A 115,343-nucleotide genomic window follows, 5' to 3' on the forward strand; every position below is an offset into this window, starting at 1 on the left:
AGTCGACCCTGCTGCCGCCGGAGGAAAGTTTCACCCGCAACATGCCGGGTTCGCTGCCGAGCCGCGCCGCCGACAATCTCTACTGGCTCGGCCGCTATATCGAGCGGGCGGAAGGCGCCCTGCGCATCCTGCGCTCCTGGCACCTGCGATATGCGGAATCGGCCAACCCCGACGCCCCGCTTCTCGCCGACGTGGCACGCTACCTGAAGTCCATCGACATGGACATGGCAAAGGCTGTGCCCGAACCGCTGCTCGCCAACATCAACAGCGCGATCTACTCCGCCAGCAATATCCGCGACCGCTTCTCGCCGGATGGCTGGCTGGCGCTGACCGACCTTGCCAAGACCGCCAAGCGCTTCCACGAGGCTGCCCAACCGGGCGACGACGCAGCCCACGCGATGACCATATTGCTGCGCAAGCTCGCAGGCTTCGCCGGTCTCGTGCATGAAAACATGTACCGTTTCACCGGCTGGCGTTTCCTCTCGATCGGCCGCCATCTGGAGCGCGGCCTGCACATGACGCGCCTGCTTGCCCATCTCTCAGGCCCGGATGCGCCGGACGGCTCGCTCGACATGCTGCTTGAGATCGGCGACAGCGTCATGACCCATCGCCGTCGCTACAACGTCAATACCGCGCGGCTGACGGTGAACGACCTCCTGGCGCTCGACGCGCTCAACCCGCGCTCGATCCTCTTCCAGCTGAACGAGATCCGCACCGAGGTGGAAAAGCTGCCCAACGCCATGATCAACGGCCAGATGTCGCCCTTCTACCGCGAGGCGATGCGACTGCATTCCGGCCTGGCGGTAATGACGCCCGAAACGATGAGCGCGGATGTCTATCGAAGGCTTGAGACGGATCTGGAAAATCTCTCCGATCTTCTCGGCCAGACCTATTTCAGCTGATCGACAGAGGGAGGACCGACGGACATGCTCTACGACCTTTCCCTCCATATGGGCTATGTCTACGACGTGCCGGCCTCCGGTGCCCGCCACGTCATCCGTGTTCTGCCGCTGTCGCTGCCTGACCGCCAGCGGCTGATTGCCGGTTCCGTCACCGTGTCGCCCACGGTCGACGAGAAGACAAGCTTCATCGACTTTTTCGGCCAGCAGGCAACCTCCATCCTTCTCCGCGCACCGCATGAACGGCTTGATATCCGCATGCAGGCCCGCGTCATGGTGGAAGCGCCGACGATGACCGCCGACCTGTCGCCGACACTCGACGTGCTGCGCCGCGAGCTCGCCGAAATCTGGTCGGTCGACCCAACCTCGCCGCATCACCTGACCGGCACGAGCCCACGCCTGCCCGATGAACCGGCGATCGCAGCCTACGCCCGAGAGACCGTGAAGCCGGGCCAGACCGTGCGCGAGATCGCCACTAGCCTCTGCAGCCGCATCCACAAGGACTTCAAATACGATCCTGACGCGACGACGGTCGACACGACGCCGAGGGAGGCCTTCAAGCTGAAGCGCGGCGTCTGCCAGGATTTCTCCCATGTCATGATCGTGGCCCTGAGAAGCCTCGGCATCCCCGCAGGCTACGTCTCCGGCTTCCTGCGCACTCTTCCTCCTCCGGGCAAGGAGCGGCTGGAAGGGGCAGATGCCATGCATGCCTGGGTCCGCGTCTGGTGCGGCGAAGCGCTCGGTTATGTCGAACTCGACCCGACCAACGACATCCCCGCCGGTAGCGACCATATCGTCGTCGGCTATGGCCGCGACTATTCCGACGTGGCTCCCGTCATCGGCGTACTGAAGGGTTACGGAAATCAGAAGGCCGATCAGGCCGTTGACGTGATTCCGGTCAAGTAGACCCGTTTTGGTGCCAATTACGCCAGATAGCTAAAATGCCAGCCTTTTCCTTAGGCCATCCTGCATGACCAATGGCGCATTAGACCATTAGATCGTCCGAATAGATCGGGCGCGGCCAGGGGTGGCAATCAAAATGGGTATATTGAAGCGTATCGCGGACCACCGCGGCGGCAATTTCGGCATGATGACGGCAATCCTGCTGCCGGTCATGCTGGGTGCGGCCGGTTTCGCCGTCGACATAACCAACGCCGTTCAGGTGAAGTCGAGTTTGCAGGGTATTGCTGACTCCGCTGCCCTGGCCGCCGCGGCCGGCATGTCCCAGAACAACCTCACCGTTGCTCAGGCACAAGATCTCGCCGCTGACTTCCTGGTCAGCCAGATCCTCTCCAACGGCATCGCCGATGCCGACAGCAGCGCGGAAAAGGATGCCCTGGAAAAACAGATCCGCGCGGCAACGACCGTCACTGCCACCAATACGGCGGTGAGCGGATCCGAGGCCAGCTATCAGGTCACGCTCGACACCACCTATCCGATGGACCTGAATGCCATCACCAGCGTTCTGGGCGGCAAGACCATCGATATCGGTATTCATTCGGTGGCCACCAGCGGTTCCGATGGCTCCGGATCGGGCGGCCGCACCGGCATTTCGATGTATCTGGCGCTGGACCGCTCCGGCTCGATGTCCTTCGCCACCACTACCGTCGACACCACCCAGAACAAATGCGTCAACTACTCGGCATCGAACTGGCAATATAAGGATGTCCAGAAGGGCCAGAAGAACTACATCGCACCGTCTTCGCCCTGCTACGTCCGCAAGATCGATGCGCTGAAGACCGCTGCAACCAGCATGTTTGGTTCGCTGAACAAGGCCGATACGACGTCGACCTTGGTCCGTGTCGGTGCCGTGTCCTACACGGACGTGACCCAGACCGCCTCGGCGATGACCTGGGGCACGAGCAGCGCGGCAAAATATGTAGCGGCGCTTCCAAGCGTGCCGACCGGCGGAACCGATGCCACCGGCGCCATGGACATCGTCTACAAGGCGCTGGTCAGCACCAACGCGACCGAAGCCAACGCGCATGCCGCCAACAAGAACACCACCTTCAACCGCTTCATCGTGCTGATGACCGATGGTGAAATGACGGGAGCCTCGGCCAGCTGGGATCAAACGCTGGACAAGAAGGTGCGCAGTCAGTGCGATACCGCCAAGAAGGACGGCATCAAGATCTTCACCGTCGCCTTCATGGCCCCTGACAACGGCAAGTCGCTGCTCAGCTACTGCGCCACATCCAGCGACTACTACTACAGCCCCGACGATATGAGCTCGCTCGTTTCCGCCTTTGGCGACATTGCCGAAAAGGCCGCCAAGAAAGTTGTCCGTCTTACCAACTGATCAGAGCCTGTTTCATTCAAAAGCCCCGCCTCTCGCGGGGCTTTTTTCGTTAATGCTGCAAAGCGCCGAGTTACACTCGGGCAACCATCTTCAAATCCTCCGTTGCAAGGCGTTCACAACGGTGCATAACTGTGCCTGTAATTTGTGCCATATCGACTGAATCGGACGTCCCGTCTCCCGCTCAACCGAGAACAATTGGCGACTATATGACGAATACAACCTCCCCCGTCGAAATTCCCTACCCGGCCCCGCGTTCATCCCGCCCAGAAATCATGGCGGAAGAGATCATCGAGCGCCTGACCTACCGCATCGGCAAGGATGCCAAGGTAGCCAAGCCGCATGACTGGCTTACGGCCACGATCCTTGTGGTCCGGGACCGCATCATCGACAGGTGGATGGAAAGTACCCGTAAGGCCTATAGAACCGGCGATAAACGGGTCTATTACCTCTCGCTGGAATTCCTCATCGGCCGCCTCATGCGCGATGCGGTCAGCAATCTCGGCCTGATGAGCGAGATCCGCACCGCCCTGACCTCGCTTGGCGTCGATGTCGCCGTTATTGCAGGCCTCGAACCCGATGCCGCGCTCGGCAACGGCGGCCTCGGCCGTCTGGCAGCCTGTTTCATGGAGAGTATGGCGACCGTCGACATCCCGGCCTATGGCTACGGAATCCGCTATGTCCACGGCCTGTTCCGCCAGCAGATGGCCGATGGCTGGCAGGTGGAACTGCCGGAAACCTGGCTTGCCCACGGCAACCCCTGGGAATTCGAGCGCCGCGAAAGCTCCTACGAGATCGGCTTCGGCGGCTCCGTCGAGACGATCGGCGGATACGAAGATACCCCGCGCTACGTCTGGAAGCCGGCCGAACGCGTCATCGCCATGGCCTATGACACGCCGATCGTCGGCTGGCGCGGCCACCGCGTCAACACGCTGCGCCTTTGGTCAGCCCAGCCGATCGATCCGATCCTGCTCGATGCATTCAATGCCGGTGACCATATCGGCGCCCTGCGCGAGAGCAACAAGGCGGAGGCACTCACCCGCGTCCTCTATCCGGCCGATGCCAACCCGGCCGGCCAGGAACTGCGCCTGCGCCAGGAATTCTTCTTCTCCTCGGCTTCGCTGCAGGACATTCTGCGTCGCCACCTGCAGCAATATCCGGACTTCACCAACCTGCATGAGAAGGTCGCGATCCAGCTCAACGACACGCATCCGGCCGTGTCGATCGGCGAGCTGATGCGCCTCCTCGTCGATATCCACGGCATGGATTTCGACGTCGCATGGGAAATCGTCCGCCAGACATTCTCCTATACCAACCACACGCTTCTTCCCGAAGCTCTGGAAACCTGGCCGGTGCCGCTCTTCGAGCGCCTTCTGCCGCGCCACATGCAGATCGTCTACGCGATCAATGCGAAGATCCTGCTCGAAGCCCGCAAGGAGAAGCGTTTCTCCGACACCCAGGTCCGCGCCATATCGCTGATCGACGAAGGCGGCGAGCGGCGGGTACGCATGGGCAACCTCGCCTTCGTCGGCTCGCATTCCGTCAACGGCGTCTCCGCGCTGCATACCGACCTGATGAAGGTTACGGTATTTGCCGACCTGCACACGCTCTATCCCACCCGCATCAACAACAAGACCAACGGCATCACCCCGCGTCGCTGGCTGATGCAGTGCAATCCGGGCCTCACCTCGCTCATTCAGGAGACTATCGGCCCCAAATTCCTCGACGATACCGAGGCGCTGGTGGAACTGGACAAATTCGCCGACGACGCGGGCTTCCAGGAAAAGTTTGCCGCCGTGAAACGGGCGAACAAGGTGGCGCTCGCAAATCTCGTCGGCAGCCGCATGGGCATCAGGCTCGACCCTTCCGCCCTGTTCGACATCCAGATCAAGCGCATCCATGAATACAAGCGCCAGCTTCTGAACATCATCGAGGCGGTCGCACTCTACGACCAGATCCGTTCGCATCCCGAGATGGACTGGGTGCCGCGGGTAAAGCTCTTCGCCGGCAAGGCGGCGCCGAGCTATCACAACGCCAAGCTGATCATCAAATTGGCCAATGACGTCGCCCGCGTCATCAACAACGACCCGTCGGTACGGGGCCTCTTGAAGGTCGTCTTCGTGCCGAACTACAATGTCTCGCTGGCTGAAACCATCGTGCCGGCCGCCGACCTCTCGGAACAGATCTCGACCGCCGGCATGGAAGCATCCGGCACCGGCAACATGAAGTTCGGCCTGAACGGCGCCCTCACCATCGGCACGCTCGACGGGGCCAATGTCGAAATGCTTGAACATGTCGGCAAGGACAATATCGTCATCTTCGGACTGACCGCCGACGAGGTGGCCAAGCTCCGTTCCGATGGCCATAACCCTCGTGCCATGATCGAGCAGTCTCCGGAACTGGCACAGGCGCTGAACGCGATCGCATCCGGCGTCTTCTCTCCCGACGACCGCTCGCGCTTCCAGGAACTGATCGACGGCATCTATAACCATGACTGGTTCATGGTCGCCGCCGACTTCGACAGCTACGCTGCGGCACAGCGCACTGTTGACCAAATCTGGACAGACCCTAAATCCTGGTATTCAAAGACAATTCGCAATACCGCCCGGATGGGCTGGTTCTCCTCGGACCGCACGATCCGCCAGTACGCGTCGGAAATCTGGAGAGCCTGATGAAAAAATCGCCGAATGCGCTCGATGACGGGAGAGCTCCTGGAGAAATCCCGTTATCCGAGATCGAGGCGATACTGGCAGGCCGTCACAGCAACCCCTTCGCCGTGCTTGGGCTCCACAAGCTCGGCGAAACCTTTCGCGTCCGGTGCTTCATTCCCGGCGCTGAAGAGGTCACCGCCCTCACGCTGACAGGCAGCGAGATCGGCGACCTGACCTGCCGCCACGAAGCCGGTTATTTCGAAGGCCTGGTCAACGTTGCGAGCCTGCAGCCGGTCCGCTACCGCGCCCGCCGCGGCGATGTCGAATGGGCGATTACCGACCCTTATTCCTTCGGCCCCGTTCTCGGGCCGATGGACGACTATCTCGTCAAGGAAGGTTCGCATCTCAGGCTCTTCGACAAGATGGGCGCGCATCCGCTGAAGCACGAAGGTGTCGAGGGCTTTCATTTTGCCGTCTGGGCGCCGAACGCCAAGCGCGTTTCGGTCGTCGGCGAATTCAACAACTGGGATGGCCGCCGGCACGTCATGCGGCTGAGGCAGGACACCGGCATCTGGGAAATCTTCGCGCCCGATATCCCGGCCGGTTCTCCCTACAAGTTCGAGATCATCGGCAAGGACGGACGGCTTCAGCCATTGAAGGCCGATCCCTTCGCCCGCCGCGCCGAAATGCGTCCGAAGACCGCCTCGGTCACGGCAGCCGAACTTGCCCAGGTGTGGGAAGACGAGGCCCACCGCGCCCACTGGGAAAAGGCCGACCATCGCCGCCAGCCGATCACCATCTACGAGGTGCATGCGGGCTCGTGGCAGAAAAACGAGGACGGCACCTTCCTCTCCTGGGACGAACTCGCCTCGCGGCTGATCCCTTACTGCGTCGATATGGGCTTCACCCATATCGAGTTCTTACCCGTCACTGAACACCCTTACGACCCGTCCTGGGGCTACCAGACGACCGGCCTTTATGCGCCGTCCGCCCGTTTCGGCGAGCCGGAAGGCTTTGCCCGCTTCGTCAACGGCTGTCACAAGGTCGGCATCGGCGTCATCCTCGACTGGGTTCCGGCCCATTTCCCGACCGACGCCCATGGCCTGCGCAATTTCGACGGCACGGCGCTCTACGAGCATGCCGACCCGCGTCAGGGCTATCATCCGGACTGGAACACCGCGATCTACAATTTCGGCCGCGTCGAGGTCCTGTCCTATCTCATCAACAATGCGCTCTACTGGGCGGAGAAATTCCACCTCGACGGCCTGCGGGTCGATGCTGTCGCCTCGATGCTCTATCTCGATTATTCCCGCCGCGAGGGAGAATGGATCCCCAACGAATATGGCGGTCGTGAAAACCTCGAATCCGTCCGCTTCCTGCAGAAGATGAATTCGCTCTCCTACGGCGCGCATCCCGGCGTGATGACGATTGCCGAGGAGAGTACCTCATGGCCGAAGGTCTCGGCACCGGTTCACGAAGGCGGCCTCGGCTTCGGCTTCAAGTGGAACATGGGCTTCATGCACGACACGCTGAGCTATCTGGCGCGCGAGCCGATCCACCGCAAGCACCATCACAACGCCATCACCTTCGGCCTCGTCTACGCCTTTGCCGAAAACTTCGTCCTGCCCTTGAGCCATGATGAAGTGGTCCACGGCAAGGGATCGCTGATCGCCAAGATGGCCGGTGACGACTGGCAGAAATTTGCCAATCTCAGGGCCTATTATGGCTTCATGTGGGGCTATCCCGGCAAGAAGCTCTTGTTCATGGGCCAGGAATTCGCCCAGTGGAGTGAGTGGAGCGAAAGCAGGGCACTCGACTGGAACCTGCTCAGCTACCACCCGCACGAAGGCATGCGCCGCCTCGTTCGCGACCTCAATTTCTGCTACCGTTCGAAACCCGCGCTGCATGCCCGCGACTGCGAGGGCGAAGGCTTCCGCTGGCTGGTGGTCGACGATGCCGACAATTCCGTCTTTGCCTGGCTGCGCATGTCGCCGGGCGAAAAGCCGGTCGCCGTCATCACCAATTTCACGCCGGTCTATCGCGAGAACTACCGCCTTCCCCTGCCGCATGCAGGAAAATGGCGCGAAATTCTCAACACCGACGCCGAGATCTACGGCGGCAGTGGCAAGGGCAATGGCGGCAAGGTACAGGCTGTGGATGCGGGAGGAACCATCCACGCCGATGTCACATTGCCGCCTCTGGCCACCATCATGCTGGAACTCGAAAATATCGCATAGGGAGGGAACAATGAACGACAAACGCATCCAGCCCCTGTCACGTGACGCCATGGCCTATGTTCTGGCCGGCGGCCGCGGCAGCCGCCTGAAGGAACTGACCGACCGTCGTGCAAAGCCGGCCGTCTATTTCGGCGGCAAGGCTCGCATCATCGACTTTGCCCTCTCCAATGCGCTGAATTCCGGCATTCGCCGCATCGGCGTCGCCACCCAATACAAGGCTCACTCGCTGATCCGCCATATGCAGCGCGGCTGGAACTTCCTGCGTCCCGAGCGCAACGAGAGCTTCGACATCCTGCCCGCCTCCCAGCGCGTCTCCGAAACGCAATGGTATGAAGGCACCGCCGACGCAGTCTACCAGAACATCGATATCATCGAGGGCTATGCCACCGAATACATGGTCATCCTCGCCGGCGACCACGTCTACAAGATGGACTACGAGTTGATGCTGCAGCAGCACGTCAATTCCGGTGCCGACGTCACGGTCGGCTGCCTGGAAGTGCCGCGCATGGAAGCGACCGGCTTCGGCGTCATGCATGTCAACGACAAGGACGAGATCATCGATTTCGTCGAAAAGCCCGCCGATCCGCCGGGCATTCCCGGCAAGCCGGATTTCGCGCTGGCCTCGATGGGCATCTACGTCTTCCACACCAAGTTCCTGATCGATGCGCTGCGACGCGACGCAGCCGATCCCGCATCGAGCCGCGACTTCGGCAAGGACATCATTCCTTACATCGTCGAGCATGGTAAGGCCGTCGCCCACCGCTTCGCCGACAGCTGCGTCCGCTCCGACTTCGAGCACGAGCCCTACTGGCGCGATGCCGGCACGATCGACGCCTACTGGCAGGCCAATATCGACCTGACCGAGATCGTCCCCGGCCTCGACCTCTACGACAAGTCCTGGCCGATCTGGACCTATGCGGAACTCACTGCACCGGCAAAATTCGTCCATGACGACGAGGATCGCCGCGGCTCGGCCACATCCTCGGTCATATCCGGCGATTGCATCATTTCCGGCTCGTCCTTGAACCGCAGCCTGCTGTTCACCGGCGTGCGCGCCAATTCCTATTCGCGCCTGGAAGGGGCCGTCATCCTGCCGAATGTCAGGATCGGCCGCCGCGCCCAGTTGAAGGATGTCGTCATCGACCACGGTGTCGCCATCCCCGAGGGCCTTGTCGTCGGCGAGGACCCGGAACTCGATGCAAAGCGCTTCCGCCGCACCGAGAACGGCATCTGCCTGATCACCCAGAAGATGATCGATAAGTTGGACTTGTGATGCAGGTCCTCTCGGTCGCTTCCGAAGTCTATCCTCTGGTGAAGACGGGCGGGCTGGCCGACGTGGCCGGCGCGCTGCCGATCGCACTCGCCAAGCAGGATATCGCCGTCAAGACGCTGATGCCTGGCTATCCCGCCGTCATGCGGATTGCCGAAGGTGCCGCCCTGCGTCGCACCTTTCCCGATCTTCTCGGTGTCGAAGCCCATATCCTTGAAATCGAGTACAAGGGCCTCGACCTGTTGATCCTCGACTGCCCTGAACTCTTCGACCGGCAGGGCGGTCCCTATCTCGATACCGACGGCAAGGATTACACGGACAACTGGCGCCGCTTCGCCGCCCTGTCCAAGGCCGGCGCCATCATTGCCCAGCAGGGCCTGACCGGCGACCCCGGCAGCTGGCAGCCGGATCTCGTCCATGTCCATGACTGGCAGGCGGCCATGCTGCCGGCCTATATGCGCTATGCGGCGGAAGCCGAACTGCCGAGCGTCATCACCATCCACAACATCGCCTTCCAGGGCGTGTTCGATGCCGAGATCTTCCCCGAACTGGAGCTGCCACCGCACGCCTTTTCGATCGATGGCATCGAATATTACGGCAAGGTTTCCTTCCTCAAGGCGGGACTGCAGGCGAGCTGGGAAATCTCCACCGTCAGTCCGTCCTATGCCGAGGAAGTTCTGACCCCGGAATTCGGCATGGGGCTCGAAGGCCTGCTGCACAGCCGCTCGGACGATCTGACCGGTATCGTCAACGGCATCGACACCGATGTCTGGAACCCGCAGACGGATCCGCTTCTGGCCAGTACCTATTCGGCGGCAACGCTGAAGGCGCGCTCAGACAACAAGCGGCTGGTGGCCGAGCGCTTTGCGCTCGATGCCGGCGACGGTCCGCTGTTCTGCGTCATCTCGCGCCTCACCGAGCAGAAAGGCATGGATCTTCTTGCCGAGACGCTGGACGATCTGGTCACCCATGGCGCCCGGCTTGCCGTGCTCGGCTCGGGCAACAAGACGCTCGAAGATGCCTTCCATGCCGCAGCGATCCGCCATCCCGGCCGGATCGGCGTGATTGCTGCCTATGACGAACCATTATCCCATCTGATGCAGGCGGGCTGCGACGCGATCGTCATTCCCTCGCGCTTCGAACCCTGTGGCCTCACCCAGCTTTACGGCCTGCGCTATGGCTGCGTGCCGATTGTCGCCCGCACCGGCGGCCTCAACGACACGGTGATCGACGCGAGCCATGCCGGACTGGCGGCCAAGGCCGCAACCGGCATCTCCTTCGGCCCCCTCACCGCCGATAACCTCGCCCGTGCGCTCCGCCGCGCCATCCGCCTCTATGAGGATGACAAGGTCTGGACTGTCATACAGAAGCAGGGCATGAAATCGGATGTTTCGTGGAACCGCAGCGCAGCTCTCTACGCCGCGCTGTTTTCCGAGATCCTTGCAAGAAAAGGTATTTGAGTATGATCAAGACCGTCGCAACCACCCCCTACCAGGATCAGAAGCCTGGCACGTCCGGCCTGCGCAAGAAGGTTCCGGTCTTCGCCCAGCCGAACTACGCTGAAAATTTCATTCAATCGATTTTCGACAGCCTCGAAGGCTTTGAAGGCAAGACGCTGGTGATCGGCGGCGATGGTCGCTACTACAACCGCGAAGTCATCCAGAAGGCGATCAAGATGGCCGCAGCCTCAGGCTTCGGCAAGGTCATGGTCGGCCAGGGCGGCATTCTCTCCACCCCGGCGGCATCCAACATCATCCGCAAATATCATGCCTTCGGCGGCATCGTTCTCTCCGCCAGCCACAACCCCGGCGGCCCGACCGAAGATTTCGGCATCAAGTACAATATCGGCAATGGCGGTCCGGCTCCGGAAAAGATCACCGACGCCATCTTCGCCCGTACCAAGGTCATCGATACCTACAAGATCGCCGATGTCGCCGATCTCGACCTCGACAAGATCGGCTCCTTCAAGGTGGCGGGCATGGCGGTCGAAGTCATCGATCCGGTCACCGACTATGCCGAACTGATGGAACAGCTGTTCGATTTCGGCGCCATCCGGGCGCTCATCGCCAGCGGCGTGCGCGTGGTGATCGATAGTATGGGCGCCGTCACCGGCCCCTATGCCACGGAAATCCTCGAAAACCGCCTTGGTGCGCCGGAAGGGTCCGTCCGCAATGCCACGCCGCTGCCGGATTTCGGCGGCCATCACCCCGACCCGAACCTCGTCCACGCCAAGGAACTCTATGACGATGTCATGAGCAAGGACGGCCCGCATTTCGGCGCCGCGTCCGACGGTGACGGCGACCGCAACATGATCGTCGGCAAGGGCATGTTCGTCACCCCGTCCGACAGCCTTGCGATCATCGCCGCCAATGCCAAGCTCGCCCCCGGCTATGCCAAGGGCATTGCCGGCATCGCCCGCTCCATGCCGACCAGTGCCGCCGCCGACCGCGTCGCCGAAAAGCTGAAGATCGGCATGTACGAGACGCCGACCGGCTGGAAGTTCTTCGGCAACCTGCTCGATGCCGGCAAGGCGACGATCTGCGGCGAGGAAAGCTTCGGCACCGGCTCCGACCACGTGCGCGAGAAGGACGGCCTCTGGGCCGTGCTCTTCTGGCTGAACATCATGGCCGGCCGCAACGAAAGCGTCGCCGAGATCGTCAGGAAGCACTGGGCCGAATACGGCCGCAACTACTATTCGCGCCACGACTATGAGGAAGTGGATTCGGATGCCGCCAACGGCATGATGACGGCACTGCGCGACAAGCTCGCCACCCTGCCCGGCCAGTCCTTCGGCGCGCTGAAGGTCGCGGCCGCCGACGATTTCGCCTATCACGATCCGGTCGATGGCTCCGTCTCCAAGAACCAGGGCATCCGCGTCCTCTTCGAAGGCGGCTCCCGCGTCGTCTTCCGCCTTTCCGGCACCGGCACTTCGGGCGCCACGATCCGCGTCTATGTCGAGCGCTACGAGCCCGATCCGGCCAAGCACGGCATCGACACCCAGGAAGCACTCGCCGACCTGATCGCCGTCGCCGACGAGATTTCCGACCTGAAGAAGCGCTCGGGCCGCGATGCGCCGACGGTGATTACGTGATTTACATTATGGGGCAGGCCCGACGGAGTTGCCCCTCACACTAACCCTCTCCCCGCAAGCGGGGAGAGGGGACTTGCTCCACTCGACATTGGAGCCAGAGAGCAAGGTTGCCACTTGCGTCCTTCTCCCCGTCTCTACGGGGAGAAGGTGCCGGCAGGCGGATGAGGGGCAGCCTCACCTATGGACGCTGATAAATCCACACCAACAGCGCAGAGACAAATCGGCATGCCTCAACCGACAAAGCCCAAACTCGGTGCAACCCTCACCTCCGACGGTGTCGATTTCGCCGTCTGGTCCTTTTCGGCCGAAAAGATCGAACTCTGCCTCTTCGACGCCGAGGGCGCTGAACAGACCCACGAGATGAGCCGCGGCGATGATGATATCCACCGTGTCTCGCTAAAGGGCATGTCCGCCGGCCAGCTCTATGGCTATCGCGCCACCGGCCCCTACGATCCGGACAGGGGTCTCTGGTTCGATCCGTCCAAACTCCTGGTCGATCCCTATGCCAGGGAACTCGATCGCCACTTCCAGCATCATCGGGATCTCTCGATCTATTCGGTCGACACGGCCGCGATCGTGCCGAAGGCGATCGTCACGGAGGATATCGAAGCGGCCATAGCGCCCGCCCTGCTCCCTCCCGGTGGCCTCGTCTACGAGATCGCGGTCAGGCCCTTCACCATCCTCCATCCCGATATCCCGGAAGAGATCCGCGGCACCGTTGCAGCGCTTGCCCATCCTGCCATCATCGCCCATCTGAAATCGATTGGCGTCGATGCAATCGAGCTGATGCCGATCACCGCATGGATCGACGAACGCCATCTGCCACCGCTTGGTCTTACCAACGGCTGGGGCTACAATCCCGTTGCCCTCATGGCGCTCGACCCCCGCCTCTGCCCCGGCGGCATGACGGAGTTGCGAGAAACAGTCGCCGGGCTGCACGAGGCCGGCATCGGCGTGATCCTCGATCTCGTCTTCAACCATACCGGCGAGAGCGACCGTTACGGCGCCACGCTTTCCATGCGCGGGCTCGACAATCCAGCCTATTATCGCCATCTGCCGAACGATCCGGGCGAACTCGTCAACGATACCGGCACCGGCAATACGATTGCCGCCGACCATCCGATGGTACGGCGATTGATCGTCGACACGCTCCGTCACTTCGTCTCGAAGGCCGGTGTCGATGGGTTCCGCTTCGACCTTGCACCCGTCGTCGGTCGCACCGCCACAGGCTTCGACCCGAACGGCGCCACGCTGAAAGCCATGCTGACCGACGAACTGCTCAAGGATCGCATCTTCATCGCCGAGCCCTGGGATATCGGGCCGGGCGGCTATCAGCTCGGCAACTTCCCCGAACCCTTCATCGAATGGAACGACCGCGCCCGCGACGACATGCGCCGCTACTGGCGCGGCGACCAGTGGATGACCGGCGCGCTCGCCACCCGGCTTGCCGGTTCATCCGACATCTTCGAAAAATCCGGCCGCGGCCGCAGCGTCAATTTTCTCGCCGCCCATGACGGCTTCACCCTGTTCGATCTCGTCTCGAACGAGCACAAGCACAACGACGCCAATGGCGAGGACAATCGCGACGGCCATAACGAGAACTATTCCTGGAACAACGGCGCCGAAGGCCTGACCACGGACCCGGACGTGCAGGAACGTCGCCGCCGCGACATACGCGCCCTTCTTTCCACCCTTTTTGCCAGCCGCGGCACGATCATGCTCACCATGGGCGATGAGGCCGGCCGATCCCAGCGCGGCAACAACAATGCCTATTGCCAGGACAATGAAATCACCTGGATGGACTGGCGGGAACTCGATGCCGGCGTGATGCGGCATACCGCCGCCCTCTCCCGCCTGCGCAGGCGATTCTCCGTCTTTTCCGAAACCGGTTTCTTCAGCGGTCAAGGAGATGTCGAATGGCTCTCTCCATCCGGACTGGCCATGCAGGCAGGGGATTGGGACAATCCCGATAACCATTTGATCGGCATGCTACTCGCCACCAACGACCTCGAAAACGGCCGCGCGACGCGCCTTGCAGTCCTTTTCAATCGCGGGCGTGACGATGCCGATTTCGAACTGCCCGGCATGGGCTGGCATGAGGTTTTGACGAATGCTCCATGGGCAGGAAAACTTGATTCACGAAGCGTCGCCTTCTGCATCGAAGCGTGATAGGCCGGTAGCGGGCGGACATTTCTCGAGTACGAGCGGTGCATTGAATGCGTGAGATTTCGTTGGCGGACGTGCCGGGCCTGGTAGGCCATGAACTGGGCATATCCGATTGGATTATCGTCGATCAGACCATGATCGACCAGTTTGCGGATGCCACCCTCGACCACCAGTTCATCCATGTCGATCCCGTGCGAGCGGCGGAAAGCCCGTTCGGCGGCACCATCGCCCACGGTTTCCTGACACTTTCGCTGCTGTCGGCGATGAACTTCGGCGGCGTTCCGAAGATCCGCGAACAGACGATGGGCATCAACTACGGTTTCGACAAGATCCGTTTCATGTCGCCGGTCAAATGCGGTGCGCGGGTGCGCGGACGTTTCGTCCTTTCCGATTGCCGTTTCCGCGGCGCCGGCATGCTGATGACCACCTATGAAGTGTCGGTCGAGATCGAGAACGAAAAGAAGCCCGCCCTGACGGCCAACTGGATCACCATCGTGCAGTTCGATCCGAAGGATCGACCGGAAGGCGTCTGATGCACATCGCGCAAAAGTGTGCAGCGGTCTCTGCGAAGGACATGCGATAGAGAGGGCTTGAAGCGCAGTGGCGAATCCAAGGGATCGCGCCGCCTTGCTTCTGCTGCAGGGTTGGCGGCCCCGCCACCATGCTGGTAGGCTGCCCCATCAGCCCATGCATTCAATGACGCCTGAAATTGATTGAAGGTTTTGCCCATGACGAATTCCGCAACCGCGCTTTGCCGAATGGTCCTCTCCTGGATGATCTGGCCTGCGATATTCTGCGGTGGTCTCGTCGGCTGCTATTTCGCCTTTCAATCCGCCTCGCATCTCCTCTGGTTCAATGTCGTCTATCTCTCGGTCGTGGCCATCATCGCCATCTTCGAGCGGCTCATGCCCTATGAGCAGACCTGGCTGAAGAGAGACAACGAGACCTTCAACGACATCGCCCACACGCTGCTCAACAAGGGCGGCGTGCAGATCGCCGCCGCGATCGGCACCTCGGCCCCGATGGCGGTCGCAACCGTCGCCCAGCCGGTCTTCGTCCTGCCGGTCAGGCTGTGGCCGGATAGCTGGCCCTTTGCCCTGCAGGTCGTGCTCGGCCTGATCATCGCCGAATTCGGCCTCTACTGGGCCCATAGGCTCGCCCATGAAAAGATGTCGCTCTGGCGCTTCCATGCCCTGCACCACAGCGTCGAACGCCTGTGGGTGATCAATACCGGCCGCTTCCATGTCGTCGATTCGCTGGTCAAGATCGCGCTGAGCCAGATCCCGCTCTATCTCCTCGGCGCGCCTCTGCCGGTGTTTCTCTGGATCGGTGCGGTCACGGCATTCATCGGCTTGTTGACCCATTGCAATATCGAGGTCAGGACCGGCCCGCTCGACTGGTTGATGAGTACCCCGCGCCTGCATCGCTGGCACCATTCCAGGCTGCTCGCCGAGGGCAATACCAATTACGGCGAAAACCTCGTTCTATGGGACATGGTCTTCGGCACCTATTACAATCCGCCGCGCCCCTCCTCGACCAATATCGGCATCAGCGGCCGCGTCGCCAAAACCTTCCTCGGTCAGCTTGCCCAGCCGTTCTCCGCCAAGGGGTTCAGGGAGATCATGGGACGCAAACCTAAAGCGGTGCCCTCGGCCGTTTCAGGCTCCGATCCAGGCGAGAACACGGCCGTCACGACGCCGGCAGAATAGGTTTACGCCTTTCCGGGGCAGGCATGCTTGCCAAGCTCACCCCATATCCAGCATCAGCATGCCGAGAAGCGGCGGAACCGCAGCGCCGATGACGATCGGCGCGGTGCGTGCAGCCGTCAGCCCGACCGTCGATCCCGCAATCCCGGCGGCGATCAATGCTGCCATCGGCATTGTCAGGTTGCGGTCGATCCCCGGCGCGAAGGAGGCGAGCAACGCGGCAATGGCTGCCACGCCGCCGACGATGAACCCTTTCCACAATTCGATGCCGGCAAACCTTGCCGCAACGCCGCCGCCGGCAACTGCTGTTGCAAGACCAAGCGCGATCCAGTGAATTTCCGGCATGAAAAACCCTCCCGATTGAACCGGGAGGGTGTGATATTGATCGAAATCCTGCAATTGGCCGATGGTCGAAGACCGGTCGTCAGAGTGCTGCGTCTCGCGCGCCTTCTGCAAGAAGCCCGAAGGCATAGGTGGAAAACGACCGCCAGACCTCGACCCGGAACGCATCTTCCGCGGTCCGGAGCAACACGATCTCCACCTTGCCGAACAGCGTGCGCGAGCATGCACCGACCGGGAACACGTCGAGCGACAGATCCTGCGCGCAACCGGCATTGATCGCGTCGGCCGCGCCCGGCCCGGAGACGAGGATGGCGGTGTTGCGGTGGGAGATATCGGTTGCCGAATGCAGCGCACCGGATTTCGCGGCATCAGCAACAAGGCTACTGCCGACTTCCGACCCGCCATCGGCAAACACCAGCCATTCGTCCGGTCCGATCCACATCGCCGTGCGCCCACTGGCCGAGGACGACGTCTTCGGCCTGACCGGCAATTCGACTCCGAGTGCGGCAGAAAGTGCCGCGACATCCTCGGCGCGCACACGCAGGTTGATCCGCTCGGCAGGCGCGGCCGGCTCCAGCCGCGCGGTGGCCGAGCCGCCGTGGGCGCCGGAAAGCGGAAGACTGCGGGTTGCGATATTGGAACCAAGCTCAGCCATTGATGCGGCCTCCTTCCTTGTCGAAGAACACCAGGTCGGTCACTTCGACGGCAATCGTCTTGTCGGGCATCGGCACATAGAGCGTCTCGCCCATCCTCGTCCGCCCGCCAGACACGAGTGCGAACGCGATCGAACGGCCGAGATTTTCCGACCAATAGGACGAGGTGACATGGCCGAGCATGGTCATCGGCTTCGGCTGGTTCGGGTCGGCGACGATCTGCCCCCCTTCTTCCAGCACTTCGAGCGGATCCTTGGTGATGAGACCGACCAGCTGCTTGCGGCCTTCGCGCACGAGATCCGGACGCTTGAGGCCGCGGATACCGACGAAATCCGTCTTCTTCTTGGAAACGGCCCAGCCATAGCCCGCATCGTCCGGCGTCACGGTTCCGTCCGTATCCTGCCCGACGATGATATAGCCCTTTTCGGCACGCAGGATATGCATGGTCTCAGTGCCGTAAAGGCAGGCGCCCATGCCTCGTGCCCGCTCCCATACGGCCTTCAGCACAGCCGGACCGAAATCGGCCGGCACGTTGATCTCGTAGCCGATCTCGCCGGTAAACGACACGCGGAAGAGACGCGCCGGCACGCCCATGACCGTGCATTCCGCAACGCTCATATGCGGGAAGGCCTCGTTGGAAATATCGAGCCCTTCGACGAACGGCTCGATGATCTCGCGCGCCTTCGGCCCCTGCACCGCAATCACCGCCCACTGCTCGCTGGTCGAGGTGAGCCACACCTTGAGGTCCGGGAATTCCGTCTGCAGATAGTCTTCCATGTGGTTGAGCACGCGCGGCGCACCGCCGGTCGTCGTCGTCACATGGAACCGGTCCTCGGCCAGACGCCCGACGACGCCGTCGTCATAGACGAAGCCGTCCTCGCGGGTCATGATCCCGTAGCGGCATTTGCCGGGCTTCAGCGTATCCCAGGCATTGGTGTACATCAGGTTGAGGAATTTTGCCGCATCCGGCCCCACCACCTCGATCTTGCCGAGCGTCGAGGCATCGAACACGCCGCCAACCGTGCGCACCGTCTTGCATTCGCGGTTGACCGCAGTGTGCATGTCTTCGCCGCGCTTGGGGAAATACCAGGCGCGCTTCCAGTTACCGACGTTTTCGAACTCCGCGCCTTCGGCTTCTTCGAATGCATGCATCGGCGTCTTGCGCGCCGGATCGAACAGCTCGCCGCGCGAGTGGTTGATCAGCGTGCCGTAGGTGACCGGCGTGTAGGGCGCACGGAAGGTCGTCAGGCCCACCTGCGGGATCGGGCGACCCAGCATTTCCGACGCAATCGCCAGACCATGCATGTTGGAAAGTTTGCCCTGGTCCGATGCCATGCCATTGGTGGTAAAGCGCTTGATATGCTCGATCGAATGCATCCCCTCGCGCACCGCAAGGCGGATGTCCTTCGCCGTCACGTCATGCTGGAAGTCGACAAAGGCCTTCACCGCATGTTCCGGCCCTGCACCTTCGCCGGCACCGACCATACCGCCGGTCCAGTCGAAGCGGTTTTCGCCCGAAAGCGCCAACCGGCCGCCACCGGCGGTAATCGCCTCGTCGATCAGTTCGGCAAGATCGTCGGTCCCGTTGCAGGCGCCGACCGAGATCGCGTTCTGCGCATAGATATCCGGCACGAAGCGCTGGTTTGCCTCATCGAACTTGAGCTTGCCGCGCGACTGCGAGAACAGATGCACGGATGGCGTCCAGCCGGCCGATACGATCAGCGCATCGACCTTGATCTTGCGGCGATCGAAATTGCCGTTGCGGGCAACTGTCATGGAATTGATCCGCAGGCGGCCCGACGTGTCGACGACCGCATGACCGGTCAGGACGTCGATCCCGAGCTTGCGGGCCTCGGCCAGAACCGCCTCGCCCGGCCGGTCGCGGCAATCGATGATCGCAGCGATCGCCACACCGGCGCGCTTCAGGTCGAAGGCGGTCTCATAGGCGGAATCGTGCGCCGTATAGACGCCGACATTGCGGCCGACGGCAACGCCGTGGTGATTGAGGAAGCTGCGCGCCGCCGATGCCAGCATGATGCCGGGACGGTCATTGTTGGCGAACACCATGTGCCGCTCGATCGAACCGGTCGCAAGCACGACCTTCTTCGTCCGCACCTGCCACAGGCGTTCGCGCGGCGCATCCTTGGATGGCTTGGCGATATGGTCGGTCACCCGTTCAACGAGACCGAGGAAACCATGATTATAGTAGCCGAACACCGTCGTGCGGGTCAGCACCGTCACATTCGGCATCGCCTTCAGCGTCGCAGCCGTGGCCTGCGCCCAGTCATAACCGTTCTGGCCATCGATCATCGTCGATGACTCGGCATGCAGCGCACCGCCGACCTCGGGCTGTTCGTCGACCAGAATGACCTTCTTGCCTGTCGCGGCAGCAGAGAGCGCCGCCGTCAGGCCGGCAACACCCGCGCCTGCGATCAGCACGTCGCAATGAACGTAGCGGCTGGCATAGTGATCCGGATCGTCTTCCGTCGGCGCGACGCCGAGCCCCGCCGAGCGGCGGATGATCGGTTCGTAGATCTTGTGCCAGGCTTCCTTCGGCCACATGAAGGTCTTGTAGTAGAACCCGGCGGCAAAGAATGGCGCAAGCACATCATTGACCGCACCGATATCGTGCTTCAACGAAGGCCAGCGGTTCTGCGAGGCGATCTTCGCACCGTCGAACACTTCCTGCACCGTGGCACGCACGTTCGGCTGGCGGCGGGCCGCATCGCGGGATACGTCGAGCAGTGCATTCGGCTCTTCCGGGCCGGATGTCAGGATGCCGCGCGGGCGGTGATATTTGAACGAGCGGCCGAGAAGATGCACGCCATGCGCCAGGAGCGCGGAGGCGACCGTATCGCCCTCGAGCGCGGTGTAGTTCTTGCCATCGAAGGTGAAGCGCGCGGTGCGGGCCGGCGTGTGTCGGCCGGCGCCCTTGATGCGGAATGCGCCGCTATTGGAAGAAGAACTCATCGGTTGTCTCCCTCCGTCGCTTCCCAGGTTTCGACGCTTGCGTCTTCCACGATCGCCGCGGCTTTCTCGGCAACCGGCACGGGCTGTTTCGGCAGGCCTGCCTTGTAGGTCATCAGGAACTTGTCGCTCACCGTATCGCGGGCCGCATTGAAGAAACGACCGCAGCCGTTCAAATGCCGCCAGCGCTCATAGGTGAGGCCTTTTTCATTGTTACGAAGGAAGAAATATTCGGCAAATTCCTGGTCGGAAATGGCCGCGATATTCTCCGGCCGCGCGATATGCGCTTCGCCGGCCCAATGGAATTCGAGCTCCGAGCGATCTTCCTCGCAATAGGGGCAGTGGATCAAAAGCATCTGGTCTATTCCCCTGTAATCAGTGCGCCACGGCAGCAGCAGCCGCCTCGTCGATCAGCCGGCCGGTGCGGAACCGGTCGAGCGTCAGGCCGGCCGCCAGCTTGTGCGGCTCGCCCCTGGCGATCAGATGGGCAAACAAATGGGCCGAACCCGGCGTAGCCTTGAAACCACCCGTGCCCCAACCGCAGTTGAGGAACAGGCCCGGCACCGGCGTGACGCCCTGGATCGGCGAACGGTCGGGCGTGTTATCGGTGATGCCGCCCCATTGGCGCATCATCTTCACCCGGCGGAAGATCGGGAAGAGTTCGCAGATGGCGTCCAGCGTATGGGTGATGATCTGCAGGCCACCGGTCTGCGAGTAGGAATTGTACTGGTCGGTGCCGGCGCCGATGACAAGCTCGCCCTTGTCCGACTGCGAGATATAGGCATGCACGGTGTTCGACATGACGACGCAGGGGAAGATCGGCTTCATCGGCTCGGAAACCAGGGCCTGCAGCGGATTGGAATTGAGCGGCACGCGTACGCCCGCCATTTCCATGACGACCGTGTTGTGGCCCGAGGCCGACACGCCGATCTTCTTGGCGCCGATGAACCCGCGCGAGGTTTCCACGCCCTGCACTTCGCCATTCGGCCCGCGACGGATACCGGTCACTTCGCAATTCTGGATGATGTGCACGCCGCGGTCTGCCGCCGCACGCGCATAGCCCCAGGCGACCGCATCATGGCGGGCCGTGCCGCCACGGCGCTGGACGGCGGCACCGTTGATCGGATGGCGGGCCGTCTTGGAAATGTCGAGGACCGGCACGAAGGCTTTCGCCTGCTCGGGCGTCATCCATTCATTGTCGATGCCGTAAAGCCGGTTGGCATGGATATGCCGCTTGAACGACTGCTCGTCATGAATGTTGTGCGACAGCATCATCACGCCGCGCGGCGAATACATGACATTGTAATTGAGCTCCTGGCTCAAGCCCTCCCAGAGCTTCAGCGAATGCTCGAAAATGTCCATGCTCTCTTCATAGAGATAGTTGGAACGGATGATCGTCGTGTTGCGCCCGGTATTGCCGCCGCCGAGCCAGCCCTTTTCGATCACCGCGACATTTGTGATGCCATGCTCCTTGGCAAGATAATAGGCCGCCCCCAGACCATGACCGCCGGCGCCGATGATGATCACGTCATAGCTGGATCGCGGCTCGGGAGACGTCCACTGCGCCTCCCATCCCTTGTGAGCGCGCATTGCCTCGCGAGCTATGGCGAAAACCGAATATTTGCGCATCGCGCCTCTCTTCCTTGGCTAAGCCCACCGGTCGCAAACGACCCTCAGGGACTTGGGTAGTGCCATACCCATCGCAAATCAATATGCGCCGCAATGGCCACATTGCGACGCATCGGAAGATTGTTTCGACACGATTGAAAATGCCGCGACGGCAGCAGGCAAGCTTTCCATCCAACGCGGCGACGGCCCGCCATGCCCTCGCCATCGGCCATTGCCTCGCGTCACAGACCGTCGCACGCCCCAGGCCCATCGGGCCAATAACATGGCCAAACGTGCGGACCTGATTATCACAACCATTTTTCACATTACCGGCGTTAGCCTATATGGACTTCCGCGGACTCATCTGCTATTGCGCACACAAATCGCACGGCCGGACGCCGGGCATCACTATGACTTCGCCTCGAATCCAAGACGATCACCTGGCGACCAACAAACCAAAGGAACGGGATTTCACGTGCAGGTACTTGTCCGCGATAACAACGTTGATCAGGCTCTCCGCGCTCTCAAGAAGAAGCTGCAGCGCGAAGGCGTTTTCCGCGAAATGAAGATGCGCGAAAGCTACGAAAAGCCTTCGGAAAAGCGCGCTCGCGAAAAGGCTGAAGCTGTTCGTCGTGTTCGCAAGCTGGCTCGCAAGCGCATGCAGCGCGAAGGCCTGCTGCCCAGCACGCGCCCTGCTCGCTAATCGGCCGTCTTTTAGACGCTTTTATGTGAATAAAGAGCGGGGGCGACTTTGGCGCCGCCGCTTTTTTCATTGTTCCGGGTTAAATCAAACCCACTTTGCCGATACGAGGACCTGCGCCTGATGGCCGCCAAGACTTCCGTTGATACCGATGGAATCATCGTTTCCCGCCCTTCGTTCCTGATCAATATCCGCGCGCGTGGGCCTGTTCTGGCTGCGATGATCGGTGTGGCGAGCCTCGCCGGCTGCGCAACAGGTCCAACCACCAACGACGTCATTGCCGTCGATCGCGCCCAGGGCTCGCAGGAAAACATCGCATCGCTGACGTCGGTCATCAATGCCAATCCGCAGGATCCGGAAGGTTACAACAGCCGCGGCTCGGCTTACGGCCGTGCTGGCGAGAACCGCCGTGCGATCGACGACTTTACCCGCGCCATCCAGCTGAACCCGCAATTCTACCAGGCCTATGCCAACCGCGCGCTCGTCCTGCGCAGCATGGGCAAGCCGGTCGATGCGGTCAATGATTACAATCGCGCCCTGCAGATCAATCCGAATTACGACGTCGCCTATATCGGCCGTGGCAATATCTATCGCCAGGCCGGCCGCAACGACGAAGCCTTCAACGATTTCAACAAGGCCATCCAGCTCGATACGACGGACGGGCGCGCCTATCACAACCGCGGCCTGATCTATCAGATCCGCGGCCAGCAGGATAAGGCGATCGAGGACTTCTCCAAGGCGATCTCGCTGTCGCCGAGCTCGCCGGAACCCTATAACGGCCGCGGCACCTCCTATATCGCGCTCAACGACGACGACAACGCCTTCGCCGACTTCAACCGCGCAATCGAGCTGAACGACAAGGTAGCGGAATCCTGGGCCAACCAGGCACTCGTCTACGAGCGTCGCGGCGACCGTGGCCGCGCCTACAAGTCCTACGCGCACGCCATGCGTCTCGACCCGAACTACCAGCCGGCAGTTGATGGCGCAAACCGCACCCGCGGCAACAGCTAAGACCGGCCTGCCCCGTCAAAAGACGGGGCAACCTCACATGATCTGGCCGCAGCCGTATGTCCTGCCTGCCTGAACGGCGAAGGCCTCCTTTCAGGGAGCTTGCCATGTCACGCAGCATCATCGTCATCGGCGGCGGCATCATCGGCGCCTCGATCGCCTGGCACCTCACGATCGCAGGCGCCAAGGTGCGCCTCGTCTGCGAAAAGCCCGGCGGTATCGCCACGCCCAATTCCTTCGCCTGGATCAATGCCAGCTGGGGCAATCCTCACGACTATTTCAAGCTGCGCATGCGCTCAATCCGGGAATGGTCGCGTCTCGGCAAGGATGTTGCGGGCCTGCCGCTGTCCTGGCAGGGCGGTCTCTGCTGGGACCTGCCGGAAGACAAGCTCCTGGCCTATGCGGAAGAACACACATCCTGGGGCTATGATATAAAGCGCCTTGATGCCGCGGAAATCAGCGCCCGCGAACCGGCCTTGGTCAATATCCCCGAAATGGCGCTGTCGGCGCCGCTCGAAGGCGTGGCAGAACCGCGTGACGCGGCAATGATCCTGATCGCCGATGCGATGCGGCGCGGCATGGAAACGGTCGAGAATGCGCGTGTGACCGCCCTCAAGCGCGACACGGCCGGCCGGGTCTCCGGCGTCGCCACCGACAGGGGCGAATGGACGGTCGACGAAATCGTGCTGGCCGCCGGAGCGGAGACGGCAACGCTCGCGGCCGGTATCGGGGTGGATGTGCCGATCCACACCCCGCCCGGCCTTCTCGTCCATTCGAAGCCTGTTCCGCCGATGTTGAACGGCCTTGTCATCGCCCCCGAACTGCATCTGCGCCAGACAGCCGAGGGCCGGATCGTTGCCGGATCGGATTTCGGTGGCACGGATCCAGGTACGGATCCCGACGCCGCGGCAGACGAGCTTTTCTCGAAGGTGAAATCCTTCCTCAAGGGCGGCGAAAACCTCGAACTCGACTTCCACACCACCGGCTACCGGCCAACCCCGAAGGATGGCTTTCCAATTGTCGGGCGCGTGGCGGGGAGAGACGGGCTTTACCTCGCCGTCACCCATTCCGGCATCACGCTGGCTCCCGCACTTGGCCTCTTTGCCGCCCGCGAGATCCTCGATGGCGAAGACGAAGCGCTGCTTGCGCCCTATAGGCTGCAGCGCTTCGCCTGACCGTCATCAGCGCCAGCCAAGGGCCGGCGCGACATGCTTTAGGATCGCCTCGATCACATGGGCGTTGTATTCCACGCCCAGCTGGTTCGGCACGGTCAGAAGCAACGTGTCGGCTTCGGCGATTGCCTCGTCCTCACGCAGCTGTGCGATCAGCTGATCAGGCTCCGCCGCATAAGAGCGGCCGAAGATCGCCCGCGTATTCTCGTCGATGAAGCCGATCGAATCGTCTTCCTTGCCGCCGCGGCCAAAATAGGCACGGTCGCGATCATCGACCAGCGCGAAGATTGAGCGGCTGACGGAAACCCGCGGCTCCCGCTTGTGGCCCGCTTCCTTCCAGGCCTCGCGATAGGCGCGGATCTGCTTGGCCTGCTGTATATGGAAGGCCTCGCCTGTTTCGTCGTCCTTCAGGGTCGAGCTCTGCAGGTTCATGCCCTTCTGCGCCGCCCAGATGGCGGTGGCATTGGAACCGGCCCCCCACCAGATACGCTCGCCCAGCCCCTCGGAATGCGGCTCGAGCCGCAACAGGCCCGGAGGATTGGGAAACATCGGGCGCGGATTGGGCTTGGCGAACCCCTGCCCCTTCAGGACGTCGAGGAAGACTTCGGCGTGGCGGCGGCCCATATCCGCATCGCTCTTGCCCTCCTCCGGCTCGTAGCCGAAATAGCGCCAGCCATCGATCACCTGCTCCGGCGAACCGCGGCTGATACCGAGCTGCAGACGACCCTGGGAAATCAGGTCGGCAGCGCCGGCATCTTCGGCCATGTAGAGCGGGTTCTCATAGCGCATGTCGATGACGCCGGTGCCGATCTCGATCTTCGAGGTCTTGGCGCCGACTGCGGCGAGAAGCGGAAACGGCGAGGCAAGCTGCCGAGCGAAATGGTGGACGCGGAAATAGGCACCGTCAGCGCCAAGTTCTTCGGCCGCAACGGCAAGGTCGATCGACTGCAGTAGCGTGTCACCGGCAGAGCGCGTCTGCGACTGCGGCGACGGTGTCCAGTGGCCGAACGAAAGGAAACCGATCTTCTTCATGGGGATCACTCCGGGATAAGCGTTCGAAATTACGTTGACGCTTACATGGCATGCCAGAGCGATCTCCGTTAGTCCTCACCTGCCGGATTTGCCGAAACGGATTGTTCGATTTTACTGAACGACGATTGCAATTTGTATATTGACGCAACAGGGTGGCAAGCCCGCCGCGCGCAAGGGCCTAGCCTTGGCGAGACCCCGCCTTAACGGAGCAGGAACAGTCCGGCAGCGTTGAGGATGACGAAAAGAACAAGTCCGCCGATCAGCCCGAGCCCGCCATAGAAACCGGCCGCCATCGCGATCAGCAGCACGATGATGAACAGCGAGCCCCATTTGGCGGCGGCCAGGAAAAACGCGTAGGTCTGTTCGTGCGCGGCATAGTCCATCGGCGCGCCAAGCTCTGCCGGTCCAGTGTGATGATCGTCCATCAAGCCTCTCCCCGATCGATGCATCTCAGCCTCAACCCGCCCGCCTGCCAAAACTCCTCCAGTCAGGCATTCGGGAAGATCGCATATCAGGGATCGCACAAACAACCGAAGAGCGCAACATCCGCATCATGCAGCCGTTCGAAGACAGGCAACGACCGATGCCCTATCAACGCAGATAGGCCATTTCCGGCGAATTGGGGCGACTGGCGAAGCGGGCTGTCGGCAGCACCGTCAGAGGCGGCGCGCGCATCACTGGCGACTCCCCGAACATCAACCGCCGTTCATAGGCTTCGGACTGGAACAGCGGAAAACGGCGCATCAGCTGCGGGCGCACTTCGCGAACACGCGACGCAAGCAGTGTCAGCTCGAAACCGTACATCGGCGCAATGGTGGGCGGTACAAGCGTATCCGCAAGGAAGATGCGCTTGTAGAAGGCGGCATGCGGCGGCCGGATATGCTGCAGCACAAGATCAGTATCGAAATGGATAGCGGCCATGATGGTCGGCCGGAGCGTGATATAGGGGATGGTCGGCAGCTCACCGACGATATCCGGATCGACGGCAAAACGTGCCGGATCGATGAACGACTTGCCACTGTCGAGCAGCTCATTGACGGCTTCGGGAAAAACCCCGACCGACTGGCTGACCCGGTGATCCGGCACGACATGATGCACGCGGATCGTCGAGATCAGTTCCTCGTAATAATAGATGCCGAAGACATAGGCATGCGAGTCGAAATCGATCCTGTCGAGCATGCTGCTCGCCCCGACAGGAAGCACGTTCTGCGCCTTATAGGCCCTGTAGCGCAGCCTCGCGACGTCCTCGAAATCCTCGTGCCCCTCGATCCGCCGGTATTCGATATGATCGAGCCCCGACAGGAGTTTTTCCGAAAAGGCCTTGTCTGAAAAATTTTGAACCACTGACATTTGAGCTATCCACCGCTATTAACGAAGGATTAACCCTGAAATCGAACTGCTTCGCAATGATCCAAATTATGATTAACAGTCTTTTAAATGTTATGGTTAACAGGGCGTTGCCTGTTCAATTTTAGAACATCCTACTTTACGCATAAGAATTTAGCGAAAAGGCCCTAGCCGACTGTGCCGAAAGCGCGCGGCTCCGCATTCTTCTCCCGGCGGCTCTGGCGTGCGGCCATTCGACGTCCGGACGTCGTCTTGTTGCTCAGCTCGACGATCGCATTGGCAGGGATCGGCGGCGAGAAGATATAGCCCTGCACCAGATCGGCAAACCGGTGCTTTTTGACCAGCTCGAGCTGTTCAAAGGTTTCGACACCCTCAATCACGATCTTCAGGTCCAGTTCGCGCGACAGATGCACGATGCCGCTCAAGAGCTTGAGGCGGCGCGGCTCGGTACCGATCTCGCGAACGAAGGCGCGATCGATCTTGACAATGTCGATCGGTAGGGAATCAAGATAGCTGAGGCTGGAGAAACCGGTGCCGAAATCGTCGATGGCGATGGTCACGCCGCTTTCCCGCAGCTGACCAAGTGTTGCGCTGACCACCACCGGCTCGTCCATGAAGCAGCTTTCCGTCACTTCCAGATGCAGCCTGTCAGGGGTGAGATCGTAACGTTCCAGCGTCTCGGCAACCTTCGCGACGATCTGACCACCCTTCAGGTCATGGATCGACAGGTTGACGGAGACCGCCATTCCGTTCTGCCAGGATGCGCAGTCGCGGCAGGCACGGTCCAGCACGAAATGGGTGATCTGCGAGATCATGCCCATGCTTTCGGCCATGGGAATGAAGATCGCCGGACCGATGAAACCGCGTTCGGCATGCGACCAGCGCACCAGCGCCTCGCAGCATTCCATCTCCGATCCGTCCGGGCGGTACATGGGCTGGTAGACGACATTGAGCTCGCCCTGCTCGATGGCATTGCGCAGGTCTGCCTTCAGCCTCTGCTCGGCGACATAGCGCGCGTCCATTTCGGGCCGGAAGATGGTCAGCATACCATTGCCCACCGACTTTGCATCGTTGAGCGCCAGGTCCGCCTTGATCTGCCATGCCTCCATATCGAATTCACGGCTGTCCAGAATGACGCCGCCGCAATTCAGCAGCACCGGCAGATCGGTCCGGTCAACGGAATAGACGCCCTGGACGGCCATCTGGATCGACGAGATCCGCTGCTCCAGTTCATGGCGATCACTGCCCGTCGCCAGGATGACGAACTCGTCGCCGACCAGGCGGGCAACGATGACATTCTCCGTAGCCGCACCGCGAAGCCTCTCGGCGATAGAAGCGAGCAGCTTGTCGCCGATCACATGGCCCTGCATGTCGTTGACATGCTTGAAGCCATCCACGTCGAAAATCACCAGGGCAGCAAGCAGTTCACCACCCGTCTCTTTCAGATGGCGCGTGGCAAGCTCGGCGAAGTATCCGCGTGTCGGCAGGCCTGTCAGCGTGTCGTAGCGCACCAGATGCAGGATCTTCTCCTCGGCGGCAACGCGGGCGCTGACATCTTCGAACAACATGACAACGCCACCGTCCGTGCGGTGGCTGAGCGAGAATTCCAGATAGACGGTCTCCTTTAGGCAGAGAAGCGTCTTTCCCGCATGCCCCCCGGACAGTTGTCCGATCTTTCTCAGGATATCGTCGGACAACGATTTTCCGCTGCGCCTCAGGACCGTAATGAAGGCCGCCCCCTTCAGTTCGTCGGCATCAGGCAACTCCAGCAGCTCGCAGGCCCGGCGGTTGATCACCTGCACCCTGCCATCCTCATCCAGCATGATCAGCGCGTGCGTCATCGTGCTGAGCGCGATATCGAACTGGTCGGCTATCCGCGCCATCTCGCGCGAGGCCAGCACGTTCTCGTAAAGGAACTCCCGCACGCCCCGCGCCATCGACTGGGTCGTCAGTCCGAAAGGAATGAGGAACAGCGAGATCAGCGCCAGATAGAGTTCGCCGGTCATCAGGCAGGCAATCACCAGCGGCAGGCAGCAGCCGATCGTCTGCAGCCCGACGGCACGCGCCGAGCCGTAATTCCTGCCGACGATCGACACCATGGATGCCATCGTCACGGCAATGCACATGAAAGCCGCCAGCATGTCGCGCAGAACCAGAACGGCGTAGGCGCTGTTTATCCCGAGAAGAAACGCCGTCGCGGCCGCGCCATGGACATATCGCATCTCCCACGATTCGATCTCTTTCTTGGAGAGCCCGGCGCGGTCGAGCATGTCGAACCGGCGGAACCAATAGATCCGATAGGAAAAAATGGCGAGGAACAGCCCGATCGACAGGATGTAGAACCTGGAACCCGTCGTCGCATAGATGATCGCGCAGGAAAGGATATGGACAACCATACCCGTCCATAGCGTTCCACGATTTTTGAACAGCGATTCGACGAACGGCAGATACAATTCTGTCGGTAGCGCCTTCGCTTCCAAATCCTTCATCGGGTCTCATTCCCTTGGCGTTCGGCAGACATTGGACAAAACCCTTTAAGAATTGATTGTTTTGCATGTTCCCCCCTGCAATGACGGGGGCGCTTGTGAGAACGTGTTCAATGAAGCGTAAAGGGCATTGTCCGATTTCGGCACGCATCCTTGGCCAGAATATAAGCCTTTCAGCATTCTCCATCGATCGTCGACGTCAAGAACTTGCCAATTCGCAACAGCGAAAAATATTAATTTCGGCTGGTTCAATTGCGAGCTGCACGATGCCGATCAGGCCGGCTGGTCACCTGTACCAACCCGTCTGCGGCCGGCGGGTTCCATCAGGATCGCGAGAGCGGTGTAGGTTATGGCCAGCACCCAGAGCACTTCAAACCGGCCCGAAACATCCACAATCGAAGCGCCTAGTTGGGCGATGTTCACCATGCCGGGAATGGCAGAACTGCTGGGCAACAGAAGCCCGACGGTTCTCAGCCAACCCGCAATTGCCTCGGATGGCCAGGCGAAACCGGACAGGAACATGAAAGGCAACCCGACCGTCGCCAGCACCAGCTGCACGGCAAGCGGATTGCGCAGCAACCGTGCCGTGACCATGCCGAGCGAGGCGACGGCGATGAGAAACGGGAGAGCAAAGACATAGATGTCCAGCGCCGAACCCAGCCGTGGTATCCCATAGAGATATGGCAGGGCCAACAGATAGAAGGCGACGACGACCGCCTCGATCACCGCATAGGCCAACAGCCGGCCGAACACGCGGGCAAACGGTCCGCCCCCTTCGGGTCCTGCCGCCGAAAGCGCCGGGTTGGGCAGCGTCCCGAGCAGCGCCACCCCCATCAGAAGCGTCTGCTGCAGGATCAGCATGAAGGCAGCCGGCAGGATATAGGTTGCATAGCCGCCCTGTGGGTTGAACAGGGTAACCGCCGTCAGCGGCAGCGGATCGGGCGCTGCCTGCGCCATCACCGGATCGACGCCCTGGGCAATCAGCCTCGCCGTCTCGATTTCGGCACCCATCGTCTTGGCGACAGCCGTCACCGCACCTGAAATACGCTGATAAATCAGGAAGTAGCTGGCATCCGCATAGAGAGCGATCGGCGAGGCGCGGCCATGCAGCAGGTCGCGCTCGAAATCGTGCGGGATGACCAGAATCCCGTAGAGGCTGCGCGTGTAGATTTCCCGCTCGGCACTGGCGATATCCGGCATCGCAGCTGCGATCGCCACATCCGAGGAGGCATCGATCCGCCGGGCGAGTTCGCGGCTGCTGTCGCTGCCGTCGAGATCGACGAGCGCAATCGGCACGTCACGCAGTGCCTCGGCCCTGTAAGGCTGCGGGTAATAGACCGAATAGAGGCAGACGGCCATGACCAGCACCGCAAAGGCCGGTTTCAGCGTGAAGATGCGCCGCAACTCTATGCGGCAGACAATCAGGATGCCACTCATGCCGCAGCCTCCTTCATCGCTACCGCCGCGTCACGCCGCGCCCTCAAAATCTCCAGTCGCGCGATGACCACCAGCAGCAGAATGAGCACTATGGCGAGAAGGCTGAGCAACGGCTTCATCGAAAGGTCCGCCGGCGTGCCGCGCACGGTCTGGTCGATCCTCAATGCCAGATACCAGGTTCCAGGCATGGCGCCACCCCAGTAATAGGCAAAGGCATTCATCCCGATCCGCGGAAAACCGATCCCCATGAAGCCGAAGGCAGGCGCGGTGATCAGCGTGCTGAAGCTCACCGCATTGACGGTCGGCAACAGAAGGGCCAGCACCACGCCGATCAATTGCCCGGCAAGGATGAACAGCACCGCACCGGCCAGCAGGATAACCCGCTCCCCGCGCAGTGGAAGGCCGAACCAGCCGAACAGCAGCACATCCGAAAGTCCGAGCACGCAGAGAAAGATCAGCGTGAAGGGCAATATCTTGCCCGCAACCGCCGGCCAGAGCCCGCCACCCAGGCGCCTGAGGATCCGCAGCCGATGCGGCGTCTCCACATCGCGCCCCACCGCATAGGCCATGGTCGTTGCCGTGACGATCTGCAGGATCGCCGGCACGAGCGCGGCCAGCAGGAAATGCGCGTAGTTGAGCGTCGGATTGAACAGCGCATTGACCTGCACCGGTATCGGCTGCAGCTCGGACTGGGCGATATCAACCGGCTCTCCGCGGGCGGTGCGCAAAGACAGCCGGATGCCGGCCGCCACGCTCGGCACTGCGGCCGAAATTCCCCTGAGCGTCAGATTGCCGGCGGTCAGCGTCTGGGTATTGTAGAAGAACACCACTTCGGGGCGGCGTCCCGCAAGCGTATCGCGCTGGAGATTTTGCGGCAGCATCAGCAGCCCGTGCACCTTGCCGGAGACGATCAGCCGCCGGCCTTCGGTGAGATCCGAAACATTGAAGGCCACCGCCGTGTCAGGCGTCGCATCCACCGTGCGGATGATCGTGCGGGAAAGATCGGTGCCGTCGAGATCGAGGACGGCAATCGGCAGCCGGGTCGCAAGCCCCGCACTGAACACCGAGGCCAGCACCGCCGTGATGACGAGCGGCATGACGACGGTCAGGAAGATCAGGAACGGGCTGCGAAGATAGCGATCGACCTCGCGGCGGAAAACGAGCAGGAAACCGGGCCTGATCCTCCCCTTGCCCAGCATCTCACTTCCCCGCCGCCGGCCACGCGGCAACCACGCTCATGCCGGGCCTAAGCCCCTCGATCGGCGTGGTGGGCTCCGCCCTGACCTCGAAGGTCCGCAGGTCGAAATCGCCCGTCGCCCGCGTCGCCCGCCAGGTCGCATATTGCCCCTGGGCGTTGATCATCGTCACCTTCACCTCGACGCCGGTCTTGCCGATGGCGGGAACGTCGACCTTGAACGTGCTGCCGATCGAAAGCCCCTTCAGCAGATCCTCGCGCAGATTGAAGGTGAACCACGGCCGGCTGATCTCGATCAGCGAAAACAGCGGCGCGCCCGCGCTGAAATTCTCCCCGAGTTCGGCCACCCGCGTCGTCACCTGCCCGTCGATCGGCGAGCGGATGACGAGTTCGTTGACATCGGTCTTCTGCTGGCCGAGCGCCGCCCTCGCCTGATCCACCTGGGCGGCGGCGAGCGCCTTTTCCTCCTTGCTGGAACCGGCAACGGCCAGATCGAGATTGGCCTGCGCCGCTTCCTTCTGGCGCAGCGCCGCTTCCACGTTGCGGCTCGCCTCATCGACCTGCGCCTGGGTGGACGACCCCGATGCCAGAAGCCTGGACAGACGTGCGGAATTCTCCTGCGAAAGCTGGACGTCGGCATCCGCCGCGGCAACCTCCGCCCGGCGGGCGGCAATCGTCTCCGGCCGTGTGCTGTTCACCCGCGCCAGATCCGCTTCAGCAACGGCGAGTGCCGCCTCCGACATATGCATGCTGGCAATGAGCTGCGGACTTTCGAGCTCCGCAATGACGGCGCCGGCGGTAACGGTATCTCCAACATCCGCGCCGAGCTTGGCGATACGCCCGGAAACGCGGGAGCTGATATCCACCCGGTTGGCAGAAACCTCACCCTGGACGACCAGCGGCGGCGGGCGAGTGGCGAACCACAGGACGATGGCAAGAGCGACAAGGCAAACGACTACGACGACGGACCTGACGATTCTTGCCATACGGTATAGCCCCTGTTTCCGTAAGGGCATTCTTCTACCCAAGGCATTTGTCTTGCAACTAGGACAAATCGATTTTTTCAGAGCTCCTCCAGCACTTGTGCCGCCGTCGGCACCCGATCGATTGACACCACGCTAGCGGATGATAGCGTGAGGGCATGATCCTCGACCGCACCATGTCCCGACGCCGACGCCGCATCACCGTGCGGGCTATCGGCATGGCTGCTGGCGCAAGGGGATCACGCAGGACTTAGTCCCTCCTTCTCAACCTGCGCCACCACCACGCACCCGCCACCATCCGGTCGGCGGGCTTTTTTTTTGCTGCTTAGCCACCGGTCTTCACTCAGAGGACGTTTATATGACTGACCACGCCGCCATTCGGTTCAGATCCGCCAGCAATGCCGATGTCGCGATGATCCGCGATCTCGTGCGCGACGCCTATCAACGCTGGGTTCTCGTCGTTGGCCGCGAGCCCTTGCCGATGGTGGCAGACTATGACAAGGCGGTCGCCGAGCACCGTTTCGATATCGCCGAGGTTTCGGGTCATGTCGTTGGACTGATCGAGACCATGCTCGATGACGATCACCTGTGGATCGAGAATGTCGCGGTCAAACCCGCCGAGCAGGGCAAGGGATATGGAAGGCTGCTGCTGGCGCTGGCGGAGAAGCTCGCCTTGGAAGCGGGCCGCCACGAGGTTCGGCTTCTGACCAACGAGGCCTTCGCGGCCAATGTCAGCCTCTACGGGAAGCTGGGCTATGTCGTGACCACCTCGCGCCCCTTCAAGGGCGGCTTCACGCTCTACATGAGCAAGACGCTCCACCCTGCAGCCACAACCAGGTGATAATCATGGAAACGGCCCCGGACGATCGCCCGGAGCCGCTTTCCTCGACAGTGTGGGACAGGCTCAGAGCTTGCCGTTCCGCTGCTGGATCATCATGAACGTGTCGAACGTGTATTCCGCAAGCTGCATCCACAGATAGCCTTCCTTCTTGAAGGCCACCTGGTCCTCGTAGACTTTCTTGAAGGTCGGATTGGTTGCCGAAATGTCCTTGTAGACCTCGAGCGCCGCATTGTAGCAGGCCTCGAGAATGTCCTGGCTGAAAGGCCGAAGCACGGCACCTTCCGCCACGATCTGCTTGATGGCCAGCGGGTTCTTCTGGTCATATTTGGCCATCATGTTGGTATTGGCAAAGGCGCAGGCATCGGTCAGCGCCGCCTGATAGGCCTTGGGCAAACTGTTCCACTTGTCGAGATTGACGAAGGCATGGATCGTCGGGCCGCCTTCCCAGAAGGCAGGATAATAATAATATTTGGCGACCTTGAAGAAGCCGAGCTTGTGATCGTCATAGGGGCCGACCCATTCGGCCGCGTCGATCGTTCCCTTCTCCAGCGCCGGATAGATGTCGCCGCCGGCAATCTGCTGCGGCACCGCCCCGAGCTTTTCGAGCACCCGCCCGGCAATCCCGGCAATGCGCATCTTGACGCCCTTGAAGTCGTCGACGGTGTTGATCTCCTTGCGGAACCAGCCACCCATCTGCGCGCCGGTATTGCCGGCCGGCAGCCCATAGATGTTCTGCGTCGCGTAGAACTCGTTCATCAGCTTGTTGCCATTGCCCTGGTAGAACCAGGAATTGGTCAGCCGCGCGTTGAGGCCGAAGGGGATCGCGGTCCCGATCGCATAGGTCGGATCCTTGCCGACGAAATAATAGGAGCAGGTATGGCACATCTCCACCGTACCGTTGCTGACTGCATCCGCCGCCTGCAGGCCGGGCACGATCTCGCCGCCTGCAAAGGCCTGGATAGAGAAATTGCCGTCCGTCGCATCGGATACGTGCTTGGCTATGTCGTCCGCCCCGCCATAGATCGTGTCGAGCGATTTCGGAAATGACGAGGTGAGGCGCCAGGTGACCTTCGGATTGCTCTGGGCGATTGCCGGCGTGGCCAATGGGGCGGCAAGCGCACCCGCGGCGACCGCGCCTGCCCCCCTTGTTGCAGCTTTCTTGAAAAATTGACGACGATCCATGAATATCCTCCCAATCATGATCGGCCTTCGAAATGCGCGACCTCCGGGTCATCCTCCATTCGCCGGATATCAAATTAGATCGTAATCATGTTGGCTTTTCGCTTGCAAGCGAGCCCCCCGGCAATCCTGCGGTTGCGACGACTTCAGCGGGTTAGACTTTCGTCTCGATCGCCATCAAGTCTTGAGAGAGGCCCGGATTTTCACTCCTGGCGGCCCAGGATCACGCCGCGCGGGTGCAGCACTTGACGAGCCGCCACCGCTGGCCGCAAAACAGATCTTCAGTCGATCATTAAATAGAATCCGGGAAACCTGCCTCCATGACGAAGTCCATCGTTGCCGTTCCTGCCGATATCCGAGAAATCGACGGAGGCATCTGGCATGCTGCACCGGACCAGTACGTGTCAGCTGCGCTGAAGGTCGCCGACGTGATGTCCTTCATCGTCCCGGCATTCGAAAAGGGAAACGATGTCGACTCGATCCTCGATCGTGTCGACGGCGTGCTGATCTCCGGCGCCGTCAGCAATGTCCATCCATCGCTCTACGGCAAGGACGCCACCGAGGCGGACGGCCCCTTCGATCCGGGCCGTGACGCGACCTCGTTGCCGCTGATCCGCCGCGCCATCGATCGCGGCATCCCGCTCCTCGCCATCTGCCGCGGCATTCAGGAACTCAATGTTGCGCTCGGCGGAACGCTTGCAAGCGAGATCCAGGACCAGCCCGGCATCTGGGATCACCGCTCGCCGGACGTAACGGATCGCGACACCAAGTTCGCCATCCGCCAGCCGGTCCTGATCGAGGAAGGGTCGTGCATCGCCCGCTATCTAGGCACCGCCGGTGCGGTTCAGGTCAACTCCCTGCACCGTCAGGCGATCTCCAGAACCGCCCCGCGCCTTCAGGTGGAGGCAAAGGCCGAAGACGGCACCGTTGAGGCCGTCTCGGTCATCGACGCGAAGAATTTCGCCGTCGGCGTTCAATGGCACCCGGAATACTGGGCCGAGACGGATGCCCCGTCCCGCGCCCTGTTCGAAGCCTTCGGCGAGGCGGTTCGCGCCTATGCGGCGGCCAAAGGCGCAACCGCACCATCGACCGCCTTTACGCGCGCCGCAGCGGCGGCGCGCTGATCAGGCTTTCGCTTATGCCTTGACCGGCGTTTCCGGCACTGGCGTCAGTACCTTCTTGTCGTCGAACCAGCCGATCAGGTTATCGACGACGAGATCGGCCATGGCATTGCGCGTCGGCACCGAGGCCGACGCCACATGCGGCAGCATCGAGATATTGTCGAGATCGAGAAAGCCTCCCGCCTTGGTCGGCTCAGTGTAGAACACGTCGAGGCCAGCGGCAGCAATCGTGCCATTGCGCAAGGCCGCTTCGAGCGTCGCCTCGTCGACGCTCGTTCCGCGTCCGACATTGATGAACACGCCGTTCGGACCAAGCGCCGACAGGATCTCCGCATTGATGATCTTGTGGGTCTCCGCGGTTCCCGGAATGATCGAGATCAGCGTATCCACCTCTTCCGCCATCGCCTTCAGGGATGAGAAATAGGTGTAGGATACGTCGCTGCGCTGCGTACGGGTATGATAGCCGATCTTGACCTTGAACGGTTCCAGCCTCTGGGCAATCTCCAGCCCGATGCGGCCAAGCCCGAGGATGCCGACGCTCCTGCCCTTGAGCGACAGCGGCGACAGCGCAAACGGTCCCTCTGCCGCCCAGCGGCCGCTGCGCAGCCAGTCTTCCGCCACCGGAAGGCGACGGATCGTGTTGAGCAGCAGACCAATCGCCGTATCCGCCACCTCGTCGTTCAGTACATTCGGCGTGTGGGTGACGATGATGCCGCGAGCCGCAGCCTGTTTCGTGTCCACGCCGTCGTAACCGACGCCGAAATTGGAAATAATCTGCAGGTTAGGGAGTTTCTCCACCCATTCGGCCTGCAGCTTGCCCGACAGCGCAACGCCGCGCACCTTTTCGCGCGTCGCATCATCAAGAGCGAGGTCACCCTTCTGGTCAGCCACCGTCACGACATCAAACTGTTCCTGCAGGCGTGAGATGACGCGCGGATGGATACGCCCGGGAACGAGCACGGTGACTTTATTCTGGGTCATGCAGATATCCTGTTGTTGGCAGATGTAAGGTGGGCGGAAATCACGCCTTGGCAAGGTCCCTGAGGGGCTTGTAGGGCGAGGTCGACTGGCGGATGCGCATCTCCGGCTTGATCAGGTGCAGGCCATCCGGCTCGTGGCTGCCAGCAAGACGATCGAGCAACGCGCGCGCGGCAAGCCGCCCGACATCGGCCTGCTGGTTCGATACCGTTGTGAGCGATGGTGTCGAAATCGAGGCCTGTTCCAGATCGTCGTAGCCGGTCACCGAAATGTCCTGGCCCGGGATCAGCCCGGCGCGGGCAATGCCGTTCATCAGGCCGATGGCGACAAGATCGTTCCAGCAGACGGCAGCCGTCGGCTTTTGCGGCAGCGAGAGAAAATTGACGGCCGCCTCGAACCCGCCCTGCATGGTGCGGGGGCCCGGAATACGAAGGCTCGGGTCGACCTCGATATTGGCCTTGCGCAATGCGTCCACATAACCCTGATACCGGTCACGGCCCGTCGACGTCTGGTCGGTGCCGCCGATCATGGCAATCACCCGGTGGCCGAGCCCGATCAGGTGATTGGTGGCAAGCGAAATGCCGTAGCTGTCGTCACCGCGATAGGTCGGCAGGTCGACGCCTTCCATCGTACGGGCGACGAGAATGGCCGGCATGCCGTTCTGCTCGGCAAGCTTGATATCCTCGATCGGCGTACCGATCGCCGGAGACATGATCACCCCGTCCCCGCCGAGCTGCAGCAGCGTCTCGATGAAAGTGCGCTGCTTTTCGACCGAATCGTAGTGATTGGACAGGATGAACGTATGGCTGCTGCGGTCGAGTTCCGTCTCGATCGCCTTGAGGATTTCCCCGTAGAACGGGTTCATCACGTCATGCACGACAACACCGATAATGCCCGACCGTGACGTTCTCAGGCTCGCCGCGCGACGGTTGTAGATATAGCCGAGCGCCCTCGCCTGTTCCTTGATCTTCTCGCGGGTATCGGCCGCAACGAGCGGGCTGTCGCGCAGCGCCAGCGAAATCGTCGCCGTTGAAAGATTAAGGCTGTCCGCAATCGTCGAGAGCTTGACCTTCTGCGCCATATCCCCTCCGTCATGTCCTGATCGGGTCGGAATTCTGCGCCCGACCTCTCCGAATTAAATTTTAAATAAACAATTTAATTCGCCTGGACAATAGAGGATGCGACAGTCTGATGACGCGGTTAATCCTAACCTTCCGGCTGCAGATTGAGCTCGACCGCCCTCAGCAGTTTCAGCAGGGTGCGAACCTCCTTGTCGGAAAATCCCTGGACCGCCATCGCGCCGCAATCGGCAACCGACTGGCTGATCGATTCGACGCTTCTGAGCCCGCTCTCGGTGAGGTGAACCTTGGTCAACCGCCCGTCATGGCCATCGGCACGCCGCGCCACGAAACCCTGCGCTTCCATCCGTCCGATCGTGCGCGTCATCGTCGGCGCCTTGACCCCGAGTCTGAGCGCAAGCTGTCCAGGGGTCTGCCCATCATCCTCGGCAAGCGCCAGGATGACGCCGTCCTGGCCCGCATAAAGCCCGCTGTCGGAAATGCTGCGGCTCAGCGCCGTCCTGACGGAACGGGCGGCCTGGGTAATCGCCGGCGCGAGATCGGCGGCCGAAAGCGCGGCCAGCTCCTTCTTCTTGCCGGATTTCGATTTCTTTTCGCCCTTTTTCTTGCTCATCGGTCCTGCCCGCTTTGCCCGTGCCCATTCAGCGTGTCGAAGGTCGTTACTTGGGCGCATGCGACCCTGATCTTTCGAAAATCGATTCCGACTTCCGGGTCGATGCGCTATTGCTGCGCGCTATCCATAACCAAACCCGGAACCGGTCGCCAGATGCCGCATCCTCACCCTCGCTTTTGTGACAATGATCCGACACTCGCGTCCACAGAAAGACGAGACTGGATCGCCGTCCTGCCGCTCGGCGCCCATGAGCAGCATGGCCCCCACCTGCCATTCGACACCGATACGCTGATTGCCGAGGGCCTTGTCACGCGACTCATCCCGGCTCTCCCGCCAGCACTCTCTGTGACCTTCCTCCCGGCCGAGCCGGTCGGCTATTCGGTCGAGCACATGGATGTCGAAGGCACACGCACGCTATCCTTCGACGAAGCCGTCAACCGCTGGCTCGGCATTGCCAGGGACATGAACGATCAGGGCATCCGAAAATTCGTCATGCTCAATGCCCATGGTGGCAATTCTCCGCTGATGACGATCGTCGCCACCGAGGCGCGCCTGCGCTTCGACATGCTGGCGGTCGCCACCAGCTGGACCCGTTTCGGCCAGCCGCAAGGCTGGATCACGCCCGAGGACAAGGCAATCGACATCCATGGCGGAGACATCGAGACCTCCGTCATGCTGGCGCTCTGGCCCGACAGGGTCGACATGGCGAAGGCCGCCGCGTTTACCTCGCGACAGGCCGATTTCACCCGCGACTTCACCCATCTCCGCGCCTACGGCCCACATGCCTTCGGCTGGAAGATGTCGGACCTCAACCCGATCGGCGTCGCCGGCAACGCGGCAGCGGCGACGGCAGAGCGCGGCGAGCAACTGGTGGCTCACGCGGTGAAGGGGATCATCGAGCTGCTGGAGGATGTTGCACGGTTTGATGCAAGGACTTTGGCATAGCCCTTGGCTACACAATATGCGAAGATAGGCTACACGGAGGTGGCCTTCATGACGCTCAACATCCGCAACGAAGAAGCAGATTCTCTTGCTCGCGAACTCGCTCAGATGGACGGGACGACGATTACCGAGGCCGTCATCACCGCCCTACGGGAGACGATCGATCAACGGGTGAGACAGGAAACGCCGAGTGAGACAGCACGCAGAATTCTGGCAAAGCGCGGCCTGAGCTTCAAGAAAGCTCGCAAACCCGTTTCCGCATCGACCTATCATGAGCTCGATCACGATCTGGGGTAAGCAAGGATGTTCGTCGACGCTTGCGCAATCGTCTCGCTCATGGCCGATGAAAGAGACGCTGCAGCCTACGAACAGGCCTTGGCCACGGCACAAGCACCGTTCACCTCCCTCTTGGCAGCCTGGGAAGCAATCATCGTCCTGTCGCGGCCGGACCAACTCGACTGTTCCTATGGCGAAGCGATGGGCGCCGTTACCGAATGGCTCGATGCCCGCGGCATCGAGCTTCGCGAATCCGGATCACCGCGGGAATTGCTCGCCCACGCAGTGACAGTTGCCCAAATGCACGGCATCGGCAAACGGTACCTCAGCAATTTCGATTGTTTCCACTATGCCTATGCCAAGGTGACCGGGCAACCCTTGTTGACAATGGACCACCTGCTCCGCGCAACCGACATCCAGACTTCCCCTTGATGTGATTTTATAACATCGAAACCCTTTGAACTCGTCCGGCCTTGCCCTTATATGGAGCGGACGATTTTTCGCGCCGTCTGCAAATGCCGCGGTGCAAGCCCTTAACCCTTCGAGGTTTCCCTATGACCGACCAAACCACCGAAGCTCAAGCAGCAAAGCCCATTCCCGTCACCGTGCTGACCGGCTATCTCGGCGCCGGCAAGACGACGCTTCTGAACCGCATCCTGTCCGAAAGCCACGGCAAGAAATATGCCGTCATCGTCAACGAATTCGGCGAGATCGGCATCGATAACGACCTGATCGTCGAGTCGGACGAAGAGATCTACGAGATGAACAACGGCTGCGTCTGCTGCACCGTGCGCGGCGACCTGATCCGCGTCGTCGAAGGCCTGATGCGCCGCCCCGGCCGTTTCGACGGCATCATCGTCGAGACCACCGGTCTTGCCGACCCGGTGCCTGTCGCCCAGACCTTCTTCATGGATGACGACGTCCGCACCAAGACCGAACTCGATGCCGTCGTCGCCCTCGTCGATGCCAAGCACCTGCCGCTGCGCCTGAAGGACAGCCGCGAAGCCGAAGACCAGATCGCCTTTGCCGATGTCGTTCTCATCAACAAGACCGATCTCGTCACACCGGAAGAACTGGCCGTCGTCGAGGATGTCGTGCGCGCCATCAACCCGACCGCCCGCATCTACAAGACCAGCCGTTCGGGTGTCGATCTTGCCCGCGTGCTCGATCAGGGCGCCTTCAACCTCGAGCGTGCCCTCGAAAACGATCCGCATTTCCTCGATCACGACCATGACGACCATGTCTGTGGCCCGGATTGCGATCACGACCACCATCACCACGGCCATGATCACCACCATCATGACCATGACCACGGCCATGATCATCACCACCATGATCACGACCACCATCATGGCCATCATGATGCGATGTCGCCGATCCATGACGTAACGGTGAAGTCGATCTCGCTGCGCGGCGGCGAAATGAACCCGGATCGCTTCTTCCCCTGGATCCAGAAGATCACCCAGACGGAAGGCCCGAACATCCTGCGCCTCAAGGGCATCATCGCCTTTGCCGGCGATGAGGAACGCTATGTCGTCCAGGGCGTCCACATGATCGTGGAAGGCGATCACCAGCGCCCGTGGAAGGATGGCGAGAAGCGCGAAAGCCGCCTCGTCTTCATCGGCCGCAATCTCGATTTCGCCAAGATCGAGCAGAGCTTCCTCGCCTGCCAGGCAAGCGCCAAGACGCCCGCCTGACATCGGCCGAAGATTTGAATATAGACAAGCGGGCGTCGGAAACGGCGCCCGAAAACCATATGGATCATAAAACCATGCCCGGAATGATGGCCGCCTGATGCCGACAGTTGCACCGCTTGATCTCGAAGGCCACGTCGTCTCGACCCATTTTCTGGGCGACATCCCCTTCTTCGCCACCGCTGCCGGCACCATCCACCGCCTCGATGGCGGCGAAAAGGTCACCGAAGCCCATCAGGGGCTCTTGACCTGCATCCGCGATCCTTTCAGCGCCACGCTCCTCTCCGGCGGCGAAGATGGCAGGCTCCTGCGCATCGGCCATGATGGCAGCACGACGGTGCTGGCAGATGTGCCGCGCAAGTGGATCAGCATCATCGCCGGCGGCCCGCAGAATGCCGTCGCCTATGCCGTCGGCAAGACCAGCACCGTGCGCCAGAACGATGGCACGGTGAAGGAATTTGTCGAGGAGCGCAGCGTCGAAGGCATCGCCTTCGCCGGCAAGGGCCTGAGGATCGCCGCCGCCCGTTACAATGGTGTTTCGCTGCACTGGGTCGGCACCAATGCCCCCGCACAGGATCTCGACTGGAAAGGCGCCCATACCGGCGTCACCTTCTCGCCGGACGGCCGCTTCCTCGTCACCACCATGCAGGAAAATGCGCTTCACGGCTGGAAGCTCGACGGCAAGGCCGGCGAAAACCGCCATATGCGCATGACCGGCTATCCCGCCAAGGTGAAGTCGCTCTCCTGGTCGGTGAAAGGCAAGTGGCTCGCCTCTTCCGGTGCTCCTGCCGCCATTGTCTGGCCGTTCTCGTCGAAGGATGGCCCGATGGGCAAGGCGCCTCTGGAACTCGGCACGCGGGCCAATATCATGGTCAGCCAGGTCGCCTTCCATCCGGCAGAAGAGGTGCTGGCAATCGGCTTCGTCGACGGGATGATCCTCGGCGTCAGGATCGCCGACGAAAAGGAAGCCCTCCTTCGCCGTCCCGGCAAGGGTGCCATTACCGGCATGAGCTGGAGCGCCAGCGGCAAGCTGTTGTCCTTCGCATCCGAAGGCGGTGATTGCGGCGTGATCGATATCAGCGGCTGATATAGACCGGCTTAGACAAAGTGGGGAATGGGTGGGAGCTCCATACTTCCCCCACCCACCCCATGGGATATCGTTGGCACCGGAATGAATACAAGGCGCCGCCGTTATCCCCGAAGAGGAATGCAAATTCCGGCTGCGGAACAATCCCGCAATGGTTGCATATTCTTGTTTAATATTAGACGAGAATAAATCAACAGGCCGCGTACCTTATGCTGAACAGGTAACCTTAATGCAGCAGAGCTTCGGTCGATCTTTGTAGGGCTTCCGGCCATAAAACGACTGGAGACCAGCTCATATATCCGCTTCGGAAAATATCTTGGCCGCCCAGTCGATGAATACGCGCACGCGCGGCGAAAGCTGCCTGTTCTGCGGGTAGAAGATCGACAACGGGGTCGGCGGCGGCGGATAATCCGCCAGCACCTCGACAAGCCGGCCGTCGTCGACGAACCGCTGCACGTTGTAGCGCGGCGCCTGAAACAGCCCGAAACCGCGCCGGGCAAGATCCAGCACCGTATCGGAATTGTTGGCGGTCACCTGTGCCGGCAGCGAGACGTAACGCACCTCTCCCCCGTCCATCAGTTCCAGCGGCATGATCTGGCCCGTACGGGACGAGATGAAGCCGACGGCCCTATGCCCCTCGAGTTCGTCCGGCGTGTTGGGCATGCCATGCCTTTCGATATAGTCGGGGCTGGCACATGTCATTTCGCGGATCGTACCGAGCTTGCGCATGATCAGCGAACTGTCCGCCACCTCCCCGGCCCGGATCACGCAGTCGACGCCTTCCCGCAACAGATCGACAAAACGGTCGCTCTGGCCGAAATGGATCTCCATCAGCGGATAGCGATTAAGAAATGCGCGCAGATGCGGCAGCAGAAAGGTCTGCGTCATCACCGGATGAGCATCGATGCGCAGGATACCCTGCGGCTTGGCATCCCGGAAGATCGCCTCTGCCTCGTCGACATCGGCAAGGATCGCAAGGCAGCGCTCATAGAACGCCTTACCGTCCAGCGTTACGGCCACATGCCGGGTCGTGCGTTCCAGCAGACGCGTTCCGACATCCGCCTCCAGCGCCTTGATCGCCTGCGTAGCCGTTGAGCGAGCCATCCCGAGATCCGCCGCGGCAGCAAGGAAACTGCCACGCTCGACCACCCGGATGAAGAGTTGCATGCGCAAGAGTCTGTCCATGCCCATTGTTCATCACAGCTAAATTGTTATGTCAAATGCGCATCATTGTTCTTTTTCACACTCACCATATCTTCAAGGGCAACAAAGGAGAAAGATCATGAGCACCACCACACAACGCGTCGCCATCGTCACCGGAGCATCCAAGGGCATAGGTAAGGCACTGGCCCTTCGCCTGGCCAAAGACGGGGTCGCAGTCGTCGTCAATTACGCCTCAAGCCAGGCCGCCGCCGACGAAGTCGTCCGCGACATCGAAGCCGCCGGTGGCAAGGCGATCGCCGTCAAGGCCGATGTCGGCACATCCAGCGGCGTCATCGCTCTGTTCGACGCGGCCGAGAGAAGCTTCGGCGGCATCGACATCCTGGTCAACAATGCCGGCGTGATGAAGCTCTCGCCTTTGACCGAAACGAGCGACGAGACCTTCGAACAGCATCTGACCATCAATCTTGCAGGAACCTTCTACGGCATCCGCGAGGCCGGCAAGCGGCTGCGCGATGGCGGCCGCATCATCAACTTCTCCTCCAGCGTGGTCGGCATGTATGGACCTGGCTACGGCCCCTATGCCGCCAGCAAGGCCGGCGTCGAAGCCATGACCCATGTCGCCTCGAAGGAACTCGGCAAGCGGAAGATCACCGTCAACGCGGTTGCACCCGGCCCGGTCGAGACCGAATTGTTCATGAACGGCAAGTCGGAGGAACTGGTGCAGAACATCATCCGCAACATCCCGCTCGGCCGCCTCGGCCAGCCGGATGATATCGCCGCGGTCGTCTCTTTCCTGGCAAGCCCTGAAAGCGGCTGGGTCAACGGCCAGGTCCTGCGCGCCAATGGCGGCATGATCTGAAAACACACAGCGACGGGAAAGGAGATCCCCATGCCCTTCGTCAACATCAAGACGCCGGAAGGCGCATTGACCAGAAGCCAGAAGGAAGAGATCGTGCACCGCATGACGGACATGCTGGTCGGCTATATGAGCGAGGCCGCCCGTCCCCACACCATGGTGCTGATCGAGGAAGTCAAGGACGGTGGCTATGGCCGAGCGGACGAGATCTTCACCATCCCCGACGCCTATCGCGCGCCGGCGGCAAGCTGACGACTATCGATCTCGCCCAGACAGAAACGGCGCGGTGAAGACCGCGCCGTAAGAGTTCACACCCGGATCACTCCGCTTAGAAACGGTAGGTCACACCGGCACCGATAAGCCACGGATCGATCTTGGCCTTGCCGTGAAGCGAACCGAGCGCATCGCTGTCAGCCGACCAGTTGGTCTTGAGGAAGATCTTCTTGACATCGACGTTCACACCCCAGTGCTTGTCGATCATGTAGTCGAAGCCGGCCTGCAGCGCGTAACCGAAGTGATTGTCCACATCAAGATTGTGGAAACCATCCTTGTTCGACTGATTGTAGAAGAGCGAGTAGTTGATGCCTGCACCGACATAGGGCCTGAAATTGCCCATATTGGTGAAGTGATATTGCAATGTCAGGGTTGGTGGCAGCAGCCAGGACTTGCCGACCGGAATTTCGCCGAGAGCGCCTGTCGTCTTGATATTGGCATAGGTCGTGCCGAGGATCAGTTCCGCTGCGATATTGTCGGTGAAGAAGTAGCTGACATCGAATTCCGGAACGACCGTATCCGAATATTTCAGGCCGACGCCCGGCGCACCGGCTACCGAACCCGAATCATGCGTGACGACGCCGAGCGCGCGAACGCGGATCATCCACGGGCTCTGCGAATCGACATCGGTCGTAACCGGCGCGGGAGCCACGGGAGCGGGCGTCAAATCGGCAGCTGCTGCCCCGAACGCGAAGAAAACGGCACCCAAACCCGCCACCCAACGAGAATATCTGCCAATGCTGCTAGCCATTTCAGTTTGTCCTTCCAGCCAGTTTTGTCTGTCTGGAAAAGATCTAAGTCGCTCAAATCCGCACCGACTTGATTGAGATCAACTCCTCCCGTTTACGTGAGTGAAAGCGCCGCAGCTGTTGCCCATATGACGCAGTTCTGCGGCCTCGCTAAAATGGAAAGCCTCAAGCAAGATCAGATACTTGCGGCATATAAACTGGCAAAGCACAACCGCGGAAACGAAAACCCCGCCTCCTTTGAGGAGGCGGGGTCAGGGCAGATCGGAGCGGCGCCGCGGCCTGGGGCTGAACAATGTGATGTCAGGCCAGCTTGCGTCCACTTGCAACGATCATGCCCGCCGCACCGTCGAGCCAGCCGGCCTTCAGTTCCAGCGCCAGGAAACGGTCGCGCTGGAACGGGCCTGGCATGACGAGGTGGGCAGCTTTTGTGGCAAAGAAGCCGAAGCGCTCGTAATAGGCGGCATCGCCGACGAGCAGGATCGCGCCGTGGCCGCGCTTGTGCGCCTCGGTGATCGCAGCCCGCATCAGGGCACCGCCGATACCCTTGCCCTCATGGGCGGCATCGACAGCCAGCGGACCGAGCAGCAAGGCATCGATCGGCGTGCCTTCCGGCGAAATGCCGGCTTCGACATTCCACAGGCGCACCGTGCCGATGACATGACCGGCGCCGTCGCGGGCGACCAGCGCCAGGCCTTCGGCCGGCAGGCGATTGCGACGGATCTTTTCCGACGACTTCTTGCGGCGATCGGCGCCCATGGCGCGATCGAGCAGGGTTTCGCGGGCAACCACGTCGGCCGAATTCTCGGCATCGATCGTGTAGGTGGAAGCGGGCGCAAAGAATGCGCGTACAGAATCAAGAACAGTGGCCATCTTTGGGCCTCCCGCGCTCAAAACCGATTCAAACGGTATCGTCGGATCATTGTGGATTTGCCGCCCCGACTGGATACGGGGCCGGCTAAAGTGAAGATCGCCTCAATCGAGATCGATCAGATGACGTAGGCCTTGAGCGGCTCGAAGCCGTTGAAGGCGACGGCCGAGTAGGTCGTCGTATAGGCGCCGGTGCCTTCGATCAGAACTTCGTCGCCGATCGAAAGGGTGAGCGGCAGCGGATACATGTTCTTCTCGTACATCACGTCGGCCGAATCGCAGGTCGGGCCGGCAAGCACGCAAGGCTCCATCTCGTCGCCGTCACGCTCGGTGCGGATCGGGTAGCGGATGGCCTCGTCCATGGTTTCGGCGAGACCGCCGAACTTGCCGATGTCGAGGAAGACCCAGCGATGGTTGTCATTGTCCGACTTGCGCGACACGAGAACGACTTCCGCCTTGATCACGCCAGCATTACCGACCATGCCGCGACCCGGCTCGATGATCGTCTTCGGCAGGTTGTTGCCGAAATGCTTGCGCAGCGAAGCCGAGATCGCCTGACCGTATTCCTCAGCCTTCGGGATGTCGCGCAGATACTTGGTCGGGAAGCCGCCGCCCATGTTGACCATCTGCAGGACGATGCCCTGCTTGGCCAGCTGTGCGAAGACGCGCTTGGCATCGGCCAGAGCCGAATCCCAGGCATCGACCTTGGTCATCTGCGAACCGACATGGAAGGACACGCCGTAGCTTTCGAGACCAAGCTGATGGGCGTAGACGAGAACGTCAACGGCCATCTGCGGCACGCAGCCGAACTTGCGCGAAAGCGGCCATTCGGCGCCTTCGCCATCGGTCAGCACGCGGCAGAATACCTTGGCACCGGGAGCAGCACGGGAAATCTTCTCGACTTCCTCATGGCTGTCGACGGCGAAGAGACCGACGCCGAGCGCATGCGCACGGGCGATGTCGCGTTCCTTCTTGATCGTGTTGCCGAAGGAGATGCGGTCGGCGGTCGCACCGGCATCGAGCGCCATCTGGATTTCGGCGACGGATGCGCAATCGAAGCTCGAGCCGAGAGAGGCGAGCATCTTCAGGATTGCCGGTTCCGGGTTTGCCTTGACCGCATAGTAGATAGCGCTGTCCGGCAGGGCGTGACGGAAGGCGTGGAAATTGTCGCGAACGACGTCGAGATCGACAACGAGGCACGGGCCTTCCGGACGTCGGGTCTTGATGAAGTCGAGGATGCGAGCAGTGGTCATCGGTCAGTCCCTTCAAAATCTCAAAGCTCCGGCTATGAACCGGAGGACAAAGGACGGATGAGAATGCGTCCGGGCCCAGCAGTTGGAGATACTGGTACCGTGAACACGCTCTACCGCGCGATATGTAGACCAACGCCCTGCCACGAGCTTTGATCCGGCTTTGTCTGCCTTGGATTGGAGGGTTGTCCCTACCGCACTTCCGGCAATGATGGTGTGCCTCTTCAGAATTGCAGGCTGATGGAAAGCTTGCAGAGACTAGAAAGGCCCGCACCGTCGTTGCTTCAGATGTCCTCGCATTTTCCGGTTGGCCGGAATAGCGACTGGAGGGGTTAGTTCCAGGTACCTTACCGATGACCTCACCTTAGAGAGTGATCTCAATTCGAGGGTCGGCGGACACCCATGGGCACGTGCGACTTTGGGCAAGCCGGGAGATAAGAATATTCGCCGTCATAATCAAGAGGTTTTTTGGGCTCGACCGATTTTTTGCATTGGTCCATAAACAGCGAACAACACGACCGGTTTCGTTCAGTCTTTAGGAGACAGTCCCTTGGACACACTCACCCGCATGCGCGCCTTCATCGACGTGGTTGAAGCCGAGGGCTTTTCGTCCGCGGCGCGGCGCACCGGACGGTCCAAGGCGCTGCTCTCCAAATATGTCCGCGAACTGGAAGACGATCTCGGGGCGCTGCTGCTCAACCGCACGACGCGGCAGTTCTCGCTGACCGAGGCTGGCCATACATACTACCGCAGCGCCTCCGATATCCTGAAGGAGATCGACAACCTTGCCGACCTCGTGCGCGAGGGCAATTCCGACCTCAAGGGGCGCCTGCGCATCTCCGTGCCGCGCACGTTTATCGATGCCGATGTCGGCCAGTGCATGATCGATTTCGCCAAGGCGCATCCGGACGTGCAGCTGGAAATCGTCGCCGACGACCGCTTCGTCGACCTGATCGAGGAGAATTTCGACCTCGCGATCCGCATCACCCGGCTGGAAGATTCCGGCATGATCGCCAAGAAGCTCAACGATTTCCGCGTCCATGCGGTCGCCACCGCCGATATCGTCGCCCAATATGGGCCTCTCGATCATCCGCAGCAGTTGAACAACGTGCCTTTCATCATCGACACCAATTCTCGCTGGCACAACAATATCCGCTTTATCGAGAAGGACGGATCGACGATCTCCGTCGGTGTTTCCGGGCCGATCGAGGTCAACAGTCCGCAGGCGACGCTGCGCGCAGCCCGCGCCGGGCTCGGCATCGCTATCATCCCGGATTTCATTGCCAACCCGCATATCCATTCGGGCGAGCTCGTCACTCTTTTCGACGACTACATCATGAAGGATCGCGGCATCTACGCCGTCTATCCGCACCGCCGCTACCTGCCCGCCAAAGTCAGGAGCTTCGTCGATTTCCTTGCCAACTGGTTCCGCCAGTCGCGCTAGACCGACAGAACACCTGGATCGAGGCAGAGCCGAAATTCCGTCTTATTCGAAGGGCATAGCGTGGAAATATCAACAGGGGCGACGGACCGGATGCGACTGAGCGCAGTTACCATTGCTACGGCTGCATGCTGCCTCATGCCCCTCCCCGCCTTCGCGCATCCGCACATCTTCGTCGAATCGCGCCTGGAAGTGATCGCCGGCACCGATGGCAATGTTCAGGAATTGCGCAATGTCTGGCGCTTCGACGAGGTATTCTCCTCCAGCGTGCTTCTCGACTTCGACAAGAATGCCGACCTCAAGCTGGACGAGCATGAACTTGCAGAGCTCGGCGAGACGATGCGGACCTCGCTCGCCGAGTTTCACTATTTCACCACGCTGACGCTGAATGGCGAGACGATCGGCGTCCGGAAGCCGGATGTCATCCACACCACCTTCAAGGATAACCAGCTTCTCGTCTTCTTCGCCGTCAAGCCCGACAAGCCCATGCCGCTGAAGGGAAAGCTGACCTTCGGCATCTATGACCCGACCATGTATACGGCAGTCGATTTTCCGTCCGATCAGGATCTGGTGGCCGACGGCCCGGCCTTCGCCAAATGCAAGCATCAGGTCGTGCGACCCGACCCGGATCAGGTGATCGCCCAGAACAGCTCGACGCTGACCGACGCCTTCTTCAACGATCCGACAGGCACCGACATGACCAAGCTGTTTGCCACGCGCCTGGAATTGAGCTGCTGAGGGAAACGATGTGCTGAAACCTGCAAGACCCGGTATTGGAACGGCTTTCGCGCTTGCGGCCATCGCGGCTCTTTGCCTTGCAGGCGCAGCCCATGCGCAATCGCCGCTGGGCGTGGGAACGGCAGAGCCTTCCTTTTCCGTCTCCGGCTCGTTTGCGCCCTATCTTGGCTGGATCAACTATTACCAGCAGTCCTTCTATCGCGCACTCACCAAGGCGCTGATCGCTATGCGGCATGACACCTATGCCATGAGCGGCCTGCTTGGCCTTTCCTTTGCCTATGGCGTCTTTCATGCCGCAGGCCCCGGACACGGCAAGGCGGTGATTTCCTCCTATATGGTCGCCAACGAGGTCGAGTTGCGCCGCGGCGTGGTGATTGCCCTCATCTCCTCGCTCCTGCAGGGACTGGTCGCCGTCCTCGTCGTCGGCGCCGCCTTCCTCGTCCTGCGCGGTTCAGGCATCACCATGACGGAAGCGACCTGGGCCATGGAAGTGGCAAGCTTCGCGCTCGTCGCGCTGTTCGGCGCCTGGCTTCTGGTCCGCAAGATCAGGGCACTCGGAATGCCGGCCGTCCGTATGGTCAGCCCGAGCCCGGCAACGGCCATGCTGTTCGACGGCCCGTCTGCCTCCCGCGACCCAACGGGCCTGAGCTTCAAGGCAGTCGAGATCGACGAACACGACTATCAGGGCGACGGTGATTATTGCGAGGCCTGCGGCGTCAGCCACATGCCCGACCCGACAATGCTCGGCGGCAAGGAGTTCAATCTCAAGGAAGCCTGGTCGGCCATCGTCGCCGTCGGCCTGCGCCCCTGCTCCGGTGCCATTCTGGTGATGAGTTTCTCGCTGCTGAACGGCCTCTATCTTGGCGGTATATTGTCGGTACTAGCCATGTCACTCGGCACCGCCATCACCGTCACCCTTCTTGCCTCGCTCGCGGTCGGCGCCAAGGGCATCGCGGTGAAATTCGCCGGCCCCGGCTCAAAGACCGGCCGGCGCGTCGGCAACGCGATCGAGATCGGCGGCGCGCTTTTCGTGCTCATCGTCGGCCTGTCGCTGCTGGGCGCATCGCTTCAGTCCTGAGCCGAACAATCAGGCCAGAGGTCAATGACGCCGCTGATAGCAAGCCCTGAGCCAGAATATCCAGAAGAAGCCGAGCATCAGCACGGCACCGACAATGACGGCAAGCACCGGCGAATACTGACCTATCCACAGAACCAGCGACGGCAGGAAATAGATCACCACCACCGCACCGATCAGGATCGCCGCCGCGGCAATGACCTGCGATTTCGTTTCAGGCGCCATGCCCTGCCCTCTTGTCAGGAAGCGGCGATCTCGGAACGGATATCCTCAAGCCGGCGCTTCTGCTGTCCGTCCGCGTCGAAATTCTCCGGCGAAAGCCAGGCTTCGAACGCCGCCTTGATGACCGGCCATTCACCGTCGATCATCGAGAACCACGCCGTATCACGATTTGCGCCGCGCGAAATCACATGCTGGCGAAAAACGCCTTCGAAAGTGAACCCATAGCGAACCGCCGTGACCTTGCTCGGCTCGTTCTCATTGTGGCACTTCCACTCGTAGCGCCGATAATCCAGATCGTCGAACACGTGTTTCGCCATCAGGTAATGCAGTTCCGTCGCCATCGGCGAGCGCTTCATGGCCGGGCCATGCGCCACGGAGCCCACTTCCACCACGCCGTTCTTCGGGTCGGGGCGCATATAGCTCGCCATGCCGACGACCTTGCCGGTGGCGTTTTCGCGCGCCACCAGCGTCACGAAGCTCAGCTTGTCGCGGGCATTCTCGATCCAGGCGCCGAATTCATCCGCCGTCGAATAATGATCGTTGGGAAAATAGCGGATCAGCTCGTTGATCTGATTGGCACCGCCAAGCGCATCCCAAAGTGCCTGCAGATGTTTGGCGCGATCGTAGGTTTCAAGCGTGATGAACCGCCCATGCAGTGTGACGGGCCCCGGAGCCGCAACTTTGTATGTCGTCAGATCGCGCATCATGGTCTCCTCGCTTTGATGTCAGAGGCTTACGTGAACGAAGATCGCGAGGCAATCTCGGCCGTGGCTCCGCGACGGATCCAGAGAGCACGAAGATAGGAGCCAGCACGCAAGCCTGTTTGCCTCGATTGTGCCAATCAAATCCACAGGAGTTTTACTCTCTCTTAGCATCGTCAATATTTTGTCGCGGGCTGCATATTGTTCTTCCCCGAAATAGTGTTCTAGTGAAACAAGTTTCGCCGAGAATCGCCCAATGCCCGTAAAACTTCCGCAGACGGAACCTATAGACCCACGCCTGTTATCTTTTCTTGGACAGGTGGCCGTCAACCGGGGACATCTTCTTTTGTGCGAAGAAGATTATGAAATCCTCGAGGATGAAAGCTTCTTTCGCGATGCCGCGCGGCGTGGGCTTGTGACGGTTGATCAGGGAGGAGAATGGTCGTCCGGTGCAATCATCTCCATCACCCGGCATGGCCGTGCGCTCATCGGCGAACCGGAACGGCAGGGCTTCTGGAAGAGGCTTGAACTGATGTTTCGTCAGCGCAGCGGCGGCACCGGCGCTTGAGGTCGGCGGAGCCCGCGCCCCGGCACGCACTCTCACTCGCCTGTTCGTCCCTGAGAAAGTCGGCTTCCCTCTCGTCCCCACCCTAAGCGGCCGGAGACGCAACCTTGGCCGCAGAAACCGTAGCATCGATATGATCGATCAGCGCATCGGGCAGATTGAGACGACCGGCAAGCAGATCGAGATAGCCGCGCTCCGCCCGCGTATCGGGATCGATCGTCAGCCGGGTCGCGGTATAGAGCTCCACCCTCTGCTCTTCCGTGCGCGCAGCCGCAACAAGGTCGTCCAGATCGACCGGATTGGCGAGTTCCTCGGCGATGAAGGCTTCCGCCTCGGCACCGAGATCGACCGCATGGATCTTCTCCATGATATTGGCCCGCTCGGCTTGATCGATATGGCCGTCTGCCCGGGCAGCAGCAATCATCGCCTTGACCAGCGTCAGCGCAAAATCGTTCGAGAGCTGCGGCGACTGGAGGCTGAAAGCGCTATCCGGCGGCGGTAAAGCGATCGGTTCACGCGCCATGGCATCCGGCTGCGGCGCCGCCTGCGGAGACTGGCCGGACTGGTAATTTCTGTAGGCGAGATAACCGAGACCCGCCACCGCTGCGATACCGCCGATGGTGACCGCATTGCCGGCAAACTTGCGGCCGGTCTTCGTGCCCAGGATGGCGGCAGCAATGCCGGCGGTCTTCAGGGGATTGTTGCGTGCGATATCGGTGATCTGACCTGCCCAGTCCTTCGACGGCCCGCTACCGGTGGATCTGCCGCCCGCCTGAGCTCCAAGGAACTGGTCGAGAAGTTTCTTCGCATCGAACATCGATATCTCCCTTTGGTTGAAATATACCGGGAGATAGGAAGCAAAACGCGGGAAAACAATTTTCCCGCGCAGCAGATAACGAAATTGTCAGAAGCCGGGCGCAGTCACACGGCCGCCCCCCCGTGACGTCAGGCCTTCAGCGCAAAGGCTTCGGAAGCAAGCTTGGTAATGCCGGCCCAGTCGCCTGCAGCCACCAGTTCCTTCGGGGCAACCCAGGAACCGCCGACGCAGATGACGTTCGGCAGCGACAGGTAGTCCTTGGCGTTTTTGAGCGAGATGCCGCCGGTCGGGCAGAACATCGTGCCGGCGAGCGGCGACGAAAGAGCCTTCAGCATCGGCGCGCCACCAGCCTGCTCGGCCGGGAAGAACTTCATCACGTCGTAACCGTTTTCGCGAAGCTTCATCACTTCGCTGGCCGTGGCCGAACCGGGCAGAAGCGGAACCGGAGAATCCTTGGCGGCGGCAAGCACGCCATCGGTCACGCCGGGCGATACGATGAAGGTCGAGCCAGCCTTGACGGCGGCATCCCAATCGCGTGCGTTGAGAATGGTACCGGCACCGACATTGGCGCCTTCGACTTCCTGGGCGACGGCCTTGACGGCATCGAGTGCTGCCGGCGTGCGCATCGTGATTTCGATTGCCCTGAGGCCACCGGCGACCAGTGCCTTGGCAAGGCCCACAGCCGACTTGGCGTCCTCGACGATCAGCACCGGCACAACCGGTTGCAACTTAAGGATCGACAGCAGCTTCTCGGTCTTGCTCACCATATCGGTGTCTCCCATAAAACGATTGAAAATATGGAGCCCGGAAATAAACTCCGGCACCGTCATTGTCGAGAAAAAACCGTCCGGTGCGACAGAACGCATTTTCCAAACGTCATCTTTGCATTAGCTTAAGCCAGATGTTCCAAGACAGGCGTAGGTAGTATGGCCAAGGAAATCGAGCGGAAATACCTGGTACGCAACGATGGCTGGCGCTCGCAGGTGTCGTCCTCCTCGAGTTTCCTGCAGGCCTACATCGCGTCGGGAAAGGATCGCTCCGTCCGTATCCGCATCATGGATGAGGAGCGGGCGCGGTTGACCATCAAGATTGGCCGAAATCTCTTTGCCCGTGACGAGTTCGAATACGACATCCCGCTCTCCGACGCGCGGGAAATGTCGGTACAGGCGCTGGGCGTCGTGCTGGAAAAAACCCGCCACCGGGTACCCTTCGGCGATCACGTCTGGGAAGTCGATGTCTACGCGGGCACCTATGACGGCCTCGTCGTTGCCGAAGTCGAAATCGCAGACGAAAAGGACCAACCCGCCATTCCCGACTGGATCGGCCAGGAGATCACCGGTGACCGGCGCTATTCCAACGTGACCATGGCCACGGAGGATCTGAGCGAGGAATTGCTGAATGGCCTATCGTTTAAGACCGGCTGAGCCTTTTACTGCCGAGGTTCGCGCAGTGGCCCGCGATCAGCTCGCAAAGGCGATCGATTATCTCGAGCATCAGCCCGATGGACCACACGAGGCCATTCACGATGCCCGCAAGCGCTTCAAGCGTGTCCGCGCCCTCTATCGGCTGATCGAGCCTGGAAACCCTGATTTCCAAGCGCGCGAAAATGCCCGGATCCGCGATATCGCCCAGTCCCTGTCTGCCGTGCGTGATGCAACGGCGCTCGTCGAGACCGTCCACTATCTTGCCGGCTTCACTGCCTCGCCGGAGGAGAGCAAGGCACTTCAGATTGCCCATGACGCCCTTGCTGCAAGGCGGGATCGCATAGCCACGGAAGAACATGATCTGCCCGCCAGGATGTTGGCCGCCGCGCAGGGTTGCCGGGAGGCCATGGCGGCGCTCGATCAGCTTGAACTGCCCGATGCGCCACGCAAGACGGCACGGCTTCTCGGCAGGGCCTGGCGCAAGCACTTGCGCAAGGCACATTCAGCACTCGACGCCTGTAATGATCATGGCAATGCCGAAACCTATCATGACCTGCGCAAATGCGGGCAGACCTACTGGATGCACCTTTCCCTGCTGCGCGATATCTGGCCCTCCGCCATGCTCGCCAAGCAGGCCGAGTGCAAGACACTGATAGACCTGCTCGGCCATGAGCATGACCTGTCTGTCCTGACCGCAGCCATCAACGAGCAGCCCGGCCTGTTCGGCAACGGCGATACGCTCGCCCGCCTGCTTGCCGCGATCATCAACCGTCAGCAGATCCTGAGGCGAAAGGCATCCGACCTCGCCCATGAGATCCTTGCCGAACGGGCGGAAGTCGAAAGCAGCCTGATCGACCTTCTATGGCAGCGGGCCGCCAAAGCTCCCGCCGGCAAACAACGCGGCAACAACAGAAATGCCGGCAGTCCCCAGCAAGAATCCGCGTTGCGCAGTGCGCGATAGCGCTGTATTTGAGCCCGCATGACAGACAATCAGATCACATCGCGGCCGGCACCGGCCGAGGCGGCAGCCAATGGCGCCCTGGTGGCGGCACTTTACCACTTCGCCCGCTTCGAGCGGTTCGAAGCCTTTCGCGCCCCGTTGCAGGCCTTCTGCGATGACAATGGCATCAAGGGCACGCTGCTGATCGCCCGCGAAGGGATCAACGGCACCGTCGCCGGCACCGATGATGCGATCGCACGCCTCATCGCCTTCCTGCATGCCCAGCCGGAGTTTACCAGGCTGGAGCACAAGGAAAGCCGTGCATCGAAAATGCCCTTCCTGCGCATGAAGGTGAAGCTGAAGAAAGAGATCGTTACGATGGGTGTCGAAAATATCGATCCCAATCGCATCGTCGGCACCTATGTCGACCCGAAGGACTGGAACGCGCTGATCTCGGATCCGGAAACCATCCTGATCGACACGCGCAACGACTACGAGACGGCGATCGGCATCTTCAAGGGCGCGGTCGACCCGAACACGAAGACCTTCCGCGAGTTTCCGGACTGGGTGAAGAACAATACCGGCCTGCACAACAAGCCGAAGATCGCCATGTACTGCACCGGCGGCATCCGCTGCGAGAAGGCGACCGCCTTCATGAAGGAACAGGGCTTCGACGAAGTCTATCATCTGAAGGGCGGCATCCTCAAATATCTCGAGGAAGTGCCGCAGGAAGAGAGCCTGTGGGAAGGCGCCTGCTTCGTCTTCGACGAACGCGTCTCGGTCGAGCACGGCCTGAAGGAAGGCAATCACAAGCTCTGCCACGCCTGCCGCAACCCGATCACCGCCGAAGAGGTCACCTCGCCGAAATACGAGGAAGGCGTCTCCTGCTCCAACTGCTACGACAGCCGTACCGAGGAGGACCGTCTGCGCTATCGCCAGAGGCAGCACCAGATCGCCCTCGCCAAGAAGCGTGGCCTCAGGCATATCGGCAGCTGATCGGGCAGGCCATCACGTCAGCGCGAAGATCGCCCGTCGTTCACCACGCTGGTAGAGACCGTCCATGTCGTCCACCGTCATCGGCCGGCCGAACAAATAGCCCTGCAACTGGTCGCAGCCGGCAAGTCTGAGCTGCAGCGCCTGCGCATCCGTCTCCACCCCTTCTGCGGTCACCGGAATGTCGAGCGCCCGCGCCATGGCCACCGTCGCCTGCAACAGGTCGGCGGCGCTCTGCCCCTGGTCGAGCGCGTGAACAAGCGACTTGTCGATCTTCATCCGGTCGAAACCGAACTGGCGCAGATAGCCGATACTGGAAAAGCCCGCGCCGAAATCATCGAGCGCGATATGGACGCCGAGCCGCCGAAGCTCCGTCATCGACGTTTTCGCCCTTTCGGCATTCTGGATGAAATATCCCTCGGTCATTTCCAGCGTGATCTCGGCCGGGTCGGCGGCCGTCCTGCGCAACACCGCCTTGACATGCTGCGGGAAGGCCGGATCACGGAACTGGCCGGGAGAAACGTTGACGGAAAGCCTTAAACCCGGCCAACGCTTCACCGTCTCGCAGGCACATTGCAGCACGAACAGCCCGAGCTGATCGATAAGCCCGGATGTCTCCGCGATCGGAATGAAGATATCCGGCGATACCGGCCCGTGGCCCTTGCGGTTCCAGCGCGCCAGCGCCTCGACGCCGGCAATCCTGCCATCCTTGGCCGACATGACGGGCTGGTAGACGACCGTCAGTTCCTCCCGCTCGATCGCACCGCGCAGATCGATTTCAAGCTGATGGCGTTCCTCGCGCTCGGCATCCATGCCCGGCACGTAATGCTCGAACCTGCGGCGGCCTGTCTCCTTGGCGCGATACATGGCCATGTCGGCGCGGCGAACCAGTTCTGCCCCGTCGACGGCGCCCTGCGGAGAAATCGCGATGCCGATACTGGCACCGATCACCGCCACCCGCTCGCCGATGACGAAGGGCTCGGCAAGGAACCCCAGAACCCGTTCGCACAGCACCGTCGCCATGTCATCCGGTTCGGCCGAGGGCATGGCGATAGCGAACTCGTCTCCGCCGACGCGCGCAAGGATCGCATCGTCGCTCACCAGCATCTTCAGTCCGGCGGCAACACTGCGGATCAGCGTATCGCCCGTGCCATGGCCATAGGCATCGTTGACTTCCTTGAACCCGTCGAGATCGAGATAGAGAAGGACCACGCTCTGCTGGCTGCGCTTGGCCTCATCCACAAGACCGTCGAGAGAGACGAAAAAGCCGGTGCGGTTCAACAATCCGCTCAGCCTGTCGGTCATCGCCAGACGCCGCGCAGCCGCCTCGTCCGATCGCAACCGGTTCAGCGCATTCGTGCCGGTCACCAGAAGCAGCAGGAAGAACAGGCCGACCATCGCGACCGCGCTATAGACGAGAGGCCGGACCTGAAGATAGCTGACATCGCCCGGCATGCGCGGCATCCAGCCGAGCTGCGCCAGGCGCTTTCCATGGACATTGACGATATCGACGGCATTCGGCAGGTATTCGCCGTTGGATACGAAATGCAGCCCGCCGATCACATAGGTCTGGCCGAGTGCCGCGACCTTCTTGCCGTCGAGATGCCGGGCAAAGACGAGATAGCGCCGCTTGTCCGGTGGCTGGTCGATCGACCCTGATTTCTGCCGCACCAGTGCGACGCCTGTCGCCGTGATACCGTCGCTGGTCGCCGTGAAGCCGGCTGACTCGGGCTCCCTTTCCGGTCCGGCGGACCGCGCATCGTCGAACAGCGTCCAGAGTGAACTGTCGAAATAATTGTCCGGGGTCCAATCGACCGGGTGACCATCCTGATAGGCCATCAGGACATTGCGCTTTGCATCGAGCAGGATCGCCACATCGAACAGGTCGCTATTGACCGTCATGTCGCCGAAATTGCTGACGATCCAGTCCTTGCCATCCGGCGCGTAGACATAGGTGGCCGCGTCGTCCCAGGCGGCATAATCGTTGAGCGTCGCCTGCAGCTGCTGCTGGAATGTGCGCAGGGCGCCAACTGTCGTCGCGCGCGAGCGCTGCTCGTCGAGGTTGTTGGCGTGGTCGGCGATCCGGTTCACTGCCGTCAGGATGAAGATCGTCACCAGAAAAACGACAACGGCGAAGACGCCGAGCATCAACGTCACGGCGGATTTTCGCCCGACCTGAACGGGGCGTCGGAGACGGAATGGTGACAGCCCCATGGAACCCCTCGCTAAACCACAAGTTTATCGCGGGCATTGGTTCAAATACAGTTAAGATGCATATGAAATGCAGGGCACCGCTTTGGCAATGCCCTGCACCATTTCAGCGTTACCAGGACGCGATCAGCGCGCCTTTGAACTGTTCGTTGATGAACTTGCGGATGCTTTCGTCGTGATAGGACTCGACCAGGGTCTTCACCCAGGGCTTGTCCTTGTCGGCAGCCCGCACGGCGATCACGTTGGCATAGGGCGACTTCTCGCTCTCGATGGCGATCGCGTCCTTCTTCGGATTGAGACCGGCTTCCATCGCGTAGTTGGTGTTGATCACGGCTGCATCGACGTCGTCGAGCGAGCGTGGCAGCTGTGCGGCGTCGATCTCGGCGATCTCGATCTTCTTCGGGTTGTCGATGATGTCGGCCGATGTCACCTTGAGGCCGGCGCCATCCTTGAACTTGATCAGACCCTTGGAGGCAAGGACGAGCAGCGCGCGGCCACCATTGGTCGGATCGTTCGGGATGGCGACGATCGCACCTTCCTTCAATTCGTCGAGGCTCTTCACCTTCTTCGAATAGACGCCCATCGGCGTGGTGATCGTCTTGCCGACGCTGACCAGATCGAACTTGCGGTCGGCGATCTGATTGTCGAGATAGGGCTGGTGCTGGAAGGAATTGGCCTGGATATCGCCATCTGCCAGCGCCTGGTTCGGCACCACATAGTCGGAGAACTCGACCACCTCGATGTTGAGGCCCTTGGTCTTGGCGATCTCGGCGACCTTTTCCATGATCTGGGCATGCTCGCCGGGCGTGACGCCAACCTTGATGTCTTCGGCAAGCGCGGAACCGGCAGCAAAGACTGCCAGCGCCGCGGCAAGGATCAATTTCTTCATGGGTATTTCCTCTCGATTTTTATCATTGTCTTGTCGTTGCCGCCGACCGAGGCCGGCAGCGGAAACTGTTGCTCTTACCAGGTGGGCGTGATGGCGCCCTTGAACTTGTCTTCGATGAAGGCCTTCACTTCCGGGCTGTGATAGCTCTCGACAAAGGTCTTCACCCAGTCCGCATCCTTGTCCTTGGCGCGCACGGCAATGATGCCGACATAGGGTGCCTTGGTGCTCTCCTGGAAAATCCCGTCCGTCTTCGGGTTGAGGCCCGCGGCCAGCGCGTAATTGGTGGTGATGGCGGCAAGATCGACGTCATCCAGCGAGCGCGGCAGCTGGGCGGCATCGAGCTCGACGATGTTGAGGTTCTTCGGGTTGCCGGTGATATCGGCGACCGATGCCTTCACGCCGACGCCGTCCTTCAGCGTAATCAGCTTCTGGTCGGCAAGCAGGATGAGCGCACGCGCGCCATTGCTCGGATCGTTCGGGATCGCGACCGATGCGCCGTCCTTCAGCTCGGCAAGCGTCTTGATCTTCTTGGAATAGCCCGCCATCGGGAAGTTGACTGATTTCGCCACGCTGACGAGATCGAGCCCGCGCTCCTTCACCTGGTTGTCCAGATAGGGCTGGTGCTGGAACGAGTTTATGTCGATATCGCCATCGGCCAATGCCTGGTTCGGCACTACATAGTCGGAGAACTCGATGATATCGAGGTCGAGACCCTTCTTGGCCGCGACCTCCTTCACCTTCTCGACGATCTGCGCGTGCGGACCGGGCGTTACACCGATCTTCTTGGTCTCGGCCAAGGCCGCACTGGCGGAGAAGAGAGCGGCGATCGTCGCCGCAATGATCAGCTTTTTCATTATCCTGTCCCTCTGAAACAATCAGTTCTTGCGATTGCGTTTGTCGAAGCGGCGGGCGAGCGCATCCCCTGCACTCTGCACGAGCTGGACCAGCACGATCAGCACCACGACGACGGCCAGCATCATTTCCGGCATGAAGCGCTGGTAGCCGTAGCGAATGCCGAGATCGCCGAGCCCCCCGCCGCCGACTGCGCCGACCATCGCCGAATAGCCGATCAGGCTGACCATGGTCATCGTCAGTGCCGCAATCAGCGCCGGTCCGGCTTCGGCCAGAAGCACCTTGACGACGATCTGCGCCGGCGTGGCCCCCATAGCGCGCGCCGCCTCGATCAGCCCCTTGTCGATCTCGCGGATCGCCGCCTCGACGAGACGGGCGAAGAACGGGATGGTCGCGATCGTCAGCGGCACGATCGCCGCATAGGTGCCGATCGACGTACCGGTGATCAGTCGTGTGAACGGAATGATTGCAACGACGAGGATGATGAAAGGCGTCGAACGCGTCGCATTGACGATCAGACCGACGATGCGGTTGACCACCGGTGCCGGAAACAGCTCGCCCTTGCCGCTTGTGGCCAGGAAGATCCCGATCGGCAAGCCGATCAGCGAACCGATGATGCCAGCGGCGGCAACCATCTGCAGCGTCTGGCCAAGTGCCTTGAGAAGCAGGTTGAAGAGCATATCAGGCGACATAGCCGAGCACCTCCGTGGAAAGGCCGGTCTCGGCATAGAAACGATTGGCCCGCTCGATCACGGCGGGATCGGCGGAATAGGAAACCACCAGCGAGCCGAACGGCTTGCCGCCGATCTCCTCGATACCACCGGCCAGAATATTGACGTCCGAACCGAGCTCGGCGACGAGGCGCCCCGTCAACGGCTGGAAGGCCGTCTCACCGAAGAACACCAGCCGCACCAGCGCCCGGTCGCCGGAGGATGGCGCAGGCTTGATAGAATTCCTCAGCCATTCCGGCAGCGCCAGCGACGATGCAAGCAGGGTGCGCGTCGTCTGATGCTTCGGGCTGGCATAGACGTCGAACGTGCTGCCCGCCTCGACGATCCGGCCGCGGTCGATGACCGCGACGTGGCTTGCGATCGTCTTCACCACCTCCATCTCGTGGGTGATGAGAAGCACGGTCAGGCCAAGTTCGGCATTGATGCGCTTCAACAGTTCGAGGATCGACTGGGTGGTCTCGGGGTCGAGCGCCGATGTCGCCTCGTCGGAGAGAAGCAGCTTGGGGTCGGTCGCCAGCGCGCGGGCAATACCGACACGCTGCTTCTGGCCACCGGACAGTTCGGACGGATAACGGCCGGCCTTGTCGCCGAGGCCGACGAGATCGAGCAGCGGCCCGACCTTGGCCTTGATCGTCGCCCGATCGACGCCGGCGATCTCCAGCGGCAGCGCCACGTTGTCGAAGGCCGTGCGCGAGGTGAGCAGATTGAAATGCTGGAAAATCATGCCGATCTGGCGACGAAGATCGCGCAAGCCGCTTTCGGACAATCCGCCGACCTCGGTGCCATCGACCACGACCTTGCCGGATGTCGGCTTTTCCAACCCGTTGACCAGCCGGATCAGCGTCGACTTGCCGGCGCCGGAGCGGCCGATAATGCCGGTGATCGCACCATGGGAAACGGAAAAGTCGATGCCGTCGAGCGCGGTGAAGGCGGGCTGGCCGCCGGCACCGCCGAAACGCTTGGTCACGCCCTCGAAGGACACCATCGGATTGCCTTGGGGAGCGGCCTGCGCCCCTTGGGGCGACACGGCGCCGGCCGCGGCATGTTGGATCGTCATATTGCACTCACAGTTAGTCAGGTCATTGCCGGCGACGGGCGCCGTCTCAAGTTCATGCACCCAGGCGGCACATTCGATGACAGGTGACTTTCCGGAGCATAGGATCGGCTTTCCACTGAGGCCGGACGACCTCGTTTTGATGGCAGATCAATGCCCCGGAACAGCCACAATTCCTAGGGATGGAATTTCAATTAACAGCCTTGGCGGAAAAAATCTTTCGCGCTGCAGCAAAACCACCGGCAATCACTCTGGTTTGTGATTGCCGCCAGGAAATTGCGCTGCCAGCTCGCGATACCATTTGCCGCTTTTCTTGACGGTCCGCTTCTGCGTCTCGTAATCGACATAGACGAGGCCGAAACGCATGCGGTAACCCTCGGCCCACTCGAAATTGTCCATCAGGCTCCAGGCGAAATATCCCTTGACCGGATACCCGTCAGAGACGAGATCGGCGACGACCGACAGGTGGTCGACATAGTAGTCGAGCCGCGGCTGGTCATCCACCTCTCCGCCTGCCGAAGGCCCCATATTATAGGCAGCGCCATTCTCGGTCACATAGCAGACCGGCAGTTCGTAGCGGCGATAGAGATCCTCCACCAGCGACTTCATCGCCGGCGAATAGACCTCCCAACCGATATCCGTCTTCGCCGGGCTGACGGGAGGCGCAAATTTCGCTGCAGGATAGTACGCATCTTCCGAAAGCTCGGCCGAGACGCGCATCGGCGTATAGTAGTTGAGGCCCCACCAGTCGAGCTTCTGGCTGATCACGGCAAGGTCGCCCTCTTCCACCTTCGGCATCTTGTCGCCGAGCGCCTCGATCAGGGAAGCCGGGTACTCGCCTTTGAAGACCGGGCCGAAGAAGGCGCCGTTGTGAAAATCGAAGGCACGCTCCGCCGCCGCCTTGTCTTCGGGAGTCTCTGAGCCCGCGATCACCGAATGGGCGTTCAGCACCAGACCGACGGGCACATTCGGCGTCACGTGCCGGATCGCCTCGACGGCGAGCCCGTGTGCGAGATTGGTCGTGTGCATGGCCGCGAGCGCCGCCTCCATGTTTCGCTCGCCCGGCGCATGCACGCCATAGAGATGGGACAGCCAGACCGAACACCAGGGCTCGTTGAAGGTCGCCACCGCATCGAGCCGGTCGCCAAGGCGGGCCATGACCACCTTGGCGTAGCGCTGGAAGGCATAGGCGGTGGAACGCGCCGTCCAGCCGCCGTCACCCATCAGCGAAAGCGGCAGGTCCCAGTGATAGAGCGTCGCATAGGTCTTGATTTCGCGTGCCTTGCAGCCGTCGATCAGCCGGTCGTAGAAATCGAGCCCCTTCTCGTTGACCCGTCCCGTCCCCTCCGGAATGATCCTTGGCCAGGCGATCGAAAACCTGTAGGCCTCGACCCCCATATCCTTGATGAGGTCGAGATCCTCTTCCCAGCGATTGTAGTGATCGCAGGCGATATCGCCATTGTCGCGATTGAAGACCCGACCCGGCATGTTGGAAAACGCATCCCAGATGGACGGCTTGCGCCCGTCCGCTTTCGTCGCGCCTTCAATCTGGAAGGCAGCCGTGGCAACGCCGAACAGGAAATCGCCGGGGAAGCGTGTCGCAAATGTCTTGGGATCGGTCATGGGCTCTTGTCCTCCGCACGAGAAGCTGCCGGCTCGAACGTCGCTCGACCGGGCATAGCCGATCTCCATAGCAGATATGCCGTGAGTTTCGAGCGGCAAGCCGCCGGACATTGCGCCGCGCCCGAAAATGACCGCGTTGCCCACAAGTTAGGCCATGCATGGCGCCAATTTTCGCCTTTTCGACACAATTCAAGATTGCTAAAACGAAAATTCGAAGGAATTTATGGCTAAAAAATCAACCAAATGGAGATCTAATTTTAGCGACACCTATTCATATATAGAAAAATCTTCCCAATTCCGTCCGAAATCGGGCAAAGTTTAGCCGTTCGATCCTTGAAACGACTGAACTGCGACGATAGATCGCAAGCGTCAGATCGACACTCCCCCATGATTTTAGGGGGTACGTGTCAGAGAGGCCGCGCCAGCGGCTACCAAGGAGAGAATAATGAGAGATCTTCCGGGCTTGCCGTCCCGCCGAGGCTTCCTGAAAGCTTCTGCGGCGACTGCTGCCATCGCAGGCATCGCCACAGGGGCGAAGGCCGAACAGAAGCCTGAACCTGTAGCGCTTACCGAATACAAGCCGGACTGTCTCAAGCCCAGTGAGTGGGCTTTCGTGATGGCAGCGGTGGCAAGGTTCATTCCGTCGGAAGGCGATGGCCCCGGCGCGATCGAAGCACGCGTCCCGGTCTTCATCGACAAGCAGCTCGCCGGCGATTACGGCAAGGCAGCCGACTGGTACATGGCCGGCCCCTGGGACGCCGCGGCTGATCCGCTGCGCGGCTGGCAGACCCCGCTGACGCCGCTGGAAATCTACCAGCAGGCCATCCCGGTCTTCGACGACTGGTGCAAGGCAACCCACGGCAAGATCTTCGCCGAACTCGATGCCGCGGCCCAGGACAAGGCGCTGACCTCGCTCCAGAAGAACGAGATGAAGCTGAAGCCGGAGCTGACTCCGTTCTTCACCATCCTGCTCGGCAATACCAAGGAAGGCTATTTCGCCGACCCGATGTATGGCGGCAACCACAACATGGTCGCGTGGAAATATGTCGGCTTCCCCGGCGCCCGCGGCTCCTACAAGGAATGGGTTCACAAGCATAACGTCAAGTATCCGCTCGGCCCCGTCTCGATTTCCGGCGAAAGGGGCTAAGCGCCATGACACGCACTGAAAAGAAAAAGAACGTCGTCCTCGTCGGCTTCGGCTGGACCGGCGCGATCCTCGGCATGGAACTGGCTCAGGAAGGCCTCGAAATCCTGGCGCTTGAGCGCGGCCATGACCAGGCGACGGTACCGGATTTCCAGTATCCCAACATGATGGACGAGCTGAAATACGGCATCCGTTACGGCATGATGGAAAAGCCGCGCAACACGACGGTCACCATCCGCCGCTCTCTTCAAGAGAACGCCCTACCCTACCGCAGCCTCGGCACCTTCCTGCTCGGCACCGGCGTCGGTGGCGCCGGCACCCACTGGAACGGCCTCAACTGGCGTCCGATGCTCTCCGAATACCGTCTGAAGTCCTACGCCACCGAAAAATTCGGCGCCGGCGTCATTCCGGAAGGAATGCAGATCCAGGACTATCCGATGACCTATGAGGAGCTGGAGCCCCATTTCACCCGCTTCGAGAAGGTCGCCGGCATTTCCGGCCAGGCCGGCAACATCAAGGGCCAGATCATCGAAGGCGGCAACCCGTTCGAGGCACCGCGTTCGGAAAATTATCCGATGCCGCCAATGCCTTCGACCTGGGATGGCGTAAAATTCCGCGACGCCGCCAAGGCTGCCGGCTGTCACCCCTTCCCGTCTCCGGGTGGCATCGCCTCCAAGGACTATGTCAACGAATACAACATGCAGATGGGTCCATGTAACCACTGCGGTTTCTGCGAGCGCTACGGCTGCTACAACTATTCCAAGTCCTCGCCGCAGACGGCCATCATCGATGCCCTGAAGCGCAAGCCGAACTTCGAATACCGCACGCAGGCGGAAGTCATGCGCGTCGAGATGGCGCCCGATGGCAAGACCGCGACCGGCGTGACCTATGTCGACCTCACCACCGGCGAAGAAGTCTTCCAGCCGGCCGATATGGTCATCCTCACCGCTTTCGCGCTGAACAACGTCCACCTGATGCTGCTTTCCGGCATCGGCCAGCCGTATGACCCGAACACCGGTGAAGGTGTCGTTGGTCGCAACTACGCCTACCAGATGCTCGGCGGCTATACGATGTTCTTCAAGAACGAGGAATTCAACCCGTTCATCGGCACGGGCGCCAACGGCTATGCCATCGACGATTTCGGCATGGACAATATCGACTTTGCCAAGGAAGGCTTCATCGGCGGCGCCTATTGGCGTGCCGGCCAGACCAACGGCCAGCCGGGTCATACGATGCCGCTTCCCGCAGACGTCCCGAGCTGGGGTGCAGGCTGGAAGAAGGGTATCGGCGAGTGGTACGGCCATGCCATGTCGATCGGCGCCCATGGCTCGCTGATGTCCTACCGCGACAACTATCTCGACCTCGACCCGACCTATAAGGATCGCCACGGCCGCCCGTTGATGCGCATGACCTTCAACTGGAAACCCAACGACCTCAAGATGATCAACTTCATGCAGTCGAAGATGAAGCCGATCGTCGACGCGATGAAGCCAGACATTGCCCAGGCCGGGTTCAAGAAGGAAGGCGCCATGTTCGACGTCCGTCCTTACCAGACCACCCACAATACCGGCGGCACGGTGACCGGCGAAGACCGCAAGACCTCGGTTCTCAACCGCTACCTGCAGTCCTGGGATGCCCATAACGTCTTCGTCATGGGTGCCAACACCTTCCCGCAGAACACGCAGTACAACCCGACCGGCATGGTCGGTGCGCTCGCCTACTGGGCGGCCCACCACATCCGCAAGGATTACCTGCCCAATCCGCGTCCGCTGGTGTGAGGAGACAGACGATGAAAACCTTTTTCCGTATCATCGGCACGCTCGTCGTCCTCGGCGTCGTGGCTCTCCTTGCCTTCATCTTCGTTCCGGTCCAGCGCACCGCTCCCGTCACCAAGCTCGCGGCTGACTACCAGCCGCCGAAGGGCGCCGGCGAATATGTCATGCGGGCATCCGACTGCATGGCCTGTCACACTGCAGAGGGTGGCAAGCCCTTTGCCGGCGGCCGTGCCATCAACAGCCCGATGGGCGTGATCTACACGACCAACATCACCCCGGACAAAGAAAGCGGCATCGGCAACTGGACGCTCGATGATTTCCGCGCGGCGCTTTATGACGGCGTCGACAAGCAGGGCCATCACCTCTATCCGGCCATGCCCTACGACAGCTATCGCAAGCTCTCCGAAGAAGACGTCGTGGCTCTCTACGACTACTTCATGAAGGAGGTCCAGCCGGTCTCCAACACCGTGCCGGAAACCAAACTTGCCTTCCCGTTCAACCTGCGTTTCGGCCTGCGCGCCTGGAACTGGCTCGCTCTCGGCGATGCCGGCTTCAAGCCGGAGGCGAGCGAGGACGCGATATTCAATCGCGGTGCCTATCTGGTCGAGGGTGCAGGTCACTGTGCCGCCTGCCACAGCCCGCGCAACCTGATGATGATGTCGTCCGGCTCGAGCGAAAAGGATGCCGCCTTCCTCTCCGGTGGTGATATCGATGGCTTCACCGCCCCCGATCTGCGTGGTCCCGAAAGCGGCCCCCAGAAGTGGACGACCGACGAGGTTGCCGCATACCTGCTGACCGCCCGCAACGCCCATTCGACCGCCACGGGCGAAATGGCGCTCGCCGTCCGCGACTCGCTGCAATACCTGACGCATGACGACGCGATCGCCATCGCCACCTACCTGCGCAAGATCGGCGCCGGCAAGGGTGCGGCACCGGTTGCCGAAAAGGTCGAGGTCACCCCGACCGAAACCCTGCTTTCGGATGCCAAGCCGGACATGCCGCTCGGCCCCCGTCTCTACCTCGACAACTGCGCCGCCTGCCACATCGTCAATGGCAAGGGTGCGGGCGCGACCTTCCCGGCACTCGACGGCAACTCGCTCGTCGATGCCAAGTCGCCGAAGGGCCTGATCAGCGTCATCCTGCATGGTGCCGAACTGCCTTCGACGGCTGACCGGCCGATGAAGCTTCGCATGCAGGGTTATGCCAACCGGCTTTCCGACGAGGAAGTCGCAGCCCTCGCAACCTTCCTACGTGATGGCTGGCACAATAAGGCTCCGGCCGTGTCGGCAGCAGACGTGAAGGCCGTTCGCGCCGAGGCGCACTGACAGCAAGGCTACTCCGCCGTCGCCAATGGCGGCGGAGTAGCAACACGCCTATCTGAATGCCGGTTGGCAGCGCCCATATCTGCCGGATGCACAGCCAGAGATTTCAACCTCGAAAAACACCGACCAGCGACTGTATAAATTGCCGATTACATGTCGCAAAAACTCTGCGGGCCGCTGATTCTCAATCAGTCAGTGAAAAATAAAGCAGACACATCCCCCATCTAGGGGATTTATTCATACTCTTTGACGCCCAATATCGACACTGTTCGAGGACTTGCGTGGCGTGATACTTCGCTTACCAAAAAATCTAGTCCGAAAGGGCTTGTATATAGAGGCCGTCGAGTGCCCGAGCCATGAGTTTGCGCGACGGCGGTTCATGGTCGAAACCCAGGAAGATCTGAACGCGATCCGCATGTCCTCCGCGGTCGACATTCTGGTCAGCCAGAAAAAGAGCCAGATCGACGTCCTTGCCCTGCTGAAGCAGGCGCCACCCCAATACCATCGGCAAGCCAATCCGGCCGACCCTCAGATGCTGGAGATCAAGGGCGCGCTGTCCGATGCCGTGCTGTCCATGCATCGGGGCATGTCGGAGGCGGCCGCCGGCAGGCTCGACATGTCGCAGATCGCCGACGCCGCCGCAAGCGCACGCCAGGCCGTCGAGGCGGCCCCGGATCTCTTCGTCCAGGTGACGCGCCTCAAGGCCAAGGACAAGGCGAGCTACATGCATTCGATCTCGGTCGCCGGCCTGATGACCGAAATGGCGGCCAGGCTCGAACTCGATGACGACCTCATCGACGAAATCGGCCGCGCCGGCATCCTGCACGATCTCGGCAAGCTTCTGATCCCGAACGCGATCCTCAACAAGCCGGGCAAGCTCAATGCCGCCGAGATGCGGATGATGCGCAGCCATCCGGAAATCGGCTACCGCCACATGAAGAAGCTGGGCGGCGTTTCCGATCTCATCCTCGATGTCTGCCGTCTGCATCATGAGGCACTCGACGGCAGCGGCTATCCGCTCGGCCTGAAGGACGAGCAGATCGGTATCGCCGTGCGCATCTGCACCGTCTGCGACGTCTTCGATGCGCTGACCAGCGTCCGCTCCTACAAGGGCGCATGGTCGGCCTCCGACGCCCTCACATGGATGTACGACCGGCCGAACCTTTTCGACCGCAAGCTGGTACTGAGACTGAGTTCGATGCTGAACTGAGCTTCGGGTAGAACCTCAAAGCTTCACCCAGGCACCGTTCCTCTTCGAGGACGCGACGCAGGCCTCGACGAAGGCAACCCCTTTCACCCCGTCGTCGACGGTCGGATAGATCACTGCCCTGTCGACCGCCACACCTCTCTTGCGGGCATGGATGGCACGCGCAGCCTCCGTATAGATGGTCGCAAACGCTTCGAGATAACCTTCGGGATGCCCCGACGGAATGCGCGAGACACGCGACGCCGCGTTCCCCGAACCGGCACCATTGCGGGTGATCAGCCGCTTCTGTTCGCCGAATGGCGTGAACCACAGATAGTTCGGGTTCTCCTGCCCCCATTCGAGCCCGCCCTTGTCGCCATAGACGCGCAGCCTCAAGCCGTTCTCGTTGCCCGGCGCCACCTGGCTGCACCAGAGCATGCCCTTCGCGCCCCCTTCGAACCGCAGCATCACATGGGCATTGTCGTCCAGCCGTCGGCCGGGGACGAAACTGTCGAGATCCGCCGCAAGGCTCGTCAGCGTCAGGCCGGTGACGAAGGATGCAAGATTATAGGCATGCGTGCCGATATCGCCGGTGGAACCGCCGGCACCCGATTGCGCCGGATCGGTGCGCCACACAGCCTGCTTGGCCCCGGTCTGCTCCGCCGCCTCCGTCAGCCAGTCCTGCGCATATTCCACCTGTACGACCCGGATCGTGCCGAGATCGCCATTGGCGATCATCTCGCGTGCCTGCCGCACCATCGGGTAGCCGGTATAGTTATGCGTCAGGATGAACAGCGCATCGCTTTCATCCGCAAGCTTCTTCAGCTTCTTCGCATCGGCAAGATTGGAGGTGAGCGGCTTGTCGCAGATGACATGAATGCCGCGCTTCAGGAACTCCCGCGCCGCCTCGAAATGCACGTGGTTGGGCGTGACGATCGATACCGCCTCGATCCCGTCCTTCAGCCGCGCCTCGCGGATCGCCATCTCCTTGTAGGACCCGTAGGTGCGCGAGGCATCGAGCCCCAGTTCACGACCCGAGGCGATCGCCTTTTCCGGCGTCGACGACAGAGCGCCCGCCACCAGCTCGAACTGGTCGTCCAGCCGCGCCGCCATGCGATGCACCGCCCCGATAAAAGCGCCGGCACCACCGCCCACCATGCCGAGCCGAATACGCGGCGCACGAGCCTCTTCCTGTTTGCCTTCGATTGTCATGATGATCTCCTTGAAATATCAGCGGAGCCAAAAAGCCCCTCTCTGGCCTGCCGGCCATCTGCCCCACAAGGGGGGAGAAGACGTGTGGCAAGCGCCTGCCTCAATCGGGGCACAACTGTCCGGCCAGGTTAAGCCCTCCCCCTTGTGGGGGTCCTAAGGACGGGCGAGACACGTGGCTCGCCCCGGATGGTTGGGAGGGGTCTTAATCACAGCCCCAGCAGCCGACGGTTCGCCGCCTCGTCGGTACCGCCCGCGGCAAAGTCATCGAAAGCATGCTCGGTCACCCGGATGATATGCGCCTTGACGAATTCCGCTCCTTCGCGTGCCCCGTCCTCCGGGTGTTTCAGCGCGCATTCCCACTCGACCACGGCCCAGCCGTCGAAATCATTGGCCGCCATCTTGGAGAAGATCGCGCCGAAATCCACCTGACCGTCGCCCGGTGAGCGGAAACGCCCCGCCCGGTTGACCCAGCTCTGATAGCCGCCATAGACACCCTGCCGCCCGGTCGGATTGAACTCCGCATCCTTGACGTGGAACATCTTGATGCGGTCCTTGTAGATGTCGATATTGTCGAGATAGTCGAGGCATTGCAGCACGTAATGCGACGGGTCGTAGAGCATGTTGGCGCGGGGGTGGTTCTTCACCCGCTCCAGAAACATCTCGAAGGTCACCCCGTCATGCAGGTCTTCGCTCGGATGGATCTCGTAGCAAAGATCGACATCGTTTTCATCCGCATGATCGAGGATCGGCGCCCAGCGCCGCGCCAGTTCGTCGAAGGCGGTTTCGACCAGGCCGGCAGGCCGCTGCGGGAACGGGTAAAGGAACGGCCAGACCAGCGCGCCGGAAAAGGTCGCATGCGCCTTGATGCCGAGATGTTTCGAGGCGGTGATCGCCATCTTCACCTGTTCCACCGCCCATTCCTGCCGCGCCTTCGGGTTGCCGCGCACCTCGGGTGCCGCAAAGCCGTCGAACAGTTCGTCATAGGCCGGATGCACGGCGACGAGCTGCCCCTGCAAATGGGTGGAAAGCTCGGTGATCTCGACGCCATTGCTACGGGCCACACCCGCAAGCTCGTCGCAATAATCCTTGGATGAGGCGGCCTTCTTCAGGTCGATCAGCTGGCCGGCCCAGGTCGGCACCTGCACGCCGACATAGCTCTTGTCCGCCGCCCATTTGGTAATGCCGTCCCAGCTGTTGAAAGGTGCCGCGTCGCCCGCAAACTGCCCGAGAAAAATGCCAGGCCCCTTGATCGTCTTCATGAAAAATCCTCCACTCAACTCATCAGAACATGGGACGGGCGCGCAGGCAGACAACCGGCGCGCCCGTCAATGGCATCGATCAGAACGGTGAATCCGGGAAGTAGAAGTTCTTGGCGTTGTCCTTCGTCACCAGCGTCGCGTCGAGAATATAGTCGCCGCTGACAGGAACATGATCGTAGAGTGCTGCAGCCGTCAGCTGCATGGCGGTCGCCACCATGGCCGGCGGATAAAGCACGTCGACCGGCATCATCTTGTCGCCGTCCATCACTTTCTTGATCATGTCCTTGGAGCCTGCGCCGGCCACGACATATTTGATGTCCGAGCGCTTGGCCTGTTCGATCGCTTCCAGCACGCCGACCGCCATGTCGTCATCCTGGCACCAGACCACGTCGATCTTCGGATATTTGGTCAGATAGTCCTGCATCACGCGAAAGGCATCGTCGCGGTTCCAGTTGCCGTACTGACGATCCAGCACCTTCACCTTGGAACCGGCAATGCCCTTGTCGAACCCGTCCTGCCGCTGCTGGTCGATCGGGATCGGCATACCGCGGATGATCACCACCTGCGCATCCGGCGTCGTCTTGGCGATATATTTGCCCGCCACCTCGCCGAGCGCCGGATTGTTGCCGGCCACGTAAAGATCGCGGATCGTATTGTCGTTGACCGAAGGCGCGCGGTCGACCAGCGCCACGAACTTACCGTCGTCCTTCACCTGCTGGATGGCGGATGTCAGCTGGTCCGGATCGGTCGGCAGGATGACCAGTGCATCGATCCCCTGCACCGCCAGATCCTGCACCGCATTCGCCTGGCTTGCCGGATCGGCGGACGTCTTGACGATGACGTTGAGCCCCTTGTGCTCGGCCATCAAAAGTTTGGCGACGCGTTCGGCATGATAGACGACGCCCGCCGTCCAGCCGTGGTCGGCGGCCGGAATGGATACCCCAATCGTCACCTTCTTGGCATCCTGCGCGAATGTCGTCACCGGCACGGCCGCGGCAAACGCCGTCAGCGCCGCGGCGACATAGGCCCATAATCTCTTGCGCATGTTCTCTCTCCCATTTCGTTGCGGGGTCATCTCCTCCCAAAGCCGGACCGCCCCGAATGCCCGGCCAAACCTTTCCGCCTCACTTGCGCATCAGCGACCTCTGCACCAGCATGGCGATGATGATGATCGCGCCCTGGATCGCGCCGATCAGATATTCGCTGACGAAATTCGAAAGCAGCATGATGTTGCCGACGATTTCGAGAATGAAGGCGCCGCAGACAGTGCCCCAGATGCGCCCCACCCCGCCGCGCAACAGCGTGCCGCCGACCACGACCGAGGTGATCGCCTGCAGCTCCCACAGAATGCCGGTCGTCGCCGTGGTCGAGCCGAGACGCGGCACATAGAGCAGCACCGCAACCGCGACGCAGAGCCCCTGGATCACATAGGCAATGGTGCGCACCCGGTTGACCGAGATGCCGGAATAGCGTGCCACTTCCTCGTTGGAGCCGACCGCGATCACATGCCGGCCATAGCGTGTGCGATAAAGCACGAAGGCGGCGATTGCCGCGGTGACGAAGATGATCACGACCGGGATCGGCACGCCGAACAGGTCGCCGAAATAGACCGGCCGGTAAAGCTGCTGGATATTGCGGTCCCTGACGGTGATCGCACCGCCTTGGCTAAGCCAGGTGGTCAGCCCGCGATAGATGCCCATCGTGCCCAATGTGGCGATGAACGGCTCGATCTTGCCGACCGTGGTGATCAGCCCGTTGGCAAGCCCGCAGGCCGCCCCCAACACCAGCGCCAGAGCCATCGCCGCGACGAGCATCAGCATCGGATCGGCAATCGCGCCGGAATTCATGAACAGGATCATCAGGCTGGCAACGAAAGCCACCATCGACCCGACGGAAAGATCGAGCCCGCCCGCCGAGATCACATAGGTCGCCCCGAGCGCGATGATGGCGATGAAGGCGCTGCGGGTGATGACATTGGTAAGATTGGCGATCGACACAAAGCTCGGATTGGCGAAATAGCCGAGCACCAGAAGCAGCGCCAGCGCCACGAAAGGCGCCACCGCCGCCATGTCCCAGTCGCGAGAGGTCTTCGGCGTCTTGGCCGTGTCGGTGGTGAGGGCGCTCATGCCGCCGCCCTCAAAAGCACCGGAATTGCATTTGGAAGAAAGTCCCCTCCCAACCCTCCCCACAAGGGGGAGGGCTTAACCCGGCCACACTGCCGTCGCTTCATTGAGGTGGAAGGTCGCTGCAAGTTTTCTCCCCCCTTGTGGGGGAGATGGCCGGCAGGCCAGAGGGGGACTTTTTTCATATCTCGTCTCATGCCGCCTCCCCGGCCCCACGACCCGCATTCACCCCTGTCGCAAGCTGCACGATCTCGTTTTCCGTCATGGTCTCTCCCTGAACCTCGCCGACGATCCGGCCGGCGCGCATCACCAGGATGCGGTCGCAGATACCGATCAGCTCCGGCATTTCCGACGACACGACGATGATCGACCGTCCCTCTTCGGCAAGCGCCGCGATGAATTTGTAGATCTGCTCCTTGTTGCCGATATCGATGCCGCGCGTCGGCTCGTCGATGATCACGACCTGCGGGTCGAGCATCATCATCTTGGCCAGAAGCAGCTTCTGCTGGTTGCCGCCGGAAAGCTGGCCGGCCAGAATGTTCTTGGTACCGGTGCGGATATCGAAATCGCGGATCGCCCTGTCGAGCGCCTCGCCCTCGCGCCTGCGATCGATCTGCAGTCCCCGGACAAACCTGCCGAGCGAGGCAAGCGTCAGGTTGACGCGAAGATCCTTGGTCAGCAGCAACCCCTTGCCCTTGCGATCCTCCGGCAGATAGGCGACGCCGGCCTTGAGGCTGGAATGCACGTCGGTAAAGGCCACCGGATGTCCGTTGAGCATCACCCTTCCCTTGCCCGGCCTGAGGCCGACCAGTCCCTCCATCAGCTCGGACCGCCCGGCACCAATCAGTCCGGCAAACCCGAGGATCTCGCCCTTTCGCAAGATGAAAGCCGCGTCGCGCGCATGGCCCGGCACATCGAATGCCTGAACCTCAAGCACCGGCTGCCGGGCCTCGGCCGCCTGCCGGTCGGGATAGAGCTTTGCCACATCGCGGCCCACCATCAGCCGCGCCATGTCCGCTGGCTGCAGCGCCGATGCGTCATGCGAGGCGACCAGCCGCCCATCGCGCAGGACGGTGACGCGGTCGGCAATCTCCTTCACTTCCGGAAGGCGGTGGGAGATATAGAGAACGCCGACACCCTTCGCCCTGATATCTCTGATGACCTTCAGAAGCGCATCCGTCTCGTGCGGCGTCAGCGATGCCGTCGGCTCGTCGAAGATGACGATGCGATGCGGCACCAGCAGCACGCGGGCGATCTGCACCAGCTGGCGTTGGGCAATGGAAAGCTTCGAGACGATCGTATCGGGATCGATATTGCCGCCGAGATCGGCGATCGCCTGCCTGGCGCCCTCCCGCATCGCCCGGTCGTCGACCACCATGCCTTTGCCGAGTTCGCGGCCGAGATAGATGTTCTGCGCCACCGTCAGGTCGGGTGCCAGCAAGATCTCCTGATGCACGAGAACGATGCCGTGGTTCTCCGCATCCACCGGCCCGGCAAAGCTCACCGACCTGCCGTCCATCACCATCTCGCCGCGGGTCGGCTGGTGGTTGCCGGCCAGGATCTTCATCAGCGTCGACTTGCCGGCACCATTCTCGCCGATGATCGCATGGACCTCGCCCGCCCTCACGGTCAGGCTGATATCCTTCAGCACCTCGACGATGCCGAATGTCTTGGAAAGGCCGCGCGCATCGATGAGAGGCACGGCCGACGGGGTGGACGCCTCGGTCATGAAGCGCCTCTGATGCCAAACAGCGTCGTAAAGCAGTCGCCACGCGACACGCCCCCAACGCCTGCCTCCTCGCAAGCGATGTGGTGCATGAACTCCTCCTGAAATTCAGGCTATCGGAGTTTCTGAGGTACGTAAAGCAGCTTCACAGCTCAAACTTGCGTCATTGACCCCGGCTCGCTCACCGCCTGCGCACGATGCCGACCTTGGCCATCACATCCCGGGGGATTTCGTAGCGCCGCACCAGATCGCGATTGTCCCGCAATCCGACCAGTTCCCGCTGGATGAACAGCGACCAGACCGCATCCGCCGCGTCGAAAACGAGATCCAGCCGGCCGGCCTCATCCGTCTTTTGCGGATCCTCATCCCATTGGCGAAGTCTTGCCAGCGACGCCTCGAGCTTCTTGCCATGCCGCCCGAGTGCGGCGGCGCGTTCGGCGGCAAGCTCGTATTCGAGAATGTTGAAGCCATTCTCCGGCATGCGGGCTTGACAGAAGGATTGCGGCGGACGCACGGACATGGCGATCTCCGGGTTGAGACGCAATGCTATCCGAAAAACCCTGTTCGGCAAAACCGGCTTTATGCCGCTTTGATGAAATCGATGAAGGCCCTGAGCGGCGCCGGCACCAGCCGCCGTCCTGGGTAGTAAAGATAAGGTCCCGAAAATTCCGGCCACCAGTCTTCAAGCACCGGTTCCAGCGCACCGCTGTCGAGATAGGGGCGCAGCCAGTCCTCGAACAGGAAGGCGATACCGCTGCCGGCAATCGCACAATCGACCATGATGTCGACACCGCCACCGGTCTGCACGACGAGCGCCGTCGGCGGATCGATCAGAATGGTCTCGCCTCCCCGTTCGAACTCCCAGTCCGGCATCGCACCACTGGCAAACCGGTTACGAACGCAGGTATGCTGCATCAGGTCACGCGGATGCTCTGGCCGGCCACGCCGGTCGAGATAATCCTTGGAGGCGACGGCTGCAAAGCGCTGGGTACGCGGCCCGATCGGTACCGCGATCATGTCCTGCGCCAGCCGCTCGTCATAGCGGATGCCGGCATCGCAGCCCGCGGCGATCATGTCGACGAAACTGTCCTCGATCATCAGTTCCAGCCGGATCTCCGGATAGGCGGCGAGAAATCCCGGCACGATCGATGGCAGCACCAGCCGCGCGGCACTAACCGGCACGTTGAGCTTCAGCACACCCGCCGGCCGCTCGCGAAACCCGTTGACCACATCGAGCGCCGCCTCCATCTCGGCCAGTGCCGGTGCCAGCCGGTCGATAAGCCCCTGCCCGGCCTCCGTCGCCGCCACGCTGCGGGTCGTGCGGTTGAGGAGCCTGACCCCCAGCTGCGTTTCCAGCCGCCGCACCGCGTCGCTGAGACCCGATGCACTGCCGCCGCTGACCCGCGCCCCCTCGCGAAAGCCGCCGGCTCGCGCTACGGTGAGGAAAGCCTGAAGGTCGCTGATTTCCACTGCCACGAAGAACTCCGTCGATTGTCCGTTTCAGCGTACAGACTATCCGGATTGTATGGACTTATAAAGGTAACGGCCGCCCGCTATTTTCCATTCCGGAATTGATCAGAAAAACTGGCGACCATGAAAGGGAGTATCCTCATGTCCGACACCAGCAAAATCGACCTCAACAAATCCGGCACGTTCAAGATGGGCAGCCATACCGTGAAGCGCATCGGCTACGGCGCCATGCAGCTTGCTGGCCCGGGCGTCTTCGGCCCGCCGAAGGATCGCGCTGCCGCCGTCGCCGTCCTGCGTGCCGCCATCGAAGCCGGCGTCGACCATATCGACACCAGCGATTTCTACGGCCCGCACGTGACCAACGAGATCATCCGCGAGGCACTGCATCCCTATCCGGGCGATCTCACCATCGTCACCAAGGTCTCGGCAAAGCGCGGCCCGAATGCAGAATGGATCCCGGCCATGTCGAAGGAGGAACTGACCGCGGCCGTCCACGACAACCTGCGCAATCTCGGCCTCGACGTCATCGATATCGTCAACTTCCGCTCGATGCTGGATGTCCATGGGCCGGCGGAAGGACCGATCGAGGAACAGGTGACGGTACTGGCCGACCTTCAGCGCCAGGGCCTCATCCGCCATATCGGCCTCTCCAACGTCACGCCGACCCAGATTGCCGAGGCCCGCAAGATCACCGAGATCGTCTGCGTCCAGAACCAGTACAATCTTGCCCATCGCGGCGATGACGCCTTCATCGACCAACTGGCAAAGGAAGGCACCGCATACGTGCCCTTCTTCCCGCTCGGCGGTTTCTCGCCGCTGCAGTCCTCCGCACTTTCGGATGTCGCAGCCCGCCTCGACGCCACGCCGATGCAGGTGGCGCTTGCCTGGCTCCTGCAGCGTTCGCCGAACATCCTGCTCATCCCCGGCACGTCTTCCGTGACGCACCTCAAGGAAAACCTGGCGGCCGGCGAACTGAAACTGCCCGCCGATGCGCTGGCCGAACTGGATGGCATCGCAGGCAGCAAGGCCGCGTAAAAAGGCCTTTGGCCTCTCGCTCATTCCCGTGCCTGTTGCGAGAATGAGGGCAAATTAAAACCGTCCCGGGGTGTGGTTCCCCCGGGACGGTTCCATCGTCAATCATACATACCGGTTGACGACGTTTTCCAGATATTCCTGGCGACCGGATTTCGGCTCGGGATTGATGTTCTCCCGCTCCACCTTGGCAGCGATCTCCTCGAGCTTCAGCTCGCCGCGCAGCATCTTCTGCGCCTCCGGGCTGTCCCACTTGGCGTAACGGTCGGCGAGCGGCTTGGACAGCGCGCCGTCTTCCACCATCTTCGCCGCAGCCTTGAGGCCACGGGCGCAGCAATCCATGCCGCCGATATGACCGATCAGAAGGTCGGCCGGATCGATCGACTGACGGCGCAGCTTGCTGTCGAAATTGGTGCCGCCGGTCTTGAACCCGCCGGCCAGCAGGACCTGGTAATAGGCCAGCGCCATTTCCGGCACGTTGTTGGGGAACTGGTCCGTATCCCAGCCCGACTGGTAGTCGTTGCGGTTCATGTCGATCGAGCCGAAAATGCCATGCGCATTGGCCAGTGCCAGTTCATGCTCGAACGTGTGGCCGGCAAGGATCGCATGGCCCTGCTCGATATTCATCTTCACCTCGTTTTCAAGGCCATACTTTTTCAGGAAGCCATAGACGGTTGCGACGTCGTAATCATACTGGTGCTTGGTCGGCTCCTGCGGCTTCGGCTCGACCAGGATCGTGCCCTTGAAGCCGATCTTGTACTTGTATTCGACGACGAGATGCAGCATCCGTGCCATCTGCTCGAATTCGCGCGAAAGATCGGTATTGAGCAGCGTCTCATAGCCCTCGCGGCCGCCCCACAGCACGTAATTGTCGCCGCCGAGCTTCATCGTGGCATCCATGCAGGTCTTGATCGTCGCTGCCGAATAGGCAAACACGTCCGGATCCGGATTGGTCGAGGCTCCCGACATGAAGCGGCGGTTGGAAAACAGGTTCGCCGTGCCCCAGAGCAGCTTGACGCCCGTCTCTTCCTGCTTCTTGGCAAAATAGTCGACGATCTCTTCGAGGTTCTTCGTGCTCTCCGCAAATGTCTTGCCTTCCGGGCGCACGTCGGCATCGTGGAAGCAGTAGAACGGCGCGCCGAGCAGCGAGAACATCTCGAAGGCGACATCCGCCTTCAGCTTGGCCTTGTCCATCTCGCCGTCATACCAGGGCCGGTCGAAGGTGCGGCCGCCGAAGGGATCGCTGCCCTCCCAGGCGAAGGAATGCCAATAGGCGATGGCAAACCGCAGATGGTCTTCCATCCTTTTGCCCGCAACGATCTCATCCGGGTTGTAGAACCGGTAGGCCAGCGGATTGGTGCTGTCCGGCCCCTCGTATTTGATCTTGGAAATATCGCCGAAAAAGCCAGTGCTCATCTTCATCTCCTCCGTGGAAACATTCGTTTTGGTCAATGGATCAAATATGAGGTACGTACCTCATATCAAGTGGAAAAATTGCCGCGATCCGCTGTCGCATGGTTGATCGTCACGACAGTCGGACCAGCGGTTCAGGAGGGGCACATTCTCCCCCCCCCTCAAGGCATCAGCCCGCGATGGAGCGGATTGCGGGATAGGCAGCGCGGTAACGACGATAGGCCACCTCATAGGCTTCCGTCAGGCCGGTCACCGGATCGATGGTCTTTTCTGTCTTCGGCGCCGAGCAGACGGAAACCGGATCGGCACCCGTTGCCGCGATCAGGCCGAGACGGGCGGCACCGAAGGCCGCCCCGAAATCGCCATCCGCCGGAATATCGACCGGCACGCCAAGCGCCGTCGCGATCGAAGACAGCCAGTAACGCGAACGCGAACCGCCGCCGATCGCCGTCACGCGGCCGATCGACGTGCCGGCGGATTTCAGTGCCTCGAACGAATCCCTGATCGCGAAGGTCACGCCCTCAAGCACCGCCTGGGTCAGCACCACGCGGCTCGATTCATGCTCCAGCCCGATGAATGCGCCGCGGATGACGGCATCGTTATGCGGCGTACGTTCGCCGGAGAGATAGGGAAGGAAGGTGACGCCTGTCGGTGCCTTCAGTGTCTCGCCAAGTTCGCCGGACAGTTCTGCGGCAGGCTTGCCCATAACCTTTGCATGCCAGTTGATCGCATCCGCCGCAGACAGGATGACGCCCATCTGGTGCCATGTGTTCGGCAGCGCGTGGCAGAAGGCATGCACGGCGCTTTCCGGCTTCGGCAGATAGGAACCGTTGGCGGCAAACAGCACGCCGGACGTGCCGAGCGACACGAAGGCCTGGCCTTCCTTGACCGTGCCCATGCCGCAGGCGGAAGCTGCATTATCCCCCGCCCCACCGGCGACAACGACATCCCCGGAAATACCCCATTTGGCCGCCAGTTCACCGCGCAGCCTGCCGGCCTCGTCCGTGCCCTCGACCAGTGACGGCATCTGCTCTTCGGAAAGATCGGTCGCGGCGAGAAGCTCTGCCGACCATGCGCGCGCACCGGTATCGAACCACGAGGTCCCGGCCGAATCCGACATTTCCGAAATATGCTCTCCGGTCAACCAGAGCCTGAGATAGTCCTTCGGCAGGAGAACCTTGGCAACCTTGGCAAAGATCTCCGGTTCGTTCTTCTTCACCCAGGCAAGTTTCGGCGCGGTAAAGCCCGGAAAGACGATATTGCCGGTGATCTTGCGGAACCGTGGATCGGCGTCGAGTGCCGCGGCCTCATGGAAGGAACGCGTATCGTTCCACAGGATGCAGGGGCGCAACACCTTGTCATCGGCATCGAGCAGCGTCGCACCATGCATCTGACCGGACAGGCCGATACCCTTGACCGCCGAGAGTTCCGCCGGATGCGCCGCCTTCAGCCCCGCGATCGCCTCTTCGCAAGCGCGGATCCAATGCGCCGGGTCCTGTTCCGACCAGCCCGAATGCGGACGCGACACGTCGAGCGCTCCGCTGGCGGAACCGATGATCGCCTGATCACCGTCGATCAGCATCGCCTTGACGCCGGAAGTGCCGAGATCGAGACCGAGATACATGTTGCCTTCTCCTAGATCACGCCGTCTTTATGCGGCCGGTTGGTGTGTCGGGACATTCAGCATGGGGCAAAGCCCTCAGGGCATGTTGTCCTTCAGGAATATGTCGATACGGATGCGCTCCTGCGCGGCGATCACCGGCAGCCCCTCCACCTTGCCCTTCAGCACCCGGATGGCGCTGCGCACCTCGTGGCCGGCATCCTGGTTGAGAACGGCATCGATGAGGCCGTTGGCAAGCGCTGATGTCGTTGTCCTGTTGAGTTCATGCGCAACGACCATCGGACGGGCGTCCGCAGCCATTTCAGCCAGTGCGTGCACGATGCCGCGATTGCCGGCACCCAGACTGTAAAGGCCAATGATGTCCGAGCGGCTGGCAAGCAGCGCCGCCAGAAGTTCGGCGGCCAACGCCGGGTCGTCGCGTGCCTCCATCACCGGGAGAACACCGAAACGCGGAAAATCCTTGCTCATCACGGCGGAAAACCCTTCCAGCCGCTCGCGATGGTCACGCACCAGCATGGAACCGGCAACGACCGCGATCGTGCCGTCGCGCCCGCCGAGGAAGCGTCCGAGTAGGTTGGCGGCCGTCCGGCCGGCAGCATTGTTGTCTATCCCGGCAAAATGATCGCGGGCCGATCCGGGAAGATCCGAGACCAAAGTGACGACCGCAATCCCGGCCTCCTTCAGCCGCGCCACGGCCGCATGCACCTCCTCGCCCTCGACGGCAACGAAGGCAATGCCATCCGGCATGTCGGCAGCCAGCTGATTGAGCGCCAGGGCCAGCGCCCGCGCATCGAAGGGCGGCACATCGACGATGCGGATTCGCGTGCGTTCCGGGCCGGAGCGCGAAATCGCCTGGCCGACCTCGTCATGCAGGCTGATCATGAAGGAATTGTCGTTGCTCGGCAGTACGAAGGCGAAGGAATAGGTGCGCCCCTTGGCAAGGTTTGCAGCCGCCACGTCCCGCACATAGCCGAGGCTCGATATCGCCTGCTCCACCCGCTCGCGCGTGACATGCCGCACGCCCGGCCGCCCGTTGAGAACGCGATCGACGGTCGCAAGGCTGACGCCTGCGCTGCGCGCGATATCATGGACCGTGGGCTTCATGCGTTCCTCCCCATGACGTCCTAGCCCACATCATGAGGTACGTAAATCAGAAATTCCGGGCAGCATCGTTCGAATGTGGAAAAGGGCCACCGCGCACAGGCGATGACCCTTTTCGGCGATGGTTCCTTCAATGACGCCGGCGATCAATGGCCGCCGCCACCTCCGCTGCGCCCGGTCACCTGCGGCGACGGTTTCTCGATCATTGCCACCCCGAACACCAGGCAGCCGAACAAAATGGTCAGCAACAGGAAGACGTCGCTGAACGACATCACCACGGCCTGCTGGGTGACCATGTTGACCATCTGCTTGATGGCGCCGGTCGTCCCCTCGAGGCCATGAGCTTCGAGGTTGGACGCCATGCTGCTCAACTGGTCGACAGCGGTCGAATTGCCCCAGTCCAGATGTTCGCGCATGCGCTCGTAATGGACGTCCTGGCGGTTGGACAGAAGCGTGCTGATGATCGCGAGCCCGACGGCGCCGCCGAGGTTTCGGGTCAGGTTGAAAAGGCCGGATGCCCCGCGCATGCGGGCCGGCGGCATCGTGCCGAGCGCGATATTGTTGATCGGCACCATGCAGAGCATCATGCCGAAACCGCGCAGCACCTGAGGCAGGAACAGCTCGTAAAAGTCCCAGTCGTCCGTGATGCCGGTCATGATATAGGTGCCGGAGGCGAAGCTGACGAAGCCGATGATCATCATCAGCCTGAGATCCATCAGTGTCGACAACCGACCGGCAATCGGCGCGGTGAAGAACATCGCCAGACCCGAGACGAACATCGTCTCGCCGATCATCAGACTGTCGTAACCGCGGATCTCACTCAGATAGACCGGATAAAGGTAGGTCAGTCCGTAAAGGCCGATCCCCATGGCAAACGAGAACACCGAACCGAAGGCGAAATTGCGGTTGGCGAAAGCCGTCAGGTCCACCACCGGAAACTCGATGGTGAACGCCCGGTAGAAGAAGATGACGGCACCGACAGCCGACGCAATCGCCCCGGCCACGATGAAGTTATCGTTGAACCAGTCGTTGGTATTTCCCTCTTCCAGCACGTATTCCAGCGCACCGAGGAACACCGCCATGGACGCCAGGCCCCACCAGTCGAATTTCTTGATCAACCCCCATTCGGGCTTGTCGAAATCGATGAAGTTCCAGGTGACGATCGAGACGATGATGCCGGGAATGATGTTGACGAGAAACAGCCAGTGCCAGGAAAACGCATTGGACAGATAGCCACCGACCGTCGGGCCGATGGTCGGCGCCAGCGTCGCGATCAGGCCGATGATCGGCGAGACGATCGACCGCTTGGATGGCGGGAAGATGGTAAAGGCAGCCGCGAAGACCGACGGGATCATGCCGCCGCCGATAAAGCCCTGGATCGCGCGATAGACGATCATCTGGTCGATATTCGACGCCGTCGCCGCAAGCGCGCTCGCCGCAGTGAAGCCGGCCGCCGAGAAGGCGAACAGATACCGGGTCGAGACGATCCGCGCCAGAGTGCCTGACAGCGGGATCATGATCACTTCGGCGATCAGATAGGATGTCTGCACCCAGCCGATTTCGTCCGAGCCGGCCGAAAGGCCCGCCTGGATTTCCGACAGCGATGCCGACACGATCTGGATGTCGAGGATCGACATGAACATGCCGAGTACCATCGCGAAAAATGCGATGAGCCGGCCGACCGGCATATGCTCTTCCGCCTTGGGAGGAGCTGCCGGGATCGATCCTGTGGCGGTCCCAGCGGTGTTACCTGCGCTCCCAGCCATGGGACCACCTCCACCCGACATTCGGGCTATTGTGACGAAAAGCCGGCTCCGCGGCCGCTATTACTTGCCCGGTGCCGTACGGGTATCGACATCGACGACCACACTCAGACCGGCACGAAGACGACCGGTGTCGAGCGCATCCTGCGGCAGGGCGATACGCACCGGCACGCGCTGGATGATCTTGGTGAAGTTGCCCGTGGCATTTTCCGGCGGCAGCAGCGAGAAGACGGCGCCCGATGCCGGAGCAAGCGATTCAACCGTGCCGATGATGGGATCGTCGCTATAGGCGTCGACATAGACCTTGACCTTGGAGCCCGGCTCCAGATGCTGGATCTGGGTTTCCTTGAAGTTGGCGTCGATATAGAGCTGGCGGGTCGGCACAAGCGCCATCAGCTTCTGGCCAGGCGAAACGAGATCGCCTTCCTGTACCGAGCGATTGCCGACAACGCCGTCATAGGGAGCCTTCAGCACCGTGAACGACAGGTCGCGGGCAGCCTTGTCACGCTGCAGTTCCAGCGTGCGCACCTGGCCTTCGGCTTCCTTCTTCTCCGCCTGGAGAATGGTGACATTCGCTTCGGCCGACTTGATGGCGGCCTGACCGCCGACGAGATTGGCCTTGGCCTGATCGAGCGCGACATTGGCGCTGTCGAGATCGGCAGCCGTGCCGACGGACTTGGCGGCGAGTTCCGCCTGACGCTTCTGGGTGATCTCGGCGCCGCGAACGGCGGCCTGAAGCGCCACCTGCGAAGCCTGCGACTGGGCGAGGCTTGCCTGCGCCCCCTCAACCTGAGCATCGATCCGGCTGAGCGTCAGCTTCTCGGTCTCCACTGCCGCGGCAGCCTGATCCAGGGCGTTCTGATAGTCGCCATTGTCGAGCGTGACGAGCACATCGCCGGCCTTGACCTGCTGGTTGGCGACGACACTGACCTTCGAGACGAAGGCGGTGAGCTTCGGCGTGATCGTGGCGATATCGCCCTCGATATAGGCGTCGTCGGTGGACACCATGAAGCGGCCGGTCGTCCACCAGTCGTAACCATACCACGCGCCCCCGGCGAGCAGTGCCAGAACCACGATCGGCAACACCACGCCGCGCTTCTTCTTCGGTGCGGCGGCAACGGGAGCCGGTGCCTGCTGAGCCTGCGCGGGCGCAGCGGGGCTGGCCTCGGCGGTCACCGGTGCAGCCTGCTCCTGAACGGTAGCTTCGCTCGCGTTCGCGTCGTCATTGGTCACTGTGCGCAGAGCGCCGGCATTCTTGGAGGCCGTCATAGGGATACCATCGTTCTAAGGAAACGTAAACCAATCGAACCGATCAGTTCGGACCGTTGACATAAAGCCTTCTTTGCCACATATCAAGAGTAGATCGAACCGAGCGGTTCGAAAAAAGTTGGAAACGGAGAAAATGACGTCGAAAGGGTTAAAGAAGGTCTTGGCTGAGGATGCTCCTCACGAAGGTCAGCGAACGCATGGCCGCTTCGCAGCCGGCGAAGACCCGGCGAAGCGAGAGCAGATTCTCGAGGGCGCCAAGCGTGTGTTCATGCGGTTGGGGTTCGATGCCGCCAGCATGAATGACATCACCCGGGAAGCCGGCGTCTCCAAGGGAACCATCTACGTCTATTTCACAGACAAGGAAGATCTCTTCGTTGCCATGGTGGAAGCCGAGCGCGAGGCTTTCCTCAGTTCGCTGCGCATGGTCCTTGCCAATAACGAGGATATCGAGACCGGCCTCTACCAGTTCGGCGTGACCTTCCTCGAACACCTGACCGATGAAAACGTGATGACGGCCATGCGCACCGTCCTTGGCGTGCGCGAACGTATGCCGGCCCTCTGTTCACGCTTCTTCCGCGGCCCCCAGAACCTGCGCACGGTCCTGCATGATTATCTGGAGCGTGGTGTCGCGGCAGGAACACTCGACATCGACGACCTTGATCTCGCCTCCGGACAGTATCTCGATTTGGCCAGCGGCAGCTTTTTCAAGTACCGCCTGTTCGGCACCATGCAGAATGCGCCGTCCCGTGAGGAGATCGACCGAGTGATCCGCGGCGCCATTCGGGTTTTCATGGCAGCCTACGGCCCTCATAACAGATCCTTGATCGCCAAAGCCGTTTGATATTCACGAATTGTAGGGCGCCCGCGTCAACCTGCTCTTGTTTTATCGGCCGAAATTCCCAAATGCGGCAGGAATTTGCGCCCATTGATTGAAAACAGGAGACATGGATGGACATTGCAGCGCTCTTAGCAGACCCGACGGCCTGGGTGGCGCTCGTTACGCTTGTAGTCATGGAAGTCGTTCTCGGCATCGACAACCTGATCTTCATCTCCATCCTGACCAACAAGCTGCCGCCCGAACATCGTGAAAGGGCGCGCAAGATCGGTATCGGCCTCGCGCTCATCATGCGCCTCGGCCTGCTCGGCACGATCGCCTGGATCGTCCAGCTCACCAATCCGCTCTTCGAGGCCTTTGGTCACCCCTTCTCGTGGAAGGACCTTATCCTCATCGCCGGTGGTCTTTTCCTTCTCTACAAGGCAACCAAGGAAATTCATCACAATGTCGATCCCGACGACCACAAGGAAGACATGGTCGGTGCCGGCACCCAGGTGGTGAAGATGAGCTTTGCCTCGGCGATCGGCCAGATCCTCGTACTCGATCTTGTCTTCTCGATCGACAGCATCATCACCGCCGTCGGCATGACACCGCATCTGCCGATCATGATCGTCGCCGTCGTGGCCGCCGTCACCGTCATGCTGCTGGCTGCGACGCCGCTCGCCAATTTCATCGAGCGCAACCCGACCATCGTCATGCTGGCGCTCGGCTTCCTGCTGATGATCGGCGCGACCCTGATCGCCGAAGGTTTCGGCGTCCACGTACCGAAGGGCTATATCTACGCGGCGATGGCCTTCTCCGCCCTGGTCGAGATCCTCAACATGGTGGCGCGCAACGCCCGCAAGAGAAAAAAGGACGGCGGCAAGACCCTGCATTGACCAAGAAAGGGCGCCTAACGGCGCCCTTTTTTTTACTCAGCTCTTCGCCAGTTCCCGGTCCACCGCCTCTACGACACGGCTGTCTTCGGCGGTCACGTCCGGGGCGAAACGCTCGACCAGCTTGCCGTCGCGGCCGATCAGGAACTTCTCGAAGTTCCAGACGATCTCGCCGTCGTCGGCGACCTCGATGCCAAAGCCTTTCAGGCGCTCCTTCATCGGGCCATCGCCGGTCGTGGCGACACCGGAGCCGGTCAGCGCCTTGTAGAGCGGATGCTTGTCCTCGCCCTTGACCGAGATCTTGGAGAAGATCGGAAACTTCACGTCATAGGTCGACTGGCAGAATTCGACGATCTCGGCATCCGTTCCGGGCTCCTGGCCCTTGAAGTTGTTGGCCGGGAAGGCAGCGATGACGAAACCGCGCTCGCCCTTGTCCTCATAGAGCTTTTCCAGCCCTTCATACTGCTTGGTCAGGCCGCATTTGGAAGCGACGTTGACCACCATGATCACCTTGCCCTTGTATTCGGACAGCGAGGTCTGGCGCCCGTCGGCCAGCGTGACGGGAACAGTCATGAAGTCGGTCATGGAAATCTCCTGAAGCATGAGCCCGCTATACCGGGCGCGTCACCTTATCCGCGTCCGACCGCTTGTCCAGAGCAATCACCCCGGTCAGGCGACCTCGTCGATCAACACCTGGATATAGCCGCGCGAACAACGCTCGATCCGGCCTGTGACTCCGTAGACCTGGTTGAGCACGGCCGGCGTCAATGCGGTTTCCGGCTTGCCATCCGAGACGACACGCCCACCCGAAAGCAGCACCAGCCGGTCGCACCAGCGGCAGGCAAGCCCGAGATCGTGCAGCACCGCAATGGCGATGATGTCCTGCTCGGTGGTGATTTCCTTGATCGTGCGCATCACGCGGATCTGGTGGGCGACGTCGAGCGCCGAGGTCGGCTCGTCGAGGAGCAGCACCCGCGGCTTGCGCACCAGCGCCTGGGCAAGGCTCGCCAATTGCCTCTGACCGCCCGAAAGCGAATCGAGCTGCGCCATGGCGAGATTGCTGATGCCGAGCCGTTCCAGCACGGCAAGCGAACGCTTCACCGCATCGGGATCGCGAGACGAGGCGCGCAATGCACCGATCGTCGCCTCCAGCACGGTCAGTGCCACCCGCTGCGGCAGCGATTGTGGCATATAGGTGATCGCCCGCGCCCGCTGCGCCGGCGAATGACGGGTGATATCGACGCCATCGAGATGAAGTGTGCCACCCGCCCGATGCAGGCCAGCAAGCGAACGCAAGAGGGTCGATTTGCCGGCGCCGTTTTGGCCGAGAAAGGCCGTGATCGTTCCAGCTGGCATATCGCCGATATCGATATCCGTCAGCACCGGTTTCTTGCCATAGCCGGCAGAAAGCTTTTCGACCGACAGCATCAAGCTTTCCCCGCTTTCGAAAAGATCAGCGCCAGGAAGAAGGGCACGCCGATCAGCGAGGTGACGATGCCGACCGGCATCAGCACGCCCGGCACGATGACCTTGCTGGCCGCGGATGCCAGCGCCATCACCAGCGCGCCGCACAGCATGCTGGCCGGCAGGAAGAAGCGATGATCCTCGCCGACCAGAAGCCGCGCGATATGCGGGCCGACCAGACCGATGAACCCGATGGTCCCCACGAAAGACACGGAGGTCGCGGCGAGAATGCTCACCCTGAGCAGCGAGAAGAAGCGCAGCCGCGTCACATCGATGCCGAAGGAGCGCGCCCGGTCTTCGCCGAGCCTCAGCGCCGTCAGCTTCCAGCAGGCCGCCATCGAAAACGGCACGACGCAGATCATGATGATCGCCATGATCTCGAGCTTCATCCAGGTCGAGCGGGTGAGGCTGCCCATGCTCCAGAAGACGAGCTGCTGCAATGCTTCGGCCGAAGCGATGAACTGCATGATGGCAACGAGTGCGTTGAAGATGAACACCAGCGCGATGCCGAAAAGCACCAGTGTCTCGACCCCTGCCCCGCGCAACCCTGACAGCGCCTGCAACAGCAGCACCGACCCGAAGGCGAAGACGAAGGCATTGGCCGGAATGAACCATTCGGCGGGCAGGCCCGGAACGCCGAGCTGCAGCACGATCGCAAGCGCCGCTCCGAACGAGGCGGCGGAAGACACGCCGAGCGTGAACGGGCTTGCCAGCGGATTGTCGAGAATGGTCTGCATCTCCGCACCGGCAAGCGACAGTGACGCACCGACGAACAGCGCCATCAGCGAGTATGGCAGCCGCACATCGACGACGATCGCCTTCGTCGCGCGGCTGACGCTTTCCGGCTGGAAGATCGCCGCAAGCACATCGCTCGGCGCCAGATTGGCCGATCCCAGGCAGATATCGATCACCGACGCGATACAAAGCACCGCGGCAAGTACGATCAACATCACGACCTTCAGGCGGATCTTGCCGTGATAGGCAGTTTCCACATCCGGCAAGATCACGGCCGAACGTTGCTCCGATACACTCACGACGCTCTCCGGCGATCCGATGCTACTGGGTCACGGGTGCGCTGGCGCCCAGCACCACCGGCGCATCGGGGATTTTGGTGAAGGTCTTGATCAGCGTCGCATAGGTGGCGGCGGGGTCGAGGCCCTTGAAGGCGTCCGGATACAGGAAAGTCGCCATGTATTCCAGCCCCACGATGTTATAGGGATGATTGTAGAACTGGTGATAGAGCCCGTAGACGCGGCCATCCTGCACGGCTTTGAGCGCCGCAAATCCATCGCGTTCCTCCAGCTTGCCGAGCGATGCCGAAACCTGTTGGGGCGTGACATTGTAGCCGAACGGCGCGGCCGAATTTTCCGGGTTGGTCCATTGCGAGCCGGTCATGATATAGACATCCGGCGGGTTGGCGCCGAGCAGCGTTTCGAGCGAGATCGTACCGGTCTGGCCGGGCAAGAGCTTCGTGCCGATATTGTTGCCCTTCAGCGCTGCCACCAGCTTGCCGAAGCCGGTATCTCCATGGGTGAAGCAGCAGCCGTCGCCCTTGTTGCCGGCCTTGGCCTCGACGAAGACGTTCGGATGCGTTTCCTGTTTGGCGATCACCTCATTCAGGTGGTCGAGATGTTGCTTGTAGAAGGAGACATAGTCGCTAGCCTCTTTCTCCCGCCCGATTGCCTTGCCGAGAACTTCAACGCTCTTCGTCGCATCCTCGACCGGCTTTTCCATCAGGTCGAGATAGACGACCGGGATGCCGAGCGCCTTGAGCTTGTCCTCGGTGCCACTTGCCTGAAAGGTCTTCTCGGCCCGCTCCTGCACCACGACGAGATCCGGCTTGGCGGCAATGATGGATTCAAGATCGACCTCGCCGTCCTCCGAAAGCGTCATCACCGGCGGCGCCTTGCCGAAGGCCTTGTCCATCAGCTTGGCGGTGCCGGGATCGGACTTGACGAAATTGGAACTCCAGCCGACCACCCGCTTGTAGGGATTGTCACGGTCGAGCAATGCCATGGTCAGCATATCGCGCCCATCCTGCAGGATGATGCGCTCGGGCTTCTTCTCGATCGTCACGCTGCGGCCGACAACGTCGGTGACAGTCACCGGATAATCGGCGGCCAGGGCGGCGTTGGCTCCAAGCAGCAGAGCGAGAGCGGAAAAGACGAGCGGCTTCATCGGCATTCCTTTCATCGAGCAATATCAGCAACGCGGCCTAAGCGCATTTCATGATCAACACAATCAACTTTAACTTGAAGCGGGTAAAATCCTGGTTCCCGGTGGCTTTTCACAGTTGAATCGTCCAAAGCCGGAATTTGCAGCATCGTCATTTGAAACGATCCAGCCACTGGGGCATTATTGCCCGACGCGAATACCCCACCGATCGCATTTCTCCGGAGCCGCATGACAACCCAGCAGATCCTCGCCTTCTCCGTCATCGCACTGATGATGGCCGTCTTCATCTGGGACCGGTTCCGCTATGACGTCGTCGCCTGCTGTGCGCTGATCCTGTCGGTTGCACTCGGCGTCGTCCCGACCGACAAGGCCTTTTCAGGCTTTTCCGACGACATTGTCATCATCGTTGGCTCGGCGCTGGTGGTTTCGGCTGGCGTGGCGCGCTCCGGTATCGTCGATACGGCGATCAAGAAATTCTTCCCCAACCTCAATACGCTGCATACCCAGCTGGCGCTCTTGATGATCGTCGTCGCGGTCCTCTCGGCCTTCATCAAGAATATCGGCGCATTGGCGATCATGATGCCGGTCGCCTTCCAGTTCTCCAAGAAATCCGGCGCCTCGCCATCGAAATATCTGATGCCGATGGCGTTCTCGGCATTGCTCGGCGGCCTGATGACCCAGATCGGCACCTCGCCGAACATCGTCGTTTCGCGCATACGCCACGAACTGACCGGCCAGTCCTTCACCATGTTCGACTTCACCCCGATGGGGGCGATCCTTTGCGTGGTCGGCATTACCTTCCTGCTGTTCTTCCATTGGCTGGTGCCAAGCCGCACCAAGGAAAACCACTCGCTGGAGGAAGCCGTAGAGATCAGCAACTACACGTCCGAAGTGATGGTGACCGCCCAGTCGACGACGGTCGAAAAGCCGCTCGGCGAATTGCTGAAACTCGGCGATGGCGAAGTCATCGCCAATGCCGTCCTGCGCGGCCCCTCCCGCATGGCGCCCTTCCCAGACCTCGTGCTGCACGAAAACGACGTCGTGCTTCTCGAAGGCCCCTCCAAGGCGCTTGACCGCATTGTTTCGGCAGCCAAGCTGCAGCTTTCCGGCAAGCCGCTGACAGGCGACCAGGCCAAGGGCGACATCATCTCGATCGAAGCGATCATCAGCCAGGAATCCTCGCTGAAAGGCCTTTCGGCGAAGGACCTCGCGCTCTCCTACACCCGCGGCGTCAATCTTCTCGCCATCAGCCGCCACGGAGAACGGCTGAAGGATCGTCTGGCCGATCTGAGACTGATGGCCGGCGACGTGATCGTGTTGCAGGGCTCGCGCAAGAGACTGCCAACCATCATGCAGGATTTCGCCCTCCTGCCGCTTGCCCAGCGCGAGGTGCTGCTCGGCACCCGCCGCCGCGCCTTCATTCCGCTGATCATTCTGGCGCTTGCCATGGCAACGACGGCCGTCGGCCTCGTCCCCGTTCCGGTCGCCTTTTTCGCTGCGGCGCTTGGCATGGTCGTCTTCCGTTGCATTCCGCTCGCCGATATCTACAAGTCGGTCGACGGCCCCATCCTCATCATGCTCGCCGCCCTCATTCCCGTTTCCGACAGCCTGCGAACCACCGGCGGCAGCGACCTCATCGCCGCGTGGCTCGGAGACGTGGCGGCAAACCTGCCCGCCTGGGGCGCACTCGGCATGATCCTGATCACCGCCATGGCGGTGACGCCCTTCCTCAACAATGCCGCGACCGTGTTGGTCATGGGGCCGATCGCGGCGAGCTTTGCCGGCAATCTCGGCTTCAGGCCGGAAGCCTTCCTGATGGCGGTGGCGATCGGCGCCGGCTCGGATTTCCTCACCCCCGTCGGCCACCAGTGCAACACGCTGGTCTTCGGGCCGGGCGGCTACAAGTTCTCCGACTATCCTCGCCTCGGCCTGCCGCTTTCGATCATCATCATCGTCGTCAGCATCCCGGCGCTCCTATGGATCTGGCCGGTCAGGTAGCAGCAAGTCCCCCTCTGGCCTGCCGGCTTGCCAGGGGCGAGCCGTGTGTCTCGCCCCGCCCTTCGAGCCCCCACAAGGGGGAGAAGGCAAGCCGCAACCGTCTGCCTTGTTGGACGGCAGGTGGTGCGACCGGGTTAAGCCCTCCCCCTTGTGGGGAGGGTGGGGAGGGGTCTTCATTCTGGCATGGACGGATGCTACCCACCCAAAAACCTTGACGCTTCCGCCTGAATATGGCCTAAGCCTGCGCCAATCCCTATTCCCGGAACAGGCTTGGCGCATATGATTGCGCCTCGAATTAGAGCAGCACCATGATCAACCCGACTCCTCGCGTCCGCATCGCCCCCTCGCCCACTGGCGAGCCGCATGTCGGCACCGCCTATATCGCCCTTTTCAACTATCTCTTCGCCAAGAAGAACGGCGGCGAGTTCATCCTGCGCATCGAGGATACCGATGCCACCCGCTCGACGCTCGAATTCGAAGAGCGGGTTCTGGATGCGCTGAAGTGGACGGGCCTGAAATGGTCGGAAGGCCCGGATGTCGGCGGTCCCTACGGCCCCTACCGCCAGTCCGAGCGCAAGGACATGTATCAGCCCTATGCGCAGGACCTGCTCGACAAGGGCCATGCCTTCCGCTGCTTCTGCACGCCGGAGCGCCTGGAACAGATGCGCGAAGGCCAGCGCGCCGCCGGCAAGCCGCCGAAATATGACGGTCTGTGCCTGCATCTGACGGCGGAAGAAGTCACCTCCAAGATGGCGGCCGGCGAAAGCTCAGTTGTCCGCATGAAGATCCCGACCGAAGGCTCCTGCGATTTCACCGACGGCGTCTATGGCGACGTGTCGATCCCGTGGGACAGTGTCGACATGCAGGTCCTCATCAAGGGCGACGGCATGCCGACCTATCACATGGCAAACGTCATCGATGACCATCTGATGAAGATCACCCATGTTGCCCGCGGCGAGGAATGGCTGGCATCGGTGCCGAAGCACATCCTGCTTTACCGTTATTTCGGCTGGGAAGCTCCGGTCTGGATGCACCTGTCGCTGATGCGCAATGCCGACAAGTCCAAACTGTCGAAGCGCAAGAACCCGACCTCCATCTCCTATTACTCGGCGCTGGGCTACCTGCCGGAAGCGCTGATGAACTTCCTCGGCCTGTTCTTCGTCCAGATCGCCGAAGGCGAAGAGCTGCTGACCATGGAAGAGCTGACGGCAAAGTTCGAGCCGGACGCGCTCTCCAAGGCCGGCGCCATCTTCGACCTGCAGAAGCTCGAATGGCTGAACGGTCGCTGGCTGCGCGAAAAGCTGACGCCCGAGGAATTCATTGCCCGCACGCTCGAATGGGCGATGGAAAACGATCGCCTGAAGCAGGGCCTCCTGCATTCCCAGAGCCGCGTCTCCAAGCTTGGCGACCTGCCGAACCTTGCAGGCTTCCTGCTCGCCGCCGATGTCGGCCTGACACCCGCATCCTTCGCGGGCCTGAAGACTTCGCCGGCCGAGACGCTGGAAATCATCAACACGGTCCAGGCCGACATCGAAAAGATGATCGAGTGGAACGTCGAGGCGATCGATGCGGAGCTGCGCGCCGTGGCCGACAAGCTGGAGAAGAAGCTCCGCGTCGTCACCCCGCCGCTCTTCATCGCCATGTCCGGCTCGTCCCGCTCGCTGCCGCTGTTCGACAGTATGGCCATCCTCGGCCGCTCGGTCGTGCGCCAGCGCCTGAAGATCGCCGCCACGGTCGTCGCTTCGATGGTGGGCGACGGGAAGTAAGAAATTCGCGACGCGCCCTCGCCGTAGGAGGCAGGGTTATCGCATGTGAAGCAAGTCCCCCTCTGGCCTGCCGGCCATCTCCCCCACAAGGGGGAGAAAACGTGCCGCAATCCCCTGCCTTAATTGGGCTTCGGCGGATCGGCTGGGTTAAGCCCTCCCCCTTGTGGGGAGGGTGGGGAGGGGTCTTTCTTCTCTATGAGATACTCCTGCCGACAAGGGGGAGATTTACGCCGAGCCAGCCGCGACGGCACAACAGAACAACGAGCCGAAAAAGGCGAACACGATGACCGACAACAAGACCGAAACCGCCCTTTCCTCCGACGTCACCGAAGTGCGCCGCCAGAAGCTTGCGAAGCTGCGCGAGACCATCGGCGACGTCTATCCGGCGCATTTCCACCGCACGATGACCAATGCGGAACTGGCCGAGAAATACGAAGGCCTGGAGCCGGACACGGAAACCGAGGACACGGTCACCGTTGCCGGCCGCGTCTATTCCTCGCGCAATTCCGGCATGTTCATGGACATCCATGATGCATCGGGCAAGATCCAGATCTTCTCCCACAAGGATGTCACCCCGGAAGAAGCCCGCAACATGCTGGCGCTGATCGACCTCGGCGACATTATCGGCGTCACCGGCACCGTGCGCCGCACCAAGCGTGGCGAACTGTCGATCAACGCCAAAGAGATCATCATGCTGACGAAGACGCTGCTGCCGATGCCCGAAAAGTGGCATGGCGTCTCCGACATCGAAATCCGCTACCGCAAGCGCCATCTCGACATCATGACCAACGAAGAATCGAAGCTGCGCTTCCAGCAGCGCTCGAAGATCATTTCCGGCATTCGCCGCTTCATGGAAGGCGAAGGCTTTCTCGAAGTCGAGACCCCGATGCTGCAGACGGTCTATGGCGGCGCCACCGCCGATCCGTTCAAGACCTTCCACAACACGCTGAAGATGGACATGTACCTGCGCATCGCGCCGGAACTGTTTTTGAAGCGCACGCTGGTATCGGGCCTGTCCGACAAGGTGTTCGAGATCAACCGCAACTTCCGCAACGAAGGCGTCTCCACAAGGCACAATCCCGAATTCACCATGATGGAATGCTACTGGGCCTATGCCGACTACGAGGACATCATGTCCTTGGTCGAGCGTCTGTTCGAGGGCCTCGCCGTCTCCATCCACGGTTCGTCGGACGTCACATTCGGTGACAAGCAGATCTCCTTCAGGGGCCCGTTCAAGCGCGTGCCGATGCCCGACGCCGTCAAGGAAGTGACCGGCATCGACTTCCTCGCGATCAAGACGGATGAGGAAGCCCGCGCCGCCGCCAAGGCAGCCGGTTTCGAGGTCGAGAAGGATTGGACCTGGGGCGAATGCCTCGCCTTCATCTTCGAGGAAAAGGTCGAGGGCACGCTGATCCAGCCAAGCCACGTCACCCATTTCCCCAAGGACATCTCGCCCTTCGCCAAGGAAGTGCCGGGCGAACCGCGCCTCGTCGAACGCTTCGAGACCTATTGCAACGCCTGGGAAGTCGGCAACGCGTTCTCTGAACTGAACGACCCGGAAGAGCAGCGCAAGCGCATGGTCGAACAGCTCGAACAGGCGCATGCCCGCGGCGAGAAGGACAAGCAACTCGACGACGAATTCCTCGATGCGATCGACCAGGGCATGCCCCCGGCTGGCGGCCTCGGCATCGGCGTCGACCGCCTGATCATGCTCCTGACCAACGCCCCGTCGATCCGCGACGTCATCCTTTTCCCGGCCCGCCGCAACAAGGCGGACTGAGGAGCATTCTCTCCCAAAGATGCAGATGAAAAAGGCGGCCACTGGCCGCCTTTTTCGGTTCTTTGTCTACCGGCAGAAGCCCGTCAATGCGTCGGCTTGCCTGCATCCGCAGCTGGAGCACTCTGCTGTGCCCGGAACTTCGCCAGCCATTCGGCACCGGCTGCATCGGCCGCACTGGCACCGCCGCCCTGAGCCTGCGGTTGGGCCGCGGCCGGCGCATTATCTGGAGCCTTCTGTGCATCCCGCCCGGCGGACGGTCCGCCGGCATGGATTTCGTCTGCCGCATCGGATTTCGACCAGCCCTTGCCACCCTCGGCCGTGGTTTTCGGTTCGCGGGCGGGTTCGGGCGCCGGAGACGCCGCCTGCTTTGCCTCATGGCCACTATCGGCATTGGCTTGCGTCTCAGCCGGCGCGGGCGGGGTTTCGGCCTTGTCGCCGAAGATCATGCTCTTGGCCTGATCGAAAAAGCTCTTCTCTTCGGCAGGCTTTGCGGCATCGGCGGCCTTGTAGGGCTGTGCGCCATGGTCTTCTGTCGCAGCAGCACTGGCGGCCTCGTGACCGGTCGCGGCTTCGCCGGCAGGCTTCGCGGCCCCGGCATTCTCGGCCGGAACCTGCTCGTCATGGCCTGCCGCGGGCTTTTCCTTCGAACCGAACACCATGCCGGTGATCGACGACATGAAGCCGCCGCTCTCCTTGGCCGCAACCTCTTCGCCCTTGCCTTCGGCCTCTTCCGCCTTGGCGCCTTCCGTCTCGGATTGCTGCTCGTGACCCGAAGACTTTTCGGCGTCGGCAGGCGCCATTCCGTGGGTCGGGCTCTTCTTCTTGCCTCCGTGACCTTCAGCCGCGGCGGCAGCACCGTGTTCGCCGCCCGCAGCCGGTGCGGCCGCGGTCGGGTCGACACAGTCGGTCTTGTCGGTCAGGCTCGCTTCCATATGCTGGATGTCTTCCAGCGGAAGATCAACGCGCATGCCGTAGAATTCGCCGGTAGAACTGGGTTTTCCATCCATGTAATAGGCGGAGTAACTGGCATCCGGGGCTCCCGATGCCACCTTGCTGGGGTCGGGAATATAGACGACCTGGGCAGCAATCGCTCTGCCCCGCATATCCGCCGTGTCCTTCGGTCCGCTGGCATCGATCATCGCCACCTGCACAAGGCCGGCCTTTTCGCGTTCCTGAACTGCACGAGCGACACGCAGCGCCGTCTTGACGCGCTCCACCCCGTCACCGGACTGGTCGCTGGTCACGTAGCGGCGCACCCACACGCTCTGCCCGCGCCTCATCTTGTAGGTCTGAAGCGTAGTGCAGGAAAGTCCGTTGATGTCCTTGTAGGACGGGCCGAGGATCTTGTCGGTGCCGATCAACACCGCCGCCGAGCCGCTCGCGCCGCAAAGCACCAATGCGCCACCAAGCACAAAGATGAGTTTCTTCGACAGCCGGATTTTCATTGGCCGATACCCGGCATGCTCAAACTCCAGTCACACAATACAAGTCATGGAATAATGAAGGCATATTCAGGCAATCTGATTGAAGAAACTTTAAGCGACTTCATCAAGCCACTGCTCCGAAATGGAACATGGTTACCCGTTTCACAAATCTGCAGATGAGTGGCCCGGAGACGACTGTATTCAGCCCCCGTACCAGATCGCCACGCCCCATCTTCCCCCCGATTGAAGCTCATTGCGGGTATATACCCACTTGCGCACAACAAGGTCCGGGTATATACCCGCTACAAATGTCAAACGATACGTGTCACTGCACCCTGTTGCGCCAGGCAACCCGCAAGGTCTCATCCTATTATGACGAGGCCCTGGCGCCGCTTGGCGTCAATATCGGCCAGTTCAGCCTGCTGCGGAATATCCGCCGCATGGAGCCGGTGTCGCTGACCGACCTCGCCCACAGGGTCGAGCTGGACCGCTCGACCGTGGGCCGCAACGCCAAGGTGCTGGAGCGGCTGGAACTGATCGCCATCGGCCATGGCGAGGACCACCGCGAGGCGGTCCTGACTATTGCCGAAAAGGGCCGCGAGGTTCTGGAAAGAGGCGCGCCGCTCTGGGACGGCGTCCAGGACGAAATCGACGCCCGGCTTGGCCCGGAAAAGGCCGAACAATTGCAGGAGCTGCTCGCAGCCCTTTAGATTTTGAAACGCAATGCCGGTATCCACGCGCAAATGCGGGTAGATACCCCAAACAAGCCGCATGCCCCGCGGCAATCGAAGGAAGACACGGATGATATCGACAGGCATTGCCGGATGGATGGCGAAGAGACAGCTTCATTACGGATGGGTCGTCGCCGCCACCACCTTCCTCACCATGCTGGCCACTGCCGCCGCCATGGGCTCCGCCGGCGTGATGATCCAGCCGCTGCATGACGAATTCGGCTGGGACGTCGCCGATATCTCCTTCGCCATGGCTGTCCGGCTGGTTCTCTTCGGCCTGCTCGGCCCGTTTGCTGCCGCCTTCATGAACCATTTCGGCATCCGCCAGGTGGTTGCGACCGCGCTTGGCCTCATCCTCTTCGGCATCGTCGTCTCGATGGCGATGACCGAGGTCTGGCAGCTTGTGGCGCTCTGGGGCATCGTCATCGGCGTCGGCACCGGCATGACCGCCATGGTGCTTGGCGCAACCGTCGCATCCCGCTGGTTTTCCAAGCGCCGCGGCCTCGTCGTCGGCATGCTGAGCGCCAGCAACGCGACCGGCCAGTTGCTCTTCCTGCCGCTTCTGGCAGCATTGAGCGAGGCCTATGGCTGGCGCGTCGCCCTGGTCCTGACGGCAGCGGCGATCACCGCCGCCATGCTTCTGGTGCTTCTCCTGATGCGCGACCATCCCGCCGATCTCGGCCTGCCCGCCTATGGCGAAACCGGCATCGTCAAGCCGCCGAAGCAGGACCACAAGCTCCTCACCACGCTCGTCTCTCCGCTCGTCACGCTGAAATCCGTCTCGCTCAGCCCGACGTTCTGGATCCTGTTCGGCTCCTTCTTCGTCTGCGGCCTCTCGACCAACGGCCTCATCCAGACGCACTGGATTTCGATCTGCGGCGATTTCGGCATGACACCGGTCAGCGCCGCCGGCACGCTCGCCGTCCTTGGCATATTCGACTTCTTCGGCACCGTTGCCTCCGGCTGGCTCTCCGACCGCTACGACAATCGCGTCCTGCTTTTCTGGTATTACGGCCTGCGCGGCCTGTCGCTGGTCTACCTGTCCTTCTCCGGCTTCTCGTTCTACGAGCTGTCGGCCTTCGCCGTCTTCTACGGTCTGGACTGGATTGCCACCGTGCCTCCGACGGTCAAGCTGGCTGCCGAGAAATTCGGCCGCGAAAAGGCGGGCCTGGTCTTCGGCTGGGTCTTTACCGGGCATCAGCTGGGTGCAGCGACGGCAGCCTTCGGCGCCGGCTATATCCGCAGCGACTTCGACACCTACATGCCTGCCCTGCAGATTGCCGGTGTCATGTGTCTGCTGGCGGCCGTCGGCGTTATGCTGCTGAGGAAGCCGGGCGATACGGCAAGGGTCGCACAGCCCGCCTGATCGCCCCTGGACCGGGCCGGCGGCTCGCGTCGGTCCGATTGAATTGCGCATGCGCTGACTCGAAGGGCTCTTCCTCGGCAGTTCTGAGCGCTTCCACCGTCAGACGGATATAGAACACCACGATGATCGCGAGCAGCACGATCATTGCTGCTGCGCTGAAAAGGCCGGCAGAGGCACTGAGAAGCTCCATTGTCTTCATCTCCGATTCTTTATCGTAGAATTGAAGATAGACGGCGTTCTTGTCTTGCCGATTTCAGTTTCGTTTCAAAACATGTCTGCGCGGCGATGCTTTAAGGGCAAGACACGCATAAAAAAGCCCGGCCGAGGATACGGCCGGGTTTTACGCTCTATGCTCGGTCGCCTTAAGCGGCAGCGAGCGTCAGTTCCTTCTTGACCATCTGGCGCAGCGTGCCGAGGTCCTTGGCGAACAGACGAATACCGTCCGAAAGCTTTTCGGTGCCCATCTGGTCTTCGTTCAGCATCCAGCGGAAGGTCTTCTCATCCATCTTGATCGGCGCAGCCGCTTCGAACTTTTCAGGCGAAAGCTTGCGCTCCAGCGTGCCTTCGGCCTTGTCCAGCTCGTCGAGCAGGTTCGGCGCGATCGTCAGGCGGTCGCAACCCGCCAGCGCTTCGATCTCGCCGATATTGCGGAACGAGGCACCCATGACGATCGTCTTGATGCCGTTCGCCTTGTAGTAATTGTAGATCGAGCGGACCGAAACGACGCCCGGATCTGTCTCGGCCGTATATTCCTGGCCGGTCGACTTCTTGTACCAGTCGAGAATACGACCAACGAAGGGCGAGATCAGGAAAGCCTTGGCGTCGGCGCAGGCGATTGCCTGGGCGTGGCTGAACAGCAAGGTAAGGTTGCAGTCGATGCCCTCGCCCTGCAGCACTTCCGCAGCCTTGATGCCTTCCCAGGTGGAGGCGAGCTTGATCAGGATGCGGTCGCGCTCGATGCCGCGCGCCTTGTAGGCAGCGATAATGTCATGCGCCTTCTTGATCGAGGCTTCCGTATCGAAGGAAAGGTCGGCATCGACTTCGGTCGATACACGGCCGGGCACGAGACCAGCCAGGGCCGATCCCACGTCGATCGCCAGACGGTCCGCAACTGCGGCTGCGATCGCGTCATCGTTGCCGCCCTGCTTGCGGCCCCAGGCGACGGCTTCCTTGAACTTGTCGGCGAAGGCCGCGGAGCCGATTGCCTTCAGCACGATCGACGGGTTGGTCGTGCAATCCACCGGCTTCAGGCGGGCAACGGCCTCGATGTCGCCGGTATCGGCGACGACGGTTGTCATGGAACGAAGTTGCTCTAGTTTCGATGTCATACGATTTGTCCTCGCTAATCGATCATCAACGCCTCAGCGCTGATTTTGCTCCTCTGGCATGTTAATTAGATAACATCCCCAGACGGTAAAGAAGTCAAGACATTTGTCCTTCTCAATTGACATATGTATCATTGAAGGCGATATCATGACGCGACGCGCGAGGATCGCACCTCTCGCCGTTTTGGGAGGATAGGGCGACCTTGGCCAGATTGAAACGCGAGACCCATACGACCTATTCCGAAGCGACCTCGCAAAGGCTGCGCGCTGCCTGGCTCTATTACAATCAGGGCCTGACCCAGAAAGATGTTGCCGAGCGTCTGGGTATCAGCCGCTCCACCGTCATCCGCATGCTGGATGAAGCGGTGAAGCGGTCGGAAGTGCAGATCTGGATCTCGGAAGGCATCGACAGCTGTGTCGAACTCGCCATCCAGCTGGAAAAGGCCTACGGCCTCGACGAGGCCGTCGTCGTCCCCGCCCCGCGCGATACCAGCGCCGAGGCGCTGGCTGACGCGGTCGGCCTGGCGCTCGGCCAGTTTCTCTCCGACGTGATCGAGAACGACATGACCATCGGCGTCGGCTGGGGCCGCACCATGACCGCGTCGCTGGCAAGCTTCCGCCCCGCCCGCCGCGACAACGTCAAGGTCGTGTCGCTGCTCGGCGGCATCGTCGCCGTCCATCAGACCAATCCGATCGATTTCACCTGGCGCTTTGCCGGCCAGCTCGGCGCCGAGTGCTTCATGTTCCTCGCCCCCCTCCTCGTCGATACCGTTGCGACCAAGCGGGCGCTGATCGACAAATGCGGCCTCGACACAATATACAACCTTGCCGAGAACCTAGATCTTGCCGTCGTCAGCTGCGGCGATATCGGCCCACATTCGACATCGCTGTCGGAAGGCTTCATCTCGAAGAAGGAACTCGACCGGCTGATTGCCGCCGGCTGCGTCTGCGACACGATGTTCAATTTCCTCGATGAAGAAGGCCGTTCGGTCGATCACGCCCTCAATGACCGGGTGATGTCGATAGATCTCGACACGCTGAAAAACGCCAAACATATCGTTTTGTCGTCGGGCGGTTCCCATCGTGCAGTGGCCATCCGCGCCACCATAAGGCGCATCGGCTGCAACACGCTGATCACCGACGAGACGGCAGCTCGCGAACTGTTGCGGCTTGCCGCCGAGACTCAGCATGCCGAAACGGCAGCCGCCGGCGCCTCCACCTGATCCATCCCGTAACGGCGCATGGCGGGGGAGCCGTGCACGTGACGCAGAAACGTCCCTGCCAACCGTTTGACAGACACTCGGGAAACATGGCAGCAAATCGTCGGAGGAGATTTCTGACATGGCAAAACGGTCTGACAACCAGGGACGGCTGGACGATGCGGCAAGAGCCGGATGGCTTTACTATGTCGCCGGCCGGACGCAGGATGAAATCGCCGCGGCCATGGGTATTTCCCGCCAGTCGGCGCAGCGCCTCGTGTCGCTCGCCGTCGCCGAACGACTGATCAAGGTGCGCCTTGATCACCCGATCGCCGCCTGCCTGGAGCTCGCCGAACGGCTACGCCACAAATACGCCCTGCGCCAGGCCGAAGTCGTGCCGAGCGATCCATCCGGGTCCTCCTCGACGGTCGGCATCGCCGAGGCTGCGGCAGCCGAGATCGAACGCTGGCTGAAGCGGCCGGATCCGATCGTGCTCGCCGTCGGCACCGGCAGGACGCTCAAGGCCGCCGTCGACCAGCTGCCGCCGATGGAATGCCCGCAGCACCGCATCGTCTCGCTCACCGGCAATATCGGGCCGGACGGCTCCGCCGCCTTCTACAACGTCATCTTCTCCATGGCCGATGCCATCAAGGCGCGCCATTTCCCCATGCCGCTTCCGGTTCTGTGTTCCTCTGCCGAAGAGCGCGAGACATTGCACGATCAGGTCCTTGTCCGCTCCACTCTGGCGCTCGGTGCGCAGGCAGCAGCCACCTTCGTCGGCATTGGCGAACTCGGGGTCGATGGCCCCCTCTGCGTCGACGGCTTTCTGGCGCGCGACGAGATGCTTCGCCTCGTCGACAGCGGTGCAGCCGGCGAGATCTGCGGCTGGGTCTATGATCGCCAGGGAAAGCTTCTCGACAATGCCGTCAATGACCGCGTTGCAAGCGTGCCGATCCCGTCGAGACAGACCAGCGCGGTGATCGGCATTGCAAAGGGCAAGCGCAAGATTCCCGCCATGGCTGCAGCCCTCAAAGGTGGATTGATCAATGGAATCATCACCGACGAGGCCGTAGCTGAGCAGCTGCTCTCCCTGTGAGCAAAAATTTATCGATTAAAAATCAATAATTTAAAACGTTTTAATCGCAGTGCAGCGACGAATCCGTGTTGACTTCTGTCATTCCTCAGTAAGTAATTGCCCACGAGCAAAGCGAATGCTCGCAAACATCTTCTCGGGAGGAAGATATGACATTGAAGACCTTTTTGCTGGGCGCATGCTCGGCCGTGGCCTTTATTGCCACCACCGCATCGGCTGAAACCCTGACCATCGCCACCGTCAACAACGGCGACATGGTGCGCATGCAGGGCCTGACCTCCGAATTCACCAAGGCCAATCCGGATATCCAGGTGAACTGGGTCACGCTCGAAGAAAACGTTCTGCGCGAGCGCGTCACCACCGATATCGCCGCAAACGGCGGCCAGTACGACATCGTCACCATCGGCAACTACGAAGTTCCGATCTGGGCCAAGCAGAAGTGGCTCCTGCCGCTCGACGGCCTCGGCGACAAATACGACATGAACGACCTCCTGCCGGCGATCCGCGGCGGCCTGTCGGTCGACGGCAAGCTCTATGCGGCTCCGTTCTACGGCGAATCCGCCATGATCATGTACCGCAAGGACCTGTTCGACAAAGCCGGCCTGAAAATGCCGGACAGCCCGACCTGGGAATTCATCGGCGATGCAGCCCGCAAGATCACCGACCGCGCCAACGACGTCTCCGGCATCTGCCTTCGCGGCAAGGCCGGCTGGGGCGAGAACATGGCGTTCATCTCGGCGCTCACCAACTCCTTCGGCGGCCGCTGGTTCGACGAAAAGTGGAAGCCGCAGTTCGATCAGCCGGAATGGAAGGCCTCTCTCAAGTTCTACGCCGACCTGATGAAGGATGCCGGCCCGGCCGGTGCCTCCTCCAACGGCTTCAACGAAAACCTGACGCTGTTCCAGCAGGGCAAGTGCGGCATGTGGATCGACGCCACCGTCGCGGCTTCCTTCGTCTCGAACCCGAAGGACTCGAAGGTTGCCGACAAGGTCGGTTACGCTATCTTCCCGTCCAAGGAAGGCGTCAACAACCACGGCAACTGGCTGTGGTCGTGGAACCTTGCCGTTCCGGCCTCTTCGAAGAAGGCTGAAGCTGCCGAGAAGTTCATCTCCTGGGCAACGAGCAAGGAATACACCGCTCTCGTCGCCTCCAAGGAAGGCTGGGCAAACGTTCCTCCGGGCACGCGCACCTCGCTCTACAAGAACGCCGACTACCAGAAGGCTGCCGCCTTCGCAGCCCCGACGCTGGCTGCCATGGACGCTGCCGACATCACCAAGCCGACCGTCAAGCCGGTGCCTTACACGGGTGGCCAGTTCGTCGCGATCCCTGAATTCCAGGCTCTCGGCACCACGGTCGGTCAGCTCTTCTCGGCTGTCATCGCCGGCCAGTCCACGGTCGACGACGCGCTTGCCGCCGCCCAGGCAACGGCAACCCGCGACATGACCCGCGCCGGCTACATCAAGTAAGGGTTTCCTCCCAAGAACAGGGCTGTCCGGCACCAGGCCGGGCAGCCCATCCCCAAGGGGGAACAAGGGAACCGATAGGCGATACCCGCAAGACCGGATGCGCCAGCGCATCTCGCCGTCTCGATCAGCGACCCTATAAAAACAAGATCATGTTCCCGCGCCGGCATTCCAGCAGGAAATCGAGCCAGCAGGAAATCAAGCGCGGAAATGAGAGCGAAATGCTCCGGGGAGGGTTTTCAAACATGGCAACGCAAAACACCAGGACGTTGGCACGCCTCATGATGGCGCCGTCCGTCGTCGTTCTCTTGATCTGGATGGCCGTACCGCTCGCAATGACGCTGTACTACTCGTTCCAGAACTACAACCTCTTGACGCCGATGAATGTGTCGTTCGCCGGCTTCTTCAATTACCAGTATTTCTACACCGACCCGGCCTTCTTCCAGTCGATCTGGAACACCCTGGTTCTGGTTGTCGGTGTTCTCGCCATCACCGTCATCGGCGGCACCGCGATCGCGCTCCTGATCGACCAGCCGATCTTCGGCCAGGGCATCGTGCGCATTCTGGTGATCTCGCCCTTCTTCGTCATGCCGCCGGTCGCAGCACTGATCTGGAAGAACATGATCATGCATCCGGGCTACGGCGTGTTTGCCGATATCGCCAAGTTCTTCGGCTTCCAGCCGATCGACTGGTTCGCGCAATTTCCGCTCTTCTCGGTCATAATCATCGTCGCCTGGCAGTGGCTGCCCTTCGCCACCCTGATCCTGCTCACCGCGCTTCAATCGCTCGACAGCGAGCAGCGGGAAGCCGCCGAGATGGACGGCGCCAACTTCTTCAACCGCTTCATCTACCTGACGATCCCGCATCTGTCCCGCGCCGTCACCGTCGTCATCCTCATCCAGACGATCTTCCTGCTCGGCATCTATGCGGAAATCCTCGTCACCACCAATGGCGGTCCCGGCTACGCCTCGACCAACCTGACCTTCCTGATCTACCGCACGGCACGTCTCGGCTACGACGTCGGCGGCGGTGCGGCAGGCGGTATCATCGCAGTCGTTCTCGCCAATATCGTCGCCTTCTTCCTGATGCGCGCCGTCGGCAAGAACCTGGACAAGTAGGAGAGACGATCATGGCTCGCAAAGTAACAACCGGAGCAAGGATCGGCTGGAGCATCGCCGCCTGGGTCGTGGCGCTGCTTATCTTCTTCCCGATCCTCTACGCGATCATCACCAGCCTGAAGACCGAGCAGGAAGCCATTTCCGGCTTCTCGCTCATCCCGTCCGGCACGTTCGAGAATTACATCACTGTCCAGACGCAGAGCAATTACTTCAAGCCGTTCATGAACTCGGTCATCCTCTCGCTCGGCTCGACCGTGCTGGCACTGATCATCGCCATCCCCGCCGCCTGGGCCATGGCCTTTGCGCCGACCAAGCGGACGAAAGACATCCTGATGTGGATGCTGTCGACCAAGATGATGCCCTCGGTCGCGGTTCTGCTGCCGATCTTCATCATCTTCCGCGACCTCCAGCTGCTCGATAGCCGCATCGGCCTCACCGTCATGCTGACGCTGATCAACATGCCGATCGTGGTCTGGATGCTCTACACCTACTTCCGCGAAATTCCGGGCGAGATCCTGGAAGCGGCCCGCATGGACGGCGCCTCGCTGTGGAAGGAAATCGTCTATGTCCTGACGCCGATGGCGGTGCCGGGCATTGCCTCGACCCTGCTCTTGAACATCATCCTCGCCTGGAACGAAGCCTTCTGGACCATTCAGCTGACGACCACCAATGCGGCGCCGCTGACGGCCTTCATCGCTTCCTTCTCGAGCCCTCAAGGGTTGTTCTGGGCGAAGCTCTCGGCGGCCTCGACCATGGCGATCGCCCCCATCCTCATCCTCGGCTGGTTCAGCCAGAAGCAACTCGTTCGCGGCCTCACGTTTGGCGCGGTTAAGTAAGGAATTCCGATCATGGGCAGCATTACTCTCAAACAGGTCCAGAAGCATTTCGGCGAAGCCAAGGTCATTCCTTCCGTCGATCTGGAAATCAAGGATGGCGAATTCGTCGTCTTCGTCGGCCCCTCGGGCAGCGGCAAGTCCACGCTCCTGCGCCTGATCGCGGGATTGGAGGATGTCACCGGCGGTTCGATCACCATCGACGGCAAGGACGTGACGGAGGCGGCACCCGCTCAGCGCGGCCTCGCCATGGTCTTCCAGTCCTATGCGCTTTACCCGCATATGAGCGTCCGCAAGAACATCGCCTTCCCGCTCAAGATGGCGAAGATGGAACAGGCGAAGATCGACAAGAAGGTCGAGGATGCCGCCCGCGTCCTCAACCTCACCGACTATCTCGAACGCCGCCCCTCGCAGCTCTCCGGCGGCCAGCGCCAGCGTGTCGCGATCGGCCGCGCCATCGTCCGTGAACCGTCCGCCTTCCTCTTCGACGAACCGCTGTCGAACCTCGACGCCGCCCTGCGCGGCACGATGCGTCTCGAAATCAGCGATCTCCACAACCAACTGAAGACGACGATGATCTACGTCACCCACGACCAGATCGAGGCCATGACCATGGCCGACAAGATCGTCGTTCTGAACCGCGGCAACATCGAACAGGTCGGTTCCCCGATGGAACTCTATCTGACGCCGCGCAACCTGTTCGTGGCGGGCTTCATCGGCTCGCCGCGGATGAACTTCATCACCGGCGACTATGCGAAGGCCAAGGGTGCCGTCACCGCCGGCATCCGCCCGGAACATCTGACGCTGTCGAAGGAGAGCGGCACCTGGAAGGGCATCGTCACCGTGGCCGAACATCTCGGCGCCGACACCTTCCTGCATCTCGATGTCGAGGGCATCGGCCAGATGACCGCCCGCGCCAGCGGCGAATTCGGCGCTCGCCACGGCGACACTGTCTACCTGACGCCGGATGAAACCAAACTGCACCGTTTCGACGACAAGGGCCTGGCACTCAAGGCCTGATTGATCCTACCGGCCTGAAAGACAGGCCAACCGGAGTATGAGAAAATGACTGTGAAGCTTTCGTTGGCAAGCCTCGAGGATGCCGCTGCGACCGCTGGTGTGCCCAACTACGACCCGAAGACGCTTTCGCCGGGCATCATCCATTTCGGCGTCGGCAACTTTCACCGCGCCCATCAGGCCGTCTATCTCGACGACCTGTTCAACACCGGCAAGGGCCATGACTGGGCGCTGATCGGCGCTGGCGTACTGCCCTCCGATGCCGCCATGCGCGACAAGCTGAAGGCGCAGGATTTCCTGACCACCGTTGTCGAGCAGGACAACAACAAGACCGGCGCTCGCGTTACCGCGCCGATGATCGACATCATCGCGCCGGACCAGAAGGATGCCCTGATCGAGAAGCTCGCCGATCCGGCAATCCGCATCGTTTCGATGACGATCACCGAAGGCGGCTACTTCATCGACGCCGCCGGCCACTTCAACCCGGCCCATCCGGCCATGGTCGAGGACGGCAAGAACCCGGCCGCCCCGAAGACCGTCTTCGGTCTCATCCTGGCCGGCCTGAAGCTGCGTCGCGAACGCGGTATCCAGCCCTTCACCATCATGTCCTGCGACAACATTCCGGGGAACGGCCACGTCACCGAGAACACCGTCATCGGGCTTGCCAAGATGTCCGATCCTGCTTTCGCCGGCTGGATCCACGACAATGTCTCTTTCCCGAACTCGATGGTCGACCGCATCACGCCGGCAACCGGCGCCCGCGAAATCGATATCCTCAAAAACGACTTCAACATCGACGACAACTGGCCGGTCTTCTGCGAAGAGTTCAAGCAGTGGGTCATGGAGGACAAGTTCCCCGCCGGTCGCCCGGCGCTGGAAGAGGTCGGCGTCCAGTTCGTGCCCGATGTCGCTCCCTATGAACTGATGAAGATCCGCATCCTCAACGGCGGCCATGCGACGATCGCCTATCCGGGCGAGTTGCTCGACATCCACTTTGTCCACGAATCGATGGAACACCCGCTCATCCGCGCCTTCCTCGCCAAGCTCGAGAAGGAAGAGATCATCCCGATCGTCCCGCCGGTCCCGGATACCAATCTCGATGAGTATTTCGACCTGATCGAGCGTCGCTTCCTCAATCCGAAGATCGGCGACACCATTCCGCGCCTGGCGCAGGACGGCTCCAACCGCCAGCCGAAATTCATCCTGCCATCGACCCGCGATCGCCTTGCACAAGGGTTGGACATCGTCGGCCTGTCGCTGGTCTCGGCACTCTGGTGCCGCTACTTCGCCGGCACGTCGGACAGTGGCCGCAAGATCGTCTTTAACGATGCGAGTGCCGAAAAGCTGCAGGCCGCAGCCTTGAAGGCCAAGGACGATCCGGATGCCTTCCTCGTCTTCGACGAGATCTTCGGCGAGGTCTCGAAGAACGAACTGTTCCGCAAGCGCTTCGCCCACGCCCTCAAGACGCTGTGGTCCGAGGGCACGGCAAAGACCCTGCAGCTCTATCTCGACGACAAGCTCGTCCAGGAATGAGGTGAACCGTGGCAGACCCTATGGCGGATAATGCCGAGCTGCAACCACGCCCTTTGGTGATCTTCGACTGCGACGGCGTGCTCGTCGACAGCGAGCCGCTTTCGGTGCGCGTGCTTGTCCGGGCATTGAACCGCCATGGCATCGACATGGCCGAGGAGGAAGCCTATCAGCGCTTCCTCGGCCGCAGCCTTGCCACCATGCGGCAGGTGATGGACGAGGATTACGGTTTTCACACCGGCCCCGAATTCCTCGAAACGCTCCGGCTCGATCTCTACGATCTGTTCAGGACCGATCTCAAGCCGATTGCCGGCATGGCGGAAACGCTTGATGGCCTGGCGCAGCTTGGCCTTCCGCGCTGCGTTGCCTCCTCGAGCCAACCCGAACGTATCCGCCTGTCGCTGACCCTGACAGGCCTGATCGACAGGCTTGAACCCCACATCTTCAGCGCCTCGATGGTCAAAAACGGCAAGCCGGCTCCGGACCTTTTCCTCCATGCCGCCGATGAAATGGGCATTGCACCCGAAAATTGCATCGTCATCGAGGATAGCCCTGCCGGCATCGAAGCGGCCCAGCGGGCGGGCATGACCGTCTTTGCCTTCACCGGAGGATCACACGCTTCGGTTGCCGGATATCGTGAACGGATTGAGGCACTTTCTCCCGATCTCACGTTTGACGCCATGCCGGATTTGCTCCACCTTGTAGAAAACCATATGGAGGATCGCGGACGAGCGTCTTCCCAGCGGGCAGTCTGACTGCCTTTGAGGAAGTGTTCGCCGCGGGCGGTACAGGGACAGGAAACAGATCCGGATGCGTCACCATCTCGTTGCGGTCGATATCGGCACGACCAGCGCGCGCGCCGGCGTTTTCGACAGCAGCGGCCGCATGCTCGCCAAGGCCAAGCACCCGATCAGGATGTTCCGGCCGAAGGAAAGCCACGCCGAACACTCTTCCGAAGACATCTGGGCCGCCACCTGCCATGCGGTGAAGGCAGCCATGGGCGAAGCTGGCATCGCAGCGGAGAGCGTCGCCTCGATCGGCTTCGACGCCACCTGCTCGCTCGTCATGCGCGACCGCGATGGTAAACCGCTGTCCGTCTCCACCACCGGCGCGCCGGATCAGGATACGATCGTCTGGCATGACCATCGTGCGATCGGCGAGGCTGAAAAGCTTTCAGCCTCCGGCCATCATGTGCTGGATTTCTCCGGCGGCTCGCTGTCTCCCGAAATGGAGATGCCGAAGCTGAAATGGCTGAAGCAGAACCGTCCCGAAAGCTGGGCAAAATCCGGCTTCATCCTCGATCTCGCCGATTTCCTCACCTGGAAGGCAACCGGCTCTGCCGAGCGTTCCCGCTGCACCGTCACCGCCAAGTGGAACTATCTGGCCCACGAGACACCCGGCTGGAAGAATGATTATCTCAAGCTCGCCGGCCTCTCCGACCTCCGCGAGAAGGCAGGCCTGCCGGAAGGCACCGCCGCCGTCGGCTCCAGCCTCGGCAAGCTCTCGAAGCACGCGGCCGCCGATCTCGGCCTCGATACCGATGTCGATGTCGCGCCCGGCCTGATCGATGCCTATGCCGGTGCTTTCGGCGCTCTCGCCGGTGCTGCCAGCAACGGCAAGCTTGAAACCAGCGTCGCTTTGATCGGCGGCACATCGAGCTGCATCGTCGCCTTTTCCGGCGACCCCAAGCCCGGCCGCAGCCTCTGGGGCCCCTACTACGAAGCCGTGCTGCCAAAACACTGGCTGGTCGAAGGCGGTCAGTCGGCGGCGGGAGCGCTTCTCGACTATATCGTCACCATGCATGCCGCCGGTGGCGAGCCGACCGCCGACCTGCATGGACGGATCATCGATCGGATCGGCCAGATGCGGCTCGAGGGCGATGTCGCCCCGAACCTGCATATCGTGCCGGATTTCCATGGCAACCGCTCGCCGCTTGCCGATCCCCATGCGCGGGGCGTGATCAGCGGCATCACGCTCGACACCTCGTTCGACGGGCTTTGCCGGCTCTATTGGCGAAGCTGCGTGGCGATCGCGCTCGGCATCCGCCACATTCTCGATGCCATGGCCGGCTTCGGCTACCGCTTCGAGACCCTGCATGTCACCGGCGGCCACGTGAACAACCCGCTGCTGATCGAACTCTATGCGGATGTCACCGGCTGCCGCATCGTCGTGCCGCAGACCAGCGATGCCGTCCTGCTTGGAACTGCCATGACGGCCGCAGTGGCCGGCGGCCTGCATTCCTCGCTGTTTGCCGCCGCCGACGCGATGCAGGCAGACGACCGGGAACGCCTGCCCGACCCCGCCCGCAAGGCCGCCTATGACCGCGATTACCGCCGCTTCCTGACGATGATCCGGCACCGCGAGGAATTGAAGGCCATCGCCTGAAGCCGAGGCTGCGGCGAGCGTTCTCTCAGTCTTTCACCGCAGACTTGTCCTGCGAAAGATCGGCCTCGCCCGGCAAGGGATCGAAGAACAGATAGAGGTCGGTAATCCGCCCGTCGCGGGCAATGATGAAGTCGGTCCCTGCATAGGCCGGCGGCTCGCCCGGTCGGCCCGAAACCCACTGCACGCGCCCTGCTTCTTCCCCGAGGACTTCGGGTTCGCGAATATGCGTATAGCGGTAATCGGGATGGGTGGCACGGATGACACCGGCAATCCGCGCGATTTCCTCGGTCCCGCGATAGACCCCATGCGGTTCGTGGAACGCCGCATCCGGCGCGAAAATCTCCGCCGCGGCGAGCCGGCGCTTCTCGTCGTCGCCTTCGCCGAAAATGTCCTGCAGATTGCGTGTCAGCAATGTCTTGATATCGTACGTCACCACCAGTCTCCTTGTGAGAACCACGCGCTCCCCGGAGCGCGCGGCTGAAACTCGATTTTCGAGCTCGGACGGATCGCAACTACGCCGTCAGATCTGCATCTGCCCGCCATCGACGAAGAGTTCGACACCATTGACGAAGCTTGCATCGTCGGAGGCGAGGAATAGTACCGCCTTGGCGATCTCTTCCGGCTGACCTATCCGACCAGCAGGGATGAGCGTTGCCAGATACTCTTTGGTGCTTTCAGCCTGTGCGCCTCCGCCGAAGAGTTCATTGACACCTGCAGTTTCCGTTACGCCGGGGCTTACGGCATTGACGCGGATATGACGATCCTTGAGATCGAGGATCCAGTTGCGGGCAAAGCTGCGGATCGCGGCCTTGGTGGCGGAATAGACGCTGAAGGCCGGCGTACCGGAAATGCTGGTGGTTGACGAGGTCAGGACGATCGAGCCACCGTCCCGCATCAGCGGCAGCGCCTTCTGCACGGTAAACAGCACGCCCTTCACATTGCTGTCGAAGGTCGACTGGTAATGCGTCTCGCTGATCGCACCGAGCGGTGCAAACTCGCCACCGCCGGCATTGGCGAAGACGACGTCGATATGGCCGTGCTTCTGCTGCACAGCATCATAGAGGCGATCGATATCGGCAAGCTTGCCCATGTCGCCCTGCACGCCGGTCACACGGCCGCCTATCGACTTCACCGCGGCGTCCAGCGCCTCCTGGCGGCGGCCGGTGATGAACACCGATGCGCCTTCGGCGACGAAGGCCTTGGCGGTGGCAAGACCGATGCCGCTGGTGCCGCCGGTCACGATGACGACCTTGTTTTCGAATTTCTTGGTCATTGTCTTTCTCCTTTGATCTTGCGGTTCGTTTTCCGCTGGATAAGAAATGCATCTGGAACGATCGAAACAAAAGTCGGCAATATTGACACTCAGCGTTCCATATGGAGAACGATGATGCGGCTTGACCTCAACGACCTTGTCTATTTTGCCGAAGTGGTGGCGCATGGGGGCTTTGCCGCCGCGGGTCGCGCCCTGCACGAGCCGAAATCAAAGCTCAGCCGGCGGGTGGCGGGACTGGAGGCCCGCCTAGGCGTCCGGCTGATCGAACGATCGAGCCGCCGCTTCCGGGTGACCGATGTCGGCAAGGTCTTTTACCAGCGCTGCCGGGCGATGCTGGCCGAGGCCGAGCAGGCGGAGATTGTTGTCGCCGAAGCGAAATCGGAGCCGGAAGGACTGGTGCGCTTCAGCTGCCCGACCGGGCTGGTCGAGCCGATCTCCGATCTCGTCAACAGCTTCCTCGACCGCCACCCGAAGGTGCAATTACAGCTTCTGGCGCTCGACCGGCCGGTCGACCTGATCGAAGAACGCATCGACATCGCCCTTCGCGTGCGCACCGCAATTGACAGCGACGCCTCGCTCACCATGCGCTCACTCGGCCGCTCGATCCGCATCCTTGTCGCGAGCCCGCAGCTCGCCAGCCGCATTGCCGATATCGAACAGCTCGCCACCGTGCCGACGCTCTCGACCAGCGACGATACCAGCGAGGTGGAATGGCATCTGGAAACCGATGATGGCGGCAGGCATGTGGTCCGCCACACGCCGCGCATGGGCTGCGCCGATTTTTCCGCCGTGCGGGCTGCCGTCACCGCAGGGCTCGGCGTGGCGCTTCTGCCAGATCACACCTGCCGGCAAGCGCTGGAGGACGGAACGCTGGTCCGCGTCCTGCCCGCCTGGCGCGGCGTGGCCGGCATCGTCCATCTCGTCTTCACCACCCGCCGCGGCCTGCCGCCGGCGGTGAGAAAGTTCATCGACCACCTGGCCGCAAATTTCCCCAGGGATGCGCTGGATGGCAGGGCGGCCCGCCAATTTACCCTGTAGATCGCGTAGCTCTCCTACTTCTTGAGCAGGAACTTTTCGAGGCTTGCGGTAAACGCTTCCGGCTTGTCGAGATTGATCACATGGCTGGCATCGATCTTCTCGAATGTACCGTTGTTCAGAAGCGACATCGCATGCACGGCATCCTCGTCGCTCATCGCCCCGTTCAACGTACCGTCGGGAAGTACGGTATAATTGGCATGCAGCAGCAGAACGGGACAGGTGATCTTCGCCAGCGCCTGCGCATGGTCGAAACCCTGGTTCCAGCTGCCATCGTAAAACGCCGCGCCGAAGCGGGGATCATACTGGTCGAGCCCGCGCAGCAGCATGCGCACCGTATTGTTGGGCAAAAGCCCGATTTCCGCCGGTTTGCCGGCATTGAATTGCCGGAAGAGCCTGATTGCCTGTTCGAGCAGGAAAGGCGTGCCCGGCCCGACATTGTTGCGAAAGAATGTCGCGTTGCCATGGATCCAGTAGATCAGGAAATCGGGCGCTTTCTCCTGTGCCGCCTTATAGCTGGTCGCAAAGGCGCGATAGGCGATCGTCTGCTTGATGCGCGGATATTCCGAGGAAAACAGCGGCGGGTCTTCCAGCACCGCAGCCTTGATCAGCGCCGGCCGGTTGGCTGCGAGCCAGGTCGCAAGCAGCCCGCCCGAGGAATTGCCGGAAATGAATACCGGCTCGCCGATCTCCTGCTCGATGAAATCGCCAAGGTCGGCGCCGATCCGGTCTGCCGTCATCGGATAGTCGG

General features: G+C 61.4%; 104 protein-coding genes (2 of these 104 cut by a window edge). 51 read left to right on the forward strand and 53 right to left on the reverse strand.

Annotated elements, in window-relative coordinates; translation table 11 throughout:
• From NCHU2750_RS14435 to olsE, 11 genes are all read left to right on the forward strand, one after another.
• On the forward strand, positions 1-902 hold the 3' end of the coding sequence (locus NCHU2750_RS14435) for a circularly permuted type 2 ATP-grasp protein (protein WP_119941132.1). 1,489 nt of this gene lie to the left of the window's left edge; 902 of the gene's 2,391 nt are visible here — the last part of the coding sequence; the start codon falls outside the window, past its left edge; the stop codon is at positions 900-902.
• A gap of 24 nt (positions 903-926) precedes the next feature.
• Entirely contained in the window at positions 927-1,805 is an 879-nt protein-coding gene (locus NCHU2750_RS14440; protein WP_119941133.1) for a transglutaminase family protein, read from the forward strand.
• 133 nt (positions 1,806-1,938) lie between these two features.
• Positions 1,939-3,198, forward strand: coding sequence for a vWA domain-containing protein (locus tag NCHU2750_RS14445; RefSeq protein ID WP_119941134.1), 1,260 nt, complete (start codon positions 1,939-1,941; stop codon positions 3,196-3,198).
• A gap of 206 nt (positions 3,199-3,404) precedes the next feature.
• Entirely contained in the window at positions 3,405-5,867 is a 2,463-nt protein-coding gene (locus NCHU2750_RS14450) for a glycogen/starch/alpha-glucan phosphorylase (RefSeq protein ID WP_119941135.1), read from the forward strand.
• Positions 5,867-8,083 (forward strand): 1,4-alpha-glucan branching protein GlgB, encoded by a 2,217-nt coding sequence (gene glgB / locus NCHU2750_RS14455; protein ID WP_119941136.1) that lies wholly within the window; start codon positions 5,867-5,869, stop codon positions 8,081-8,083. Before NCHU2750_RS14450 ends, glgB begins: the two co-directional genes overlap by 1 nt.
• Before the next feature lie 10 nt (positions 8,084-8,093).
• A complete protein-coding gene (gene glgC, locus NCHU2750_RS14460; protein WP_119941137.1) occupies positions 8,094-9,356 on the forward strand; it encodes a glucose-1-phosphate adenylyltransferase in 1,263 nt (420 codons plus the stop codon).
• Entirely contained in the window at positions 9,356-10,813 is a 1,458-nt protein-coding gene (glgA, locus tag NCHU2750_RS14465) for a glycogen synthase GlgA (RefSeq protein WP_119941138.1), read from the forward strand. The genes glgC and glgA overlap by 1 nt, the downstream gene beginning before the upstream one ends.
• Before the next feature lie 2 nt (positions 10,814-10,815).
• On the forward strand, positions 10,816-12,444 hold the full coding sequence (locus NCHU2750_RS14470; RefSeq protein WP_119941139.1) for an alpha-D-glucose phosphate-specific phosphoglucomutase: 1,629 nt from the start codon (positions 10,816-10,818) through the stop codon (positions 12,442-12,444).
• 225 nt (positions 12,445-12,669) lie between these two features.
• Positions 12,670-14,613, forward strand: a complete 1,944-nt coding sequence (gene glgX / locus NCHU2750_RS14475) for a glycogen debranching protein GlgX (RefSeq protein ID WP_119941140.1) — start codon at positions 12,670-12,672, stop codon at positions 14,611-14,613.
• A gap of 47 nt (positions 14,614-14,660) precedes the next feature.
• Positions 14,661-15,143, forward strand: a complete 483-nt coding sequence (locus tag NCHU2750_RS14480; protein ID WP_119941141.1) for a MaoC family dehydratase — start codon at positions 14,661-14,663, stop codon at positions 15,141-15,143.
• 195 nt (positions 15,144-15,338) lie between these two features.
• On the forward strand, positions 15,339-16,319 hold the full coding sequence (olsE, locus tag NCHU2750_RS14485; RefSeq protein ID WP_119941142.1) for an ornithine lipid hydroxylase OlsE: 981 nt from the start codon (positions 15,339-15,341) through the stop codon (positions 16,317-16,319).
• 36 nt (positions 16,320-16,355) lie between these two features.
• Here the strand turns inward: olsE and NCHU2750_RS14490 are convergent, their stop codons facing one another.
• From NCHU2750_RS14490 to NCHU2750_RS14510, 5 genes are all read right to left on the reverse strand, one after another.
• On the reverse strand, positions 16,356-16,661 hold the full coding sequence (locus tag NCHU2750_RS14490; RefSeq protein ID WP_119941143.1) for a hypothetical protein: 306 nt from the start codon (positions 16,659-16,661) through the stop codon (positions 16,356-16,358).
• 79 nt (positions 16,662-16,740) lie between these two features.
• Positions 16,741-17,313, reverse strand: coding sequence for a sarcosine oxidase subunit gamma (locus NCHU2750_RS14495; RefSeq protein ID WP_119941144.1), 573 nt, complete (start codon positions 17,311-17,313; stop codon positions 16,741-16,743).
• Complete coding sequence (locus NCHU2750_RS14500; RefSeq protein WP_119941145.1) at positions 17,306-20,281, reverse strand: sarcosine oxidase subunit alpha; 2,976 nt, start codon at positions 20,279-20,281, stop codon at positions 17,306-17,308. The genes NCHU2750_RS14495 and NCHU2750_RS14500 overlap by 8 nt, the downstream gene beginning before the upstream one ends.
• The gene (locus NCHU2750_RS14505) at positions 20,278-20,634 is read right to left on the reverse strand and encodes a sarcosine oxidase subunit delta (RefSeq protein WP_119941146.1); all 357 of its coding nucleotides are present in this window, start codon (positions 20,632-20,634) and stop codon (positions 20,278-20,280) included. The genes NCHU2750_RS14500 and NCHU2750_RS14505 overlap by 4 nt, the downstream gene beginning before the upstream one ends.
• Positions 20,635-20,653: 19 nt before the next feature.
• Positions 20,654-21,907: a sarcosine oxidase subunit beta family protein gene (locus tag NCHU2750_RS14510; RefSeq protein WP_119941147.1), complete on the reverse strand. Its 1,254-nt coding sequence runs from the start codon at positions 21,905-21,907 to the stop codon at positions 20,654-20,656.
• Between the two features lie 361 nt (positions 21,908-22,268).
• On the opposite strand from NCHU2750_RS14510, the gene rpsU reads away from it, so the two are divergent.
• The 3 genes from rpsU to NCHU2750_RS14525 all read left to right on the forward strand — a co-directional run bounded on the left by rpsU (position 22,269) and on the right by NCHU2750_RS14525 (position 24,769).
• Positions 22,269-22,589: a 30S ribosomal protein S21 gene (rpsU, locus tag NCHU2750_RS14515; protein WP_502703851.1), complete on the forward strand. Its 321-nt coding sequence runs from the start codon at positions 22,269-22,271 to the stop codon at positions 22,587-22,589.
• A gap of 120 nt (positions 22,590-22,709) precedes the next feature.
• A complete protein-coding gene (locus NCHU2750_RS14520) occupies positions 22,710-23,597 on the forward strand; it encodes a tetratricopeptide repeat protein (protein WP_119941149.1) in 888 nt (295 codons plus the stop codon).
• A gap of 104 nt (positions 23,598-23,701) precedes the next feature.
• Positions 23,702-24,769 (forward strand): NAD(P)/FAD-dependent oxidoreductase, encoded by a 1,068-nt coding sequence (locus tag NCHU2750_RS14525; protein ID WP_119941150.1) that lies wholly within the window; start codon positions 23,702-23,704, stop codon positions 24,767-24,769.
• A 6-nt stretch (positions 24,770-24,775) separates the two neighbouring features.
• On the opposite strand, the gene NCHU2750_RS14530 is transcribed toward NCHU2750_RS14525, so the two are convergent.
• From NCHU2750_RS14530 to NCHU2750_RS14560, 7 genes are all read right to left on the reverse strand, one after another.
• Entirely contained in the window at positions 24,776-25,798 is a 1,023-nt protein-coding gene (locus NCHU2750_RS14530) for an LLM class flavin-dependent oxidoreductase (RefSeq protein ID WP_119941151.1), read from the reverse strand.
• A gap of 200 nt (positions 25,799-25,998) precedes the next feature.
• The gene (locus tag NCHU2750_RS14535; protein ID WP_119941152.1) at positions 25,999-26,223 is read right to left on the reverse strand and encodes an aa3-type cytochrome c oxidase subunit IV; all 225 of its coding nucleotides are present in this window, start codon (positions 26,221-26,223) and stop codon (positions 25,999-26,001) included.
• Between the two features lie 166 nt (positions 26,224-26,389).
• Positions 26,390-27,148, reverse strand: a complete 759-nt coding sequence (locus NCHU2750_RS14540; RefSeq protein WP_119941153.1) for an N-acyl amino acid synthase FeeM domain-containing protein — start codon at positions 27,146-27,148, stop codon at positions 26,390-26,392.
• Positions 27,149-27,312: 164 nt separating this feature from the next.
• A complete protein-coding gene (locus NCHU2750_RS14545; protein ID WP_119941154.1) occupies positions 27,313-29,634 on the reverse strand; it encodes a putative bifunctional diguanylate cyclase/phosphodiesterase in 2,322 nt (773 codons plus the stop codon).
• A 270-nt stretch (positions 29,635-29,904) separates the two neighbouring features.
• Complete coding sequence (locus NCHU2750_RS14550; protein ID WP_119941155.1) at positions 29,905-31,068, reverse strand: ABC transporter permease; 1,164 nt, start codon at positions 31,066-31,068, stop codon at positions 29,905-29,907.
• Positions 31,065-32,267 (reverse strand): ABC transporter permease, encoded by a 1,203-nt coding sequence (locus NCHU2750_RS14555; protein WP_119941156.1) that lies wholly within the window; start codon positions 32,265-32,267, stop codon positions 31,065-31,067. The genes NCHU2750_RS14550 and NCHU2750_RS14555 overlap by 4 nt, the downstream gene beginning before the upstream one ends.
• 1 nt (position 32,268) lies before the next feature.
• Positions 32,269-33,249, reverse strand: coding sequence for an HlyD family secretion protein (locus NCHU2750_RS14560; protein ID WP_119941157.1), 981 nt, complete (start codon positions 33,247-33,249; stop codon positions 32,269-32,271).
• Positions 33,250-33,604: 355 nt separating this feature from the next.
• Here NCHU2750_RS14560 and NCHU2750_RS14565 point away from each other — a divergent pair, with 355 nt between their 5' ends.
• Entirely contained in the window at positions 33,605-34,087 is a 483-nt protein-coding gene (locus NCHU2750_RS14565) for a GNAT family N-acetyltransferase (RefSeq protein ID WP_119941158.1), read from the forward strand.
• A gap of 63 nt (positions 34,088-34,150) precedes the next feature.
• On the opposite strand, the gene NCHU2750_RS14570 is transcribed toward NCHU2750_RS14565, so the two are convergent.
• Positions 34,151-35,269, reverse strand: a complete 1,119-nt coding sequence (locus NCHU2750_RS14570) for a TRAP transporter substrate-binding protein (RefSeq protein WP_119941159.1) — start codon at positions 35,267-35,269, stop codon at positions 34,151-34,153.
• 317 nt (positions 35,270-35,586) lie between these two features.
• Here NCHU2750_RS14570 and NCHU2750_RS14575 point away from each other — a divergent pair, with 317 nt between their 5' ends.
• Entirely contained in the window at positions 35,587-36,390 is an 804-nt protein-coding gene (locus NCHU2750_RS14575; protein WP_119941160.1) for a gamma-glutamyl-gamma-aminobutyrate hydrolase family protein, read from the forward strand.
• Positions 36,391-36,402: 12 nt separating this feature from the next.
• Here the strand turns inward: NCHU2750_RS14575 and NCHU2750_RS14580 are convergent, their stop codons facing one another.
• The 3 genes from NCHU2750_RS14580 to NCHU2750_RS14590 form a co-directional block, all read right to left on the reverse strand.
• Complete coding sequence (locus NCHU2750_RS14580; protein ID WP_119941161.1) at positions 36,403-37,368, reverse strand: 2-hydroxyacid dehydrogenase; 966 nt, start codon at positions 37,366-37,368, stop codon at positions 36,403-36,405.
• Positions 37,369-37,408: 40 nt separating this feature from the next.
• On the reverse strand, positions 37,409-38,446 hold the full coding sequence (locus NCHU2750_RS14585) for a LacI family DNA-binding transcriptional regulator (protein ID WP_119941162.1): 1,038 nt from the start codon (positions 38,444-38,446) through the stop codon (positions 37,409-37,411).
• 125 nt (positions 38,447-38,571) lie between these two features.
• Positions 38,572-39,057 carry a MarR family winged helix-turn-helix transcriptional regulator gene (locus NCHU2750_RS14590; protein ID WP_119941163.1) on the reverse strand — a complete coding sequence of 162 codons (486 nt, stop codon included), beginning with the start codon at positions 39,055-39,057 and terminating at the stop codon, positions 38,572-38,574.
• 153 nt (positions 39,058-39,210) lie between these two features.
• Here NCHU2750_RS14590 and NCHU2750_RS14595 point away from each other — a divergent pair, with 153 nt between their 5' ends.
• From NCHU2750_RS14595 to NCHU2750_RS14615, 5 genes are all read left to right on the forward strand, one after another.
• Positions 39,211-40,002: a creatininase family protein gene (locus NCHU2750_RS14595; protein ID WP_119941164.1), complete on the forward strand. Its 792-nt coding sequence runs from the start codon at positions 39,211-39,213 to the stop codon at positions 40,000-40,002.
• Positions 40,003-40,050: 48 nt separating this feature from the next.
• Positions 40,051-40,296, forward strand: a complete 246-nt coding sequence (locus NCHU2750_RS14600) for a type II toxin-antitoxin system VapB family antitoxin (RefSeq protein WP_162939638.1) — start codon at positions 40,051-40,053, stop codon at positions 40,294-40,296.
• A gap of 6 nt (positions 40,297-40,302) precedes the next feature.
• Complete coding sequence (locus NCHU2750_RS14605; RefSeq protein ID WP_119941165.1) at positions 40,303-40,707, forward strand: type II toxin-antitoxin system VapC family toxin; 405 nt, start codon at positions 40,303-40,305, stop codon at positions 40,705-40,707.
• 122 nt (positions 40,708-40,829) lie between these two features.
• Positions 40,830-41,972, forward strand: a complete 1,143-nt coding sequence (locus NCHU2750_RS14610) for a CobW family GTP-binding protein (protein ID WP_119941166.1) — start codon at positions 40,830-40,832, stop codon at positions 41,970-41,972.
• 97 nt (positions 41,973-42,069) lie between these two features.
• On the forward strand, positions 42,070-43,056 hold the full coding sequence (locus NCHU2750_RS14615) for a WD40 repeat domain-containing protein (RefSeq protein WP_119941167.1): 987 nt from the start codon (positions 42,070-42,072) through the stop codon (positions 43,054-43,056).
• 291 nt (positions 43,057-43,347) lie between these two features.
• On the opposite strand, the gene NCHU2750_RS14620 is transcribed toward NCHU2750_RS14615, so the two are convergent.
• The gene (locus NCHU2750_RS14620; RefSeq protein WP_119943372.1) at positions 43,348-44,241 is read right to left on the reverse strand and encodes a LysR family transcriptional regulator; all 894 of its coding nucleotides are present in this window, start codon (positions 44,239-44,241) and stop codon (positions 43,348-43,350) included.
• Positions 44,242-44,338: 97 nt separating this feature from the next.
• On the opposite strand from NCHU2750_RS14620, the gene NCHU2750_RS14625 reads away from it, so the two are divergent.
• Positions 44,339-45,079: an SDR family oxidoreductase gene (locus tag NCHU2750_RS14625; RefSeq protein WP_119941168.1), complete on the forward strand. Its 741-nt coding sequence runs from the start codon at positions 44,339-44,341 to the stop codon at positions 45,077-45,079.
• A gap of 30 nt (positions 45,080-45,109) precedes the next feature.
• Positions 45,110-45,328 carry a tautomerase family protein gene (locus tag NCHU2750_RS14630; protein WP_119941169.1) on the forward strand — a complete coding sequence of 73 codons (219 nt, stop codon included), beginning with the start codon at positions 45,110-45,112 and terminating at the stop codon, positions 45,326-45,328.
• A gap of 76 nt (positions 45,329-45,404) precedes the next feature.
• On the opposite strand, the gene NCHU2750_RS14635 is transcribed toward NCHU2750_RS14630, so the two are convergent.
• The 3 genes from NCHU2750_RS14635 to odc2 form a co-directional block, all read right to left on the reverse strand.
• Positions 45,405-46,100 (reverse strand): OmpW/AlkL family protein, encoded by a 696-nt coding sequence (locus NCHU2750_RS14635; RefSeq protein WP_119941170.1) that lies wholly within the window; start codon positions 46,098-46,100, stop codon positions 45,405-45,407.
• Positions 46,101-46,398: 298 nt separating this feature from the next.
• A complete protein-coding gene (locus NCHU2750_RS14640) occupies positions 46,399-46,968 on the reverse strand; it encodes a GNAT family N-acetyltransferase (RefSeq protein WP_119941171.1) in 570 nt (189 codons plus the stop codon).
• A 116-nt stretch (positions 46,969-47,084) separates the two neighbouring features.
• Positions 47,085-48,218, reverse strand: a complete 1,134-nt coding sequence (odc2, locus tag NCHU2750_RS14645; RefSeq protein WP_119941172.1) for an ornithine/lysine decarboxylase — start codon at positions 48,216-48,218, stop codon at positions 47,085-47,087.
• Positions 48,219-48,765: 547 nt separating this feature from the next.
• On the opposite strand from odc2, the gene NCHU2750_RS14650 reads away from it, so the two are divergent.
• The 3 genes from NCHU2750_RS14650 to NCHU2750_RS14660 all read left to right on the forward strand — a co-directional run bounded on the left by NCHU2750_RS14650 (position 48,766) and on the right by NCHU2750_RS14660 (position 51,472).
• On the forward strand, positions 48,766-49,659 hold the full coding sequence (locus NCHU2750_RS14650; protein WP_119941173.1) for a LysR family transcriptional regulator: 894 nt from the start codon (positions 48,766-48,768) through the stop codon (positions 49,657-49,659).
• 90 nt (positions 49,660-49,749) lie between these two features.
• Positions 49,750-50,394: a DUF1007 family protein gene (locus tag NCHU2750_RS14655; RefSeq protein WP_119941174.1), complete on the forward strand. Its 645-nt coding sequence runs from the start codon at positions 49,750-49,752 to the stop codon at positions 50,392-50,394.
• A 34-nt stretch (positions 50,395-50,428) separates the two neighbouring features.
• A complete protein-coding gene (locus tag NCHU2750_RS14660; protein WP_119943374.1) occupies positions 50,429-51,472 on the forward strand; it encodes a nickel/cobalt transporter in 1,044 nt (347 codons plus the stop codon).
• Between the two features lie 21 nt (positions 51,473-51,493).
• Here NCHU2750_RS14660 and NCHU2750_RS14665 read toward each other — a convergent pair whose 3' ends face one another.
• The 5 genes from NCHU2750_RS14665 to NCHU2750_RS14685 form a co-directional block, all read right to left on the reverse strand.
• Positions 51,494-51,694, reverse strand: coding sequence for a hypothetical protein (locus NCHU2750_RS14665; RefSeq protein WP_119941175.1), 201 nt, complete (start codon positions 51,692-51,694; stop codon positions 51,494-51,496).
• A gap of 14 nt (positions 51,695-51,708) precedes the next feature.
• On the reverse strand, positions 51,709-52,395 hold the full coding sequence (locus NCHU2750_RS14670) for a GNAT family N-acetyltransferase (RefSeq protein WP_119941176.1): 687 nt from the start codon (positions 52,393-52,395) through the stop codon (positions 51,709-51,711).
• 298 nt (positions 52,396-52,693) lie between these two features.
• On the reverse strand, positions 52,694-52,990 hold the full coding sequence (locus tag NCHU2750_RS30565) for a hypothetical protein (protein ID WP_162939639.1): 297 nt from the start codon (positions 52,988-52,990) through the stop codon (positions 52,694-52,696).
• A gap of 52 nt (positions 52,991-53,042) precedes the next feature.
• Entirely contained in the window at positions 53,043-53,774 is a 732-nt protein-coding gene (locus NCHU2750_RS14680) for a tellurite resistance TerB family protein (protein ID WP_119941178.1), read from the reverse strand.
• 128 nt (positions 53,775-53,902) lie between these two features.
• Positions 53,903-54,541: a 2-dehydro-3-deoxy-phosphogluconate aldolase gene (locus NCHU2750_RS14685; RefSeq protein ID WP_119943376.1), complete on the reverse strand. Its 639-nt coding sequence runs from the start codon at positions 54,539-54,541 to the stop codon at positions 53,903-53,905.
• Between the two features lie 159 nt (positions 54,542-54,700).
• On the opposite strand from NCHU2750_RS14685, the gene NCHU2750_RS14690 reads away from it, so the two are divergent.
• From NCHU2750_RS14690 to trhO, 3 genes are read left to right on the forward strand one after another with little or no spacing between them, the layout of a single operon-like run.
• A complete protein-coding gene (locus NCHU2750_RS14690) occupies positions 54,701-55,198 on the forward strand; it encodes a CYTH domain-containing protein (RefSeq protein ID WP_119941179.1) in 498 nt (165 codons plus the stop codon).
• The gene (locus tag NCHU2750_RS14695) at positions 55,173-56,159 is read left to right on the forward strand and encodes a CHAD domain-containing protein (RefSeq protein WP_119941180.1); all 987 of its coding nucleotides are present in this window, start codon (positions 55,173-55,175) and stop codon (positions 56,157-56,159) included. The genes NCHU2750_RS14690 and NCHU2750_RS14695 overlap by 26 nt, the downstream gene beginning before the upstream one ends.
• An 18-nt stretch (positions 56,160-56,177) precedes the next feature.
• On the forward strand, positions 56,178-57,134 hold the full coding sequence (gene trhO / locus NCHU2750_RS14700) for an oxygen-dependent tRNA uridine(34) hydroxylase TrhO (protein ID WP_119941181.1): 957 nt from the start codon (positions 56,178-56,180) through the stop codon (positions 57,132-57,134).
• A 12-nt stretch (positions 57,135-57,146) separates the two neighbouring features.
• Here the strand turns inward: trhO and NCHU2750_RS14705 are convergent, their stop codons facing one another.
• The 6 genes from NCHU2750_RS14705 to NCHU2750_RS14730 all read right to left on the reverse strand — a co-directional run bounded on the left by NCHU2750_RS14705 (position 57,147) and on the right by NCHU2750_RS14730 (position 64,491).
• Complete coding sequence (locus NCHU2750_RS14705; protein WP_119941182.1) at positions 57,147-59,345, reverse strand: bifunctional diguanylate cyclase/phosphodiesterase; 2,199 nt, start codon at positions 59,343-59,345, stop codon at positions 57,147-57,149.
• A gap of 109 nt (positions 59,346-59,454) precedes the next feature.
• Positions 59,455-60,231, reverse strand: a complete 777-nt coding sequence (locus NCHU2750_RS14710) for a MetQ/NlpA family ABC transporter substrate-binding protein (protein WP_119941183.1) — start codon at positions 60,229-60,231, stop codon at positions 59,455-59,457.
• 74 nt (positions 60,232-60,305) lie between these two features.
• Positions 60,306-61,085, reverse strand: a complete 780-nt coding sequence (locus NCHU2750_RS14715) for a MetQ/NlpA family ABC transporter substrate-binding protein (RefSeq protein WP_119941184.1) — start codon at positions 61,083-61,085, stop codon at positions 60,306-60,308.
• Positions 61,086-61,106: 21 nt separating this feature from the next.
• A complete protein-coding gene (locus NCHU2750_RS14720) occupies positions 61,107-61,775 on the reverse strand; it encodes a methionine ABC transporter permease (RefSeq protein WP_119941185.1) in 669 nt (222 codons plus the stop codon).
• Positions 61,765-62,799: a methionine ABC transporter ATP-binding protein gene (locus NCHU2750_RS14725; RefSeq protein WP_119943378.1), complete on the reverse strand. Its 1,035-nt coding sequence runs from the start codon at positions 62,797-62,799 to the stop codon at positions 61,765-61,767. Before NCHU2750_RS14725 ends, NCHU2750_RS14720 begins: the two co-directional genes overlap by 11 nt.
• A gap of 315 nt (positions 62,800-63,114) precedes the next feature.
• A complete protein-coding gene (locus NCHU2750_RS14730; protein ID WP_119943380.1) occupies positions 63,115-64,491 on the reverse strand; it encodes a GH1 family beta-glucosidase in 1,377 nt (458 codons plus the stop codon).
• Positions 64,492-64,936: 445 nt separating this feature from the next.
• On the opposite strand from NCHU2750_RS14730, the gene NCHU2750_RS14735 reads away from it, so the two are divergent.
• From NCHU2750_RS14735 to NCHU2750_RS14750, 4 genes are all read left to right on the forward strand, one after another.
• Positions 64,937-65,638, forward strand: coding sequence for a gluconate 2-dehydrogenase subunit 3 family protein (locus NCHU2750_RS14735; protein ID WP_119941186.1), 702 nt, complete (start codon positions 64,937-64,939; stop codon positions 65,636-65,638).
• 5 nt (positions 65,639-65,643) lie between these two features.
• Positions 65,644-67,413 carry a GMC family oxidoreductase gene (locus tag NCHU2750_RS14740; protein WP_119941187.1) on the forward strand — a complete coding sequence of 590 codons (1,770 nt, stop codon included), beginning with the start codon at positions 65,644-65,646 and terminating at the stop codon, positions 67,411-67,413.
• Between the two features lie 11 nt (positions 67,414-67,424).
• Positions 67,425-68,735: a cytochrome c gene (locus NCHU2750_RS14745; RefSeq protein ID WP_119941188.1), complete on the forward strand. Its 1,311-nt coding sequence runs from the start codon at positions 67,425-67,427 to the stop codon at positions 68,733-68,735.
• 283 nt (positions 68,736-69,018) lie between these two features.
• A complete protein-coding gene (locus tag NCHU2750_RS14750) occupies positions 69,019-69,942 on the forward strand; it encodes a cyclic di-GMP phosphodiesterase (protein WP_245480251.1) in 924 nt (307 codons plus the stop codon).
• A 15-nt stretch (positions 69,943-69,957) separates the two neighbouring features.
• Here the strand turns inward: NCHU2750_RS14750 and NCHU2750_RS14755 are convergent, their stop codons facing one another.
• The 7 genes from NCHU2750_RS14755 to NCHU2750_RS14785 all read right to left on the reverse strand — a co-directional run bounded on the left by NCHU2750_RS14755 (position 69,958) and on the right by NCHU2750_RS14785 (position 77,714).
• The gene (locus NCHU2750_RS14755; protein ID WP_119941190.1) at positions 69,958-71,130 is read right to left on the reverse strand and encodes a Gfo/Idh/MocA family protein; all 1,173 of its coding nucleotides are present in this window, start codon (positions 71,128-71,130) and stop codon (positions 69,958-69,960) included.
• Between the two features lie 206 nt (positions 71,131-71,336).
• Positions 71,337-72,389, reverse strand: a complete 1,053-nt coding sequence (locus NCHU2750_RS14760) for a sugar phosphate isomerase/epimerase family protein (protein WP_119941191.1) — start codon at positions 72,387-72,389, stop codon at positions 71,337-71,339.
• Between the two features lie 79 nt (positions 72,390-72,468).
• Positions 72,469-73,434, reverse strand: coding sequence for a substrate-binding domain-containing protein (locus NCHU2750_RS14765; protein ID WP_119941192.1), 966 nt, complete (start codon positions 73,432-73,434; stop codon positions 72,469-72,471).
• Between the two features lie 79 nt (positions 73,435-73,513).
• A complete protein-coding gene (locus NCHU2750_RS14770; protein ID WP_119941193.1) occupies positions 73,514-74,515 on the reverse strand; it encodes an ABC transporter permease in 1,002 nt (333 codons plus the stop codon).
• 190 nt (positions 74,516-74,705) lie between these two features.
• On the reverse strand, positions 74,706-76,241 hold the full coding sequence (locus tag NCHU2750_RS14775) for a sugar ABC transporter ATP-binding protein (protein ID WP_119941194.1): 1,536 nt from the start codon (positions 76,239-76,241) through the stop codon (positions 74,706-74,708).
• A 178-nt stretch (positions 76,242-76,419) separates the two neighbouring features.
• Positions 76,420-76,758, reverse strand: coding sequence for a DUF6665 family protein (locus NCHU2750_RS14780; RefSeq protein ID WP_119941195.1), 339 nt, complete (start codon positions 76,756-76,758; stop codon positions 76,420-76,422).
• Positions 76,759-76,817: 59 nt separating this feature from the next.
• Positions 76,818-77,714: a LysR family transcriptional regulator gene (locus NCHU2750_RS14785; protein WP_119941196.1), complete on the reverse strand. Its 897-nt coding sequence runs from the start codon at positions 77,712-77,714 to the stop codon at positions 76,818-76,820.
• 135 nt (positions 77,715-77,849) lie between these two features.
• Here NCHU2750_RS14785 and NCHU2750_RS14790 point away from each other — a divergent pair, with 135 nt between their 5' ends.
• Positions 77,850-78,743: an aldo/keto reductase family oxidoreductase gene (locus NCHU2750_RS14790; protein ID WP_119941197.1), complete on the forward strand. Its 894-nt coding sequence runs from the start codon at positions 77,850-77,852 to the stop codon at positions 78,741-78,743.
• A 102-nt stretch (positions 78,744-78,845) separates the two neighbouring features.
• On the opposite strand, the gene xylA is transcribed toward NCHU2750_RS14790, so the two are convergent.
• The 5 genes from xylA to NCHU2750_RS14815 all read right to left on the reverse strand — a co-directional run bounded on the left by xylA (position 78,846) and on the right by NCHU2750_RS14815 (position 85,907).
• On the reverse strand, positions 78,846-80,156 hold the full coding sequence (gene xylA, locus NCHU2750_RS14795) for a xylose isomerase (RefSeq protein WP_119943383.1): 1,311 nt from the start codon (positions 80,154-80,156) through the stop codon (positions 78,846-78,848).
• 166 nt (positions 80,157-80,322) lie between these two features.
• Positions 80,323-81,777 (reverse strand): xylulokinase, encoded by a 1,455-nt coding sequence (gene xylB / locus NCHU2750_RS14800; protein ID WP_119941198.1) that lies wholly within the window; start codon positions 81,775-81,777, stop codon positions 80,323-80,325.
• Between the two features lie 75 nt (positions 81,778-81,852).
• Entirely contained in the window at positions 81,853-82,878 is a 1,026-nt protein-coding gene (locus NCHU2750_RS14805; RefSeq protein ID WP_119941199.1) for a LacI family DNA-binding transcriptional regulator, read from the reverse strand.
• A 143-nt stretch (positions 82,879-83,021) separates the two neighbouring features.
• Positions 83,022-84,641: a DHA2 family efflux MFS transporter permease subunit gene (locus NCHU2750_RS14810; protein WP_119941200.1), complete on the reverse strand. Its 1,620-nt coding sequence runs from the start codon at positions 84,639-84,641 to the stop codon at positions 83,022-83,024.
• A 60-nt stretch (positions 84,642-84,701) separates the two neighbouring features.
• Positions 84,702-85,907, reverse strand: coding sequence for an HlyD family secretion protein (locus tag NCHU2750_RS14815; protein WP_119941201.1), 1,206 nt, complete (start codon positions 85,905-85,907; stop codon positions 84,702-84,704).
• Positions 85,908-86,040: 133 nt separating this feature from the next.
• Between NCHU2750_RS14815 and NCHU2750_RS14820 the strand changes: the two genes are divergently transcribed.
• Together NCHU2750_RS14820 and NCHU2750_RS14825 are read left to right on the forward strand one after the other, a co-directional pair.
• Positions 86,041-86,748 carry a TetR/AcrR family transcriptional regulator gene (locus tag NCHU2750_RS14820; RefSeq protein WP_119941202.1) on the forward strand — a complete coding sequence of 236 codons (708 nt, stop codon included), beginning with the start codon at positions 86,041-86,043 and terminating at the stop codon, positions 86,746-86,748.
• Between the two features lie 107 nt (positions 86,749-86,855).
• Entirely contained in the window at positions 86,856-87,620 is a 765-nt protein-coding gene (locus NCHU2750_RS14825) for a TerC family protein (RefSeq protein WP_119941203.1), read from the forward strand.
• A gap of 36 nt (positions 87,621-87,656) precedes the next feature.
• Here the strand turns inward: NCHU2750_RS14825 and NCHU2750_RS14830 are convergent, their stop codons facing one another.
• The 5 genes from NCHU2750_RS14830 to NCHU2750_RS30570 form a co-directional block, all read right to left on the reverse strand.
• Positions 87,657-88,202, reverse strand: coding sequence for a glutathione peroxidase (locus tag NCHU2750_RS14830; RefSeq protein WP_205583853.1), 546 nt, complete (start codon positions 88,200-88,202; stop codon positions 87,657-87,659).
• Between the two features lie 84 nt (positions 88,203-88,286).
• Positions 88,287-89,045, reverse strand: coding sequence for an ABC transporter ATP-binding protein (locus NCHU2750_RS14835; protein WP_119941205.1), 759 nt, complete (start codon positions 89,043-89,045; stop codon positions 88,287-88,289).
• Positions 89,045-90,115: a FecCD family ABC transporter permease gene (locus NCHU2750_RS14840; protein ID WP_245480252.1), complete on the reverse strand. Its 1,071-nt coding sequence runs from the start codon at positions 90,113-90,115 to the stop codon at positions 89,045-89,047. The genes NCHU2750_RS14835 and NCHU2750_RS14840 overlap by 1 nt, the downstream gene beginning before the upstream one ends.
• Before the next feature lie 22 nt (positions 90,116-90,137).
• Entirely contained in the window at positions 90,138-91,259 is a 1,122-nt protein-coding gene (locus NCHU2750_RS14845; protein ID WP_205583854.1) for an ABC transporter substrate-binding protein, read from the reverse strand.
• Positions 91,260-91,270: 11 nt separating this feature from the next.
• Positions 91,271-91,411, reverse strand: a complete 141-nt coding sequence (locus tag NCHU2750_RS30570; RefSeq protein ID WP_162939641.1) for a hypothetical protein — start codon at positions 91,409-91,411, stop codon at positions 91,271-91,273.
• A 73-nt stretch (positions 91,412-91,484) separates the two neighbouring features.
• On the opposite strand from NCHU2750_RS30570, the gene NCHU2750_RS14850 reads away from it, so the two are divergent.
• From NCHU2750_RS14850 to lysS, 3 genes are all read left to right on the forward strand, one after another.
• Positions 91,485-93,254, forward strand: a complete 1,770-nt coding sequence (locus tag NCHU2750_RS14850) for an SLC13 family permease (RefSeq protein WP_119941207.1) — start codon at positions 91,485-91,487, stop codon at positions 93,252-93,254.
• Positions 93,255-93,562: 308 nt separating this feature from the next.
• Entirely contained in the window at positions 93,563-95,020 is a 1,458-nt protein-coding gene (gltX, locus tag NCHU2750_RS14855; protein ID WP_119941208.1) for a glutamate--tRNA ligase, read from the forward strand.
• Positions 95,021-95,303: 283 nt separating this feature from the next.
• Positions 95,304-96,800, forward strand: a complete 1,497-nt coding sequence (lysS, locus tag NCHU2750_RS14860; RefSeq protein WP_119941209.1) for a lysine--tRNA ligase — start codon at positions 95,304-95,306, stop codon at positions 96,798-96,800.
• A gap of 83 nt (positions 96,801-96,883) precedes the next feature.
• Here the strand turns inward: lysS and NCHU2750_RS14865 are convergent, their stop codons facing one another.
• Positions 96,884-98,245 carry a hypothetical protein gene (locus NCHU2750_RS14865; RefSeq protein WP_119941210.1) on the reverse strand — a complete coding sequence of 454 codons (1,362 nt, stop codon included), beginning with the start codon at positions 98,243-98,245 and terminating at the stop codon, positions 96,884-96,886.
• Between the two features lie 287 nt (positions 98,246-98,532).
• On the opposite strand from NCHU2750_RS14865, the gene NCHU2750_RS14870 reads away from it, so the two are divergent.
• Positions 98,533-98,934, forward strand: a complete 402-nt coding sequence (locus NCHU2750_RS14870) for a MarR family winged helix-turn-helix transcriptional regulator (protein WP_119941211.1) — start codon at positions 98,533-98,535, stop codon at positions 98,932-98,934.
• A 91-nt stretch (positions 98,935-99,025) separates the two neighbouring features.
• On the forward strand, positions 99,026-100,321 hold the full coding sequence (locus NCHU2750_RS14875) for an MFS transporter (RefSeq protein WP_119941212.1): 1,296 nt from the start codon (positions 99,026-99,028) through the stop codon (positions 100,319-100,321).
• A gap of 362 nt (positions 100,322-100,683) precedes the next feature.
• Here the strand turns inward: NCHU2750_RS14875 and tal are convergent, their stop codons facing one another.
• The gene (gene tal / locus NCHU2750_RS14880; RefSeq protein WP_119941213.1) at positions 100,684-101,649 is read right to left on the reverse strand and encodes a transaldolase; all 966 of its coding nucleotides are present in this window, start codon (positions 101,647-101,649) and stop codon (positions 100,684-100,686) included.
• Positions 101,650-101,849: 200 nt separating this feature from the next.
• Here tal and NCHU2750_RS14885 point away from each other — a divergent pair, with 200 nt between their 5' ends.
• The 9 genes from NCHU2750_RS14885 to NCHU2750_RS14925 all read left to right on the forward strand — a co-directional run bounded on the left by NCHU2750_RS14885 (position 101,850) and on the right by NCHU2750_RS14925 (position 112,284).
• On the forward strand, positions 101,850-102,869 hold the full coding sequence (locus NCHU2750_RS14885; protein ID WP_119941214.1) for a sugar-binding transcriptional regulator: 1,020 nt from the start codon (positions 101,850-101,852) through the stop codon (positions 102,867-102,869).
• Between the two features lie 118 nt (positions 102,870-102,987).
• Positions 102,988-103,941, forward strand: a complete 954-nt coding sequence (locus NCHU2750_RS14890) for a sugar-binding transcriptional regulator (RefSeq protein ID WP_119941215.1) — start codon at positions 102,988-102,990, stop codon at positions 103,939-103,941.
• Positions 103,942-104,087: 146 nt separating this feature from the next.
• Positions 104,088-105,404 carry an ABC transporter substrate-binding protein gene (locus NCHU2750_RS14895; RefSeq protein WP_119941216.1) on the forward strand — a complete coding sequence of 439 codons (1,317 nt, stop codon included), beginning with the start codon at positions 104,088-104,090 and terminating at the stop codon, positions 105,402-105,404.
• A 242-nt stretch (positions 105,405-105,646) separates the two neighbouring features.
• A complete protein-coding gene (locus NCHU2750_RS14900) occupies positions 105,647-106,519 on the forward strand; it encodes a carbohydrate ABC transporter permease (RefSeq protein WP_119941217.1) in 873 nt (290 codons plus the stop codon).
• 11 nt (positions 106,520-106,530) lie between these two features.
• Positions 106,531-107,355 (forward strand): carbohydrate ABC transporter permease, encoded by an 825-nt coding sequence (locus NCHU2750_RS14905; RefSeq protein ID WP_119941218.1) that lies wholly within the window; start codon positions 106,531-106,533, stop codon positions 107,353-107,355.
• Between the two features lie 12 nt (positions 107,356-107,367).
• A complete protein-coding gene (locus NCHU2750_RS14910) occupies positions 107,368-108,372 on the forward strand; it encodes an ABC transporter ATP-binding protein (protein ID WP_119941219.1) in 1,005 nt (334 codons plus the stop codon).
• A gap of 45 nt (positions 108,373-108,417) precedes the next feature.
• Positions 108,418-109,902, forward strand: coding sequence for a mannitol dehydrogenase family protein (locus NCHU2750_RS14915; RefSeq protein WP_119941220.1), 1,485 nt, complete (start codon positions 108,418-108,420; stop codon positions 109,900-109,902).
• A 20-nt stretch (positions 109,903-109,922) separates the two neighbouring features.
• Positions 109,923-110,654, forward strand: coding sequence for an HAD family hydrolase (locus NCHU2750_RS14920; RefSeq protein WP_119941221.1), 732 nt, complete (start codon positions 109,923-109,925; stop codon positions 110,652-110,654).
• Positions 110,655-110,709: 55 nt separating this feature from the next.
• Positions 110,710-112,284, forward strand: a complete 1,575-nt coding sequence (locus tag NCHU2750_RS14925) for an FGGY-family carbohydrate kinase (RefSeq protein WP_119941222.1) — start codon at positions 110,710-110,712, stop codon at positions 112,282-112,284.
• Positions 112,285-112,309: 25 nt separating this feature from the next.
• On the opposite strand, the gene NCHU2750_RS14930 is transcribed toward NCHU2750_RS14925, so the two are convergent.
• Positions 112,310-112,717, reverse strand: a complete 408-nt coding sequence (locus NCHU2750_RS14930) for a nuclear transport factor 2 family protein (protein WP_119941223.1) — start codon at positions 112,715-112,717, stop codon at positions 112,310-112,312.
• Between the two features lie 87 nt (positions 112,718-112,804).
• Complete coding sequence (locus tag NCHU2750_RS14935; protein WP_119941224.1) at positions 112,805-113,557, reverse strand: SDR family NAD(P)-dependent oxidoreductase; 753 nt, start codon at positions 113,555-113,557, stop codon at positions 112,805-112,807.
• Positions 113,558-113,668: 111 nt separating this feature from the next.
• On the opposite strand from NCHU2750_RS14935, the gene NCHU2750_RS14940 reads away from it, so the two are divergent.
• Entirely contained in the window at positions 113,669-114,595 is a 927-nt protein-coding gene (locus tag NCHU2750_RS14940) for a LysR family transcriptional regulator (RefSeq protein WP_205583855.1), read from the forward strand.
• A 14-nt stretch (positions 114,596-114,609) separates the two neighbouring features.
• Here the strand turns inward: NCHU2750_RS14940 and NCHU2750_RS14945 are convergent, their stop codons facing one another.
• Positions 114,610-115,343: the 3' portion of an alpha/beta fold hydrolase gene (locus tag NCHU2750_RS14945; RefSeq protein WP_205583856.1), read on the reverse strand. The gene runs 319 nt beyond the window's last position; the window shows 734 of its 1,053 coding nt (coding positions 320-1,053); its start codon lies beyond the right edge, outside the window; its stop codon occupies positions 114,610-114,612.

This window comes from Neorhizobium sp. NCHU2750 (assembly GCF_003597675.1).
Classification (GTDB): Bacteria; Pseudomonadota; Alphaproteobacteria; order Rhizobiales; family Rhizobiaceae; genus Neorhizobium.

Bases quoted from the DNA above. Each gene is read 5' to 3' on its own strand.
- NCHU2750_RS14600 (WP_162939638.1), top strand. From the start codon at position 40,051: ATGACGCTCAACATCCGCAACGAAGAAGCAGATTCTCTTGCTCGCGAA.
- NCHU2750_RS14560 (WP_119941157.1), bottom strand. From the start codon at position 33,249: ATGGCAAGAATCGTCAGGTCCGTCGTCGTAGTCGTTTGCCTTGTCGCT.
- trhO (WP_119941181.1), top strand. From the start codon at position 56,178: ATGACAGACAATCAGATCACATCGCGGCCGGCACCGGCCGAGGCGGCA.
- NCHU2750_RS14450 (WP_119941135.1), top strand. From the start codon at position 3,405: ATGACGAATACAACCTCCCCCGTCGAAATTCCCTACCCGGCCCCGCGT.
- NCHU2750_RS14595 (WP_119941164.1), top strand. From the start codon at position 39,211: ATGCCGCATCCTCACCCTCGCTTTTGTGACAATGATCCGACACTCGCG.
- NCHU2750_RS14625 (WP_119941168.1), top strand. From the start codon at position 44,339: ATGAGCACCACCACACAACGCGTCGCCATCGTCACCGGAGCATCCAAG.
- NCHU2750_RS14630 (WP_119941169.1), top strand. From the start codon at position 45,110: ATGCCCTTCGTCAACATCAAGACGCCGGAAGGCGCATTGACCAGAAGC.
- lysS (WP_119941209.1), top strand. From the start codon at position 95,304: ATGACCGACAACAAGACCGAAACCGCCCTTTCCTCCGACGTCACCGAA.
- NCHU2750_RS14580 (WP_119941161.1), bottom strand. From the start codon at position 37,368: ATGACCCAGAATAAAGTCACCGTGCTCGTTCCCGGGCGTATCCATCCG.
- gltX (WP_119941208.1), top strand. From the start codon at position 93,563: ATGATCAACCCGACTCCTCGCGTCCGCATCGCCCCCTCGCCCACTGGC.
- NCHU2750_RS14735 (WP_119941186.1), top strand. From the start codon at position 64,937: ATGAGAGATCTTCCGGGCTTGCCGTCCCGCCGAGGCTTCCTGAAAGCT.
- NCHU2750_RS14690 (WP_119941179.1), top strand. From the start codon at position 54,701: ATGGCCAAGGAAATCGAGCGGAAATACCTGGTACGCAACGATGGCTGG.
- NCHU2750_RS14920 (WP_119941221.1), top strand. From the start codon at position 109,923: ATGGCGGATAATGCCGAGCTGCAACCACGCCCTTTGGTGATCTTCGAC.
- NCHU2750_RS14605 (WP_119941165.1), top strand. From the start codon at position 40,303: ATGTTCGTCGACGCTTGCGCAATCGTCTCGCTCATGGCCGATGAAAGA.
- NCHU2750_RS14550 (WP_119941155.1), bottom strand. From the start codon at position 31,068: ATGAGTGGCATCCTGATTGTCTGCCGCATAGAGTTGCGGCGCATCTTC.
- NCHU2750_RS14615 (WP_119941167.1), top strand. From the start codon at position 42,070: ATGCCGACAGTTGCACCGCTTGATCTCGAAGGCCACGTCGTCTCGACC.
- NCHU2750_RS14805 (WP_119941199.1), bottom strand. From the start codon at position 82,878: ATGAAGCCCACGGTCCATGATATCGCGCGCAGCGCAGGCGTCAGCCTT.
- NCHU2750_RS14815 (WP_119941201.1), bottom strand. From the start codon at position 85,907: ATGACGGCCTCCAAGAATGCCGGCGCTCTGCGCACAGTGACCAATGAC.
- xylB (WP_119941198.1), bottom strand. From the start codon at position 81,777: ATGTATCTCGGTCTCGATCTCGGCACTTCCGGCGTCAAGGCGATGCTG.
- NCHU2750_RS14620 (WP_119943372.1), bottom strand. From the start codon at position 44,241: ATGGACAGACTCTTGCGCATGCAACTCTTCATCCGGGTGGTCGAGCGT.
- NCHU2750_RS14710 (WP_119941183.1), bottom strand. From the start codon at position 60,231: ATGAAGAAATTGATCCTTGCCGCGGCGCTGGCAGTCTTTGCTGCCGGT.
- NCHU2750_RS14500 (WP_119941145.1), bottom strand. From the start codon at position 20,281: ATGAGTTCTTCTTCCAATAGCGGCGCATTCCGCATCAAGGGCGCCGGC.
- NCHU2750_RS14705 (WP_119941182.1), bottom strand. From the start codon at position 59,345: ATGGGGCTGTCACCATTCCGTCTCCGACGCCCCGTTCAGGTCGGGCGA.
- NCHU2750_RS14830 (WP_205583853.1), bottom strand. From the start codon at position 88,202: ATGACCGACTTCATGACTGTTCCCGTCACGCTGGCCGACGGGCGCCAG.
- NCHU2750_RS14510 (WP_119941147.1), bottom strand. From the start codon at position 21,907: ATGCGCAAATATTCGGTTTTCGCCATAGCTCGCGAGGCAATGCGCGCT.
- NCHU2750_RS14670 (WP_119941176.1), bottom strand. From the start codon at position 52,395: ATGCGCGATCTGACGACATACAAAGTTGCGGCTCCGGGGCCCGTCACA.
- NCHU2750_RS14535 (WP_119941152.1), bottom strand. From the start codon at position 26,223: ATGGACGATCATCACACTGGACCGGCAGAGCTTGGCGCGCCGATGGAC.
- NCHU2750_RS14570 (WP_119941159.1), bottom strand. From the start codon at position 35,269: ATGGATCGTCGTCAATTTTTCAAGAAAGCTGCAACAAGGGGGGCAGGC.
- glgC (WP_119941137.1), top strand. From the start codon at position 8,094: ATGAACGACAAACGCATCCAGCCCCTGTCACGTGACGCCATGGCCTAT.
- NCHU2750_RS14695 (WP_119941180.1), top strand. From the start codon at position 55,173: ATGGCCTATCGTTTAAGACCGGCTGAGCCTTTTACTGCCGAGGTTCGC.
- NCHU2750_RS14590 (WP_119941163.1), bottom strand. From the start codon at position 39,057: ATGAGCAAGAAAAAGGGCGAAAAGAAATCGAAATCCGGCAAGAAGAAG.
- NCHU2750_RS14865 (WP_119941210.1), bottom strand. From the start codon at position 98,245: ATGAAAATCCGGCTGTCGAAGAAACTCATCTTTGTGCTTGGTGGCGCA.
- NCHU2750_RS14905 (WP_119941218.1), top strand. From the start codon at position 106,531: ATGGCTCGCAAAGTAACAACCGGAGCAAGGATCGGCTGGAGCATCGCC.
- NCHU2750_RS14910 (WP_119941219.1), top strand. From the start codon at position 107,368: ATGGGCAGCATTACTCTCAAACAGGTCCAGAAGCATTTCGGCGAAGCC.
- NCHU2750_RS30570 (WP_162939641.1), bottom strand. From the start codon at position 91,411: ATGACGATGCTGCAAATTCCGGCTTTGGACGATTCAACTGTGAAAAGC.
- NCHU2750_RS14775 (WP_119941194.1), bottom strand. From the start codon at position 76,241: ATGACCGAGGCGTCCACCCCGTCGGCCGTGCCTCTCATCGATGCGCGC.
- NCHU2750_RS14610 (WP_119941166.1), top strand. From the start codon at position 40,830: ATGACCGACCAAACCACCGAAGCTCAAGCAGCAAAGCCCATTCCCGTC.
- NCHU2750_RS14770 (WP_119941193.1), bottom strand. From the start codon at position 74,515: ATGAGCGCCCTCACCACCGACACGGCCAAGACGCCGAAGACCTCTCGC.
- NCHU2750_RS14490 (WP_119941143.1), bottom strand. From the start codon at position 16,661: ATGCCGGAAATTCACTGGATCGCGCTTGGTCTTGCAACAGCAGTTGCC.
- NCHU2750_RS14665 (WP_119941175.1), bottom strand. From the start codon at position 51,694: ATGGCGCCTGAAACGAAATCGCAGGTCATTGCCGCGGCGGCGATCCTG.
- NCHU2750_RS14540 (WP_119941153.1), bottom strand. From the start codon at position 27,148: ATGTCAGTGGTTCAAAATTTTTCAGACAAGGCCTTTTCGGAAAAACTC.
- NCHU2750_RS14845 (WP_205583854.1), bottom strand. From the start codon at position 91,259: ATGAAGCCGCTCGTCTTTTCCGCTCTCGCTCTGCTGCTTGGAGCCAAC.
- glgX (WP_119941140.1), top strand. From the start codon at position 12,670: ATGCCTCAACCGACAAAGCCCAAACTCGGTGCAACCCTCACCTCCGAC.
- xylA (WP_119943383.1), bottom strand. From the start codon at position 80,156: ATGAGCACTGGCTTTTTCGGCGATATTTCCAAGATCAAATACGAGGGG.
- NCHU2750_RS14895 (WP_119941216.1), top strand. From the start codon at position 104,088: ATGACATTGAAGACCTTTTTGCTGGGCGCATGCTCGGCCGTGGCCTTT.
- NCHU2750_RS14835 (WP_119941205.1), bottom strand. From the start codon at position 89,045: ATGCTGTCGGTCGAAAAGCTTTCTGCCGGCTATGGCAAGAAACCGGTG.
- NCHU2750_RS14555 (WP_119941156.1), bottom strand. From the start codon at position 32,267: ATGCTGGGCAAGGGGAGGATCAGGCCCGGTTTCCTGCTCGTTTTCCGC.
- NCHU2750_RS14720 (WP_119941185.1), bottom strand. From the start codon at position 61,775: ATGTCGCCTGATATGCTCTTCAACCTGCTTCTCAAGGCACTTGGCCAG.
- NCHU2750_RS14790 (WP_119941197.1), top strand. From the start codon at position 77,850: ATGTCCGACACCAGCAAAATCGACCTCAACAAATCCGGCACGTTCAAG.
- NCHU2750_RS14505 (WP_119941146.1), bottom strand. From the start codon at position 20,634: ATGCTTTTGATCCACTGCCCCTATTGCGAGGAAGATCGCTCGGAGCTC.
- NCHU2750_RS14900 (WP_119941217.1), top strand. From the start codon at position 105,647: ATGGCAACGCAAAACACCAGGACGTTGGCACGCCTCATGATGGCGCCG.
- odc2 (WP_119941172.1), bottom strand. From the start codon at position 48,218: ATGACCACTGCTCGCATCCTCGACTTCATCAAGACCCGACGTCCGGAA.
- NCHU2750_RS14825 (WP_119941203.1), top strand. From the start codon at position 86,856: ATGGACATTGCAGCGCTCTTAGCAGACCCGACGGCCTGGGTGGCGCTC.
- NCHU2750_RS14445 (WP_119941134.1), top strand. From the start codon at position 1,939: ATGGGTATATTGAAGCGTATCGCGGACCACCGCGGCGGCAATTTCGGC.
- NCHU2750_RS14685 (WP_119943376.1), bottom strand. From the start codon at position 54,541: ATGGTGAGCAAGACCGAGAAGCTGCTGTCGATCCTTAAGTTGCAACCG.
- NCHU2750_RS14585 (WP_119941162.1), bottom strand. From the start codon at position 38,446: ATGGCGCAGAAGGTCAAGCTCTCGACGATTGCGGACAGCCTTAATCTT.
- NCHU2750_RS14740 (WP_119941187.1), top strand. From the start codon at position 65,644: ATGACACGCACTGAAAAGAAAAAGAACGTCGTCCTCGTCGGCTTCGGC.
- NCHU2750_RS14850 (WP_119941207.1), top strand. From the start codon at position 91,485: ATGACAACCCAGCAGATCCTCGCCTTCTCCGTCATCGCACTGATGATG.
- NCHU2750_RS14480 (WP_119941141.1), top strand. From the start codon at position 14,661: ATGCGTGAGATTTCGTTGGCGGACGTGCCGGGCCTGGTAGGCCATGAA.
- NCHU2750_RS14565 (WP_119941158.1), top strand. From the start codon at position 33,605: ATGACTGACCACGCCGCCATTCGGTTCAGATCCGCCAGCAATGCCGAT.
- NCHU2750_RS14810 (WP_119941200.1), bottom strand. From the start codon at position 84,641: ATGGCTGGGAGCGCAGGTAACACCGCTGGGACCGCCACAGGATCGATC.
- NCHU2750_RS14680 (WP_119941178.1), bottom strand. From the start codon at position 53,774: ATGTTCGATGCGAAGAAACTTCTCGACCAGTTCCTTGGAGCTCAGGCG.
- NCHU2750_RS14915 (WP_119941220.1), top strand. From the start codon at position 108,418: ATGACTGTGAAGCTTTCGTTGGCAAGCCTCGAGGATGCCGCTGCGACC.
- glgB (WP_119941136.1), top strand. From the start codon at position 5,867: ATGAAAAAATCGCCGAATGCGCTCGATGACGGGAGAGCTCCTGGAGAA.
- NCHU2750_RS14635 (WP_119941170.1), bottom strand. From the start codon at position 46,100: ATGGCTAGCAGCATTGGCAGATATTCTCGTTGGGTGGCGGGTTTGGGT.
- NCHU2750_RS14525 (WP_119941150.1), top strand. From the start codon at position 23,702: ATGTCACGCAGCATCATCGTCATCGGCGGCGGCATCATCGGCGCCTCG.
- NCHU2750_RS14520 (WP_119941149.1), top strand. From the start codon at position 22,710: ATGGCCGCCAAGACTTCCGTTGATACCGATGGAATCATCGTTTCCCGC.
- NCHU2750_RS14875 (WP_119941212.1), top strand. From the start codon at position 99,026: ATGATATCGACAGGCATTGCCGGATGGATGGCGAAGAGACAGCTTCAT.
- NCHU2750_RS14545 (WP_119941154.1), bottom strand. From the start codon at position 29,634: ATGAAGGATTTGGAAGCGAAGGCGCTACCGACAGAATTGTATCTGCCG.
- glgA (WP_119941138.1), top strand. From the start codon at position 9,356: ATGCAGGTCCTCTCGGTCGCTTCCGAAGTCTATCCTCTGGTGAAGACG.
- NCHU2750_RS14640 (WP_119941171.1), bottom strand. From the start codon at position 46,968: ATGGCCACTGTTCTTGATTCTGTACGCGCATTCTTTGCGCCCGCTTCC.
- NCHU2750_RS14715 (WP_119941184.1), bottom strand. From the start codon at position 61,085: ATGAAAAAGCTGATCATTGCGGCGACGATCGCCGCTCTCTTCTCCGCC.
- NCHU2750_RS14780 (WP_119941195.1), bottom strand. From the start codon at position 76,758: ATGTCCGTGCGTCCGCCGCAATCCTTCTGTCAAGCCCGCATGCCGGAG.
- NCHU2750_RS14440 (WP_119941133.1), top strand. From the start codon at position 927: ATGCTCTACGACCTTTCCCTCCATATGGGCTATGTCTACGACGTGCCG.
- NCHU2750_RS14820 (WP_119941202.1), top strand. From the start codon at position 86,041: ATGACGTCGAAAGGGTTAAAGAAGGTCTTGGCTGAGGATGCTCCTCAC.
- NCHU2750_RS14495 (WP_119941144.1), bottom strand. From the start codon at position 17,313: ATGGCTGAGCTTGGTTCCAATATCGCAACCCGCAGTCTTCCGCTTTCC.
- NCHU2750_RS14870 (WP_119941211.1), top strand. From the start codon at position 98,533: ATGTCAAACGATACGTGTCACTGCACCCTGTTGCGCCAGGCAACCCGC.
- NCHU2750_RS14925 (WP_119941222.1), top strand. From the start codon at position 110,710: ATGCGTCACCATCTCGTTGCGGTCGATATCGGCACGACCAGCGCGCGC.
- NCHU2750_RS14765 (WP_119941192.1), bottom strand. From the start codon at position 73,434: ATGCGCAAGAGATTATGGGCCTATGTCGCCGCGGCGCTGACGGCGTTT.
- NCHU2750_RS14935 (WP_119941224.1), bottom strand. From the start codon at position 113,557: ATGACCAAGAAATTCGAAAACAAGGTCGTCATCGTGACCGGCGGCACC.
- NCHU2750_RS14530 (WP_119941151.1), bottom strand. From the start codon at position 25,798: ATGAAGAAGATCGGTTTCCTTTCGTTCGGCCACTGGACACCGTCGCCG.
- NCHU2750_RS14725 (WP_119943378.1), bottom strand. From the start codon at position 62,799: ATGGTGTCCTTCGAGGGCGTGACCAAGCGTTTCGGCGGTGCCGGCGGC.
- NCHU2750_RS14730 (WP_119943380.1), bottom strand. From the start codon at position 64,491: ATGACCGATCCCAAGACATTTGCGACACGCTTCCCCGGCGATTTCCTG.
- NCHU2750_RS14890 (WP_119941215.1), top strand. From the start codon at position 102,988: ATGGCAAAACGGTCTGACAACCAGGGACGGCTGGACGATGCGGCAAGA.
- tal (WP_119941213.1), bottom strand. From the start codon at position 101,649: ATGACATCGAAACTAGAGCAACTTCGTTCCATGACAACCGTCGTCGCC.
- NCHU2750_RS14470 (WP_119941139.1), top strand. From the start codon at position 10,816: ATGATCAAGACCGTCGCAACCACCCCCTACCAGGATCAGAAGCCTGGC.
- olsE (WP_119941142.1), top strand. From the start codon at position 15,339: ATGACGAATTCCGCAACCGCGCTTTGCCGAATGGTCCTCTCCTGGATG.
- NCHU2750_RS14655 (WP_119941174.1), top strand. From the start codon at position 49,750: ATGCGACTGAGCGCAGTTACCATTGCTACGGCTGCATGCTGCCTCATG.
- NCHU2750_RS14760 (WP_119941191.1), bottom strand. From the start codon at position 72,389: ATGAAGACGATCAAGGGGCCTGGCATTTTTCTCGGGCAGTTTGCGGGC.
- NCHU2750_RS14755 (WP_119941190.1), bottom strand. From the start codon at position 71,130: ATGACAATCGAAGGCAAACAGGAAGAGGCTCGTGCGCCGCGTATTCGG.
- NCHU2750_RS14940 (WP_205583855.1), top strand. From the start codon at position 113,669: ATGATGCGGCTTGACCTCAACGACCTTGTCTATTTTGCCGAAGTGGTG.
- NCHU2750_RS14575 (WP_119941160.1), top strand. From the start codon at position 35,587: ATGACGAAGTCCATCGTTGCCGTTCCTGCCGATATCCGAGAAATCGAC.
- NCHU2750_RS14745 (WP_119941188.1), top strand. From the start codon at position 67,425: ATGAAAACCTTTTTCCGTATCATCGGCACGCTCGTCGTCCTCGGCGTC.